The 81,560-nt window shown below is 72.7% G+C and carries 55 protein-coding genes, 1 pseudogene and 1 riboswitch; of the genes and pseudogenes, 30 read left to right on the forward strand and 26 right to left on the reverse strand.

The window, feature by feature from the left end:
• Nucleotides 1-6,620: pseudogene (locus ACWDR0_RS17120) on the reverse strand (SDR family NAD(P)-dependent oxidoreductase); the annotation flags it as partial.
• Between the two features lie 90 nt (nt 6,621-6,710).
• On the reverse strand, nt 6,711-8,285 hold the full coding sequence (locus ACWDR0_RS17125; protein ID WP_456352498.1) for an AMP-binding protein: 1,575 nt from the start codon (nt 8,283-8,285) through the stop codon (nt 6,711-6,713).
• A 142-nt stretch (nt 8,286-8,427) separates the two neighbouring features.
• On the opposite strand from ACWDR0_RS17125, the gene ACWDR0_RS17130 reads away from it, so the two are divergent.
• The 3 genes from ACWDR0_RS17130 to ACWDR0_RS17140 all read left to right on the forward strand — a co-directional run bounded on the left by ACWDR0_RS17130 (nt 8,428) and on the right by ACWDR0_RS17140 (nt 13,074).
• Complete coding sequence (locus ACWDR0_RS17130) at nt 8,428-8,679, forward strand: acyl carrier protein (protein WP_456352499.1); 252 nt, start codon at nt 8,428-8,430, stop codon at nt 8,677-8,679.
• A 623-nt stretch (nt 8,680-9,302) separates the two neighbouring features.
• Nucleotides 9,303-10,154 carry a mycofactocin-coupled SDR family oxidoreductase gene (locus ACWDR0_RS17135; protein ID WP_456352500.1) on the forward strand — a complete coding sequence of 284 codons (852 nt, stop codon included), beginning with the start codon at nt 9,303-9,305 and terminating at the stop codon, nt 10,152-10,154.
• Between the two features lie 79 nt (nt 10,155-10,233).
• On the forward strand, nt 10,234-13,074 hold the full coding sequence (locus tag ACWDR0_RS17140) for an AAA family ATPase (protein ID WP_456352501.1): 2,841 nt from the start codon (nt 10,234-10,236) through the stop codon (nt 13,072-13,074).
• Between the two features lie 216 nt (nt 13,075-13,290).
• Here ACWDR0_RS17140 and ACWDR0_RS17145 read toward each other — a convergent pair whose 3' ends face one another.
• Both ACWDR0_RS17145 and ACWDR0_RS17150 read right to left on the reverse strand, forming a co-directional pair.
• Entirely contained in the window at nt 13,291-14,229 is a 939-nt protein-coding gene (locus ACWDR0_RS17145; protein WP_456352502.1) for an ACP S-malonyltransferase, read from the reverse strand.
• Nucleotides 14,226-15,791: a phenylalanine aminomutase (D-beta-phenylalanine forming) gene (locus ACWDR0_RS17150; protein WP_456352503.1), complete on the reverse strand. Its 1,566-nt coding sequence runs from the start codon at nt 15,789-15,791 to the stop codon at nt 14,226-14,228. Before ACWDR0_RS17150 ends, ACWDR0_RS17145 begins: the two co-directional genes overlap by 4 nt.
• 377 nt (nt 15,792-16,168) lie before the next feature.
• Here ACWDR0_RS17150 and ACWDR0_RS17155 point away from each other — a divergent pair, with 377 nt between their 5' ends.
• On the forward strand, nt 16,169-17,710 hold the full coding sequence (locus tag ACWDR0_RS17155; protein WP_456352504.1) for an acyl-CoA synthetase: 1,542 nt from the start codon (nt 16,169-16,171) through the stop codon (nt 17,708-17,710).
• Between the two features lie 143 nt (nt 17,711-17,853).
• On the forward strand, nt 17,854-18,624 hold the full coding sequence (locus tag ACWDR0_RS17160; RefSeq protein WP_456352505.1) for a methyltransferase domain-containing protein: 771 nt from the start codon (nt 17,854-17,856) through the stop codon (nt 18,622-18,624).
• 75 nt (nt 18,625-18,699) lie between these two features.
• Here ACWDR0_RS17160 and ACWDR0_RS17165 read toward each other — a convergent pair whose 3' ends face one another.
• Both ACWDR0_RS17165 and ACWDR0_RS17170 read right to left on the reverse strand, forming a co-directional pair.
• Nucleotides 18,700-19,941: a PucR family transcriptional regulator gene (locus ACWDR0_RS17165; RefSeq protein WP_456352550.1), complete on the reverse strand. Its 1,242-nt coding sequence runs from the start codon at nt 19,939-19,941 to the stop codon at nt 18,700-18,702.
• 72 nt (nt 19,942-20,013) lie between these two features.
• On the reverse strand, nt 20,014-20,166 hold the full coding sequence (locus ACWDR0_RS17170; protein WP_456352506.1) for a hypothetical protein: 153 nt from the start codon (nt 20,164-20,166) through the stop codon (nt 20,014-20,016).
• A 317-nt stretch (nt 20,167-20,483) separates the two neighbouring features.
• Here ACWDR0_RS17170 and ACWDR0_RS17175 point away from each other — a divergent pair, with 317 nt between their 5' ends.
• From ACWDR0_RS17175 to ACWDR0_RS17215, 9 genes are all read left to right on the forward strand, one after another.
• Nucleotides 20,484-21,479, forward strand: a complete 996-nt coding sequence (locus tag ACWDR0_RS17175; RefSeq protein WP_456352507.1) for a DUF3068 domain-containing protein — start codon at nt 20,484-20,486, stop codon at nt 21,477-21,479.
• Between the two features lie 472 nt (nt 21,480-21,951).
• Nucleotides 21,952-23,244, forward strand: coding sequence for a glycosyltransferase family 4 protein (locus tag ACWDR0_RS17180; RefSeq protein ID WP_456352508.1), 1,293 nt, complete (start codon nt 21,952-21,954; stop codon nt 23,242-23,244).
• Between the two features lie 6 nt (nt 23,245-23,250).
• Entirely contained in the window at nt 23,251-24,051 is an 801-nt protein-coding gene (locus tag ACWDR0_RS17185; protein ID WP_456352509.1) for a class I SAM-dependent methyltransferase, read from the forward strand.
• On the forward strand, nt 24,048-28,397 hold the full coding sequence (locus tag ACWDR0_RS17190; protein WP_456352551.1) for an alpha-(1->3)-arabinofuranosyltransferase domain-containing protein: 4,350 nt from the start codon (nt 24,048-24,050) through the stop codon (nt 28,395-28,397). The genes ACWDR0_RS17185 and ACWDR0_RS17190 overlap by 4 nt, the downstream gene beginning before the upstream one ends.
• Nucleotides 28,394-29,758: a condensation protein gene (locus tag ACWDR0_RS17195; protein ID WP_456352510.1), complete on the forward strand. Its 1,365-nt coding sequence runs from the start codon at nt 28,394-28,396 to the stop codon at nt 29,756-29,758. Before ACWDR0_RS17190 ends, ACWDR0_RS17195 begins: the two co-directional genes overlap by 4 nt.
• Nucleotides 29,759-30,000: 242 nt before the next feature.
• Nucleotides 30,001-30,705 (forward strand): class I SAM-dependent methyltransferase, encoded by a 705-nt coding sequence (locus ACWDR0_RS17200; protein WP_456352552.1) that lies wholly within the window; start codon nt 30,001-30,003, stop codon nt 30,703-30,705.
• 3 nt (nt 30,706-30,708) lie between these two features.
• Nucleotides 30,709-31,632, forward strand: coding sequence for a hypothetical protein (locus ACWDR0_RS17205; RefSeq protein WP_456352511.1), 924 nt, complete (start codon nt 30,709-30,711; stop codon nt 31,630-31,632).
• Nucleotides 31,619-31,912 carry a Trm112 family protein gene (locus ACWDR0_RS17210; RefSeq protein WP_456352512.1) on the forward strand — a complete coding sequence of 98 codons (294 nt, stop codon included), beginning with the start codon at nt 31,619-31,621 and terminating at the stop codon, nt 31,910-31,912. The genes ACWDR0_RS17205 and ACWDR0_RS17210 overlap by 14 nt, the downstream gene beginning before the upstream one ends.
• A gap of 62 nt (nt 31,913-31,974) precedes the next feature.
• Nucleotides 31,975-33,057 carry a barstar family protein gene (locus ACWDR0_RS17215; protein WP_456352513.1) on the forward strand — a complete coding sequence of 361 codons (1,083 nt, stop codon included), beginning with the start codon at nt 31,975-31,977 and terminating at the stop codon, nt 33,055-33,057.
• Nucleotides 33,058-33,081: 24 nt separating this feature from the next.
• On the opposite strand, the gene ACWDR0_RS17220 is transcribed toward ACWDR0_RS17215, so the two are convergent.
• Both ACWDR0_RS17220 and ACWDR0_RS17225 read right to left on the reverse strand, forming a co-directional pair.
• Entirely contained in the window at nt 33,082-33,831 is a 750-nt protein-coding gene (locus ACWDR0_RS17220; RefSeq protein WP_456352514.1) for a hypothetical protein, read from the reverse strand.
• Between the two features lie 115 nt (nt 33,832-33,946).
• A complete protein-coding gene (locus ACWDR0_RS17225; protein WP_456352515.1) occupies nt 33,947-34,333 on the reverse strand; it encodes a DUF4267 domain-containing protein in 387 nt (128 codons plus the stop codon).
• A gap of 112 nt (nt 34,334-34,445) precedes the next feature.
• On the opposite strand from ACWDR0_RS17225, the gene ACWDR0_RS17230 reads away from it, so the two are divergent.
• Nucleotides 34,446-35,030, forward strand: coding sequence for a TetR/AcrR family transcriptional regulator (locus ACWDR0_RS17230; protein ID WP_456352516.1), 585 nt, complete (start codon nt 34,446-34,448; stop codon nt 35,028-35,030).
• Between the two features lie 103 nt (nt 35,031-35,133).
• Here ACWDR0_RS17230 and ACWDR0_RS17235 read toward each other — a convergent pair whose 3' ends face one another.
• The 4 genes from ACWDR0_RS17235 to ACWDR0_RS17250 form a co-directional block, all read right to left on the reverse strand.
• Nucleotides 35,134-36,402, reverse strand: coding sequence for a transglycosylase family protein (locus ACWDR0_RS17235; RefSeq protein ID WP_456352517.1), 1,269 nt, complete (start codon nt 36,400-36,402; stop codon nt 35,134-35,136).
• A 101-nt stretch (nt 36,403-36,503) separates the two neighbouring features.
• Nucleotides 36,504-37,955, reverse strand: a complete 1,452-nt coding sequence (locus tag ACWDR0_RS17240) for a hypothetical protein (RefSeq protein WP_456352518.1) — start codon at nt 37,953-37,955, stop codon at nt 36,504-36,506.
• Between the two features lie 547 nt (nt 37,956-38,502).
• Nucleotides 38,503-40,047: a helix-turn-helix domain-containing protein gene (locus ACWDR0_RS17245; RefSeq protein WP_456352519.1), complete on the reverse strand. Its 1,545-nt coding sequence runs from the start codon at nt 40,045-40,047 to the stop codon at nt 38,503-38,505.
• A gap of 180 nt (nt 40,048-40,227) precedes the next feature.
• Entirely contained in the window at nt 40,228-40,782 is a 555-nt protein-coding gene (locus ACWDR0_RS17250; RefSeq protein WP_456352520.1) for a GNAT family N-acetyltransferase, read from the reverse strand.
• A gap of 48 nt (nt 40,783-40,830) precedes the next feature.
• Here ACWDR0_RS17250 and ACWDR0_RS17255 point away from each other — a divergent pair, with 48 nt between their 5' ends.
• On the forward strand, nt 40,831-41,436 hold the full coding sequence (locus tag ACWDR0_RS17255) for a TetR/AcrR family transcriptional regulator (protein ID WP_456352521.1): 606 nt from the start codon (nt 40,831-40,833) through the stop codon (nt 41,434-41,436).
• A 38-nt stretch (nt 41,437-41,474) separates the two neighbouring features.
• Here the strand turns inward: ACWDR0_RS17255 and ACWDR0_RS17260 are convergent, their stop codons facing one another.
• From ACWDR0_RS17260 to yhfZ, 8 genes are all read right to left on the reverse strand, one after another.
• On the reverse strand, nt 41,475-42,788 hold the full coding sequence (locus ACWDR0_RS17260) for a phosphopentomutase (RefSeq protein WP_456352522.1): 1,314 nt from the start codon (nt 42,786-42,788) through the stop codon (nt 41,475-41,477).
• Nucleotides 42,789-42,797: 9 nt separating this feature from the next.
• Nucleotides 42,798-43,961 carry an alanine racemase gene (locus tag ACWDR0_RS17265; RefSeq protein ID WP_456352523.1) on the reverse strand — a complete coding sequence of 388 codons (1,164 nt, stop codon included), beginning with the start codon at nt 43,959-43,961 and terminating at the stop codon, nt 42,798-42,800.
• Between the two features lie 3 nt (nt 43,962-43,964).
• Nucleotides 43,965-45,080: an aminotransferase class V-fold PLP-dependent enzyme gene (locus ACWDR0_RS17270; protein ID WP_456352524.1), complete on the reverse strand. Its 1,116-nt coding sequence runs from the start codon at nt 45,078-45,080 to the stop codon at nt 43,965-43,967.
• Between the two features lies 1 nt (nt 45,081).
• A complete protein-coding gene (locus ACWDR0_RS17275; RefSeq protein WP_456352525.1) occupies nt 45,082-46,089 on the reverse strand; it encodes a phosphotriesterase family protein in 1,008 nt (335 codons plus the stop codon).
• A gap of 39 nt (nt 46,090-46,128) precedes the next feature.
• Nucleotides 46,129-47,472 (reverse strand): YhfT family protein, encoded by a 1,344-nt coding sequence (locus ACWDR0_RS17280; protein ID WP_456352526.1) that lies wholly within the window; start codon nt 47,470-47,472, stop codon nt 46,129-46,131.
• 53 nt (nt 47,473-47,525) lie between these two features.
• Nucleotides 47,526-47,885, reverse strand: coding sequence for a DUF2620 domain-containing protein (locus ACWDR0_RS17285; RefSeq protein ID WP_456352527.1), 360 nt, complete (start codon nt 47,883-47,885; stop codon nt 47,526-47,528).
• A gap of 52 nt (nt 47,886-47,937) precedes the next feature.
• Complete coding sequence (locus ACWDR0_RS17290; RefSeq protein ID WP_456352528.1) at nt 47,938-48,312, reverse strand: transcriptional antiterminator; 375 nt, start codon at nt 48,310-48,312, stop codon at nt 47,938-47,940.
• A 125-nt stretch (nt 48,313-48,437) separates the two neighbouring features.
• The gene (yhfZ, locus tag ACWDR0_RS17295; RefSeq protein WP_456352529.1) at nt 48,438-49,376 is read right to left on the reverse strand and encodes a GntR family transcriptional regulator YhfZ; all 939 of its coding nucleotides are present in this window, start codon (nt 49,374-49,376) and stop codon (nt 48,438-48,440) included.
• A 148-nt stretch (nt 49,377-49,524) separates the two neighbouring features.
• On the opposite strand from yhfZ, the gene ACWDR0_RS17300 reads away from it, so the two are divergent.
• Together ACWDR0_RS17300 and ACWDR0_RS17305 are read left to right on the forward strand one after the other, a co-directional pair.
• Nucleotides 49,525-49,617 (forward strand): putative leader peptide, encoded by a 93-nt coding sequence (locus tag ACWDR0_RS17300; protein WP_456352530.1) that lies wholly within the window; start codon nt 49,525-49,527, stop codon nt 49,615-49,617.
• 168 nt (nt 49,618-49,785) lie between these two features.
• Entirely contained in the window at nt 49,786-51,210 is a 1,425-nt protein-coding gene (locus ACWDR0_RS17305; RefSeq protein WP_456352531.1) for a sulfatase family protein, read from the forward strand.
• 69 nt (nt 51,211-51,279) lie between these two features.
• Here the strand turns inward: ACWDR0_RS17305 and ACWDR0_RS17310 are convergent, their stop codons facing one another.
• The 3 genes from ACWDR0_RS17310 to ACWDR0_RS17320 are packed head-to-tail and all read right to left on the reverse strand — an operon-like array spanning nt 51,280 to nt 54,616.
• Nucleotides 51,280-52,239 carry a carbon-nitrogen hydrolase family protein gene (locus ACWDR0_RS17310; RefSeq protein ID WP_456352532.1) on the reverse strand — a complete coding sequence of 320 codons (960 nt, stop codon included), beginning with the start codon at nt 52,237-52,239 and terminating at the stop codon, nt 51,280-51,282.
• Entirely contained in the window at nt 52,236-53,153 is a 918-nt protein-coding gene (locus tag ACWDR0_RS17315; RefSeq protein ID WP_456352533.1) for a nitrilase family protein, read from the reverse strand. The genes ACWDR0_RS17310 and ACWDR0_RS17315 overlap by 4 nt, the downstream gene beginning before the upstream one ends.
• Nucleotides 53,150-54,616: a purine-cytosine permease family protein gene (locus tag ACWDR0_RS17320; RefSeq protein WP_456352534.1), complete on the reverse strand. Its 1,467-nt coding sequence runs from the start codon at nt 54,614-54,616 to the stop codon at nt 53,150-53,152. The genes ACWDR0_RS17315 and ACWDR0_RS17320 overlap by 4 nt, the downstream gene beginning before the upstream one ends.
• A 293-nt stretch (nt 54,617-54,909) precedes the next feature.
• Between ACWDR0_RS17320 and ACWDR0_RS17325 the strand changes: the two genes are divergently transcribed.
• The 3 genes from ACWDR0_RS17325 to ACWDR0_RS17335 all read left to right on the forward strand — a co-directional run bounded on the left by ACWDR0_RS17325 (nt 54,910) and on the right by ACWDR0_RS17335 (nt 57,032).
• Entirely contained in the window at nt 54,910-55,494 is a 585-nt protein-coding gene (locus ACWDR0_RS17325) for a helix-turn-helix domain-containing protein (protein WP_456352535.1), read from the forward strand.
• 63 nt (nt 55,495-55,557) lie between these two features.
• Complete coding sequence (locus ACWDR0_RS17330; protein ID WP_456352536.1) at nt 55,558-56,217, forward strand: MSMEG_1061 family FMN-dependent PPOX-type flavoprotein; 660 nt, start codon at nt 55,558-55,560, stop codon at nt 56,215-56,217.
• A 227-nt stretch (nt 56,218-56,444) separates the two neighbouring features.
• Nucleotides 56,445-57,032 (forward strand): snapalysin family zinc-dependent metalloprotease, encoded by a 588-nt coding sequence (locus ACWDR0_RS17335; RefSeq protein WP_456352537.1) that lies wholly within the window; start codon nt 56,445-56,447, stop codon nt 57,030-57,032.
• A 111-nt stretch (nt 57,033-57,143) separates the two neighbouring features.
• Here the strand turns inward: ACWDR0_RS17335 and ACWDR0_RS17340 are convergent, their stop codons facing one another.
• A complete protein-coding gene (locus tag ACWDR0_RS17340) occupies nt 57,144-57,821 on the reverse strand; it encodes a helix-turn-helix domain-containing protein (protein WP_456352538.1) in 678 nt (225 codons plus the stop codon).
• Nucleotides 57,822-57,895: 74 nt separating this feature from the next.
• On the opposite strand from ACWDR0_RS17340, the gene ACWDR0_RS17345 reads away from it, so the two are divergent.
• A complete protein-coding gene (locus ACWDR0_RS17345; RefSeq protein WP_456352539.1) occupies nt 57,896-59,278 on the forward strand; it encodes a flavin-containing monooxygenase in 1,383 nt (460 codons plus the stop codon).
• Nucleotides 59,279-59,416: 138 nt separating this feature from the next.
• On the opposite strand, the gene ACWDR0_RS17350 is transcribed toward ACWDR0_RS17345, so the two are convergent.
• Entirely contained in the window at nt 59,417-59,908 is a 492-nt protein-coding gene (locus ACWDR0_RS17350; RefSeq protein ID WP_456352540.1) for a DUF4430 domain-containing protein, read from the reverse strand.
• 147 nt (nt 59,909-60,055) lie between these two features.
• A riboswitch (cobalamin riboswitch) is annotated at nt 60,056-60,185 on the reverse strand.
• A gap of 339 nt (nt 60,186-60,524) precedes the next feature.
• Here ACWDR0_RS17350 and ACWDR0_RS17355 point away from each other — a divergent pair.
• The 7 genes from ACWDR0_RS17355 (at nt 60,525) to ACWDR0_RS17385 (ending at nt 78,561) form a co-directional block, all read left to right on the forward strand.
• Entirely contained in the window at nt 60,525-61,253 is a 729-nt protein-coding gene (locus ACWDR0_RS17355) for a ribosome-inactivating family protein (protein ID WP_456352541.1), read from the forward strand.
• Between the two features lie 17 nt (nt 61,254-61,270).
• On the forward strand, nt 61,271-65,344 hold the full coding sequence (locus ACWDR0_RS17360; RefSeq protein WP_456352542.1) for a DUF6603 domain-containing protein: 4,074 nt from the start codon (nt 61,271-61,273) through the stop codon (nt 65,342-65,344).
• Nucleotides 65,345-65,399: 55 nt separating this feature from the next.
• Nucleotides 65,400-67,784 carry a hypothetical protein gene (locus ACWDR0_RS17365; RefSeq protein WP_456352543.1) on the forward strand — a complete coding sequence of 795 codons (2,385 nt, stop codon included), beginning with the start codon at nt 65,400-65,402 and terminating at the stop codon, nt 67,782-67,784.
• Nucleotides 67,781-71,764 (forward strand): hypothetical protein, encoded by a 3,984-nt coding sequence (locus ACWDR0_RS17370; RefSeq protein WP_456352544.1) that lies wholly within the window; start codon nt 67,781-67,783, stop codon nt 71,762-71,764. The genes ACWDR0_RS17365 and ACWDR0_RS17370 overlap by 4 nt, the downstream gene beginning before the upstream one ends.
• Nucleotides 71,765-71,798: 34 nt before the next feature.
• The gene (locus tag ACWDR0_RS17375; RefSeq protein WP_456352545.1) at nt 71,799-73,199 is read left to right on the forward strand and encodes a hypothetical protein; all 1,401 of its coding nucleotides are present in this window, start codon (nt 71,799-71,801) and stop codon (nt 73,197-73,199) included.
• 197 nt (nt 73,200-73,396) lie between these two features.
• Nucleotides 73,397-78,052 (forward strand): DUF6531 domain-containing protein, encoded by a 4,656-nt coding sequence (locus ACWDR0_RS17380; protein ID WP_456352546.1) that lies wholly within the window; start codon nt 73,397-73,399, stop codon nt 78,050-78,052.
• Nucleotides 78,049-78,561 (forward strand): hypothetical protein, encoded by a 513-nt coding sequence (locus ACWDR0_RS17385; RefSeq protein ID WP_456352547.1) that lies wholly within the window; start codon nt 78,049-78,051, stop codon nt 78,559-78,561. Before ACWDR0_RS17380 ends, ACWDR0_RS17385 begins: the two co-directional genes overlap by 4 nt.
• Before the next feature lie 156 nt (nt 78,562-78,717).
• Here the strand turns inward: ACWDR0_RS17385 and ACWDR0_RS17390 are convergent, their stop codons facing one another.
• Complete coding sequence (locus ACWDR0_RS17390) at nt 78,718-79,476, reverse strand: heparin lyase I family protein (RefSeq protein WP_456352548.1); 759 nt, start codon at nt 79,474-79,476, stop codon at nt 78,718-78,720.
• 417 nt (nt 79,477-79,893) lie between these two features.
• Between ACWDR0_RS17390 and ACWDR0_RS17395 the strand changes: the two genes are divergently transcribed.
• Nucleotides 79,894-81,435: an alpha/beta hydrolase gene (locus ACWDR0_RS17395; RefSeq protein WP_456352549.1), complete on the forward strand. Its 1,542-nt coding sequence runs from the start codon at nt 79,894-79,896 to the stop codon at nt 81,433-81,435.
• Nucleotides 81,436-81,560 lie beyond the last annotated feature (125 nt).

Here is an 81,560-nt window from a genome sequence, read left to right on the forward strand (position 1 = left end):
TGCCCCTCCACCACATCCACATCACCCGCACCCAACCCCGCCGACCCCAACGCCGCCCGAATCACCCGCTCCTGCGAAGGACCATTCGGAGCCGTCAACCCATTCGACGCACCGTCCTGATTCACCGCCGAACCCCGCACCACCCCCAGCACCGGATGCCCCAGCCGGACCGCATCCGACAACCGCTCCACCAACAGCACCCCCGCCCCCTCGCCCCAGCCGGTGCCGTCGGCCCCGGCGGCGAAGGACTTGCAGCGGCCGTCCGGTGACAGGCCGCCCTGGCGGTTCATATCGACGAACGTGTCCGCCGTGGACATCACGGTGACGCCCCCTGCCAGGGCCAGGGTGCATTCGCCGGACCTCAGGGCCTGGGCCGCGAGGTGCAGCGCCACCAGCGACGACGAACACGCCGTATCCACCGTCACCGCCGGGCCCTCCAGACCGAAGGCATACGCCACCCGCCCGGACACCACGGCGGTGTGCCCGCCGTTGCCGAGATAGCCCGCGTACTCCTCCGGTATCTCGCCGGGCCGGGTCGCCCAGTCGTGGTACATGACCCCGGTGAAGACACCCGTAGCCGAACCATGGACCGAGCGGGGGTCGATGCCCGCCCGTTCGAACGCCTCCCAGGAGGTCTCCAGCATGATCCGCTGCTGGGGGTCCATGGCCACGGCCTCGCGCGGACCGATCCCGAAAAAGTCCGGGTCGAACAGGGCCGCGTCGTAAAGGAATCCGCCCTCCTTGGTGGCCGTCTTCCCGGGCTTTCCGGGCTCCGGGTCATACAGCTCGGCGATGTCCCAGCCCCGGTCGCCGGGGAAGTCGGCGATCGCGTCCCGGCCTTCGGCGACCAGCCGCCACAGGTCCTCCGGGGTGGTCACCCCGCCCGGGTAGCGGCAGGCCATACCGATGATCGCGATCGGTTCGTCGGACGCCGCGGGTGCCGCGGGCGGGGTGACCGCCCGCTCCGGGCCGTCCCGGAAGAGGCGGTCCCCGAGGTGTGCGGCGAGCGCGCGGGGCGTCGGATGGTCGAAGACGAGGGTGGCGGAGAGCCGCAGACCGGTGGCCGTGTGCAGGGCGTTCCGCAGCTCGACCGCGGCCAGCGAGTCGAAGCCGAGGTCGCTGAAGGCGCGTGCGGCGTCGATCGCGTCCGCTCCGGAGTGACCGAGAACGGCCGCGACCTGACCGCGCACCAGGTCGAGCAGGTGTTCCCGCCGCTGTTCGCCGGTGAGCCCGGCGAGCCGGGTGAGCTGCTGTGCGGCCGGTGCGGAGGCGGCCGCCCCCGGGCTGCCCGGGCCGGCCACCCGTCGGCCGGGCACCCGGGCCAGGGTCCGCAGCAGCGGTGGTACGCCGCCGGGCCCGGTGCGCAGGGCGTGGGCGTCGAACCGGAGGGGGGCGGTGAACGCCTCCCCGGAGCGCAGCGCGGCGTCCAGCAGGGCAAGGTTCTCGGCAACGGTGAGTTCGCGCAGGCCGAGGCGGGCGACCCGGTGTACGGCGACGTCGGAGAGTCCGGCGCCCATGCCGTGTTCGCGGGGCCAGAGTCCCCAGGCGATGGAGGTGGCGGGCAGTCCCGTCAACTGCCGCTGCCGGGCCAGGGCGTCCAGGAAGGTATTGGCCGCGGCGTAGTTGGCCTGCCCCGCGGCGTCCAGGAAGCCCGCGGCCGAGGAGAAGAGGACGAAGGCCCGGACGGGGAGGTCCCGGGTGAGTTCGTGGAGGTGCCAGGCGCCGTCGGCCTTGGGGGCGAAGACGGTGCCGATGCGGTCCGGGCCGAGGTCCTCGAAGGTGCCGTCGTCGACGGTGCCCGCCGCGTGCACGATTCCGGTGAGGGGGTGTTGGCGGGGGACGGTGTCGAGTACGCGGGAGAGCGCGTCCCGGTCGGCGACGTCGCAGGCCGTGATGGTGACGGCGGCTCCGGCGGCGGTGAGTTCGGAGCGCAGCCGTTCGGCGCCGGGTGCCCCGGTACCTCGGCGGGCGGCCAGGATCAGGTGTCGTACGCCGTGTTCGGTGACCAGGTGGCGGGCGACGAGTGCGCCGAGTCCGCCGGTGCCGCCGGTGATGAGCACGGTGCCGTCGCCGAAGCCGCCGAAGCCGCCGAAGTCGCCGGACGTACCCGCAGGACCAGCAAGACCCGCAGGACCCGCAGGACCGGCAGGATCAGCCGGACCGGCCGGTTCCGGCAGGGCAGCCTTCCGCCCCGGGGCCGCGGCGCGTACCAGCCGGGGGGCGAGCAGCCGGCCGTCGCGTACGGCCACCTCGGGCTCCCCGCAGGCCGCGGCCGCCCGGAGCAGTGGTGCGAGCGCTGCCGCTCCCCCGGCCGTCTCCGTACCGATGTCGACGAGCACCACCCGGCCCGGGTGCTCGGCCTGGGCCGCGCGGACCAGCCCCCACAGCGGGGCGGTGGCCAGTGCCGTATCAACGGGGGGCGCCGTCCAGAGCGCCGGTACGGCGTCGGCGGTGACCACCACCAGCCGGGCCGCCGCCGTCTGTTCGCCCGCCAGGAATTCCTGGAGCAGGGTCAGGGTCCGGGCCGTGGTGGCGCGGGCCGCGGTGTGCGGGGCGGGTTCGCCGGTGGCCGTCGGGGTGATCAGCACCAGGTCGGCACCGGCCGCCTCGGCCGGACCGGCCGCGGGCCGTGCGCCGAGGGCGTTGCCGAGGCCGTACGGGTCGGGTCCGGCGACGGACCAGGTGCCGGCCGGGGCGGGTTCGGTGAGCCGCAGTTCCGGCCAGTCGACGCGGAGGAGGGCACCCCTGGTGGCGGTGGGGCCGATCCGGGCGGCCTCGACGGACCGGACGGCCAGGGAGTCCACGGTCGCCACGGGTGTGCCGGTGGCGTCGGTGAGACGGACTCGGACGGTGTCGGGGCCGGTTGCGGTGATACGTACCCGGACCAGGTTTGCGCCGCCCGTGTGCAGGGTCACGCCGTGCCAGGCGACGGGGAGGGTGACCCGGCCGTCGGGCTGGGGCAGGGCGTGGCCGAGCGCATGGAGGGAGGCGTCGAGGAGAGCGGGGTGGAGACCGTATGCGCCGCCGTCGTGGCCCGGGGGCAGAGCGATCTCCGCGTAGGCCTCGCCCTCGGTTCGCCACAGGGCGCGCAGTCCCCGGAAGGCGGGCCCGTATCCGTACCCCTCCCCGGCGAGTTCGCCGTAGAAGCCGGTGACGTCGACCGGTTCCACGCCGGGCGGCGGCCAGACGGCCGCTTCCGGCCCCGGGGATGTTCCGGGCGTGGTGGCGGCGGGTGCCAGGACGCCCCCGGCGTGCCGGGTCCAGTCGTCGTCGGTGCTGTCCTCGGGGCGGGCGTGGATGGCGACCGTTCGCCGGCCGTCGGCGCCGGGTTCCCCGATGACGATCTGTACCGCCGTCCCGCCGTCGTCCGGCAGGCTCAGCGGCACCTCCAGGTCCAGGACCTCCACGGTGTCGCAGCCCGCCCGGTCGGCGGCGAGCAGCGCGAGTTCCACGAACGCGGTGCCGGGCAGCAGGGTGCTGTCCGCGATGGTGTGATCGGCCAGCCAGGGCTGGGTACGGGCCGAGAGGCGGCCGCTGAGCAGCATGCCGTCCCCGCCGGCCGGGGTCAGGGCCGCCCCGATCAGGGGGTGGCCGACGGGCTGCTGTCCGACGCCGCGGGCGTCGCCCGTGGTGCGCTCCGCGGTCAGCCAGTACCGCTCCCGCTGGAAGGGGTATGTCGGCAGGGCGATCCGCCGGGCCTCGGTGAACCGGGCGGCCCAGTCGACGTGCGCTCCCCGGACGTACGCCCGTGCGACGGCGGACAGGAGCCCGGTCTCCTCGTCGTGGTCGCGGCGCATGACGGGGACGAAGGAGCAGGCGGCGGGGTCGGCGGCGCACTCCTGTCCCATCGCCGAGAGCACTCCGTCGGGGCCCAGCTCCAGGAAGGTGGTGACGCCCGCGGCCTCCAGGAAGGCGATGCCGTCGGCGAAGAGCACGGGCCGTCGGATGTGCTCCACCCAGTACTCGGGCGAGCGGAGCCGTTCGGTGGCGAGCAGGGAGCCGGTGACGTTGGAGACGACGGAGATGGCGGGCCGTTCGTAGGTCATCAGCTCGGCGATCCGGCGGAACTCGGCGAGCATCGGCTCCATCAGGGCCGAGTGGAAGGCGTGGCTGACGCGGAGGCGCCGGGTGCGGTGGCCGCGGGAGGCGAGTTCGGCGGCGGCCCGGAGGGTTCCGGTCTCGTCGCCGGATATCACCACCGCGGCGGGTCCGTTGACCGCGGCGAGGTCGACACCGGGCACGGTCCGGAGCAGCTCCAGGACCTCGTCGGCGGGCGCTCCGACGGCCACCATGGCGCCTGTTTCCGGGAGTTCGTCCATGAGGCGGCCGCGGGCGGCCACCAGCATGGCCGCGTCGGGGAGGCCGAGGACTCCCGCGACATGGGCCGCGGTGAGTTCGCCGACCGAGTGCCCGGCGACGAAGTCGGGGCGCAGCCCCCAGGACTCGACCAGTCTGTAGAGCGCGGTCTCCAGGGCGAACAGTGCGGGCTGGGCGTACGCCGTCCGGTCGAGGAGTGCCGTCTTCGCCGGGTCGTCGTCGGCGAAGAGCACATCCCACAGGGAGTGTTCGAGCTGGAGGTCGAGATGGCCGATCGCCTCGTCGAGCGCCCGGGCGAAGCGCGGGTGGGCGTCGTAGAGGCGGCGGCCCATGGCGTACCGCTGGCTGCCCTGGCCGGTGAAGAGGAAGGCGAGTCCGCCGCCGGTGGCCGCGCCGGTGACCAGCGCGGGGTGGGTTTCACCGGCGGCGGCGGCGGTCAGTGCGGCCCGGAGTTCGCCGTCGTCCCGGGCGAGGAGTACGGCCCGGTGCGGCATGGCGGCGCGGCCGGTGGCGAGGGTGTGTCCGAGGTCGTCCCGCCGGGGGCGGGGTTCGGTGCGTACGGTGTCCAGCAGGTTCCTGGCCTGGGCCCGCAGGGCCGGGGCGGAGCGGGCGGCGAAGGCGGTGGGCAGCGGCCCCTCGGGCAGTGGCTTCCGCTCGGGGAGGGGTTCGGCGGGCGGTGGCTCCTCCACGACGAGATGGGCGTTGGTGCCGCTGACGCCGAAGGCGGAGATCCCGGCGCGGCGGGGGCGGTCGCCCGGCGGCCAGGGCACGGCTTCGGTCAGCAGGCGGACGGTTCCGGCGGACCAGTCGACATGCGGGGTGGGGGTGTCGACATGGAGCGTCGGCGGCAGTACCCCGTACCGCATCGCCATGATCATTTTGATGAGTCCGGCGGCGCCCGCCGCGGACTGGCTGTGCCCGATGTTGGATTTCACCGAGCCCAGCCGGAGCGGGTGCTCGGGCGAGTGCGCGGTGCCGTAGGCGGCGATCAGTGCCCGGGCCTCGATGGGATCGCCGAGGGTGGTGGCGGTGCCGTGCGCCTCGACGGCGTCGACGTCGGCCGGGCCGAGTCCGGCGTTGGCCAGGGCCTGCCGGATGACGCGCTGCTGTGCGAGTCCGTTGGGCGCGGTGAGTCCGTTGCTGGCGCCGTCCGAGTTGATGGCGGTGCCGCGGACGACGGCGAGCACCGGATGGCCGAGGCGGCGGGCGTCGGAGAGCCGGGCGAGGACGAACACGGCGGCGCCCTCGGACCAGGCGGTGCCGTTGGCCGCGGCGGCGAAGGGGCGGCAGATCCCGTCGGGGGAGAGTCCGCGCTGGCGGCTGAAGGAGGTGAAGGCCCCGGGGTGGACCATGACGGACGCGGCGCCGGTGAGCGCCAGGTCGCATTCGCCGGCGCGCAGTGACTGGACGGCGAGGTGGAGGGCGACCAGCGCGCTGGAGCATGCCGTGTCCACGCTGAGGGTCGGGCCCTCGCTGCCCAGGACATAGGCGACCCGTCCGGAGAGGACGCTCGGGGAGTTGCCGGTCATCAGATAGCCGTCGAGGCCGTCCGGGGCCTCGTGCAGCGGCATGCCGTAGTCCTGCGGGTCGGCGCCGATGAACACGCCGGAGCCGCTGCCGCGCAGGGTGTCGGGGTTGATCCCGGCGTGTTCCAGGGCCTCCCACGCGGTCTCCAGGACGAGCCGCTGCTGGGGTTCCATGGCCAGTGCCTCGCGGGGGCTGATGCCGAAGAACCCGGCGTCGAAGTCCGCCGCGCCGCGGAGGAATCCGCCGTGGCGGACATAGGTGGAACCGGGGGTCGCGGGGTCGGGGTCGTAGAGCCGTTCGAGGTCCCAGCCGCGGTCGTCCGGGAACTCCTCCACCACCTGCCGGGCCCCGGCGACCAGGTGCCACAGCTGGTCCGGGGAGGCCACCCCGCCGGGGAAGCGGCAGCCGATACCGAGGACGGCGACCGGCTCGTCGGCGGCGGGGGGCGGCGCGGGGTCCCCGGCGGGGGGCGGCGCGGATTCGGCCGGGCCCATGAGTTCGGCGTCCAGATGGCGGGCCAGTCCGGCCGCCGTCGGGAAGTCGAAGGCGACGGTGGGCGGAAGGTCCAGTCCGGTGGCCGTGCCGAGCAGCCGCTGGAGCCTGACCAGGCCCAGGGAGTCCACGCCGAGTTCCCGGAACGGGCGGGCGGGGTCGACGGCCCCGGGCTCCTCGCCTGCCTCGCGGAGCACGGTGCGCGCCTGCTCGCGCACCAGCTCGACCAGGACTCGGATCCGCTCGGGTGCGGGCAGCGTTTTCAGCGTGTGTGCCGACGTCACGAGGTTCCTCCGCGATCTCTTCCCGCCTGCCGTTGCGGGTCACGATCGCGCAGCCGCCGCGGTACGGGCGCCCCTAACGACCCCTAAGGGTCAGGGGAGGTCCCGGGGCTCCCCGGCCACCTCCCCCGCCGCCTCCCCGGCCGCGTCCGCGGCCAGGCGGCGGCGGTCGATCTTCCGGTTGGAGTTCAGCGGGAACTCCGCCAGATGGGTGTACCGGCGGGGCAGCATGCCCGTGGGCAGGATGTCGCCGAGCCGTTTGGCGAGTTCGGCGGGCGGTACGGGGTCGCCGGTGTAGTAGACGACCAGTTCGGCGGTGCCGTTCGCGGGGCGGGTCACGGCGACCGCGTCCCGTACCCCGGGGCAGGAGGCGAGGGCGAACTCGACCTCGGCGGGCTCCACCCGCCAGCCGTTGACCTGGACCTGCGAGTCCCGGCGGCCCAGATAGACCAGTTCGCCGCCGGGCAGGGCGCGGACCAGGTCCCCGGTGCGGTACCAGGAGCGGCCGTCGTGCCGGAGGAACCGTCCGTCGTCGTCCCCGGGGTCGAGATAACCGGGGGTCGTCTGAGGTCCGGTGACACAGAGTTCGCCTTCATGGCCGGAGAACTGCCCGTCCGGGGCGAGGAGCAGATGGTCGTGGCCCTCGTGTACGGCGCCGATCGGGACGAGTCCGTTGACGCAGAGGTCCGGCGAGGTTCCGGGCGACCAGCGGTGGCCGGTGACGGTGAGGGTGAGTTCGGTGGGTCCGTAGAGGTTCTCGACGGCGGAGGAGGCTGCCGCGGCCTGCCAGTCGGCGACATCCGCCGCACGCAGTGCCTCGCCGGCGAACAGGCTCCAGCGCAGCGTCGGCATGGCGCCGGGGGTGAGGCAGCCGCCGCGGCGGGCCAGGGTGATGGCGCTCGGCGCGGAGAACCAGACGGTCAGGGCGCGTTCGGCGAAGAAGCCGGCGAGATCGCGGTAGGCCGTGGCCGGGACGGGATGGAGGCTCGCTCCGGCGCCCCAGGCGCAGAACATGTCGAACATCGCGCAGTCGAAGTTCAGGTCGAAGGTCTGGGAGAAGGCGTCGGCGGCGGTGAAGTCGTAGCGCCGGTCGGCGAGGCCGAAGTAGTGCCGCACCATGCCGTGGGTGATCGGCACGCCTTTGGGCCGGCCGGTGGAGCCCGAGGTGAAGAGGATGTACGCGGTGTCCCGGTCGCGCACCGGGACCGGGGCGGACAGGGGGCTCGCGGTCGCCGGGATCACCGGCAGGGAACCGTCGTCGCCGGCCCCCGGGGCGAGGACCGGCGGGCGGAGTCCGGTCCGGGCGAGTTCGCGCAGGGCGGCGAGGCCGGGCCCGTCGGCGATCACCGCGTCGGCCCGGGCCGCCGCCAGCATCCGGCGGGTGCGTTCGAGCGGGAAGCCCGCGTGCAGCGGGACCACGGTGGCTCCGGCGTACAGCGCGGCCAGGATGCCGGCGTAGCCGTCGATACCGCGGCCGGTCAGTACGCCGACGACGCCCGGGGGCCCGTCCGGCGCGGCGTGCAGCGCCCCGGCCCGGCGCAGGGCCAGTTCGTGCAGCTCGGAGTAGCTGACGGAGCGGGCGCCGATCCGCAGCGCGGTACCGGCGGGGGCGGCCGCCAGGCCCCGCAGGAAGCGTGCCGTCAGCGCGGATTCCACCAGGTCGGACATTCCGTCTCCAAACGAGTAAGGGGAGATAGGGGTTGCCGATGCCTCCGGTAGCGGTATTGCATCGCGAAGAACACAGTCGTGCCGGAACACAGTCATGTCGGAACACCGTCATGCCGTCTACCGTCTCTGATCCGGAGTCATCATGCTCGACACCAAGTTCGACGCCATACTGCGCCGATACCTTCCGTTTATTTCGGCTGCCGATACGCTCGACGAGGAAACTTCGCTCCGGGATTACGGTCTGGATTCCATGGCCACGGTGGAGCTGATCAGCGAACTGGAGGCGGAGTATCGGATCCGGTTCGTGGACGACCTGCTCAGCCTGGAAACATTCGCAACTCCCGGCCGGATCTGGGCCGGTATTTCGCGGATGACCACCGCACCCGCCGAATGACCCGGCGGATCGTCCGGCCGGGCCCGCCCCGGCACCCGGAGCTCCGGCGTACGCGTCTCTTCCGGGACGGGCGCCATACTGACGGGCACCGGGCCCGGCGGACACCCCTATCGACCCCAGAAGCCCCGGACCGGCACCGCAGCCCTGATGATTGACGGTTCAACGATAGCTACGCGGGAATAATTGAAGGAATGTCATCATCCGCTCGGCCGGGATCACCGGCCGCACCGCGCGACGCGCACGCAAATCAGCCCAAAATCAGTGCACTGTCAAGCAGTTTTAACAAAACCTAGGGAAACGCTTGCGCACCGCAGGTGGACGCGGCGCAATCAAGCGGAAAGTCCCCCGAGACAGTTGCGCCGCCCGAACCGTCGGACAAATAATGCGACCACCACGATGGACAGTATTGCGGCCAAGATCACCGGTCCGGCGGGTGGGCGCCCCGCATCCGGCCTCGGCCACCCGACGGTCCCCCCGCCGTTTCCGGGTGAACGCGACGGCGATTCACCGACGTCTCCCGTGCCGTGCGCAGGCGATTCACCTGCCCCACCCCCCGGTAAAACAACACTTTGCTTTTTCCGCATCGAAGGCAGAGCTCCCGTCGAGTGAGAGGGTCCACCAGGATGGGTCGGGTCGAGAACAAGGTCGCAGTGATCACCGGTGCCGCACGGGGCCAGGGCCGCAGCCATGCGGTGGAACTGGCCCGCCAGGGCGCCGATATCGTCGCCGTGGACCTCTGCAAGGAGATCGCGAACGCCGGCTATGCCATGGCCAGCAACGAGGACCTCGACGAGACCGCCAGACGGGTCCGCGAGACCGGACGCCGCGCGGTCGTGAAGTACGCCGACGTACGGGACTACGCCGCCATCCGCTCGGCCGTCGCCGAAGGCGTCGCGGAGCTCGACGGGGGTCTCGACGTACTCATCCCCAACGCGGGCATCCTCCCCATGGGCGAGGACGTCACCGTCGACGGCTTCGCCGCCAGCATCGACGTCAATCTGGTCGGGGTGCTCAACACCGTGCACGCCGCGCTGCCCTATCTGCGCGACGGCGCCTCGGTGATCCTCTCCGGCTCGATCGCCAGCCTGGTGCCGTCCGTCGGCGAGGAGGAGATCGCCGGCGCGGGCTACGTCGGCTACCGCTTCGGCAAGCAGGTCCTCGTCGAGTACATGAAGGAACTCACCCTCCAACTCGCCCCGCGCGGCATTCGGGTGAACTCCGTCCACCCGACTACCGTGGACACGGACATGGCCCGCAACGAGGCGATGTTCCGGACCTACCGCCCGGACCTGGAGAACCCGACCGTGGAGGACATCGCACCGATCCTGGCCACCATCCAGGCCATGCCCATCACCCATGTCTCCACCTCGGACGTCTCCCACGCCGTGGTCTACCTGGCCTCGGACGAATCGCGCTACGTCACCGGAACACAGCTGAGGATCGACGGAGGTGCCATCGCCAAACACCGCCTGTGAACGGGGCACGTGCCGTCGGCGTGCTGTCTCGCTCAATACGAGGAAAAGCCGAGTTCGGGGGTAGGCACACATGGCGAGAATGGGGTATGACGCAGCGTTGTCCCAACTACGGGCACTGCTTGCGGAAAGCATGACCGGCAACGGCGGACTGGCCCTGGTCGAGGGCGGTCTGGCCGGCGGCAAGACACATCTGCTGCACGAGTTCTCACGGCAGGCGGTGAAGTCGGGCGCCCTGGTGCTCGGCGCCACCGGTTCGCGGGCCGAACGCGAACTGCCGATGGGCATCATCGACCAGCTCTTCCGCAGCGCGGGCCCGGCGGTCTCCCTGCCGGAGCACGCCGCGCTGCTCACCGGCGGCCCGGAGGAACCGGCCGGGACCTGGGAATCGGGACAGCCTGCTCCGTACGGCACTCCGGACGCGAAGGCCCGCGAGCTCTGCGGGTTACTCCTGGAACTGTGCGCGGAGCAGCCGGTGGTACTCACCGTCGACGATGTGCAGTTCGCCGACGCGGCGTCGCTGCGGCTGCTGCTCTCGCTCCAGCGCAGGACGGCCGGCGCGCGGCTGCTGATCGTCCTCAGCGAATGGCACCGGGACAAGCCCACACTGCCCGGGTTCCGGGCCGAGCTGACCCGCCATCCGTACCGGCAGATCCGGCTCGCGCCGCTGTCGGCCGAGGACGTCTCCACCCTGCTGGCGAAGGAGGCGGGAATCACCGGACCGGCACCGCTGCTCGCCGGATACCACCGCCTCACCGGCGGCAATCCGATGCTGCTGCACGCGGCGATCGAGGACCGCCCGGGCACGGAACCGGACGATGACGCCCCGGACCGGGACGTACCCGCGGTCGGGGTCGCCTACGCCCAGGCGCTGCTCGCCTGTCTCTACCGGTGGGACGCCGAACTGCTCTGCACCGCCCGGGCCGCCGCGGTCCTCGGCGACCGCTCGACACCGGCCCTGATGGCCCAGCTCCTGGGCAGCAGGCCCGAGGAGACCGAGGGCCATATCCGGATCCTCGACGAAGCGGGGGTACTGCTGGGCGGCCGCGTCCGGCATCCGCGCGGCGAGACCGCGATCCTCGACGGCATGCCGCACGGCGAGCGGTCCGCGGTCCACACCCAGGCGGCACGGCTGCTGCACCAGCAGGGCACCGCCGCGATCGACGTGGCCCGGCATCTGCTCGCCGCCGACCAGGCACCGGGGCCATGGGCGGTGGCCGCGCTGCGCGACGCCTCCGAGCACGCGCTGGCCCAGGACGACACGGACACCGCGATCCGCTGTCTGGAGCTGGCGGTGGACGCGAGCAGCGACCCGCAGGAACGTCACTCCAGTATGTACGAACTGACCCGGGTCCTCTGGCGCGGGAATCCCGGGCTGGCCACCGCCTATCTGCCGTTGCTGCGCAGCGCGGCGGCGGCGGGACAGCTGCCGGCCGCCGCCGCCGTCACCGTCGTGCGGTATTCGCTGTGGCACGGGGAGGTCGAGGCGGCGGCCCGTACGGCGGCCGCGCTGGCCGGGACTCCGGAGGGGCTCGATCCGTGCGGCGCCGCCGAGCTGTCCGCCACGTTCCACTGGTACTTCGGCTCCGACCGGCGGCTGAAGGCGCCCGCCGCCGACCGGTCCCGTCCCCCGGTCCCGGCCCGGCTGGGCACCTGGGCGCACGCCGTCGACCGGATGACAACGTTCTGGGTACGCGGCGGCAGCGATACGGCCACCACGTCCGCCCGGCACATCCTCCAGAGCTGCCATGTCGGGGAGACCGCCCTGGAGGTGGTGGCGGGCGCCCTGCTCGCCCTGCGGTGCGGCAGCCAGCCGAAGCTTGCGCGCGCCTGGTGCGAGCGGCTCACCCAGGAGGCGGTCCGGTTCGGCGACACCACCTGGCAGGCGGTGCTCAGCGGTATCAGCGCGAGCATCGCGCTCCGGCTCGGCGATCTGGCCACCGCCGTCCAGCAGGCGGAGCGGGCGCTCCGGCTGCTGCCCGCCAAGGGCTGGGGCCTGCTGATCGGGCTGCCGCGCGCCACCCTGGTGGCCGCGCGCACCTGCCTGGGCGAGTACGAGGCCGCGGCCGAGGTACTGCGGCAGCCCGTACCGGACGCAATGTTCGAGACGTTCCTCGGGCTGTACTACCTGGAGGCGCGGGGCTCCTTCTTCCTCGCCACCGACCAGGCGCTCGCGGCGGGCGGCGACTTCCAGCTCTGCGGCAGGCTGATGCGCGAGATGGAGGTGGACCTGCCGACGCTCAACCGCTGGCGGAGCAATCTGGCCCAGGTCAATCTGGAGCTGGGCCATACCGCCGAGGCCAGGGAGCTGGTCCGGCAGCAGCTGGAGCGGGCACGCTCGGCGGACGTCCGGATCCGCGGGATCTCGCTGCGGGTCCTGGCCGCGGCCGGGGAATCGGCCGGGCGCCCGGCACTGCTGCGGCAGAGCGTCGAGTTCCTCACCGCGGCACAGGACTGGCTGGAGCTGGCCAAGGCGCTCAACGACCTCAGCCTGGCGCACCAGAAGCTGGGCGAGTACGACCAGGCCCGGCTGCTGGCGCGGCGCGCCACCCAGGTGACCCGGGCCTGTCTCGCGCCGGGGCTGCACACCGACGACGACGGCGACGCGGACCAGCGGACGGCCGCGCTGGCGGGCTGGCGCCAGGGCGACCACCAGACCCGGCAGGTGCTCAGCGAGGCGGAGCGGCGGGTCGCGGAGCTGGCGGCGCTCGGGCACACCAACCGGGAGATCGGCCAGATGCTCTGCATCACCGTCAGCACCGTCGAACAGCACCTCACCCGGGTCTACCGCAAGCTCGGCATCACCCGGCGCACCGATCTTCTCGCGGTGTACGAGCTGCACGGACACAGCGGCGCACAGCCGGACGGTCTCACCGGCCCGAACGGTCTGCTGCCCGCGGACCGCGAGGACATCGCGAGCTGAGACCACGGACAGCGGGTTGACGCGTTCGCGGGTTCCGGCCCGTGGGCGCGGGGGTGGCGCGCCGGGGATTCCGGCCCGCCGGCGCAGGGGTGGCGCGCCGGGCGTTCCGGCCCGTCGGCGCCGGGGGTGGCGGGCCGGGGATTCCGGCCCGCCGTTCGCCCGTCCCGGCCGGGGACCGTGCCCGTACCCGCGCCCGCGCCCGCCGGGATCCGTCAGTCAGGCCACCGCCCGCCGGGGCCGCGGGCGCAGGGCGGCCGCGGGTGTCAGGGGCACCACACCGAACCTGCTCCGGACGGCGTCCACCCGGCCCCACAGCCCGTCGGGTCCGGAGACCACCAGGCGTTCCACTCCCCGGTCGGCGAGGGCGGCCATGGCCGCCGGCCACCGTACGGTCCTGACGACACCGTCGAGCAGCAGTTGCCGTACGCCCGCCGCGGTGTCGACGAGCGTGCCGTCGTGGTCGCTGACGATCGGCAGCTCCGGATCGCGGATGTCGAGTTTGCCGACCAGTTCCCGTTCGATGGTCTCCCGCAGCGGGGCGAACACGGAGGCGTGCATCGGGGGCCGCATCGTGTACAGCGGCAGACCGCCCCCGGCGCGGAGGGCGCTCCGCAGCCGGTCGAGCGCGTGCTCGCGGACCGAGAGCATCCAGAAGTCGTCGTCGACCTGGCAGGCGATCTCGTACCATTCGTCCGCGTCGTCCAGCTCCCGCAGGATCTCCGCGAGCCGGGACTCCGGGGTGCGGGCGAAGGACTGGGTGACCACGTCGCCGTGTTCCCGGGCGAAGTACTCGTCGGCGCACTCGTTCCAGCCGGCCGTGAGCCGGACGGCCTCGGCGAAGTCGAGGGCCCCGGCGTAGACCGCGGCGGCGGTGCTGCCGAAGCTGGCCCCGGTGCAGAGTCCGGGCCGGACCTCCAGGGCGTCCTCGGCCCAGTGCGCCAGGGCCAGGCAGGTGACGAGGAAGGAGACCCGTTCACCGGCCGAGTACTCCCGCTCCGCCCGGCGGTAGCTGTCGACCAGCGAATGGCCGAGGGTGTCGTCGGCGATGGCGGTGAGCCGCCGCGCGAACGGGTTGATCAGCAGGAACCTGCCGAGGTCGGCGTACGGGCTGGCCTTGATTCCGGGGAAGGCGATCGCGGTCGCCGGGGCGCTCACGGCCCGGCCGCCTCGGGCCGTCCGCCCAGCAGTTCCCGGGCGATCGCCTCGATGTAGTCGGTCATGGTGGTGTCCCGGTCGAGATAGGGCACCAGCTCCCGGGTCCGCTCGTAGAGCCGGCGGGTACCGCTGGACAGTCCGCCGGCGCCGCCCCGGATATCGACCGCCTGGCAGGCGCAGAGCAGTTCGAAGGCGATGACGTACGTGGCGTTGTCCAGGGCCTCGCGGGCCTTGCGGGCCGCGACGAAGCCGAAGGACACGATGTCCTGGAAGTCGCCGGTGCTGGTCAGCGACTGGATGGACATCGGCATCGCCATGGCCCTGGTCTCCGCGGTCAGCGAGGCGGTCATGAACTGGCCGCCCATGAGCCCCAGCCGCAGGCCCGGGTTCTCCCGGCAGAGGAAGGCGGGCAGACCGTTGCTGTTGCTCTTGTCGAGGAAGCGGTCGATCCGGCGGTTGGCGAGATTGACCATCGTGGCCAGGGCGATGACCAGGTGGTCCATGGCCATGGCGACGTACTGGCCGTGGAAGTGGCCGTTGTGGAAGACGTCGTCCTCCTCGGGCACCACCAGCGGGTTGTCGTTGGAGGAGTTCAGCTCGCCCTCCAGGGTCTCCCCGACCCGGATCATGCTGTCGAGTACGGGACCCAGGATCTGGGGCGTGCAGCGGATCGAGTAGGCGTCCTCGATGGGCTGCGAGGCATGGGTGGCCGACTCCGCCATCTCACCGGCGAGGGCGGTCTCGGTGTCGCGTTCGTTGACCGCCATCGACGAATCCCGGAGGAGGTCCCACAGCCGCTCGGCGATCTCCCGCTGGCCCCGGTGGGGCTTGAGCCGGTGCACCCGGGGGTCGAAGGGCTTCGTCATACCCCGTAACCCCTCGACCGACAGTGCCGACACCGTCAGATAGGTGTCGAGCAGCCTGCGGGCCCGCGCGAAGACGAGGCTGCCGAGACCGACCATCCCGGAGGTGCCGTTGATCAGCGCCAGCCCCTCCTTGAAGCTGAGGGTCATCGGTTCCACCCCGGCCCTGGCCAGCGCCTCCGCCCCCGGCATGATCTCGCCGTCCAGCCGGGCCTTCCACTGGCCGACCCCGACCAGGGCGACGGCCGCCAGCGGCCCGAGGTCCCCGCTGGTGCCCAGCGAACCCTTCTCCGGCACACAGGGGGCGATGCCCGCGTTGTGCATCCGGATCAGCTTCGCCAGATTGGCCGGGGAGATGGCCGAGTTGCCCCGGGCCAGCGACACGATCCGGGAGAGCATCACGGCGCGCACCGTACGGTCGTCCAGATAGCGGCCCACGTTGGTGGCCACCGCGTTGATCAGGTTCTCCTGGAGCTCCCGGGCCATCGTCACCGGCACCAGCCAGTCGACGAAGCCGCCCATGCTGGTGTTCACCCCGTAGATGACGCGGCCGTCGCGGACGAACGTCTCCAGGGTCTCGCGGGAGGTGCGGACCCGCTGCCACACCTCCGCGTCCAGCTCGACCGGAACCGCCCCGGCCGACGCGGCGTCCAGCGTCTCCAGTGTCGTCCACTGGTCGGCCTTGATGGTGAGCGTCATAAGAGGGACCCTCCTGGATGCTGGTGCTGACGTCCCCGTGACGCCAGGGCGGGCAGTCACCAGTCAAACCAGTGGCTCCGGCCCGGTGCACTGCCATCGCCCCCTAAGGAGCGGCGGGCATCCCCTAGGTCCGGTCGGAAACACCTAGGTCCTCTCCGAAACGGCCCGGGGAAGCCCCGGTGGAGCCGCCCCGGCAGCGGACGGATGCCGCAGCGCCCGGGAGCGGGGGAACCGTCCCGGCCCGAAACCATAAAGTAAATCTTCAATAACCGAAGCTCTACTCACTCACACCCGTTGCCAAGAAGCCAAATGGCCTGAAAAAGTAAACACTTGCTAGCAGATCCAGAGTCCCGGAGCCGCTCAGAACGGGTGTCGCCATGTACTTGACCCAGTCGCTGCACCGCGCCTTCCAGCAGGCGCCGGACAGCACCATGACCGTGTGCGCCGACCGCGTCCGCACCGTACGGGAGGTCATGGACCGCGTGTCCCGCCTCGCCGGGGGCCTGCGCTCCCTCGGGGTCGGCGAAGGGGACCGGGTGGCCGTGCTCGCCATGAACTCCGACCACTACCACGAGGTCTTCTTCGCCTCCTGGTGGATCGGGGCCGCGGTGAACCCGGTCAATCTGCGCTGGAGCCCGGCGGAGATCGTCTACGCCCTCGACGACTCCGGCTCCGGGGTGCTACTGGTCGACGACGCCTTCGCGGGGCTCGTCCCCGAACTGCGGAGCCGGTGCCCGAAGCTCACCACCGTCCTGTACTGCGGCGACGGGCCCACCCCCGAAGGCACCCTGGGGTACGAGGAACTGCTCTCCGGCTCGGCCCCGGCCGAGGACCTGCGTGCCGGGGGCGACACCCTCGCCGCCCTGCTCTACACCGGCGGCACCACCGGATCGCCCAAGGGCGTCATGATCAGCCACCGGGGCCTGACGACCTCGACCCTGGGGGCACAGGCCACCACCTCGGCGGCCGTGGCCGACGGCACCCTTCTCGTGGTCACCCCGATGTTCCATATCGCGGGGCTGGTCGGCTGGCTGGGGCAGATCATCGCGGGCGGAACGATCGTCTTCCTGCCCTCCTTCACCCCCGAGAGCCTGTTCCGGGCCGTCAGCCGCCACCGGGTCACCGCCATGGGGCTCGTCCCCACGATGATCCAGATGCTGGTCGACCACCCGGCCGCCGACACCTGCGACCTGAGCAGCGTCCGCCGCATCGGCTACGGCGCGTCCGTGATCTCCGAATCCCTGCTCACCCGCGCCATGGACATGTTCCCGGGGGCCGAGTTCAGACAGCTCTACGGCATGACCGAGACCGCCGTCGTCACCACCCTCGGCCCCGGGGAGCACCGCACCGGCGGACGGCTGCTGCGCTCGGCCGGACGCGCCGCCCCCCACTGCGAGATCCGCGTGGTCGGCCCGGACGGCGCCGAACTCCCCCGCGGCCGGACCGGAGAACTGCTGTGCCGGGGCGACAATGTGATGCTCGGGTACTGGAACAGACCCGCCGAGACGGCCGCCGCGCTCCGCGGGGGCTGGATGCACACCGGTGACGGCGCCTATATCGACGAGGAGGGGTACGTCTTCATCACCGACCGCATCAAGGACATGATCATCACCGGCGGGGAGAACGTGTACCCCGCCGAGGTCGAGAACGCCCTCGCCCGGCACCCCGCCGTGGCCTCCTGCGCGGTCATCGGACTGCCCGACGAACGCTGGGGCGAGCGCGTGCACGCCGTCGTCGTCCTCAGACCCGGCGCCACCGCCACCGAGGCGGAACTGCGCGACCGTGCCCGGGAGACCATCGCGGGCTACAAGGTCCCGCGCAGCGTGGAATTCACCGGTGCCCTGCCGCTGTCCGGCGCGGGAAAGGTCCTGAAGCGCGAACTGCGCGCCGGGCGGATCGCCCGCCGGGAACCGCGTTAGGCAGATGCCCGGGGCGGTGCGGCCGGGGCGCCCGCGCGGCCCGGAGAGGACAACACCGCCGACTTCGCCGTCCCGCTGCGCGTTCGGGCCCGCGATCCTATGCTGGCCCGGAAGGCGGCGACGACCTTGGGGGGTCACGGATCATGAGCGCATCGGCCGGCAGAACGTCCTTACTGAAGTCGGGAGTCAAGCGGCTCCTGGCGCGTACCGGATTCGACATCGTACGCAGCACCAACAACCGGGGCGGCGTCGACGACTTCATCCCGTTCGAGGCGACGATGCGGGCCGCGCGGGCGGCCGGAATGTCCGTCGGCGACTATCTCGACGACGTGATGAACGGCACGCCCGGCGCCACCCGGTCCACGATCGACGAACTGCGTGCCCTCGGTGTCTTCGCGGCCGGCCCGAAGACGGTGCTGGAGATCGGCCCGGGGTCCGGACGGTATCTGGAGAAGACCCTCAAGGAGTGTTCGCCGGAGCGCTACGAGATCTATGAGACCGCCGCGCCGTGGGCCGCCTACCTGGTGGAGACGTTCGGCGTGGTCACCCGGCCGACCGAGGGATCCAGCCTGGCCGCCACCCCGGACGGCAGTATCGACCTGGTCCAGGCCCACAAGGTCTTCAACACCGTGACCTTCCTCTGTGCCGTCCGCTACTTCTTCGAGATGGCCCGGGTGGTACGGCCCGGTGGGCGGATCGTCTTCGACGTGATGACGGAGACCTGTCTGGACCCGGGGACGGTCCGCACCTGGGCGACGGAGGGCGGGGTGGGCCACGACTCGTATCCGGCCGCCATACCCCGGCAGACCTGCGTGGACCTCTTCGCCGACCTGGGCTGCACTCTGGAGGGCAGCTTCCTGGCGCCGTTGGGGGTCGCCACCACCGAGGTACTCGTCTTCGAGAAGAAGGCCTGACGCACGCGGGAGGCGGGACCGGTTGCCGGGAGGGGCGCGCCGCCGCTCCCGGTCCGCGGCGGGGTGGTGAACGGGTCAGGGAGTGAAGCGGCCCAGGTCGCCGCGGAGGCGCTGGGCCCGCAGGACCAGTTCGAGTTCGAAGCGGCGGTCGGGGTCGTCGATCTCGTCGCCCCACAGCTCCCGGATCTGGCGGAGCCGGTAGCGGACGGTCTGGGGGTGGACCCCGAGGCGCCCGGCGACCTCGGGGGCGCCGCCCCGGGTTTCCAGCCAGGCGAGCAGGGTTTCGGCGAGCCGCCGGGCATGGGTCCGGCCGCAGTGCGCGAGCGGTTCCAGGGCGCGGCGGGCCAGATCGTCGATCAGCTCCTCGGGCTGGAGCAGCACCAGGGCCTGGGTGTGGTCGGCGCAGTGCAGCACCTCCCCCGCCGGCAGCAGCCCGCGTTCCATGAGGCGTACCGCGGCCTCGGCCCAGCGCAGTGACTTCGCGGCGTCGACCAGCGGCACCGGCGGCCCGATCGCGCCCGCCCAGCCGGTCATGGCCCGCCGCAGCAGTTCGGGGCGGCCCGCCGCGTCCGGGTCGGGTACGACCATCCGGGGCTGTTCGGTCTCCATGTCCAGCAGGACGCCCTGCCCGACGGCGGGCGCGACGGCCTGGCGGGCGGGGCGCAGCAGCACCCCGGCGGAGACCTTGGCGGGCAGCGGCCAGCCGATCCGGGCGGCGCGTTCCGCGAGGGCGGCGGTGATCTCGTGCGGGCCCGCGGCGGGACGGGTGTGGTGCTCGGCGAGCAGGAGTTCCATCAGCTCGCGCTGGAGCCGGAGGCGCTCCCCGGCCTGCCGGGCGGCGGCCTCGGCATAGCCGCGGACCGACTGGTCGACGAGGCCGTCGAGATACTCGTAGCCCGCGTCGACCAGTTCGTACATGGCCGGCGGGGGGATGTCGATGCGCTGGCCGATCTCGGCGAGGCGCCGCCAGGTGAGGCGTACGCCGAGCCGGTAGATGGCCTGGAGGGAGTCCAGGCTGCGGCCGCCGATCCCCTCGCCGCGGCCGAAGTCCTGGAAGACCTCGGGGTGGACGCGGGGCCGCTCCTCGGCCGTCTCCAGATGCTGGACGAAGATCTCGATGGCGCGCCGGATGCCGATCAGGGACTTGGGTTCCCCCGAGTCGTCCAGGATGACCGGGACGTGCGGATACTCGCGGCGGATCTCCAGCAGGATCTCCTCGGCCAGCGTGGGCGCCTCGGCCATGGCGAGGGCCGCGAACTGACGCACCTTGGCGCGCGGTACGTCGTGCCAGGCCGAGCGGGCGCCGTGCGGCGGCACGGCGCGCTCCCCCGTGGCGGCGGCCGCGGAGGCGCCCGGGGGCCCGAGGGCCGGGATCGGGGACGGCACTGGTCAGCGCTCCTGCGGGGCCGTCTCGTAGGTCACGAGAGGAGTGTTGGGCTGTTCGGGGGTGGCATTGAGCAGCTCGACGATGCCGAGGGCGGCGCCCACGGCGAGGGCCGCGGCGGCCACGGCGGTGAGTGCTGCGGCGAACAGTCTGGGCATGCTGGGGTCCAGCCTCTCAGGTCGAAAGGTCGTCCCCACCCTGGGTGAACCACACGATCCGCGCCGGTGCCCACGAACTCCCCGGTCGTGAAGGCCCACGGGTCCCCGGTAGCGGGTTCCCGTGACGGCGTACGCCGGCCCCGACCGGCTGGGGTCAGTCTCAACAATGCATTGACACCTAGTCAAGGGTGCGCCTACGGTTCCCGGCCCATACCGCGCCTGCGCTTTTTCCTACCGCGCGCACACGTTCCGTCACCACGTGACAACGATTTTCCGACACCGTGTCGAGCCGTCTCGAACCCTTCTGGAGTGCCCGGATGCGACGTTCCACCTCACCGATTTCGCTCGTTCTGCTGGGCATCGGCACCTTCTTGCTGGTGCTGGCCGCGATGCTCGCCTGGTATGTCGAACCGCGGGCCCAGCGCACCCCCATCGACACCGATGTGACGACCGTCTTCACTGGTCAGGGGTCCTATTTCGATACGAAGAAGGTCCAGACCGTCACGGACGCCCAGCTCACCATCACCCGCAAGGTCCGCGGCGATGTGGCCGACAGCGCGGAGAGCGGCCGGGCCATCTGGGACGTGTCCACGAGCGTCGACACCGACGGCACCCTGCCCGCGGCCGATCCCAGCGACTCGCTCCTGTGGACGGTGGAACGCTGGGTGACCGACCGGAAGACCAACGCGCCCGTGCACTGCTGCGGGGAGACCCCCCGATTCGACGGCGAGGCGTATCTGAAGTTCCCGTTCAACGTGGAGGACCGTTCGTACCGCTGGTGGGACTCCACCCTGGGCGCCACCGTGGAGCTCAAGCGCGGGGGCGAGAAGTCGATCCAAGGCCACAAGGGATACCGGTTCACCGGCGAGGTCGACCCGGTGAAGACCGGCACGCGCCAGGTGCCCGCGGTGCTGGTCGGCTCGGACCAGGGCGGCCAGATCCTGGCCGAGGAGTGGTACGCCAACACCGGCATCGAGCTGGTCGTGGACCAGAAGACCGGGCGGATCCTGTTCGCGGCGATCGGGCCGCAGAAGACGCTGCGGGCGCCCGGCGCGGAGTCCTCCCAGAAGGACGTCGTCCTGCTGGCCAGCGACCGTATCGCGTTCACCGAGGAGACCCAGAAGAAGCAGGTCGAACTGGCGAGGGCCGACAACCGCAAGCTGCGGCTGGTGGGCGTGACGGCGCCCGCGGGAGCCGGCGGACTGGGCCTGCTGCTGGCCGTCGCGGGCACGTTCCTGGTGGCGCGGGGACGCCCCGGGGACACCACTTCGGTCACGGCCGTCGCGCCCGTACCGGAATCCTCACCCCGGTGATGAGGTACGCCGGGTAACAGGTGCGGAATTTGTCACCCCGGTGAGTAGCCGCAGCGAACCACGGGGCGAAAACTGTCCATCCCACCCACCCGAACACACGATCCGTGCGAAACCCCGTCACATCCGAGCGGCCCCGGCACCCTCCGGGGCGGCTCACCCGGACCGGAACCCCGCCGGAACCGCGCGCAGCGACCGTTGCTCCCCGGCACGGTTCCGGCCCCGGGTCCACCGGTCCCTCCCGCTTCACCCCGGTACCGCCGGGTACCTCCCCGGTACCCCCGTACCCCGCACCGTCACGTACCTTCTCGCACCGCCCCGCACCCCCGTTCACCGACCCCTCCTGCCGTCCCGCCGTCCCGGCGTCCGCCCGGCCCCGGGACCGCACCCGTCATCCGTCCGCCCCTCCGTGCCGAGAGTGATCCCGCACCACGACCGCCGCACGGTCCGCTTCCCGAGACGAGTCGGAGCACCAATGCCCCAGCACGTGCCCGCTTCGCTGCGCACGGCCGGTTCCCGGCCCGCTCAGCCCCCCGCGGCGCCGCCCGTCGAACCGCGCCGCATCGTGTTCCTCTCCCGCCGGGACCTCGGCAACTCCGCCGCCGGCGGTTCCGAACTCCTGGTCGACCGGCTGGCCGACGGCCTCACCCGCCTCGGGCACGAGGTCACCCTGGTCTGCGGCGGCCCGGCCGCCCGACGCGACTACCGGGTGGTGTCGGCGGGCGGCGACCTCGGGCACTTCCTGCGCGCCCGGGGCACCCTGGCCCGGCGGGTGGGCGAGTGCGATCTGCTGGTCGAGGTCTGCAACGGCATGCCGTATCTGGCACCGCTGTGGCATCGCGGTCCCACGCTCTGCCTGGTCAACCATGTCCACACCGATCTGTGGGACATGCGCTTCGGCGGCCGCGCCCTGGCGCCCGCCGGAATGCTCGGGCGGCGGCTGGAGCACTGGGCCCTCAAGGAGGCGCAGCGGCGGAACCTGATGGTCGCGGTCTCCCGGTCCACGGCCGGGGAGCTGCGCGGTATCGGCGTGGACCAGGACCGGATCCGCGTGGTGCACAACGGTGTCGAGGAGCCCGGGCCCGGGCATCCGCGCTCGCCGGAGCCGCTGTTCGTGGCGGTGGGCCGGCTGGTGGAGTACAAGCGGATCGACCTGCTGCTGCGGTTGTGGGAGCGGGTCAGGCCGGTGACCGGCGGACGGCTCGTCATCGTCGGCGACGGTCCGGAGCGGGACCGCCTGGAGCGGCTCGCGGGCGCCGGTGTGGAGTTCACCGGCCATGTCTCCGAGGCGGAGAAGCACCGGCTGCTCTGCTCGGCCTGGCTGCTGCTGCATCCGTCGGCGGTGGAGGGGTGGGGCCTGGTGGTCACGGAGGCCGCCGTCCGCTCGACCCCGACGGTCGGCTTCGACGTGCCCGGGCTGCGGGACTCGGTCGACGACGGGGTGACCGGGGTACTGGCCCGCGGGGAGAGCTCGTTCGCCGCCGCCTGGTGCTCGCTGGCCCTCAGCGAGGAGCGCCGGTCGGTGATGGGGCGGGCCGCCCGGGAGCTGGCCGCCGGATACACCTGGGAGAACACCGTACGGGCGTTCCGCGATGTCGCCGTGGAGGCCGTCGCCGTGGAGAACGCCGCCCGTGGCCGGGCCGGGGCGGCGGAGCGGCGGCCGGAAGCCCGGCGGAGCCCGGTACGCCGGGCGGGCGCGGTACCCCGGGAGAGCGCGATCCGCGCCCTGGCGGTCCCGCGGCCCGCCGTGCGCTCCCTGCGGAAGTGAGGATCCATGTCAGCCCCTGGTCCAAGAGTCCGCGCCGTCGCGGGCACCTCCGGCGTGCCACGGCCGACCTCTGGCCGGACGGCGCCGAAGGACCCCTCCTTCCGGCGCTCGCTGGCCCTGTTCCGGGCCTTCATGCGGGAGCGTGACGACCCCGAAACGTGCTATTCGCTGCTGGCGCGGGACACCGCCGACCAGATAGAGGCGTACGGCGGTCCGGTCGACGGGCGGATCGTCGTCGACATCGGCGGCGGGAGCGGGTACTTCACCGAGGAGTTCCGGCGGCGCGGCGCCCGCAGTTTCCTCTTCGAACCCGATCCGGGGGAGCTGGGGCCGGTCCCGCCCGAGGGCGCGGTCGCCGCGGACGGCTATCTGCTTCCGCTCGCGGACGGTTCGGCGGACGTATGCGTCTCGTCCAATGTCCTCGAACACGTCGACGATCCGCAGACCTTCCTCAGCGAGATGGTCCGCGTGACCCGCCCCGGCGGTCTGATCTACGTCTCGTTCACCAACTGGCTGTCCCCCTGGGGCGGTCATGAATGGGCGCCCTGGCACTATCTGGGCGCCGAGAAGGCACGGGCCCGCTACGAGCGGCGTACCGGCCGCCCCGCGAAACACACCCTCGGCGAGAACCTCTTCGCCGTCCATATCGGTCCCACCCTGCGCCAGGTACGGGCCAGGACCGATGTCACGGTGGTCGCCGCCCGGTCCCGCTACTGGCCGTTCCTGGCCGGTGCGGTCACCCGGGTGCCGGTCCTGCGTGAATTCGCTACCTGGAATCTCCTCCTCATTCTTCGGCGGTGTCCATGACCAGTACGGCCCCAGCGGCCCAGGCTCCCCCTCCGGCTGCCGCCCGGACGACCGGTGCGACCCAGGACCCGCCCGACGGGCCCCGGTCGCGGCGGTGGCTTCTGGGTTTCTGGGCCGTGGTGTTCGTGCTCTTCCTGGCGGTGTCGCCGGGGCGCATGACGTTCGAGACCAAACTCGGTGTCGCGGCCGACCCCTGGCGGTTCATGGCCGATCTGGGGCAGCTGTGGCAGGACCGCGGCGGCTTCGGCGGGCTCACCGACCAGTACATCGGGTACGCGTTCCCGATGCTCCCCTACTACGGCCTCACCGATCTGCTGCAGCTGCCGGTCTGGCTGGCGGAGCGGCTGTGGCTGTCGCTGGTGGTCGCCACCGCCTTCTGGGGAGCGCTGCGGCTGGCCGAGCGCCTGACCGTCGGGACCCGTTCGGCCCGACTGCTGGGCGCCGCGGTGTACGCCCTGTGGCCGACGTACACCATCGTCGTCGGGTCCACGTCGGCGGCCGCGCTGCCCGGCGCGCTGCTGCCGTGGGTGCTGCTGCCCCTCGTCGACGACCGGTACAGCGCGCGGGTCGCGGCACTGCGGTCCGCCGTACTGATCCCGTTCATGGGCGGCGTCAACGCGGCGTCGACCCTCGCGTCGCTGCTGCCGGTGGGGCTGTATCTGCTGTCCCGGCCGAACGGTCCGCGCAAGCTCCGGCTGATTCTCTGGTGGACGGCGGGGGTTCTGCTGGCGACGCTGTGGTGGGTGGTCCCGCTGCTGCTCCTCGGCGCGTACGGCGAGAACTTCCTGCCGTACATCGAGACGTCGCAGATCACCACGGACACCATGGCGGCGACCGAGACCCTGCGGGGCGCCGGCAACTGGGTGGCGTATCTGAACCTCGGCGAGGCCTGGCTGCCCGCGGGGTGGAGCGTCGCGGCCTCGGTTCCGGTCGTCCTGGCGTCCGCGCTGGCGGCCGCCCTGGGCCTCGCCGGGCTCGCCCGGCGGGATCTGCCGGAGCGCCGCTGGCTGGTGCTGACCGTGCTGACCGTCGCGCTGCTGACGCTCGCCGGGTACGCGGGGAAGTCCGGCGCGCCGTTCGCCGGGTCCGTACAGGACCTGCTGGACGGGGCGCTGGCGCCGTTCCGGAACATCTACAAGTTCCAGACGGGTCTGGCGCTCGCCCTGGTCCTCGGGCTCGTCCATCTCGTCGCCGTCGCCGAGCGGGAGCGCGGGGCCCGGCCCGGCCACGGGGTCCGGTGGGGTCGGCGTTACGCCCCGCTGATCGCGGGGGCGCTGGTGCTTCCCGGGCTGCTGCTGCCGTACGCCAACGGGTCGGTCCTGCAGCCGGGTTCGTTCCAGAAGCTGCCGACCTACTGGGAGGCCACGGCCGACTGGCTGAAGAAGAACTCCCCGGAGAGCCGGGCCCTGGTGGTCCCGGCGACCGCGCACGGCATCTACACCTGGGGCTCGCCCATCGACCAGCCCCTGGATGTGCTCGCCGACTCCCCGTGGGCCCAGCGCGACTACGTGCCCTTCGGTACGCCCGGCAACCGGCGTGCCATGGACGCCGTCGAGCAGGCCCTGCTGACCGGCGGTGAGATACCGGGGCTGCGGTCCTTCCTGGGCCGGGCGGGACTGCACTACGTGGTGGTCCGCAACGATCTGGACCCGGATCAGATCGGCTATGTGCCGACCCCGACCGTGAAGCGCGCCCTGGAGCAGTCCGGCTACGAGCGGGTCAAGGCCCTCGGCCCGGTGATGACCGGCGGCCGGATCGCCGACGACACCCCGCTCCAGGTCGAGGGGCTGTTCCCGCGGCAGCGGGCGGTGGAGATCTACGCTCCGGCGCGGACCGAGGAGCCCGGCCGGGCCGGGGTGTACGCCGCCGCCGACACGGCCGTGGTCTCCGGCGGACCGGAGTCGCTGCTGCCGATCGCCGCCGACGCGGCGGTGCGGAACCGTCCGACCGTACTGGCCGGGGACAAGCACCCCGGGGTCGACAAGCCCGCTTACCGGATCACCGCCGACGGGCTGCGGCGCGCCGACACCCGCTTCGGCCTGGTGAACACCAACACCTCGTACACGTACACCGAGGACGAGCGGAACCACTCCGACAGCGTGCAGGACCCCGGGGACGCGCCGCACCAGATCCTGCCGGTGAAGGGTGCCGGACGGCAGACGGTCGCGGAGCTGCGGGGCGCGCGTGAGGTGACGGCGTCCTCCAGCGGCAACTGGCTGTTCCATCTGCCGCAGTACGACCCGGTGAACGCCTTCGACGGGAACCCGGAGACGGCGTGGGCCACGGGTGTGCCCGGCAGCTCCGAGGGTCAGTGGCTGCGGATCGACTTCGACGGGAAGAAGGATCTGCCGTCGACGATCGACGTGACCCCGCTGCCGCGGGACGGTGTGCGGTCGGTCCCCACCCGGGTGAAGGTGGAGACCGAGCAGGACGACGTGATCAGTCCGCTGGCTGCCAACGGCAAGCCGCAGACCATCGCGGTCCCGCCCGGTGAGACGGGCTGGGTGAAGATCACCATCCTGGACGTCGAGTCCGGGCGGCCCGGTCTGGTCGGCGCGGGCTTCGCCGAGGTCGCCATTCCGGATGTCACCGTGACCCGGATGCTGAAGCTGCCGGTGGACGGCGCGGGTACGGACGCGACGGCCGACCTGGTGTCGCTGCACCGGGCGTCCGACCCGGGCGGGCTCTCCCCGTCCGGCACCGAGTCGGGGCTCCACCGCTCCTTCACCACGGAGACCCCGGGAACGTACGAGGTCGCGGCGAGCGCGGTACCGGTGCCCGGCGAGGCGCTGGACGAGCTGCTGTACAAGGTGGTGCCGAAGACCGCCGCGCAGGAGCGGATCGTCGCCACCGCCGAGTCCACCGCGAAGCTCGGTGCCGGGCTGTCGGCCCGGAATCTGACCGACGGCAATCTGGCGACCGCGTGGATCGCCGGGAACGAGCCGGTGGTCCGGCTGAAGTGGACCAAGCCCGCGAAGGTCGACTCCCTGGTGCTGGCCGGGGCCGGTGGACTGTCGTCCCGCCCGACGAAGATCGAGATCAGCTCGCCGCACGGCGCCGCGATCGCGAACGTCGACGACAACGGCTGGGCCCGGTTCGACACGATCACCACCAACGAGCTGGAGATCAGGGTCACCCGCACCGCTCCGGTGACCCTGCACAACCCGCTCGCCGACGAGGACCTCCAGCTCCCCGTGGGCCTGACCGAGGTGCATGTCCCGGCGCTCGCCGCGGCCCGCACCGCGCAGCTCCCCACCGATCAGCCGTTCGCGCTGATGTGCGGTGAGGGACCGGCCCTGCTGGTCGGCACAACCCTGCACCCGACCCGGGTGACGGGCACCGTGCGGGACCTGGTCGAGCGGCGGCCCGTCGAGGTGACGCTCTGCAAGGAGGGCACGCAGGAGACCGCCGGGCTGGACCTCGCGGCGGGCACGCACACGGTCGAGGCGGGGGACGCGGGTCCGCTCGCGATCACCGGGGTGTCGCTCACCCGGGGCGCCGCGGTGACGCCCGCCATGGCGGGCCGGGAGCTGACCGTCGGCGACTGGGAGGCCGACCGCCGCGAGGTGTCGGTCGGTCCGGGCGCGGCCTCGTATCTGACGACGTACGAGAACTTCAACGACGGCTGGAAGGCCACGCTGAACGGCAAGGAGCTCTCGCCGGTCCGGCTCGACGGCTGGCAGCAGGGCTTCGCGATCCCGGAGGGCGAGGGCGGTACGGTCGAGCTGTCGTACGAGCCGTCCCTGGTGTACGGGATCGGGCTGATCGGCGGCGGGGTGGCCCTGCTCGCGCTGATCGGTCTGGTGCTCTACCGCAGGCGTGAGGAGAACCCCGAGCGGGCGGCGGAGACCGCTCCGGCGCCCGTGCCGGACGGTCCCGGGACGGTCCTCGGGCTGGTGGCGCTGACCGTGGTGGCCGTGGTCGTCGCGGGCTGGTTCGCGCTGCTTGTCCCGGCGCTCGCGCTGATCGCCCTGCGGCGTCACGCACTGCTGGTGCCGATCGCCTTCGCGGCGATGGCGGCGGCCGGAATCGCGGCGGCCACCGGTGCCGGTGAGGCCCCGGCCGCCGGGGAGGGGGCGTTCGGGCACCCGGCCCAGGTGCTGGCGTTCATCGCGCTCTTCGCGGCGCTGGTGACGGTCGGCGGGTTCGGGCGGCGCGGGCAGGCGCCCGCGGCGGGTGCGGACTCCGGGACCTACCCGGACCTGCGGGCCGCCGGTCCCGACGGGGGTACGGAACACCCGGGGGCGCCCGCTCCCACTGCTCCGGGCACTCCCGGCGCGCCCGGTGCGCCTGCTGCTCCGGGCACCCCCGGTGCCCCCGGCGCTCCCGGAGGTGGCGTCAAGTGACACAGGAGGACGGGCCGTCGCGCTCCCTCGCGGCCGGGCGGCCCGTCCTCGTGCCGTTCCCGGTGGTCGACGAGATCACCCGGCACTGTCTCCGGGACGACGAGCCGGAGACCATCCATCTGGAGGTCCGGCTGCCGGGACGGCCCGACCGCGACCGGCTGCGGAGCGCGTTCCACGGCGCGCTCCGCAGCCATCCGCGCGCCCAGGTGCGCCAGGCGGCGGGCTCCTGGTACCGGCGCCGCTATTTCTGGGAGTTGACCGGGGAGCCGGACCGGGGTGTGGACGTGGTGACGTTCCCGGCTCCGGAACCCGACGCGCTGGAGCGGGCCAGGGCGCGCTGTCTGGCCTCGGCTCCCCCGCTGTCGGCGTCCCCGCCGCTGCGGCTCGAAGTCGTGGACGACCCCCGGCGGACCGGCGGTACGGTCCTGTTCCTCACCGTCAACCACACCGCGCTGGACGGCCCCGCGGCCCTGCGGGTCCTCGCGACCGCCGCCGCCCTGTACGGCGGCCGGCCGGACGACACCCCGGCGGCGCCCCCGGTCCGTACCGCCCCCGGGGACGGCGCCGCGGCCGCTCCGGGACCGTCTCCCTGGGCGCGGCCCGCCCGGGTGGCGCGCGGCACCCCGCCGGGTGTCCCCGGCAACGGGGTGCTGGTGGCCGGCCTGGACGTACCGCGCCGCCCGCCCGGCGCCGCGTACACCGTCAACGATCAGCTCCTGGTCGCCACCGCGCTGACCGTCGGCCGCTGGAACCGGGAGCACGGCGCCCGGCCCCGGCCGGTGCGGATCACCATGCCGGTGGACGACCGGCCGCGGGGCCCCGAAATGCCCATCGGGAACGGCACCCGGCTGGTCGAGGTCCCCTTCACCGCGGCCGAACTGGCCGCCGGCGAGGGGGGCACGGACGCCGTGGGCGCGCTGCTGCGCCGTACCGCGGGCCGTACCCGCGCCCTCAAAGCCGTACCCCGCCCGCAACTCGGCCACGGGCCCGCCCTGCTGACGGCCCCGGTGGTACCGGCGGCCTGGCGGGGCGCCGTCACACGCGGTCTGCGGCGGGCGGCGGGGCCGTGGACGTCCACGGTCCTGCTGAGCAACATCGGACGTGTCCCGTACGCCCTGGACTTCGGCGACGCGGGCCGCGCGGACGCCCTCTGGTTCTCGGCCCCCGCCCGGACACCCCGCGGCCTGAGTGTGACGGCGGCGTCCACCGGCGGGCGGCTGCACCTGGCGCTGCGCTGGTCGACGGAGCGCCTCGCCCACAAGGACGGGGCGCGGCTGCTGGAGCTGTTCGAGCGGTCGCTGGCCGCGACGGAGACGGCCACGACCGGGAACGGCGGGGCGACGGAAGGAAGCACGGGATGACGACAACGGCCCGGCCGCACACGGAAGCGGCCACGGGCACCGGCACGGACCCGGGCACGGCCCTCGCCGCGGACACCGGCACCGGCCCCGACCCGGCCGCGGCAACCGCTGCCGGCACGGGCCCGGAAACGGGCCCCGGCACCCACCCCGGCAGCACATCCGGCAAGGCCTCCGGCAACGGTCCCGGCACCAGCCCCGGCAACGCCTCCGGCGATACCGGTCCCGGCAGGGCACCCCGCGGACTGCGGGAGTTCTACGAGAACCCGGCGGTGCCCGTCGCGTCCGGCGACGCCCGCAGTCTCCGCCAGGCCCGGATGCTCGCCGCCGCACTCGGCCCCGCCACCGCCCGGGCGGCCGTCGTCCTCGACGTCGGCTGCGGCGACGGGACGGCGGCGGCCACCGCGGCACCGCTGCTCACCGGGCACCGGGTCGTCGGGGTCGACTGGTCGCAGGACGCCCTGCGCCGGGCCCGGACCCGGCTCACCGACGTGGTCCGCGGCGATCTGGGCGCGGGCCGGCTGCCGTTCAGGTCCGGGGCGGCCGACGCCGTACTGTTCAGCGAGGTGATCGAGCATCTCGTCGACCCGGACACCGCGCTGGACGAGATACGGCGCGTACTGCGCCCCGGCGGGCATCTGATGTTGTCCACCCCCAATCTGGCCGCCTGGTACAACCGGGCCCTGCTGCTCGCCGGTGTGCAGCCCGTCTTCTCCGAGGTCAGCCTGCGCGGTATCCACGGCCGTCCCGGCAGCGAGGTCGTCGGACACCTCCGGCTCTACACGGCCAGGGCGCTGCGGGAGTTCGTGGCCGCGTCCGGTTTCGAAGTGGTGCGGGTGGCGGGCGCGCCGTTCCACGGGGTACCGCGTCCGCTGCGGCCGCTGGACCGGCTGGCGTGCGCGGCGCCCTCGCTCTCGTCGATCCTGCTGCTGCACGCGCGGAGGACGTAGGCCGTGTGGTGGGGGGTGACCGCCGCGCTGCTGGCGAACGTGCTCTACAGCACGGGCTTCGTCCTGCAGAAACGGGCGCTCGGGGGCATGCCCGCCGTCTCGGTCCGGGAGCCCGCCCGGCTGCTGCGGCAGGTCCTGGGGCGGCCGCTGTGGATCGGCGGCGCACTGGCGCTGGCCGCCGGGTTCGGAGCACAGCTGATCGTCTACCGGACCCTGCCGATCGCGGCCGCGCAGGGCATCTTCGTCTCCGGGCTGGTACTGCTCCTGCTGCTGTCGGCCCGGGTGCTCGGCGAGCGGACCACGGCGCGGGAGCGGTTCGCGATCGGCGCGATCCTCGGCGCCCTGGTGATGGTGGTCCTCTCCCTCTCCCCGGACACCGACACCGTGGGCGCCGACGCTCCGGTACCGCTGATCCTGCTGGTCTGTGTGCCGTTGCTGGCCGCCGGTGTCTGGCTGTACGCCGCCACCGAGCGCCGGGCCGGGCATCCGCACCGGAAACCGACCGCGGGGGTCGAGTACGCGGTCGCCCTCGGGCTGCTCTACGGAGTCAGCTCACTGGCGGTCAAGGGGCTGTCGGGCCTGCTGCCCGCACCCCTCGCCACGGCGGCCTCCCCCTACCCCTACCTCCTGCTGTTCACCGGCGCGTTCGGCCTGGTCATGTCCCAGGCCGCCCTGCAGCGCTGCCGGGTCTCCCTGATCGTGCCCGTGTGCACGACGGTGACGAGCGTGTTCACGGCCGTCCTGGGTACGTTCGCGTTCGGCGAGGCGCTGCCCGACGATCCGGCGCGGCTGGCGCTGCGGGTCGGGGGGACCCTGCTGGCCGTGTCCGTACTCCTCGTGATGCCGAAGCACGATCCGGCCGCCCCACCGTCCCCGTCGTCCCCGACGACCCCCGCTGAGGAGCTGACCGCCCATGAACGCCGATGACCCGCTGCTGGCCATCCTCGTCTGCCCGCTGGACAAGGGACCGCTGCTCCTGGTGAACTCCACGGCGCCGTCCTCCACCACGGCCCCGTCGGACGGCGACGCCCTGTACAACCCCCGGCTGCGCCGCCTCTATCCGATCGTGAACCGCGTCCCGCAACTGCGCCCGGCGTCCGGCATGCCGGTCTCGGACGAGGACCACGCCCGCCTGACCGGCCCGGCCGGCCCGACCGGCCCGAATGACAGCGCCCCGACGAGCGGCAGCGGTTCCCGGCGCTCCTGACGGGAAATTCCGTCGGGGAAATTCCGTGGCCTGCGGGGAACCGGGCCCGGCATCCTTCCTCCATGCACAGGGACGACGACCATCACCGGCGTACGAGGTACACGCTGTCCGATGCGGAGCACGGGCGGGGCTGGGGTGTGTGCGCCGAGGTGGACGGGCTGTTCGGGGAGCCCGGCCGGGGCACCTACGAGCTGTTCGGCTGGACCCCGTCGGCGGACGTACGCGGCTGGGTCGGCAGCAGGGTGTGGCTGGTTCCGGACGACGAGGCGCTCGGCCCCTGGTGTCTGGAGGACGCGGAGAGTCCGGGGCGCCGCCCGGGGGCCGACGGCCTGGTGCTCACCGGCCTCGACGACTACGAGGGCCCGCCCGAGGGGTACCGGGGCGAGGTGCGGGTGCATGACGGCCGCCGATGGCTGGGGTCCGGCCGGGAGTTGACCCGTATCCTCCCGGCCGCGCGAACCGCTCACCTGCTGGTCCTGCGGGGGCTCGCCCCGGGGGACCACTTGCGTGCGGCGCTGGCGAAGGGCACCCGGCGGGCGCTGGACCTGGGCGAGGCCACCCTGGAAGTGACCGACGACCGGGGCGACCCGCTGACCGATGTGCTGCTGCGGGCCACCGTCAAGTCCTGGGGGCCGTCGGCCTGCGGACCGGATCTGATCGACCTGGAGCTGGACGGGGGCCTCGACGTGCCGGTGCCCGCCCATGCCCGGCCGGTCTGGGAGCAGTGGTTCGCGGGCCCACCGGATGTCTCCGGAGCCTGGTCCGGTCTCGGCACCAGGTCGCGCGGCGCCTGGCACGATCTGGTCCGCGAACGCGCCTTTCAGCGCGTCCACCACGACCGCCCCGCCGGTCACGCCTATGTGCTCGACGGCCGGCACATCACCGACGTCCCGGGCCTGTATCTGGCCCTCGGTGAGGCCGTGAACGGGCCGGGCGGCTACTTCGGCAGTTGCCTGGACGCCGTGGTCGACTGCCTGCGCGGCACGTTCGGCTACACCGCCCCGGCGACCCTGCTCTGGCGGGACGCGGCGGTCGCGCGCGAGCGTCTGTCCCCGGCCCTGACACCGGAGGGCGAGCCGTACGACCTGTTCGCGGAAGTCCTCGCGGTACTGGCCGAGGGCGGTATGCGCGTCACCACGGCATAAGCCGTCTCCCGCGCGACGCGTGCGTCAGCGTCCGTTCCGCGTCGTCCCGCCGCCGGGCCGGAACCGTACGGCGGGACCGGCCGACCGGACCTCGGCGTCCGGTGCCAGGTGCAGACCGGCCAGGGTAAGGAATTCGCCGAGCCCGATCCGGCCGCCGCCGGTTCCGTCGTCCCACCGGCTCAGCAGTCCCGACGCTTCACCGTCCCAGGTATCCGTGTCCTCGCCCGGGTGCTCCTCGACGATTCCCTCGCCGTGCCGGTACCTCAGGTACAGGTACCGGCCGTCGGCCGTCCAGGCGTCCCACTGCGCCGGAAACTCCGCGCTGGTCTCCACGACCCGGACCAGGGCCGTGTCCTCGGGGAGAACGGTCTCGACGACGATGAGTTCGTCATCGAGGGCGAGCAGCCTGATGGTCCCCTCGGGAAAGCAGAGCGCGAGACCGGCGGGGAAGCGGACCCGGCCGTCGTCGTAGCGGATCTCCCGGACCGTACCGATCGGCTCTCCGAGGTACCGGGTCAGAGGCGTCTCGGGCGTATCCGTCTCGACCAGGACACTGCCGTATTCGCCCATGGAGTACGGCTCGTGCGGCCGGTCGGTACGCAACGACAGACCGGTTCCGGGGGTGTGGCACTGCACGGGACCCAGCCCCTCCAGGTGCAGCCACAGGTGCAGCAGCGACCGGTCCTCGTCGCCGTAGCGATGCCAGGACGTGGTCACCCGCAGCAGCCGCTTCCCCACGAGGTCCTCGGCGGACACCTTCACTCGGTCGGTCATCCGCCGATGCTCGCACGGCTCCGGCCGGGGAGCATCCGAGTTGTCCTGCCCCCTGGACTCCGGCCGTCGACGGACGGGGCGGTCCCTGCGCACCCCCCGGTGTCGTCCGTCCGCCTCAGGACAGCAGCAGTACGCCGCCCGCGGCGGCCATCACCGCGGCGGTGGTGCCGTGGATACCGTAGTACGCCCTGGCGGGGCCGCCGCTGCGCCTGGTGATGAGCGCGTCGCCGGACGCCACTGCCGAGCCCGCCAGCATCATCCAGCCGTGCAGAGCAGTGCTGCCGCCGAGCAGCACGACCAGCAGGAAGAGCCCCGAGCCGATGTCCCGGACGCCCTTGACGGAGAGCCAGGCCCGGAAGACGGGGTCATCGGTGCGGGTGCCGGGGATTCCGAAGTCCGCCGCTGCCTGCGGGACCCGTAGGCAGCGGACACCGATGACGATGATGCCGACGGCGATCGACCAGGTGATGACGGTGGCGACAGTGGTAGCGGCACCGGGCACGGCGGACCCTCCTCTGCTCACGCGGCGCCGGGCGCTGCCGAGCGCCGCTCGGGTTTCCGGCGATGCTAGATATAGCGCTGGCCCGATGTCTAGCAGTGCTAGAATTTTGCTCGTGTCAATCATTCGGAACCGCCGCGAGCGGGAGCGGGCCGAGCGCCGCCGCCTGATCCTCGCCGTGGCACGTGAACTGGCCGAGGCCGAGGGCTGGGAGGCGGTCACCACCCGCCGCCTCGCCGAGGGTGTGGAGTACAGCCAGCCGGTCCTCTACAGCCACTTCAAGGGCAAGGACGCCATTGTCGCGGCCGTCGCCGAGGAGGGCTTCGCCGAGCTTGCCGAGAAGCTGCACCGGGCCCGTACCGCCGCCCGCGGAACCGATCCGCGGCGCGGTCTGCGCGCCGTATGCCGGGCCTATCTGCGCTTCGCCGTCGACCATCCGGCCCTCTACCGGGCGATGTTCGTCATGCCGACACAGCTCGTGTTCGCCGCCGACGAGACGCCCGCGGCGCTGCGCGCGGCCTTCGACGCCTTCGTGGCGGCGCTGCCCGAGGGAACGGCGGACCGCGAGGCGCGTGCCGAACTGCTGTGGGCCGCCCTCCACGGGATCTCCGCCCTGTCGGCGACCGGGCGCGTCCCGGCGCACGGCGAGAGCACCCGGCTGGACCTGCTGGTCGAAGGGATCGCCCCGGGCGGCCGGTAGCGCCTGCCGCACCGCCCGGGGCGAGATATCTCGTCCTCGGCGGGGGTCGTAGCCCCCGCCGCTCGCGGCCGGCCCCGGCTGCCGTACAGGCCGCGAGGGCCGGTCAGTTGCCGGTGGCGAGAATGTGCGCGTCACCCGTGGGCAGGCCGGTGATGCCGACCTTGCGGGCGTTCACACCGAGGGAGTTCCAGCCCTGCCAACTGCCGGATGCGTAGCGGATGTTGTGGCGGACGGTGGTGCCGCCCGCGATCGTGAGGACCTGGACATCGCCGTTGGGCATCGCGGCGAGGGCCGCCTCCGTCACCGAGCCGATTCCGGCGACGTTCCCCCAGGCCTGCCAGCTGCCGCCGACGAAGCGGGTGGTGTGGTAGAGACCGCCGTCGTCGCCGATCGCGAGGAACTGGGCGTCGCCGTTCGGCAGACCCGCGACGGCGAGGCCGGAGGCTTCGAAGTGGGGAGCGCCGCCGTAGCCCGCGACCGCGTTCCATCCTTGCCAGCTGCCGTTCGCGTAGCGCGCGTTGTGGTAGACCTTGCCGTCGAGACCGACGATGCCGAGCTGGAGATCACCGTTCGGCATGCCCGTCGCGGTGACCTTCCGCGCGCCCCACTGGGAGACGGCGGACCAGCCCTGCCAGCCGCCGTCGGCCCGGCGGATGTTGTGGTAGACGATGCCGTCGTTGCCGACGGCGACGACGTGCGCGTCGCCGTTGGGCATACCGGCGACGGCTGCCTCCGTGGCGGCGAACCGGGGAGCCCCGTTGTATCCGCCCAGGGGCTGCCAGCCCGTCCAGGTGCCGTTGGCGTAGCGGGCGTTGTGGTACAGGTTGCCGTCGGTTCCGGTGCCGAGGACCTGGACGGAGCCGTCCGGTGTCGAGGTGATGGACTGCCGGCTGCCTTCGAACCGCGCGGCGCCGTTGTAGCCGTGCAGCGGGGCGAACGACGTCCAGTGCCCGGTGGCGGCGCGAACCGCGTGGCGGAACTCTCCGGCGTCGGCCGGGGCCGGGTAGGGGTCGGCGTGATCGTTTCCGAGGCCGGCCTCGCGGCCGCATTTGGGCCAGGCGCCGGGCCCCTGGGCGGCCAGGACCTTCTCGGCGATCAGGATCTGCTGCTGCTTGGTCGCCTCGTGGGCGTAGGCCGCGTACTGTCCGCCCTCGAAGGCGTCCCAGGTGCTCTTGGCGAACTGGAGCCCGCCGTAGTACTTGGGCGTGGTGTTGCTCACGATGTGCCAGTTGCCGCTGCTCTCGCACTGGGCGACCTTGTCCCAGGTGGCCACCGAAGCGGCCGAGGCGGAGGGGGCCGTGAATCCGGCGAGGAGGAGGGCGGCGATTACGGGGACGCCGGGCAGGGCGCGGGACGGTCGGGGACGGCGCATGGGTGGATCGGCTCCTGTCGTAGGGCACGGCCGGGGGCCCGCGCCGATCGGCGGAACGGCGGAGCGGCGCGGGGCACCGGGTGGCGGGGAAGGGGGTTCGGTCAGCGGGCGGTGGCGAGTACCTGGGCGGTGCCGTCCGGCATACCGGCGATCGCGACCCGGTGCGCGGCGAACCGCGGCGCACCGTTGTAGCCGTTCAGCGGGGCCGGAACGTCCCAGTGGCCGGAGGCCGAGCGGATGCCGTGGTAGACGTTGCCGTCGTTGCCGACGGCCAGCAGTTGTGCCGCGCCGTTCGGCGTCGTGGTGATCGCGATGTCCGAGGCCGAAAGGCGGGACGCGCCTCCGGCGCCGCCGAGCGGGGCGAACTCGGTCCAGGTTCCGTCGGCCCGCCGGATGCGGTGGTAGGCGTTGTGGTCGTTGCCGATGGCCACGATATGGGCGGAACCGTCGGGGGCACCGGCGATCGAGACGACGGAGGCGGTCATCCGGCTGCCGCCCCCGTAACCGTTGAGGGGCTCGAAGCCGGTCCAGGAGCCATTGGGGTAGCGGGCGTTGTGGTAGACGTTCCTGTCGTTGCCGACCGCGAGGACCTGAGCCGAGCCGTCCGGGGTGGTGGTGACGGACACATCGGCCGCCGCGAAGCGGGCGGCCCCGGCGTAGCCGCCGAGCGGTTCGAACGCGTTCCACTGGCCACTGGCGAGCCGGATGGTGTGGTAGAGGTTGCCGTCGTTGCCGACCGCGAGGACGTGTGCCGAGCCGTCGGGCGCACCCGCGAGGGAGGTGGCGGCCGCGGCGAACCGGGAGGCGCCGTCGTATCCGGCGAGCGGGGCGAAGCCGGTCCAGGTGCCGCTGCTGTAGCGGGCGTTGTGGTACAGGTTGCCGTCCGTGCCGACACCGAGGACCTGGGACGAGCCGTCCGCTGTGCCGGTGATGGCCACGCCGTTCCCGTAGAAGGACGGGGCCCCGGCATAGCCGTTCAGCGGGGCGAAGCCGGTCCATGAACCGTCGGCCCGCCGGTACTGGTGGAAGAAGCGGCCCTGGGACTCGGAGGGCTGACCGGCGTCGTCCACGATCCGGCGGTACCGGAATGCCTTCATCCCCCTGGTTCCCAAATTCGCGAGAGTCACCTCGCGCTGGCGGGTGGGGCCCGCCGTGCTCCACTGCTCCATGATGACGGCGGTCGTGCGGTTGCTGTCCGTCCACCGGACGAAGAGCATCACATGAGTCTCAATGTTGTTGAAGACGTCGCCCGGCTGCGCGTCCTGGAGGTTCGGCAGCTCCTGGGAGACTCCAGGCAGAGTCCAGGTGACGTAGCTGTGGGGGAGCTGCCAGGCCATGGAGACGAATCCCGAACAGTCCTGCCGGTAGCGGCCTCCGGTCCGGCTGTCGTACCACCAGCCGTACGGCGCTGTGGTTCCGTTGGGGCTGTACGGGACTTGGAGGTCCACCCAGACCTTGCCACGGGCCAGTACCTGGGAGCGGGTGACCTGCCCGCCGGTGGACGCCCCGTTGCCCAGAAGGCCGGTGGAGGTGACTGGGTAGTATCTGCCCACCAGGCTCCCGTCTGCCGGTGCGGCGACGGCCCTCGATACGGCACCGGTGGCCAGGGGGACAAAACCGGCGGCCGCCAGTGCGCCGGCACCACGGAGTATCGAGCGTCTGCTGGGCATGTTTCTCCTCGGAACGTTGGTGAGGGATATGCGGTACGCGTCACGGAGCCGGATGAACCACGGCCGGACGCGGGATGGTTCCTGCCACGGCGGTGTCCGCCGCCGGTGACCGGGGCGGGGCAGGGCGGGCGGTGACCTGTGCCCCGTCCGGGCGCCGGGACGGAAGAGGGCCGCCCCGGAACCGTCCCGGTCCGGCCGTCGCCCGCAACCCGCCCGCCGCGGGGGACGGCCGGACCTCGGTACCGGTCCCGCGGCCGGCTGCGCCGCGTGCGCAGCGGGATACCCCGGGCGTTCCCCGTACTTCCCCCCTTCTTCGCCCAGGGCACCGTGCACCGGCCGGACCGGCTGACACGAAGGTAGGCGGCGGCCCGGCGGGCCGGTATCTCAGCGGTGCACGGTCGTGCGACACGGCTCCTTCACCGGTGCATGGTTACCGTCGGGCGAGGTGGGCGGAGGCGGTTCCGGTCGCCGGTGCGCACAGTTCGTCGAGGGCGGTGAAGGCGGCGACCAGCTCGTAGAGATCGCTGCCCCCGGCGATCAGCCGCTTGTCCAGCAGCAGCTCCGCACTGCGGAGATGGTCGCGGACGGTCTGGGGGTGCAGGTCGAGACGCCGGGCCGCGGGGTCGACGCCGCAGTTCTCCTCGATCCATACGCACAGCGTCCGGCGGAGGTCGCGGTCGTCGTCGGCGAGCGGAGCGAGGACATGGTCCGCCCAGTCGCGGACACGTGCTCCCGTCAGGAGGTGGCGCAGACGGGGCGCCTCGCCCGAGCCTCGTTCGGCGGTGCTCTGCAGGTCCTTGAAGTTCAGCGCGATATGCAGCGTGGCGCGCGTGCGCACGTCGTCGAGGTCGGCGCCGAGCAGGGCCGCGGCACGTGCCATCCGGGCCCGGACGGTGTTACGGCTCACCCCGAGGATCTTCGCGGAGCTGACCGCCGTGTAGCGCAACCCCAGGGACATCGTGGTCATCAGCCGGACATGCTCCTGGAGCGGCACGGTGTAGAGCGGGCTCAGTGTGCTCAGCGCCCATGAGCCCGCCCGGTCCGGTTCGAGGAGATCCGACAGGTTCGTACGAGCGCGGTGCCCGACCGACGGGCGGAGGGCGAGCTTGGCCGCGACGAGATTCCGGCAGGCGTTCTGGTACGCCGCTTCGGCACCGGCGGGCGGGTACCAGCTGCTGCTGCCCAGATGGACGGTGCTCCGGTCGGCGGCGTAGGCGGACAGCGTTCGCTTCACCTGTCCCGCCTCCGGGCCGGTGACGAACGGGGCGACGACGACCGCCCGGCCGGGATGGCTCGGGCACGGCACCACGAGGGCCTGCCCGCCCACCAGGGCGTCGCATTCCCGGACCGTCGCCTCCCGTACACCGGCGGCCGTCTCCAGCACCAGGACGGTCACCCACGGGGTGTCCAGCAGGCCCGGCCGCACCCCCGCCACGGCACGCCGGGCCGACGACACCTCGCCCATCACGAGGAACTGCCAGACCGCCGACTGCAAATGGCCGACGGCCTCGTCCGCCCTACGCCGGTCCGCGTTCGCCTCCGCCGCGCGCAGCAGCAGTTCCAGCACCGTGGCGGCATGGCCGACGAGTGCCGCCGACTCCGGGTCGAAGGGCGCGTCCCGGGCGACGACGAGAACCGGATGGGGGCCGGCGGGCCCCAGGGCGAGCAGCCGCAGCCATCGGCCGTCCTCCTCCACCGCCGCGGACCGCGGATGGCCCGTGGCCATGGAGCGCACCAGTGGTCCGCCGCCTTCGGCGTCCGCGTCCCTCAACACGGCCGAACCCCCGACCGTTCTGCCCAGCCAGTCGGTCAGCCTGCGTATCTCCCGTGCGCTTCCCTCCCGGCCGGGACGCGCGTACGTCAGCAGCTCCGCGAGGAGTGGCGAGGCTTCTCGGGCTTTCGTGACGCCGTGTTCCGTGACGGCGTGATTCGTGACGGCGTGATTCGTGACGGTCGGACCTCTGTCGCCGGTCATAAGCAGTTCCCCCGTTGCTTTCCGGAGTGCCCGGTTCCCAGGCACTCGGCCTACGGGCCCGCACCCATGCACCCCGCCGCAGCCCGGACCCGGGATGCCGTCGGTCAGGTGGCACAGGTGGCATCGGACGATCACGGCGGTACGGGGCACTCCGAGGGGCCCGGCCTGCGTGGTGAAGCGCTACGAACCCTGCCCGCGCCATTCGGAGGCGAGGATCGCCCAGATCTGCTTGTCGTGCCGGACACCGTCCACCGGCCAGGCCTGGCGCCGTACACCTTCGAGAACCATGCCGAGCCGCTCGGCCACCGCCGAGCTGCGCTTGTTGTCGGCCCGGCAGTGCCATTCGGCGCGGTGGAGGCCGCGGTCGGTGAAGGCCCAGTCGAGCAGGGCCCCGCAGGCGGGAGTCACCAGGCCGCGGCCCTCGGCCGCGGGCTCCAGCCAGCAGCCGATCCCGCAGTTGCCCGCACCGGCGTCGAAGTCCGTGAACATGACGCCGCCGACCAGGGTGCCGCCGGTCCGGATGCCGAAGAGGCGCCCGCCGTCCGCCGCCTGGCGTTCGGCGTAGCGGCGCAACAGGGATCGCGCCGCGTCGACCCCCTCGGTGGCGAAGCCCTGTCCGACCCATGGCCGTATGTGCTCGCGAGCGCGGTCCATATGGGCGGCGAACTCCGCGGCATGCCATGTCTCCAGCGGTGCCAGGCGGGCACCGCCGTCCTGCAGCGGTAGGGAGAACATGCAGCCTCCATTCACACAACAGTTGTTATGAATAGGTACGGTAGCAGCATGCCACGCAGCAAGGGAGATCACGAAGCCCGTCGCCGTGAAGTGTCGGAGGCGGTCTGGCAGGTGCTGGCCGAGCACGGTTTCGGCGGGCTGACCCTGCGGGCCGTCGCCGCCCGGCTCGGCGCCACGACCGGTCTGCTCACCCACTACTTCCCCGCCAAGAAGGATCTGGTCGGGTACGCCCTGGACCTGCTCGTGGAACGCACCGCGGCCCGCCCCCGGCCGACCGGTGGGGAGGGTCTCGACGCGCTGCGGACCGCCATGCTGGGCGTCCTTCCCCTGAACGCCGAGGCCGTCGCCACCAACCGGATCTGGGTCTCCTCCTGGGACACCGCGCTCGCGGACCCCGCCCTGAGCGACGACTTCGCCCGCAAGTACGCACAGGCGCGCGTCACACTGCGGGACCACGCGGCCGCCGCCCAGCACCGGGGCGAGCTGCCCCCCGGCGACCCCGGACACATCGCGGCCGGAGCCCAGTCCTTCCTGCTCGGCCTGGTCGTCCAGACCCTCTTCGACCCGGCGGCGTTCCCGCCCGGGCGTCAGATCGAACTCCTCGACGACTATCTGGCAGCACTGACCACCGGCCCTCGCGGCTCCGGGCACTGACCGGCCACTGACCGGCCGACGCCGGCCCGGGCGCCCCCTCAGCGACTCCCCCGGCACCCGCCCCGGCACGGCGGTCTCGACGTCCGGCTGCGGCAGTGCGGGGCGTGCCGGGGCAGCCGGGCGGCGGCCGGGGTCAGCGGGGTGCCGGTCGCCAGGGCTTCCGGGGGCAGGGACAGGGAGCGGGCCGCGGTGGCCGCCACATCGGCGAGGGTTTCCGCGTCCGCGAGGAGGTCCGTGCCGGATGCCTCCGGGCGGTGGACGAGGACCGGGACGTACTCCCGGGTGTGGTTGGCGTGGCCGATCGTGGGGTCGTTGCCGTGGTCGCCGGTGACGATCAGACGGTCGCCGGGGGCTGAGAGCAGGGACATCAGCGCCGCCAGTCCGGTGTCGGCCTGTTCCAGCAGGCGCGCGTACCGTACGGCGTCCTGCTGGTGTCCGGCCAGATCCGTTTCCTGGATATTGGCGACGACGAGCGCGTCGGGCCCGGCGGCCGCGGCCTCCAGGGTGTGGGACAGGACCTCGGCGGTCGCCACGGCGGGCCGGTGCACCGCCGGCCCGCAGACGAGGATGTCCGCGGCCTTGCCGACGAGGGTGACCGGCAGGCCGGCCCGCGCGGCCAGTTCGGGCAGCTGGCGGACCGGGTCGAGCGGCGCGCCCAGATGCTGTACCCGGAGACCGCCGTTGCGGTAGAGACCGGAGGCGGGGGTGTCGAGCCCCACCGTTCCCCCGTCGCCGGAGCGGACGAAGCGGAGCAGCGGGCCGTCGGCCCGCCCGCCGACGGCGATCACCCTGGCCACCGGCGCCGTGCTCCGGACGGTGCGGGCGACGGCCAGGATGCCGCCGGGCCCGTCGAAGGGGACATCGGCCAGGTCGCCGGAGACGTTCCAGTTGATCCCGGGGTCGGATTCCAGGTTGTCGTGCACCAGTACGGCCCCGTCGACCAGCAGCAGCGGCCCGCCGTCCGGCCGTTCCGCCCGGTGCCCGGCCGCTTCGAGCGCGGCCGTCACCTCGTCGAGATGCCCGGCGAGACGGGCGACGGCCACCCGGCTGAAGTCGGCGCCCATCATGGTCTGGTGCCCGGCGAAGGTGTCCGCGCCCGGGTAGCCGGGGGCCGCCCGCCCCGCGGCCACCGGCAGCAGGGTGGTGCGGGGCAGGTCCGGGTGTGGATGGACCAGTCCGAGGCCCAGGGCGCCCAGGGCCGGGAGCCGCAGCGGGCGGCCGAGTGTGCGGCGTGCGTGGTCGAGGACATGCCCGCAGGTGTCGGCGGCGAGGTCCGCGAAGCGCGGGGTGCCCGCGTCGGGCATGGCGCCGATACCGAAGCCGTCGATGACGACGATGACGGTCCTGCTCACTGGTTCTCCTTACAGCGCCCGGCCCCGGGCGTCGTAGAGGCCGGTCAGGCGGGGGGTGCCGGACGAGAGGCCCGAGACGACGGCGACGGTCGAGCGGGTGACGAAGATCTGGGTGCGGAAGGCGAGCAGCGCGGTGTCCCCGACCCGTACGCCCCTGCCGCCGCCGGGGGCGTCGAGCAGCCGGTAGTAGTCGATGTTCTCGGCGGGCGCGCCGATCACCCCCGGGCGGGCACCGGTGCGCGGCAGCAGTGCGGTCCGGACGCCGGAGCGGGGGTAGAAGCCGCCGCCGTGGATCGCCGGGCGCCCGTCGTCGAGGATGTGGGCGACCTCGCTGACGTACAGATAGGCGGGCTTCTCCGGCTGGTGGGGGTCGAGTGCGTGCAGCGGGGTCGTTCCGGTGAGGGCGTGGCCCGGTTCGCCGTGGGTGGCGCCGAGTTCGGCGAGCAGCGGGAGGGAGGCGGCGGAGGTGGCGCTGGGGGCGCTCAGCAGCAGGTCGTGGTGGCCGCGTTCGGCCAGTAGCCGGCGGGCCGCCAGTGCCGTACGGAAGTTGGCGGTGGCGGTCGGCACTCCGGTCACCGGGTCGCACAGGACGCAGGGGAAGGCGGTGACGCCCGCGATCCGGATGCCGTCGAGCCTTTCGGCCGCCTCGGCGAAGTCGGCCAGCCGGGCCAGCGGTACGCCGCCCTCCTGGCCGGGGTAGCAGGCGCCGTCGGTGCCTTCCAGCCTGATCAGGACGGGCTGGACGAATCCCAGCGCGCGGGCCGCCTCGGAGACCGCCCGGGCGTTGGCCGGGTCGTAGACCGTGACGTGCGACGGGCGCCCGGCGAGGATCCCCGGCAGCGAACGGGACGGGATCTGCACCAGGTGGCCGACATTGCCGAGGCGGGCCCCGGCGGTGCGGAGGGTACGGGCTTCGTCGGCGTCGATGGCGGCCGCGGCGGGGATGTGCCGGGCGACGGCGCGGATCAGCTCGGGGTTGCGGCCGAACTGCTTGACGACGAACCAGAGCGCGATACCCGTCCGTTCGGCGCCGGCGGCGAGCAGCGCCGCGTTGGCCTCGACGGCGTCGAGGTCCATGACGTACGTGTCGGGAGGGACGGCACCGCTCGTGTGCAGGGCGGACGCGGCCTCGGCCAGTTCGGGGTTGCGGGTGAGGACGGTGTCGAGGAACAAGGGTCAGTGGTCCTTCAGGGCGTCGAGGACGGCGAGCGAGCGGCGCAGGATGTCGATGACGAGATCCGCACCGGCTCGCATGGGGTTGACGCGTACGGTCCAGCGGGCCAGCTCCGGGGAGTCGGCGAGGACGGAGCCGGACAGCCGGTAGAACAGCGGGGCGATCTCGTACCGGGAGTTGGAGCCGACGGGGTAGGGGGCGGCCCCGAAGTGGGCGGCCGCCGCGGGCAGCCGTTCGGCGACCGGCCGGTCGAGGCGGATCAGGACGGAGCGGTCCTGCACATTGGCGATGCGTACCTCCGCTACGCCGCGGACCTCGCCGGCCGCGAGGCGTTCCGCGATCTCGGCGGTCACCCTGGACTGCACGGCCCACAGCACCGGGACACGGGTGAGGGCGCGCAGGGCCGCCAGGGCCTGGTGCCCCTGGACCTGGCCGCCGCCGGAGTAGTTGTCGTCGCGTACCCGGGCGATCAGGTCGCGGGCGCCGGTGACCAGTCCGACGCCCTCGGGTCCGTGGAGTTTGAAGAGGGAGAAGCAGGAGGCGTCGGCGCCCAGTTCGACCCCGGTGGCGGGGGTGCGCAGGGCGGCGTAGTTGTCGTCGACGACGGTACGGACCCCGGCCGCCCGGCAGGCGGCGACGGTCCCGGCGAGGTCGTAGGAGTCGGCGAGCCGCTGCCGGGTGTGCTGGATGTACGCCCACCGGTACCGGCCCGAGTCCAGGGCGGCGGCGAGCGCCGCCGGATCGTTGTAGTCCGCCTCGCCGGTCTCGGTGCGCAGGCTCGCGAGGGTGGTGGCGGTGGTGCGGTAGACCGGGGCCCGGTGGACGAGGAGCGGTTCACCCGGCGGTACGGCGGCGGCGAGGGCGGCCCGGATCGCTCCGGTGCCCGCGCCCTGGACGAGGGCGGCGTCCTCGGCGCCGAAGAAGTCCGCGAGCACGGCCTCGGTCCTGGCGGTGGTCCGGGGCCGGCCGAGTCCGGGGACGTTTCCGGTGTCGGCGGTGAACAACTGCTCGCCCTCGAAGTGCGCGGCGGTGGCCTCCAGCAGCCGGAACTGCCGTGCGACGGCTTCCTCCAGGCCGGTCGTCGCCAGCGGGAAGGTGGTGGGCAGTACGGGTTCCATCTCAGTCCTCCTCCGTGCTCGCGCCGGTGAGGAAGCGCAGCGGGTTGCGGCGGGTGAGCAGGTCGATCAGGTCGTCGTCGGCGCCCGCCGCCCGGAGCCGGGGCAGGAAGCCCGTGAAGAGGTGGCCGTAGCCGTGGCCGCCCGCGCCGAGCAGATAGCCGTGGCGGGAGATGTCGCAGCTGAGCAGGGCCCGGTCGGCGTGTCCGGCCGCCATCAGGGCGAGCAGCAGGCGCAGCCGGGTGCCGTCGTCCTGGTACGCCTCCTTGCCCACGGTGTCGAAGGCGACGTACGCCCCGCGCGCCGCGAGCTCCCGGTGGACGCCCGGGTCGTCCAGCAGGTCCTGGTGGCCGACGGCCACCCGGTGGGCGGGGAGTCCCTCGCCGGTGAGCAGGTCCAGTTGGGCGATCCCGCCCCGCCCGAGCTGGGCGTGGGTGGCCACGGAGAGTCCGGTGGCGAGCGCGGCCCGCGCGGCGGCCCGCAGCACCCTGGCTTCGGCGGGGGTCGGGGCGGAGCCGTGGCTGCCGATCTCCCCCAGGACTCCGGGCCGGATACCGCTGCCGCCGATGCCGTGCACGGCTTCGTGGACGAGGATCTCGGTGAGCCGGTCCACTCCGGCGGTACCGGTCTCCGGCGGGTGGAACGCCTGGTGGTACCAGCCGGTCGCGGCCACGACGGCGACGCCGGAGCCACGGGCGATCCCGGCCAGCGCGGGGGCGTTCCGGCCCATGCCCCGGCAGGTCAGCTCGACCACCAGGGCCAGGCCGTGCCCGGCCCGCAGTGCGGACAGTTCGGCGGTGACGTCCGCCGCGTGGCGGACCGGGTCGAGGAACGCGGCCGGGTCGCCGGGGCGGCTCAGGTCGAGGACGAGGTGCTCGTGGGTGAGTACGGGGCCGCGTACGGAGGCGGCGGGAAGGTCGCCGGTGACGGTCGTGAGCACGGGACGGCGTACCGCGGCGGCGGGCAGTTCCCCGGTGGCGGTGCGCGGGACGGATGGTCCGGATCGGTTCATGACGATTCCCTCCGGGCGGGGCCCGGGTACGGCGACGGGTCAGCCCTTGACGGGGGTGAACAGGTCGAGCCAGTGGAGGAGGTTGAGGAGGACGCCGCCGGCGAGCACCGCGGCGGGGGCGGCGGCCATCCTCACCACGGGCCGTCCCATCGCCTCGTTGAGCAGGTAGAGTCCGCCGACCACGAAGATGCCGAGCCCGCCGCCCATGGAGTTCGCCGCCATCAGCGATCCGAAGAGGAGCGCGAGCTGGAGAGTGTCGCCGATGGCGCTGCGCAGATGCTCCGAGCAGTCCCGGACGCTGGGCAGCCGGCCGAGGAACCTGCCGATCCAGGAGAGCGCGAGGACCTCGGCCGCGAACACGAGGGCGCCCACGGCGGCCGCGAGGAACGGGTTCGGCAGCAGATAGCCGATGGGGTAGACGAGGGTGAGGCCGGCGATTCCGTACGCCCCGGAGGCCAGGGCGGTGGTCGCGATCAGCGGGATGAAGCCGAACACCCGGTAGAAGTCGACCTGGGCGGCCTCGGCGTACCGCCCCTCGGCTATCAGGAAGCTGGTGGCCTCACCGCCGCCGAAGACATGCATCTGGGCGAGTACGCAGACCCCGGCGCCGAGGAGCATGAACAGCGGCAGATGTCTGCGCAGGCGGGCGGCGCTGGCGCCGAACAGCGAGAGCATGGGGTCGTCGTCCGCCGGGCCGGGCGGGTTTCCGGCGGTTTCGGTCGTGCGCTCGGCCCGGCGCTCCGCGAGGTCCTTGGCGACCGCGAGTCCGATGAGCATCAGGACGCCCACCGCCATGGCCAGGGCTCCGGCGAACATATTCGGCCAGAGCTTCATGGTGGCGACGACCAGGGCGAGTTCGAGGACGCCCGCCACGGCGCCCCATCTCCGGCCGAACTGCCGGGTGATGGCGAGTACGGGGAAGAGGGTGAAGAGGAAGAGGATCGGCGTGGACATCTGCTGCATCGCCGTCAGGAAGTCGACCGGCAGGTCCTGGGCGAGGTCGTCGGCCCCGTTGAGCCCGAAGACGACCACCGCTCCCCAGGCGCCGCCGAGGACCGGGGCGAGCCATTTCTTCGGGGCCAGCATGCCGAGGATGTCGGTGGGGAGGAACAGCAGCCAGGGGTTGAGCACTCCGGTGGACAGCGCCATGGGGGCGCCGAGGCCGAAGATGAACCCGGCGGAGAGGCCGAAGGAGACCGCGGTGGTGGCGCTGCGGGTGGTGCGGCCGTGGATGAAGTCCAGCAGGAAGGGGCGTACTCCGTCGTTGAACACGGCCAGTGCCAGATGTGCGACGAAGGCGGTCAGCGCGCAGAGGGCGATGACGGTCAGCTGCTGGGCGAACGAGAGGTCGAGGCCGGTTCCGGCGGGGAGAGTGGTGTTCACGGGTCACTCCTGCGTGCCAGGGACGGTGCCGGGTGCGGTGCCGGGTCGCCGGTTCAGCCGCGGGCCGCGATGGCGCGGGCCATGAGCGGTGCGATGGTGTCGATCTGGTCCATCGAGAAGCCGAAGACCTTCTTGCCGTCGTCGAGCAGTCCGGCGATCTCGCCCTCGGTGGGGACGCTGCGGCCGAAGGTGTGGCAGAGGGCGCTGCCCATGAGCCCGACGAGCACCCCGAGCGAGGCGCCGGCGCCGGTGTGGCAGGTGCCCAGGTAGTAGTCGGCCTGGGCGGCCCGGAGCTTCATCGCGGCGTCCAGGTCGCTGGAGAGGGTGACATGGAGGGAGTCGAGGCCGAGCCGGCCGATGGTCTCGGTGACTTCGACCTTGCCGACGCCGCCGGTGAGGATTCTTGTCGTCATGGCTGTTCTGCTCTCTGTCGGTTGATTCCGGGGACGGGTGGGCAGGGGCGGGTCAGGGTGCGGAGCGCCCGGCCAGGACCGCCAGGTGCAGGCCGAGGAAGTTCACCTCGGAGTCGGGGAACACCACTCCCAGTTCCTGCCGGGCGCGCAAGGCGACGGCGCGGGCCCGGGCCACGGCGTCGGAATGGTCCGCCAGTTCGGCGGCCAGGTGGTCGTCGCCGGCGGCGGGTTCGGGCGTCGTACCGGCCAGGATGCGGCTGATCGCCATCACCAGATGGCTGGTCAGCATTCCGGCGGTGGCCTCGGTGACGGTGTGCCCTTCGGCCTCCAGGGCGGCCAGCTCGGCGGTCACGAAGTCGACCGCCCCCGGTCCGACCCGGGCGTCCGCACGGAACAGGCTTATGCGCAGGGCGAGTTGATCGTCCATCCGACACCTCAATCAGCAGTAACCGGGATTCTGTAAAGTGACGGCGTGCGAGGCCGCGCGGGGTGCCGCCGCCCGCCCGCCCGCCCGGACGGGCCGGTCAGTCAGTCGGTCAGTCGGTCAGTCGGTCAGTACGAGGGAACGCGCTCCCCCCGCAGCACTTCGCCCTGGAGGCGGGTCACCGTCGACAGGTCGAGTGCCTCGCGTACGGCGGCGAGCGCGGGCGCGCCCCCGGTACGGGATATCAGCGCCGCGCTGGAGTTGCGCAGGGCCAGCTCCCGGGTGACCTCGTCGCCGAGCGGCACCACGTCGACGCCGGCCGCGAACCGGCCCGGCGCCTCGTCGAGGTTCCAGACGGTCGCGTCCACCTCGTCGCGGGCGAAGTGGTCGTGCAGCTGCATATAGGAGGTCTCCCGCCACTCGATGTCGTCCCGGCCCGCGAACACCCGCTCGACCAGCATCCGGAGATCCTCCGACGCATGGTCGACCGCCACCCGCAGTCCCGGGGCGGTGAGGTCGGCGCCGCGCCGTACGAGCATGCCGTGGGCGCCGACGTAGGTGGCGGGGCCGAGGTCGGCCACCAGCTCCACCGGGTGCTCGGCGATCAGCCGGTCGGCCGCGTACCGCGACAGGACCACCAGATCGGCCCTGCCCTCCAGCAGTGCGGCGGTCCGCGCCCCGGCGCCCCGCATAAAGGTCACCGCGAACGGCGCGCCCGCCTCTTCGAAGGCGCCCCGCAGCCCGGTCGCCAGCCCCTCGTACCGCCGGGAGTACGGGAGCGGCATCGCCGCGAGCAGGGTGCCCAGCCCGGAGAGCCGCCACAGGACGGCCCGGTCCGAGCGGTCCAGGAAGGTGCCGAGATGGCCGCGGGCGGTCGTGGCGATCGCCCCGGACTCCTCCAGCAGTTGGAGCGCGGCCTGGACCGTACCGTTGCCGCAGCCCAGCTCCCCCGCGAGGTCGCGTACCCGGGGCAGCCTGGTGTCCGGCTCGTGGTGCAGCAGCAGGGCCGCCAGCCGCCGGGCGGCGAGGCCGTTACGGGTGAGGAGGCGGGATTCGAGATCGTCCACGGCCAGAACAGTAAACAGGATTCTGGATACTGACAAGACTCCGGACGCACCGGAGAAGCGCGGCGGGGAAATGTGCCGCCGGGCCCGCCGGTCCGGCCGGTGGGCAGGGCGTTGACAGGAGAAAGGGGATCCGGAAGGGTCTGGAGGCATGCAGCCACTGGGTGACCTGCGGGTCCGTCTTGTGGAGCGCCGCCACGTCGACCTGGTCCGTGTCGCGAGCGCCATCTGTCGGCACGTCTGACGCGCCCTTCCGTGCGCCGGGGCCGCACCGGCCTCCCCGTTGATCCGGTACGCCCCGGATCGTCTCTCCTGTCACCCCGGTAACGCCGCTTCCGGCTGCCGGGGCTCCCCCTTCGCCGCGTGATGCCCGGCATCCCGCGAGCCCGCACTCCTGCTCTGGAGCACCTCTGTGACCTCCTACGACCCTTCGCTGTCCCGGCGCGCCTTCGGCGGTACCGCCGCCGGGGCGGTGGCGGCCCTCGGACTCTCCGCCGCCGACGCCTCGGCCGCGGACGGCACCGAAAACCCGCCCGCCGAACGCCCGTTCCGCGCCTCCCGTGACCGCGGCCGGGGCGCCCGCCGCCCCAATGTGCTGTTCATCCTGGGCGACGACCTGGGCTGGGCCGACCTCTCCTCCTACGGCGCCCCGGAGATCCGCACCCCCCATCTGGACCGGCTCGCCCGGCAGGGCGTGCGGTTCACCGACGCGTACAGCGGCTCCGCGACCTGCTCGCCCACCCGGTTCAGCCTCTACACCGGCCGCTACCCGGGCCGTACGAAGGGCGGGCTGGCGGAGCCGATAGCGGACCGGTCCGCGGGGCTCGAACCGACCCATCCCACGCTGGCCTCGCTGCTGCGCGACGCCGGGTACCGGACCGCGCTGATCGGCAAGTGGCACTGCGGCTATCTGCCCGACTACAGCCCCACCCGGTCGGGCTGGGACGAGTTCTTCGGCAACTTCGGCGGGGCGCTGGAGTACTACTCCAAGCTCAGCTCCAGCGGTGACTACGACCTCTACGAGGGCGACGCCGAGTACCGCGACCTGCGCTACTACACGCGGATCCTGACCGAACGGGCCGCCGACTACGTCAGCCGCGACCACGGCCGCACCCCCTGGCTCCTCAACCTCAACTTCACCACCCCGCACTGGCCTTGGATCGCCGACGGCGACGAGGAGACCAGCGCCGAGATCGTCCGCCGGATCAGGGCGGGCGACCGGCGGGCGCTGCGCCACCAGGACGGCGGCTCGCTCGCGAAGTACCGGCAGATGGTCGAGGACCTCGACCGTTCGGTCGGCCGGGTGCTCGCCGCCCTGAAGCGGTCCGGCCAGGAGAAGGACACCCTGGTCTTCTTCGCCAGCGACAACGGCGGCGAACGCTTCTCGTACAACTGGCCGCTCAGCGGCAACAAGGGATCGCTCCAGGACGGCGGTATCCGGGTGCCGTCGGTGCTGCGCTGGCCCGCCCGGATCGACGGCGGGCAGGTCAGCCGGGTTCCGGTGTACTCCCCCGACTGGACGGCGACCCTGCTGGAGATCGGCGGGGCCCGGCCCCATCCCGCATATCCCCTCGACGGTGTCAGCCTCGCCGGTTATCTGCTCCACGGCACCGAGGTGCCGGAACGCGACCTGTTCTGGCGGGTCCGGGGGGAACGGGCGCTGCGGCGGGGCGAGTGGAAGTACTACCGGGGCAAGGACGGCCGGGACCGTCTCTACCGGCTGTCGGAGGACATCCGCGAGCAGGCCGACAAGGCCTCCGTACGGCCGGAGTTGCTGGCGGAGCTGAGGACCGCGTGGGAGGGGATCGACCGGGGGCTCCTGCCGTACCCCGGGTAGGGCACCTCCGTACGGCAGGCCCCGGCCGTCCGCCCGTCCCGGCGCGGACGGGCGGACGGCGGGGGGCCGTCAGTCCGTGAAGCGGACCCCGCTGTCGCGCCGGGTCCGGTCCACCGACAGGGTGAAGACATCGGGCCGCCCGTAGTGCCCCGCGACATCCAGGTCCAGTGCCTCCTCGTAGCGCCGGACCGGGTCGAGTACGGCCGTGACGATCCGCGCCTCCCCGTACACGGGCTCCACGATCCACGCCCCGTCGGGCCCCACGACACCGGACCCGCCGGTGAACAGCAGACCGTCCTCCGGGGCGTCGGGCCCCACTCCGGCCCGGTAGGCGGCCAGCAGATCGCCGGGTACGTCGCCGGTGGAGAGCAGCAGGCCCGCCGAGACCACGAAGCAGCGTCCCTCCAGGGCGTACGACCGCGCCGCGATCGCATGGCTCTCCGGCATATCGGGCCAGGCGGCGACGTGGATCTCCTCGTGCTGCGCGTGCAGGGCGTGCCGGGCGAGGGGGTGGAAGTGCTCCCAGCAGACCAGTGAGCCCACCCGGCCGGCCGGGGTGTCGACGACCCGCAGCCCCGCTCCGTCCCCCGCGGCCCAGACGTTCCGCTCGGTGTGGGTGGGCGTCAGCTTGCGGTGCACATTGAGGGTGCCGCCGTCCGGGCCGATGGTCAGCAGCGAGTTGTAGAGGGACCCGGAGGAGGCCGCGGCCCGCTCGTTGAGGCCCAGGACGACGGTCACCCCGTGCTCCCGGGCCGCGGCCCGGACCGGGGCCAGGGCGTCGTCGCCCCCGGGGTCCAGTACGGGGCTCTGCTCCAGCAGCCGGGCGTGCCAGTGCCGGGCCTCGGCGTCCCGCCAGCCCGCGAGCCCGAACACCCAGGCCGGATAGCAGGTGAGCCAGGTCTCGGGGAAGACCACGAGGTCCGCGCCCGCCAGCGCGGCCTCGGCGATATGGGCGGTGGCCCGGCGCAGCGACTCGTCCAGGTCCAGCAGGGCGGGCGGCTGCTGGACGACGGCGACGGTGGTGGTCATGGCCGCTCTCCTCCGGGCCGCGGGCGGCCGTACAGCTCGGGGCGCCGGTCCGCGTGGACGTCGTTGTGGTCGCTGATGGCCTTGTTCCTGGCCTCGGCGAGGTCGACGGTCGCGGTGTGGACCGCCTCCTCGCCGAGGCTCGGTGCGGTCAGCGGATAGCCGTCGGCGTCGACGATCACGCTGCCGCCGAGCCAGTCCTGGCCCCGTTCGGTACCGGTCCGGTCGGCGACCGCGATGAACATGCGGTTGACGGCGGCACCGGCCTGGACCCGGACGATCTCGGCCGGCCGCTCGCCGTCGGGGCGCGGGTACAGCGGCCAGTTGACGGGCCCGCAGAGCAGTTCGGCCCCGTCCAGGGCGGCGAGCCGTACCCATTCGGGGAACTCCAGGTCGTAGCAGACCATGAAGCCGATCCGGCCGTACGGGGTGTCGACGACCGGGGGGCGCCCGTCCCCGGGGGTGAAGCCCCAGACCTTCTCGCCGTCCCACAGATGGGCCTTGCGGTAGCGGGCCCGCAGCCCGGCCGGGTCGACGAGGGCCGCCGCGTTGTACACCCGGCCGTCCTCACCCAGCTCCGCGAAGCCGCCGACGACGACCAGGCCGTGGCGGGCGGCGAGCGCCGCCCACTCCCGGATCGTCTCGCCGTCCGCCGGCTCCGCCGCGCTCCGCAGCTCCTCCGGGCCGGTGAAGACGTATCCGGAGGCGGCCAGCTCCGGCAGGACCACGACCTGCGCGCCGCGCGCGGCGGCCGTCTCGACGGCCGTGCGGATCCGTGCCCGGTTCCCTTCGGGGTCACCGACCTGCGGGGCGATCTGGCAGACGGCGACGGTGACCTCGGTGTTCCGTCCGCCTTCGGTGTTGTGTCCGGCTTCGGTGTTCCGTCCGGCGTCCGGGCGGGGTGGCTGCGCGCTCATCGTACGGATTCCTCCTCCGTGGCCGTCCCTTCCAGTTCGGCTTCGCTCGCCGCGCGGGCGGCGGCCTCCGCCTCGTGGTCCAGGTTCCGGGAGAACAGCAGGTAGAGCGGACCGGCGACGAGGAGTCCGACGGCGAACGAGAAGTCGGCGCCGCCGAGGGCCTCCGCGGCGGGGCCGGTGTAGAAGCTCGTGGAGAAGAAGGGGATCATCGCGGCGAATCCGAGGACATAGGCGGTGACGCCCCGCCAGGCCCAGCGTCCGTAGATGCCGTCCGGGTTGAGGATCTCGGCGATGGCGTACTTGCCCCGGCGGACGAAGTAGAAGTCGACCAGGTTCACCGCGGTCCACGGGACGAGGAAGTAGAGCATCATCAGCACGAAGTTGTTGAAGCTGCCGATGTAGTCGTCCGGGATCAGCAGGGCCACCACCAGGGACAGCAGACCGACCGCGATCAGGCCGACGACGCGCAGCCGCACGGTGGGGCGCACCTTCCGGAAGCCGTCGAGGGCGCTGGCGCCGGTGAGCATCGCACCGTACGCGTTGACCCCCATGATGGAGATCAGGGCGAGCACCGAGGCCATCACGACGATCAGGCCGAAGCCGGGGAAGAGCAGGTCGCCGACCTCGCGCAGGGCGGTGATCGGATCGGGGTCCGGCAGATAGCTGGCGAGGATCGCGCCCAGCGACATCAGCCAGACGGCGGAGAACGCGGCACCCGCGTACACCGCGGTGATCAGCTTCCGCGCGGGCACGTTCGCGGGGAGGTAGCGGGTGTAGTCGGAGACGTAGACCGAGTAGCTGATGTTGTATCCGGCGGCCAGGGAGAACTGGACGAGGAAGGCCGTCAGGTCCCAGCCCGCGGTGGCGGCGGGTACGTCGGCGGGGACGGGGTTGGAGCCGAAGTGCACGATGGCGACCACGGTGAGCACCGCGAAGACGACGACCAGCAGATAGGTCAGCCACCGCTGGACGAAGTGGAGCAGATCGTGGCCGACCACCGCGATGACGATGGAGAGGGCGATCAGGACCGGGTACCAGAAGAGCTCGCCGCCCGGCAGCAGCAGCCCGAGGCCCTGCTTAGCGAGGACCGTGTCGAAGACCAGGAAGCCGACGTAGACGAAGACGGTCGCGGCGAACGGCACCGCCGAGCCGCGGCTGCCGAACTGGGCCCGGGACTGGATCATCTGGGGCAGGCCCATCCGGGGGCCCTGGTTGGCGTGGAAGGCCATGAAGAAGGTGCCGGCGCCGACGCCGAGCACGATGGCCAGCACGCTGTACCAGACGCTCAGCCCCATGGAGGCACCGACGAATCCGGCGACCATCGTCGGCAGGACGAAGTTGCCGGTGAACCAGAACGGTCCCTGGTGCCAGACCTTGCCGTGCCGTTCGGATGAGGGCACATAGTCGATCGAATGCTGCTCGATCGCAGATTCGCGCTGCGTCGCGGTCTCCGAGGAGCTCATCGCATTCCCCTGTCGTTCGTGGGGTCGTTCATGGGTTCGGTCGCCGGGCCGGTCGGCGGGTCGGCCGTCCGGTGGGACGGGTGGTCCGGTGTCATCACCGAGGACACGCCGTACACGGTGCGGGCTGTGTCAGAAGGCGTTCATCGGGACCTCGGATCGTGCGCCGGACGAGAAGTTACCTATACACAACAAAGAATTCCTATTAGGCAACTTTCATTCCGGGTAATGTTTGCCCTGAGCGACCACCTTGTCAAGGGTGGTCCGGAAGCCGAACGAGTGACGCGAGGACTTCGATGAAAGCGCTTCACCCGACGCCCTCCGCCGATCCGGTCCGGGTCGGGGCACGACTGCGGGCCTGCCGCAAGGCCCAGGGGCTCACCATCGAGCAGGTCGCGGCCGCCACCGGCCTGACCAGGGGCTTCCTCAGCCGGGTCGAGCGTGACGAGACCTCGCCCAGCGTCACCTCCCTGGTCACTCTCTGCCAGGTGCTGTCACTGCCGGTGGGCTCGCTCTTCGAGGGCGCCCAGACCGAGGTGATCCGCCTGGAGACGGCTCCGCGCCTCAATATGGGCGGCCACGGCGTCGAGGACCGGCTGGTCACACCCCGTACCCAGGCGAAGGTCCAGGTGCTGCGATCGCGACTGGAGCCCGGCGCGCACGGGGGCGACGAGCTGTACACCATCAACTGCGAGGTGGAGGTGCTGCACGTGGTGAGCGGCGAGGTCGCCGTCCGCTTCACGGACCGCACCGAAACGCTCGCCGCCGGAGACACACTGAGCTTCTCCGGCCGGGAGCCCCACACCTGGCGCAACTCCGGCCCCGGCGCCGCCGAGGTCACCTGGACCTTCGTGCCCGCCCCCTGGAGCGGCTCCCACTGACGCCGCCGTATCCCCGCGTACCGCTCCCGGAATCACGCGCCGGTTCCCCTTAGAGTCGGGGCCATGACACCTTCCCGCACCGGCACGGCCTTCGACTCCCTCCTCCTCGACTCCGTGTCCGACCAGGAGGCGCTGCGGGAGGTCTACGAACTCCCCGGTGACGCGGCGGTGCGCAAGCAGATGACCGAGCTGACCGAGCAGGCCCGGCGGCTGATCGCCTGCTCCTCGCTGGTACTGGTCGCCAGCGCGGACGCCGAGGGCAACTGCGACGTCTCGCCGCGCGGCGGCCCCGCGGGGTTCGTCGCCGTGCTGGACTCCCGGACGCTGGCGATACCGGACGCGACCGGCAACAAGCGCCTGGACACCCTCCAGAACGTCATCGCCACCGGCCGGGCCGGGCTGCTCTTCGTCGTACCGGGGCGCACCACGACCCTGAGGGTCAACGGCCGGGCCTGCGTCTCCACCCGCGCGGACCTGCTGTCCCAGCTGACCGCGGTGGGCAAGCCGCCGGCCAGCGCGCTGGTGGTGGGCATCGAGGAGGTCTATCCGCACTGCCCCAAGTCGCTGCTGCGCGGCGGAGCCTGGAAACCGGAGCAGTGGCTGCCCGCGGACGCCCAGCCGACCTCCGCCGAAGTGACCCTGGCCCAGCTGCGGATGCCGGAACTCACGATCGCCGATATCGAGCAGCGGGAAGCCGACGCGCTGAAGTACCGGTACGAGTAAGGGGCGGGGCCGGGTCCGAACGGGTCCGGGCCGGGCCCGCACGGGTGCCGCCGTCCGCGAATTGTCTGACAGGTGCATGGCACGCTCCTCAGGGCGGGCCTATATTTCGGGTGGCTCAGGGAGACGCGGCAACCGGGCTTCCGGACACCGCGGTTCGCAGGCGGCGCCCTTCCCTGGGCTTTTCGGCTTTCGAGCAGCACCGAGCCTCTCCGAGTGAAGGGACGGCAATGCCGCACTCCATATGGTTCAAGGCACTCAGCACCGCCGCGGTGATCACGCTGGCCGCAACCCCCGCAGCACACGCCACATCCGGGCCGGACCGGGCACCCGAGGCGAACGCGGCGGCGCCGGTGACGCTCTACTACGACGACAGCAGGGCCTACGGATGGGAGGCGGCCGTCGCGGCCGGAGTCGCCGTGTGGAACACCAACGTCGACAACGTCAGACTGGTCGAAGCCGCACCCGGCGCCCGGGCCGAAATCCAGATCGTCGCCACCAGCGGCTGGCCGCAGGCCACCCTCGGCCCGGTCCGCCCGGGCGGCAGAAGCCGGGTCGAACTGGGCGCCCAGGCAGTCACCCTGGGCTATGACAAGATCCGTATCGTCGCGCACGAAATCGGCCACAACCTGGGGCTGCCGGACACCAAGCCCGGCCCCTGCTCCCAGCTGATGTCGGGTTCGAGCCCCGGCACCGCCTGCCGGAACGCGATCCCGAACGCCACCGAACAGGCCCGCGTCGAATCGGCCTACGCGGGCGGTGCCGCCGCCGTCCGTACCCCGGCCACCGGACGCGTCCTGGTCGACGCGCCCTACTGATCGCCCCGTTGCGGGGTCCGGGCAAGCATCGTCCTCACCGGCCCCGCCACGGCCTGACCCGGCGATGCCGTGCGCGTCCGCCCACCGGGCGATGTGCACGGCACCGCCGGGTCAGGAGTTCCCGTCCGATACCGCGGTCCCGCGGCGGCGTGCCCGGTAGGCGCGCTGCCGGCAGACAGCCGAACAGTACGTACGGGGCCGGCCGCCGGAGGCCGGCCGCACCGGCTCCCCGCAGCCGGGGCAGCACACCGGACTTTCGTCACCGGACGGGGAACCGGACGCCGCACCGGGCGGACTTTCGTCACCGGACCCGGTCTCCGTGTGCCGGATACCGACAGCCCGCGCGGCACGGGCGGCGGAGACCAGGTCGGCACCGGGGACGGCTCCGCGCGGGGTGTGCGCGGCGAGTTCGGACTCCAGGAGGGGGCAGTCCCGGACGATGTCGTCGTCCTCGCAGAGCCGGAGATGGCGAAGGTACTCCAGGGCCGCCCGCAACTGCCCGATCCGCTGCTCCAGCAGTTCCATCTGTTCGCCGACGGCGGTGCGCCAGGCGGGGATCGCCGCCTTTCCCGAGGTGACGACGGCCGCCTGGTCCAAGGGCATCCGGCCCACCACACAGCAGAGATAGGCGAGACCGAGACGGCGGAGGTCCGCCTCGCCGTAGAGCCGTTTGCCACCCGCACGGGCCGGCGGGTCGAGCACACCCCGGTCCTCCCACCACCGCACCGTGGACGGCGCAAGGCCGTACAGCGCCGCCGCTTCACCGATGGAGACACCATGTCGCGTCATGCCCCCAGTTGACATCAAGTCGACTTGACGGGACAAGATCCGAACTCCTACCCGTCCGGCAGGAGGAGTCGACCGTGTCAGAGGTCGGAAGCAGCACCGGAAACGCCGAGAACGCCCAGCACAACCAGAACTCCCAGCACACCGAGCACACCGCGAGCACCGAGTACGCCGAGACCGTCATCATCGGCGCGGGCCAGCAGGGCTGCGGCACGGCCGCCTCCCTTCAGGCCCTGGGCCGGGAGCACCTGGTGCTGGAGCGGGGGCGGATCGGCCAGTCATGGGGGCACGAGCGGTGGGACAGTCTGCTGGTGGGAAGCGGCAACCGGTCGGTGCGGTTCCCCGGCCGGGAGTACGACGGAGACGACCCCGACGGCTTTATGCCGGGCCGCGAACTGGCCCGGCGGCTGCGCCGCTATGCGGCGGACCGGAAGCTCCGGATCCGGGAGCACACGGCCGTCCGGCGGGTCGAGTGTCCGCCGGATACCTCCGGCCGCGGCGCCGTGCGGTTCAGGGCCCTGCTGCGCGACGGGGGTTCCATCGGCTGCCGCAACCTCGTGGTGGCGGTGGGCGGTTACGCCGCTCCCCGCACCCCTTCCTTCGCCGCCGATATCGACCCGTCCGTCACCCGGCTGCACTCCCACGACTACCGCAACCCCGGATCCCTGCCGGCCGGTGCCGTCCTGGTGGTGGGCGCGGGAATCAGCGGCCAGCAGATCGCCGACGAGCTGGCGGACGCCGGGCGGAGCGTCTATCTGTCGGTCGGCCGCCACGGCGCCTGGCCCCGGCACTACCGGGGCCGCAGCCTCCACGAATGGATGTTCGTGTTCGGCCTGGAGGAGGAGTACGTCCGGGCGGGCAACGTCGACGCCGGCCGCGGCGGGGTGCTGCCCGGCCTCCCGGTGGCGGCCGTGCTGGACGGCACCGGCGATCTCAATCTCGCCACGCTGGCCGGAAAGGGAGTCGTGCTCGTCGGCTCCGTGCGCGCGGCGGCCGGCGGGATCCTGCGGCTGGAGGAGAACGTCGTCGCCGTCGCCGAGGCGTCCGCCCGCAGCTTCCGGCGGGTGATCGAGACCATCGACACCGGCATCAGGGAACGGGGGTTCCCGGTCCCCGAACAGCACCCGGCCCCCCGTGTCGACATGGACCGCATCGCTCCGTTCGGAGACCGCCTCGACCTCGCCCGCCACGGCATCACCTCGATCATCTGGTGCACCGGCTTCGGACCCGACTACCGGATCCTCCCGGCGCGCGCCCTCGACGGCCACGGCGCGCCGCTCCAGCGGAAGGGCGTTCTCGGGGCGATTCCCGGCCTGTACTACGCGGGGCTCCCGGACGGGAATTCTCTCGCCCCGGTCGCCATCGGCGCCAATGTCGAGAACGGGCGGTTCATCGCCCGCCAGATCCATATCGACCATGTCCTCCGCTCGGGAACCGCGTCATCGGTGATCACACCGTAGGAACGCGGTTCGGCCGAGTGCCGCATCGCAGGAACGCGGTACGGCAGCGTGCCCCTTCCCGGGCCCCGCGGGCGGGAGGCTTCGGACCGGCTCCCGGCCCGCGGGTGCGGCTCCGGGGACTCCGCCCCGGACGCTCCGTCAGAAAGCGGTCCAGGTGAAGGAGACCAGATCGCCGGACTTTATCCGGAACTGGCAGCCGCCCACCGGGGTCGGCGTGCCGTTGACGGCGATGCTCCAGTAGGCCGATGCACCGCCGCTCACGTTCTTGATGGTGTCGACGAAGAAGTCGTCGAAGGACGGGTACCAGGGGCCGTCCCAGGTGAAACCGTGCTTGCGGGCGGCATCGTCGAGCGCGGCGGTCGGTGTGGGCACCTTGGCCGGATGGGCTCCGCCATTGGTGCCGTCGCACTTGTGGGTACCACCGGAGGCGGTGGTCACATCGTGCCCCCTGGTTCTGACCTTTCCGCTGAACAGCAGCCCGTCGGGCCCCTGGACGGTGAGGGAGACCTTCACCGGAGCGTTGGTACGGTGCGCGGGCGCGGCGGGTGCGGCGGCGGCGGGTGCCGCGGCGAAAGCCAGTGAGAGGACCGCCGCGGTGGCGGCGGCACGCTGAGCGAGCTGTGCGGGCATGGAACGCCTTTCGTCGGACCGGGCCCGCCGCGCGCCCGGCACACCGGGGCGGATCACGCCGCCCCGCCCCGCCGCGACCTGTGGCGGAAGACGGGACGGAACGCCCCTGGGCGCAAGGCTTCACGCCGCAGACCTGGCGGAGGAAGCAAAGCGAACCGTGTACTGGGCATCCCGGCTCGCGGCGCAGCGCGCCGCACACGGTTGCAGGTCAGCGCCGGACTCCCACCGGCTTCCCCCAGAGACACACGGCTATGAAGTTGTCACCCGGTCGGGGACCGGGATGACGAATCGTACGAGCACGGAGGCGAGTTGACCACAGCGCCGGGCCGGGTGACGGCGCTCCCGCACCCGGGCTGCCGGGCGGGACGCACCGCCCCCGTACCGGCGCTCCCGGGTGGTGGCCGCGCCCACCGCTCACCCCGGCTTTCCTCAAGGTGCCTGCCCCGCACATCACGCCCCACAAGACGCCTTCGGCACACATCTTGCCCTCCGTCACAGTTCCGGGGAATTCCGCCGCGGCCCGGCGCATCGCAGCCTTGCGCATCCGTCCGGACAGCAGCGAGACTGTGGCGGTCCACGGCGACGGGGAATCCGGCGGGGGGTCCGCGGAATGGTCATGGCAGACGGGGACGTCCACACCTATGCGGCCGGTTACGAATCGGATGCGCCCGCGTTCCGCGAGATGATTCGGTTTCTGCGCGGCCACTTCAACCCCGGCATCGGATCCCCGCAGAACCCCGATACCCGGTTCGTACGGGTGGATTTCGAGCTGGACTACGGGGCCAAGGCGGTCCGGCTCTACGTTCTGAAGCAGAATCTCTACGTCCAGGGCTGGTCGATCGGCCGGGCCGGCGCCACGGAGCGCTTTCTCGCCGCCCGCGGGAATCAGGCCGCACCCGAGCAGCCGGTGCCCGTGCAGACCAATCAGCGCGTCAACTCGAATTACTCCGAGGCCGCTCCGGACTTCGATATCGGAGGGTTCCAGATGATCAACGACCTGGAGACCCTTTACAACCATGTCGACAAGCTGGTGAAGACCGGATCGGGCATACCCGAAAAAGCCGAGGAAGCATTCCACCGGCTTATTATCATGACCGCGGAAATGGCCCGGTTCGGTGGGTTCTTCGAGAACTTCCTGACCGTCTGGCCGGAATCCTGGTCCCAGTACACGCGGCTGACGCGGCCGGACGGTACGGAGACGATGTACTTCAACGAGGCCGTCAAGAAGTGGGACGACCTTTCGGCGGTGGTCCGCGGGACAAAACCCGGTATCCGGTACGCCGGGCGCGAGGTGGGTCCGGCCGAGGCCGGACAGATCATGGGGAACGGCGCGCTGCACCAGTAGCCGACAGAGGGGGTCCGGTGGATCTCGATGCCCTGAAAGCGCACCTGACGAGCCCGGGGGATCCCCCCGTACTGCGCGCCACGGACACCGCGCTGCCCCCGCAACTGGCCGACCTGCTGGTGACGTTCCCGGACGGTGTCTGCCGGGGTGCCGCCGGTTCGCAGGAGCCGGGGTTCGACCCCGGACACACCGTGCTGACCCTCGTTCTCGTCTGCTCCCCCACCGGCTGGCCCGCGGGCGGCCGGGTCACGCTCACGGTGACCGGGGTGACCGTGACCGTGGCCGTGGACGGCTCCGCCGGGCTGGTTCTCAGCGGTACGTTCGACACCGTCGACGTGGTGTGCACGGTGACCGGGGGCGAGGACGGACGGCTCACCGCCGCCGTACGCCCCCGGCACCAGGGGGCGTTCGCCGGTGCACTGGACGAGCTGGGGGAACGCCTCGGCTCCGCGCCCGGGTGGCAGAGCGCCCGGCAAGGGCTGCGAACGCTCGGCCTGGCGGCCGGTGATGTCGCCGGATTCGACCTCCGGCTGACCCCGGCGGACGGAGCCGTACCGGCCGTCCACACCGTCACTGTCACCGCCATGGCCGTCGTCGCCGCGCTCGACCTCGGGGCCCTCCCGCTGGAGATCGCGGTATGGCTGCCCGACCTGCGGGTCAGCGGCCGGCTGCGCGGTGACGAGCCGGTCCGTGTCCGTGCCGTACTGGAGTCCTTCGGGCTGCCCGTGAGCGAGGTGCCCGCGGAACTCTCCGTCGCCGAACTGTCGTTCGCCGCAAGCCTCGGCAGGTCGTTCCTCGTCCGGCTGAAGGCCACGGGGGACTGGGGTATCGGGCCCTTCGCGCTCACGGCCCTGTCCGTGGCCCTCTACTACGACCCCGCCCGCGGCTTCGTGGCCGGGATCAGAGGCACGGTGACGATCGGCCGGTCCATCGAGATCGACCTGTCCGCCTCGCAGACCGGTGGCGCGCGGGGCGGCTGGACCTTCAGCGGTGGGCTGGCGGCCGGGGCGATCGCCATGGGCGACCTCGTCGACGCCCTGCGGCTGCCCGCAGTCCCCGACCCGCTCCGCTCCCTGGAACTCACCGCGCTCCGGCTCTCCCACACCACCGGTACCGAGGTCTTCGACTTCCTCTGCCGGGGACGGATCACCCTTGCGGACGGCATCACCGCGTCGCTCGCCCTGACCGTCACCCGGAACGACTCCGCCGTCCACTACGGCGGGCGGCTGACCGTCGGCGATCTCGTCTTCGACGTCGTCCTCGACTCGGAGCGGACCGGGACCGGTCTGCTGGTCGCCGGGTTCCACTCCGCCGACGACGGTGCACAGGTCACGCTCCGGGACCTGGTCGCGCACTTCTCCGCCGATCTGGCGGCCGGGATACCGGACAGCCTGCGTATCGGGCTCAAGGACGCCAAGTTCGTCCGCGTCAAACCGGCGGACGGCCCGGCCGTGTTCTGTGTCGGGGTCGACCTGTCGGCTTCGGTCGAGCTGGCCGGGCTCCCGCTCGTCGGCGCGTTCCTGGCCGAGGCGGGCAGCGACCTCGCCGTCGACAACGTCCAGATCCTCTACTCCTCCGGGGTGTTCGACACCGCCGCGGCCGGCGCCGCCAACACGCTGCTCGCCCGGGCCGGGGTGGTGGAGTTACCCGCGGGCGGGCTGAAGGCCGGACCGGCCGCCCTCGCCGATCTGCGCATCGGCGGGGAGCGGACACCCGTCGCCCTCGGTCTGCCCGCGGGACCCACTCCCCCCGGCGGTTCCGGCGGCTCCGCACCGGCCCCGTCCTCGTCCTCGTCTGCGCCCAGCGCGCCCGCACCGCCCGCGCCCGCCCCTGCCGGGCCCGCCGCCCCCGCGGCCGGCGGTGTCTGGTTCGACGTCCAGAAGCAGCTCGGGGTCGTCCGGATCAACCGGGTCGGGGTGATGTACCAGCACAACGTGCTGCTCTTCGGCCTCGACGCAGGGGTGCAGCTCGGGCCGCTGACCATGTCGCTGGACGGTCTGGCCGCCGGCTCCCCGCTGGACCGGTTCGCCCCCGTCTTCCGTCTCGACGGCCTCGGCATCGGCTACGTCGCTCCCCCGGTCGAAATCGAGGGCGCGCTGCTGCATCTCCCCGACGACCGGCTGGGCAAGGGGGTGGCCTTCCAGTTCGACGGCACCGCGACCATCGCCCTGCCGGACTTCTCCCTGGCCGCCGTCGGCTCGTACGCCCAGCTGACCTCCGGCGAGCCGTCGCTGTTCGTCTTCGCCCAGCTCGAAGCGCCCCTGGTGGCCGCGCCGCCGATCCTGGTCACCGGGCTGATGGCCGGATTCGGCTTCAACCGCGAACTCGCCCTCCCGAGCGCCCGGGAGGTGTCCGGGTTCCCCCTGCTGGTGCTGAACAAGCAGGGGCCGGACGCCGACCGGCGGCCGTCCGCGGTGCTGGACGTCCTGGAAGGGCGCAGCCCGGCCGTGCCCGGCGACCCGCCGCGGGAGTGGATCGCCCCGCGGCAGGGCGCGTACTGGCTGGCCCTGGGCATCGAGTTCAGCGTCGCCGAGGTGGTGAACGCCAAGGTGCTGCTGGCCGCCGAGTTCGGCCAGGAGACGGCGCTCGCCCTGCTGGGGATCGCCACCCTCCAGCTGCCGATGCCCGCCGAGTCCGCGACCCGGACCTACGTCTACGCCGAGCTGGGGCTCGAAGCGGTCGTCCGGCCCCTCGCCGGGAGCTTCGAGCTGGCCGCGCAGCTGGCGCCGGTGTCGTACGTCCTGACTCCCGCCTGCCGTCTCACCGGCGGTTTCGCCGCCTCGTTCTGGTTCGGCGACCACCCGAACGCGGGACAGTTCGTGGTCACCCTCGGCGGCTACCACCCGTCGTTCCGGCGCCCCGCCGGCTACCCCGACGTACCGCGGCTCGGCATCGACTGGGCCGTCAGCGACCAGCTGACGATCACCGCCCAGGCGTATCTCGCGGTGACCCCGTCGTGCGCGATGGCCGGAGGGCGGCTGAGTATCGTCTTCCACGCGGGGGACTTCCGGGCGTGGTTCACCGCCCAGGCGGACGTCCTGCTGTCCTGGCGGCCCTTCTTCTTCACCGCCCGGATCTCGGTGAGCATCGGCGCCTCCTACCAGATCAACATCGGGATACTCCACAAGACCGTCAGCGTGACCGTCGGCGCCGGTCTGGAACTGTGGGGGCCGCCGACCGGCGGCTCGGTCACCGCGCACTTCCTGACCTTCTCCAAGACCATCGCCTTCGGGCCCGGCCGCTCCGCGGCGGACACCGAGGCGCTGGGCTGGGACGAGTTCGCGGACCTGCTGCCGAAACCGGCGGACGTCGTCACCATCGCGCCGGTGAACGGCGTGGACCGGACCGCCGACGCCACCGACGCCACCGGCACCGGCAGCACCGCCGACGCCGCCCGGGACCGCGGCGACAGCGGCGACAGCGGCAAGGTCTGGTACGCCCGCGCCCGTGACCTGCGGCTCTTCACCCAGTCCGCGGTACCGGCCAGCCATCTGCGACTGGGCAACATCCCGCTGTCGCCGTCCGGCCCCGGGGACGGGCCCGCGGTCGACATCCGGCCCATGGACCGCGCCGGACTGGTCGGTGAGCACCGTCTGGAGCTGTTCTACGAGGACGCGCCGGCCTCGCTGGACGGCTGGACGGCCACCGCACGTACCCACGGTCTCCCCGCCTCGCTGTGGGGCGCCCCGCCGGTCCCCTTCAGCCACACCCCGAAGGCGCCGGGCGCCGAAGTGCTGCCCGGCCGGCCCGTCGGCTACGACCTCCGGGCGCCCCGGCCGGAACTGGCGGGCTCGCGCGGGGTCTTCCCGCTCGGCACGTACACCGCCGACGAGATCCCGCCCGGTCTCGCGCCGCTGCCCTCCTCCCCCGTTCCCGGCGGCGACCCCGTCGGCGTACCCGACGACTCCTGTGTGGAGCGGATCGCGGAGACCGACCGGGGTACGGCACGCGCCGGGCGCGACCTGCTCTGCGCGGCACTGGCCGACGCCGGTCTGTTCAGCGGTCCCGCGGACACGCTGGCCGGGCTGGCGGCGGACGCCGCCCACCTCTACAGCCGGGCCCCGCTGACCCGGTACCCGCCCCAGGACTGATCTCCGGTTCCGGACGGACGCTCCGGACCCCGTTCCAGGACCGAGGGAGCCGTATATGAGCCCGAGCCCGCAGCACCCCGCCCGCGACACCATCCCCGTCGGGGACGTCGAACTGCACGACCACTATCTGCCCGCCCTGCCCGCGGGCGACTACCGGATCGAGGTCACCCACACCCTGCGCACCGGCGCGGACGCGGGCGCGCGGACCGTCGGCGGTCCGTTCCGGGCCGTTCAGCGGTTCACGGTACGCGCCCCTCAAGTGGCCGTCGGCGCGACGGCGGTGGTCGCCCGGCAGCCTCCGGACTCCGCCGAAGGCCGGTTCGCCGAGGTCCTGCCGCATGTGGTGCTCGGCGATCCGCTGCTGCCGTGGGAACGCCCGCTGCGCGGAGCGGACCGCTCCACTCCGTGGCTGGCACTGCTGGTCCTCACCGACGACCAGATCACCGGGGCGGCGACCGCGCCCGCCCGCTCCGAACCGACCACCGTGGGCGCGTTCCTCGCCGACGACCCGGATGTCCTCAAGCCCGCGCTGTCCCCGGAGGCGGACGTCGGGCGGGACGATCCGTGCGAGGTCGTCCGGATCACGGCCGAGGTGTTCCGCCAGGTGGTCCCCCGGCTGGACGAACTGCGCCACCTGGCGCACTGCCGGGGCGCCAACACCGGCGACCGGCCCGTCCTCGGTATCGAGGAGGACGGGCTGTTCGCCGTCGTCGCCGCCAACCGGTTCCCGGCCGCGGCCCCGCCCGGATCGCCCCCGGAGGCCCGTACCAAGAACATCGTGCACCTGGTCTCCCTGGAGGGCCACGAACCGCTCCTGGGGCCCGGCCCCGACTTCCGGGGCCGTACGTCGGTCGCACTGCTGTCGCTGTGCCGCTGGACGTTCTGGGCGCACCCCGACGCCGGGGCGCACTTCCGTGGCCTCGCCGAAGGGCTCACCCTCGCCCCGGACCGCTCGCGCGCGGCGACCCGGGAGGAGATGTGGCTGCGGCTGCCCTCCCCGTACGAGGACACCGACGGCACCCCGGCGGCCCGGCGGGAGGTGGCCCGGCGGACCGGCGCGGGCTATGTGCCGCTGCCGTACCGGATCCGGTCGGGCGAGCGCACCTTCGGCTGGTACCGGGGGCCGCTGACCCCCGTACTGCCCCCGGTGACCGACCGGGTGGCCACCGCGGGAGCCGCGGACTCCCTCCTCGTCTACGACCCGGTCCGGGGCTGCTTCGACGTGTCGCTCGCCGCCGCGTTCGAGACCGGCCGGGCGCTCGCCCTCGCCGACTCCGCGTACGCCGGGGAGCTGACCGCCTTCAAGCGCGCCGTCCGGGGTCTGGCCGACAGCCTCTACCACCGCGCCACCAGCAGCCATCTGCCGCCGGACGGCGGCGCGGAGCGGCCGCGTACCGCCCGTACGGCCTTCTCCGCACTGCTCGACGGGCCCCTGCTGGACACCCTGGGCGCGGCCCCGGCCCGCCCGGCCGGCACCTGGTCGCCCCCCGCGCCCGGGCCGGCGCCGGACGATCCCGGCGCCGACCTGGAGGCCTTCCTGCGCTCCGACGCCGCCCGCGCGGCCGTGGCCGGGGCCCTGGACGAGGACGACACGCTCAAGGGGCACCTGGCGCCGGTGGTGGAGTGGCTGGGGCGGCTGCTGCTGCTCCGGGGGGTGCCGTTCAGCCGTCTCGTACCGGACCGCCGGATGCTGCCGCCGGAGTCGCTCCGCTTCTTCCACACCGACCCGAACTGGACGGCCGCGCTGGTCGGCGGGGCGCTGGGGCTCGGGGCCCGGTCGAGCCGGGACACCCTCCAGGACCAGGTGGTGGCCGCGGTCGTCCGGGCGAAGGCCGCGGAGTCGGCGGCCGCCCACCGGGACACCGTCCGCGGGGTCGCGAGCGATCCCGCCGGGGACCCGCCCGCCGCTCCCGGTCCGGTCGGCGGACTGCTGCTGCGCTCCGCCCTGGTCTCCGGCTGGCCCAACCTCGCCGTCCGTGCCGTCGGCCCCGACGGCCGCCCGCTGCCGGTCCTGCGGATGGACCGTCTCTCCCCCGACGTGCTGCTGTGCCTGTTCAACGGGGTGCCCGCGACCGTGGAGATCGCCGAACCCCAGGAAGGATTCCGCTTCGGGGTCGAGGACGACGGCCTCATCCCGCTGCGCAGCCTGACGCCGCCGGACACCGGCCCCCGGCTGCCGCTCGGCGAGCAGCTCGGGCCCGATGTCACCTTCGCGGTCCTGGACCATCTGCGCCCGTCCGCGGACCCCGCCGTCCGGGTGCTGGACCTCGGTTCGCTCGTCCCCGCGCTGTCCGCCGCGCTGGACCGCGCGCACGGCGTCCCCCTCGGCCCCCTCGGCCCCGCCGACCTCGCCCTCCAACTGGTCAAGGTCCCCGAGGCGATCCGCTTCGACGGCCCGGACGGCGACCGCTTCCCCGCACCGGAAGGAGACCGGGGATGAGCGGCCGCCCCGCCCTCGTGGTCCCGGTCGCCCTCGACGCCCTGGTGGTGTCAACGGCCCTGCTGCGCCGGGACGGCTTCCGCACCCGGCGCCGGAACTACCTCGCCCTGAACGACTACATGAGCCCCGACCCGGACGAAGGAGACCGCCAGAGCGACAGCCCCCTCTTCAGCGGTACGGGGGTGCATCTGCACTGGACGCTGCCACGGGGCCTGCGCCACGGCACCGAGGACCCCGTCACCGGCGAGGCCGACTATCCGCTCGTACCCAACCGGTGGCTCGTCACCCGGTTCAGCGGCACGACGGTCCGCCGGGTCAGGGCATGGGTGGTCGAGAGCGACTGCCCGCACACCCCGTACGCCCGGCAGCAGGGCCATCTCCTCGAACACTCCAGCCCCTGCCTGGTCAGCGACGACACCCTCGGCGCCTGGTCGGCGAGCCCCGACCCGTACCGCAGCGCCCGGACCTCCCGGGCCCATCAGGCGGCCATCGGACTGGCCTTCCCGCACACCGACGCCGCGCCCTGGACGGAACGGGCCCCGCGGGACCCGCTGTTCCTCACCGCCATGGGGGCGGGCGACCCGCATTTCACCGGCTATGTCCCGCACAACACCAACGTCTTCTCGTTCCTGGACGACCTCGCCGACGTTCCGGTGGCGGACACCCTCGGATACCAGGTCGTCGGCTGGTACTCCGACCCCGCCGCCGATGTCCTCGCCGTACCGGTGCCCGGCATCTCCTACGCCGACCGGCTCACCCGGCTCGGCTGGCGGGACCCGCGCATCACCGGCAACCCGGTCCTCGACGGCGACCTCGTCCCCACGGTCGGCAGCCTCTACCAGGGGCTGGCCCTGGCCGTCCCCTGGGACCCGGCGGCCACCGGTCCGCCCGCCCCCGACCCGCTCCACACCGTCAGGGACAGCGGAGCGCTCAACGTCGCCATCGGGACCACCACCGAAGACGCCTTCACCGCACTCGCCGGACACGCGCTGCACGCAGCCGGTGCCCCGCCGAGCGCCGCCGACCTGCAACTCCTCCGTGCCTTCCTGCACGATCTGCTCCCCGTGGCCGACGAGAAGGGCGGCGACGAGCGGGTGCGCCGGGCCGTCCACGCCGCCTCGTTCGGCGCCTCGGCGGGCGGCTACCGCTGGACGGTGACACCGCCGCCCGCGGACGCCGGCCCCGCCGGGGACGCACCGGGCGACAGCGGACCTTCCGGCACCGGGGCCGACGGCTCCGCACCGGCGGACACCGACACCTCCGACACCGGAGCCTCCGGCACCGGAACCGGCGCCTCCGCGGCCGGGGGTGCATCTCCCGAACCCTTCACCCCACCCCGCTGGCTGGCCGCTCTCAACGACGACCAGCACCGGCTGGACGGCCTGCTCGGCGAGGTGCACGCCCTTCAGTGGCGGCTCAACTCCCTCTGGCTGAAGAACGGTCTCCTCGGCATCCTGGACCCGCCGCCCGCGCACGCGCCGGACCAGGACGACATCCAGGCGGAACTCGACCCCACCCGCGAGGGCTCGCTCGCGCACACCGTACGGGCGAAGGCCGCCGAGGCCCGCACCCTCGCCGACCGGGTGCCCCAGCCGGACCGGTCCGTGCCGTACGCCGGCTCCCACGACGCGCTGCTCGCCGGGATCAGCGCCTTCGCCCGGGCCAGGGGGCTGCCGGAGGGCGCCGTGCTCAAGGCCGTGCCCCGGCCCCCGTACCGGCATGCCGCCAACCCCGTGGTGAGCCTGTCCGGGGTACTGCCCCCGGCCGACGCCACGGTCTCCGACACCCCCGTACCCGTCCGGCCGCTCACCGACTCCACACCGACCCCGCTGGTCAGCGCCGTCACGGTGCTGGGCAGAACCCTGACGGCGTCTCCCGGGCAGGGGCCGGTGCCCGCCCTCCCCGCCTCCGGCTCACTGCCGGACGAGACGGCCGGGCTGCTCTCGGAGTACTTCCTGCTCGACCCCGGCAGCGCCGGAGCCCTGGCCGCCGCCGCCGGGCTGCCGGAGGCCGATGTCGCCGCCGCCCTCGCGGCCCACCGGCCCGGCGACCGCACCGGCACCCCGCCCGCGCTGGGCACGGCCCCCTGGAGCCAGCCCTGGGAGCCGCTGTTCATGGAGTGGAAGGCCGTCTACCACCACATCCCGCACACCGCCGACGGCCGGCCCTGCTGGGCCTTCGACGGCACCGACTACCGCTATGTCCCGGGCACGGCGCCCACCCCGGCGCCCGTCGTCGTCAAGGGCATCTCCGACCTCGGCCCGCACCCCCGGACCCTGTTCGCCGCCCGGCTGGCCGAGTTCGTCTCCCGGTACGGCTCCGCCGACCAGCGCGACGAACTCCCCGCCCGGCTCGCGGCCGTCGGCGACTGGGCCTTCCTCGCCCAGGAACTCACCGGGTTCAACGAGCGGCTGTCGGCCCGCGACACCCGCGCCTTCCGCCGCCCCACCACGCGGGACCGGCACTTCTCCGAGATCGCGGGCCTGGCCGGCTTCCCCGACGCCGACACCGGGGACGCCCTGCCCGGCCGCTACCGGGGCCGGGTCACCAGCGTCCCGTACCTCCCCGGCGGCGAGAGCGGAGCGTTCCACGAGGTCCGGCAGGGCCAGATCCACCTCGAAGAACTCTTCCTCTACGACAAGTTCGGCCGGGTCCTCGATGTCGTCAGCCCCGACCCGGCCACCGGCGGACTGCACGACTACCGCAACTTCCCGCTGGTCGTCGACACCGCACTCACCACCGAGTCCTCACTCGCCCCCACCGTCGCCGCCGTCGCCCAGCTGCCCCCGCGGCCCCTCCAGCCCGCCCGGCTCGACTTCGACCTCCTCGACGCCGCCACCGGCAGCCGGGTGGTGGAGACGGCCGCCGACCCCAGCCCCGTCACCGGCTGGCTGGTCCCCGACCATCTCGACCGCAGTCTGCTGCTGTACGCACCGGAGGGCCGCTTCCTCGGCTCCTACCGGCTCCTGACCGACGGGACCGGTGCCCGCTCCGGCCGGTGGGAGCCGCCGCCCGACGGCACGGTGACCACCCTCGACCAGGTCGGGGCGCTCGCCCCGGAAGTCGCCGGTCTGCTGCGCTCCCGCGCCCTCGCCGACGAGGCGAACCTGAGCGCGTTCCTCGATGTCATCGACTCGACGCTGTGGACAACGGACCCGCTCGGCGACCGTACCGACGAGACCCTGTCCGTACTGGTCGGACATCCGCTGGCCCTGGTCCGGGCCCGGCTGCGGCTCGCCCTGGACGGCCCGCCCCGGTCCGACCCCGGCTGGGCGGCCACCCTCCGGCCACCGCCGTCCGCTTTCACCGCCGACCCGTTCGCGGTACGGCTCGGCGACCGGCCCGCCCGCGACGACGGCCTCATCGGCTACTACCGCGCCGCGCCCGGTGGCGGTTACGACTACGAACGGTTCGACAGCGTCACCGCCCCCGACGACGGCCAGGACCTCGTCGTCCGTATCGGACCGCCCGGCGCCGCCGACCCGGCGCAAACCCCTGACCCGCAAACCCCCGACCCGCGGACCCCGAACTATGTGAACCTGACCTTCGGCGACGCCGAACCCACCGGGCTACTGCTGCTCGTCGACCCGCGGGCGAGCGTCCACGCCGTCAGCGGTATCACCCCCACGGCCTCCGTCACGGTGCCCCGGCAGCATGTCGACGGGGCGCTCCGCGGCCTGGGGGCCGTCTTCCGGTTCGGACCCGTCGTGGGGGGCGGCGACGAGACGGGCGCCCTGCCTTTCCCGCCGCCCGGCACCCGGCACGGCACCTGGTCGTGGCTGCGTCCACCCGCTCCGGGGGGCGGGTCCTGGACACCGTACGACCTGGTCCCGGCGCCGCCGAACGCGGACTTCCCGGACCGTCCGCCCACGCTGGAGGACGGTCTGCTCCGTCTTCTCCCCGAAACCGCCCCCGACCCCGACCCCGACTCCGACCCCAGCCCCGGTTCCGCCCACGCCCCCGACTCCGAGCAGCAGTAGTCACCTCTTCCACCGACGCACCAGGAGGCCCGTCGTGTCCGATCAGCTCCCCCTGCTCACGTACCGTCTCTCCACCAGTCCGGCCCCGCTCCAGGCGAGCACCCCGGACACCGCGTCCCAGGGCCGGATCAACGTCGCCGTCACCGCGGAACGGGACGACGTGTACTGCGACTGGATACAGATAGCGGTTCCGGGCGACGCGCAGAGCGGTGGCGCGTACTTCACCGAGGGACCGGCGTTCTCCACGGACAACGACCAGTGGGCAATCGGCTCCATGGTCCAGGTGTCGGGAAAACATATCGGTCTCGCCAGTGACGCCCTGTTCTACCGGGCGATCTTCCGGTACGCGGGCGACGACAGCGCCCCGATCGACGGCACCGTGCACTTCGGCCTCAGCGGGCCGCTCAGTTCCACCACCGGCATGCTCGACTACCACGTCGCGGAGCACTCCGACACCTCGTCCGACCCCGAGGACTACATCGCGCGGCGGCAGGTCCTCCCCCTGCCCGTCACACCGCCCGTGTTCTATCTGCACACCTTCCTGGCACGCGGCGACGCGAACGCCGCCGCCCCGAAGACCAGGTTCGCCGCGGGCAGCAGCGTCTATCTCTCCTGGGAGAGCAACGGCTCCGACTTCCGGCTGTTCGACGGCGACGGCAACCTCGTGCACGACGGCCCCGAGACGTTCCACACCCTCGCGACCGGCTTCCTCACCGCGGACACCACCTTCACCCTGGAGGGGTCCATGGCGTCCGCCGCCGGAGCGGGCGGCAGCGGATTCGAACCGGTCTACCAGTACGCGACCCTCACCCTCACCGTGCCGGACCCGACGCTGAGCGCGCTGACCGTCCAGGGCGGCGTAGACGCCCGGTCGACCCTGGAGGTCCACGGGGACACCTCCCTGAAGTCCGCCCTCACCGTCGACGGCTCGGCCGGAGTGGGCAACGCCCTGACGGTCAGCGGCTCCGCCGACGTACGGAACAGCCTCACGGTGGGCTCCCGGCTGACCGCCCGCGGCGATATGACGGTGGGGAGCGGCCTGGACGTCTCCGGCACCCTGAACGCCAACGGGGTCCTCAACGCCCGCGACGCCCTGAACGCCTACGGCCAGGTCGAGGCGGTGAGCAGCGACCACTATGTCCGGATCCGCGAACTGCGCGGCCCGTACGGCGAGAAGGTCTCCATCAACAGCAATGTCGAGGTGCTCGCGGAGTGCGATGTAACCATCCACGAGCATCTGTACGTCACCAAGGACATCAAAATCAACAACTACGGGGTGCTCTCCGACCGCGACCAGATCGGGCTGTACAACAACCACTACGGCGGCTACCTGTACGCCAGCACCTACGAGAAGGACAGCGACCGCCGTATCCCGTACGTATGGGTGCCGGGGGACCGGGTCACGGAGTCCTACTGGCGTATCTCGCGCGACTGAGGCAGGGGCCCTCAGGCGGTCCCGGCCCCGGCGTCTCCGGGCCGCGCCGGGGCCGGGCCGAACCCGTCACGCCCGTAAAGGAGAAGCCGAACCGGCCCTGCCCATACGGCAATCGGAGGGAGCACGGCCGTGCGGCTCGTGGAATCCTGAGGAGGAGGTGCTTCGAACGAGCTTGGCTTGACGGGGGTTGATGAGTCGTGGGTTACACGATTCCCGAGGGCGTCGACACGATGCTGGACGTCGTGGGCGTGGGCTGGCCGAACGTCGACGAGGACGCGTACCGCGATATGGCGGACGCCCTGCGGGAGTTCGCCGACGACGCGGACGACGACGCCGGGACGGCGCACGGGCACATCCAGCGGCTGCTGTCGACGGGGCAGAGCGAATCGCTGGCCGCGCTGGACGCGCACTGGAAGAAGGTCCAGGGCAAGAACAAAGACCTGGCGGGCGCGGCCCGTATCATCGCGGGCGCGCTCGACCGGGTGGCGGACATCATCGTCGCCCGGAAGATCGCGGCGGTCGGCGAGCTGGCCGATCTGTGCGCCACGATCGGTATCGCGCTCGCCGCCGCCCCCTTCACCGTAGGGCTCACCGCGCTCTTCGCGGGTGCCAAGATCGCCGCGACGCGGATCGCGTTCAAAAGGATCCTCAAGGAGATGGCGGAGGCCGCGGTCGCCGAGATCACCGCCACGCTCACGCAGCCCGCCGTCACCGCGCTGGAGAGCATCCTCACGGATCTGGCGATCCGGACTGTCATGGACGTCACCGGCGCGGACGCCGGCGCCGACCCCAAAATGCAGGTCAACTCCGCAATGCAGGTCAACTCCGCGGGCGGCAGCGGGCCCGGCGGCACCCTCGGGATCGACCACGACTCCCACGGCTCGACCGGCAGCAGGCTGGCGCATGTGCAGACGTCGATGAACGGCCGCGCGAAAGGCAAGATCGACAAGGCGAAGGGGCACCACGGACGGGCCAAGGGCAGGGACTCCCTCACCGCCGTTCTCGACGGCACGATCGAAGGCGTGGTCGAGAAGCTCGTCAAGGGCCACAAGCACCTCGGCGACCATATGGGCAAGAAGCTCCCCGACGCCCTCGGCCAGAGCTCCACGACCCACAAGAACACCGACAAGGACATCGACGACCGGATCAAGAAGGTCACCGGCAGCGGCCGGGGCGACGACGGCGATCTCACCGGCAAACGCCCCGACAGCGGCACTCCCGCCCGCAAGACCCCCGACAACCCCCGTACCAAGCCCGACTCGCTCAACGGTGCCGCGCTCAACGCGCGGGCCAACAGCATCCCGCCGTCGCGGCGGACCTGCGAAACCGACCCGGTCGACGTGGCCACCGGCGAGATGCAACTGCCGCAGACGGACCTCTCCCTGCCCGGTGTGCTCCCGCTGGTGCTGCGCCGTACGCATCTGTCGGGATACCGCTACGGGCACTGGTTCGGCCGCAGCTGGGCCTCCACCCTGGACGAGCGCATCGAATTCGACGCCCGCGGCCAGGGCGCGCTGTGGGCGCGCGAGGACGGCACCGTCCTCGTGTACCCGCGGCTGCCCGCCCCGGGTGACCCGGAGGGTGTGCTCCCCAATGAGGGCGACCGGCTGCCCCTCGCCCACGGCGGGGTGGACGGCGACATCACCACCTATGTGATCACCGATCCGCAGTCGGGCCTGATCCGCAGCTTCTCCGGCAGCCCGTACCACCCCTCCGGCGCGTACTGGCTGTACGAGGTCGAGGACCGGCACGGCAACGGCATCACCATCGACCGGCGCCCCGACGGCGCCCCCGTCACGGTCGTCCACGACGGGGGCTACCGGGTCGGCACGACCGTGGTGGACGGCCGTATCGCCGAACTGTCGCTGCGCACTCCCGGCGGGCCCGTCACCGTCCTCGCCTACGGCTACGACCCGGACGGCAACCTCGACGCCGTCACCGACTTCTCCGGACGGCCGCTGCGCTACGGCTACGACTCGGACGCCCGCATCACCTCGTGGACCGACCGCAACGGTTCCGTCTACCGGTACCACTACGGCCCCGACGGCCGCGTCACCGGCACCACCGGCCCCGACGGCTGCCTCTCGTCCTCCTTCGGGTACGGGACCGTCCCCGGCTCCACCGACACGGTCACCCGGTACACGAACTCGCTGGGCGCCACCACGGTCTACCGCGTCAACGACCGCTTCCAGGTGGTCGCCGCCACCGACGCCCTCGGACACACCACGCTCATGGAACACGACGACGGGGACCGGCTCCTTTCGGCGACCGACGCCCTCGGGCACACGACCCGCTGGCAGTGGGACGAACGGGACCTCCTCCTCCGTATCTCCTTCCCCGACGGCACCACCACCAGCGCCGAATACGACGACGAACGCCGTCCCGTGGCGATCACCACCGCCCAGGGCGCGGTGTGGCGGTACGCGTTCGACGACCGCGGCAGCCCCGTCACCGTCACCACCCCCGACGGCGCGGTCACCCACTACACGTACGAGCGCTCCGGCGCCCTCGCCTCCGTCGTCTCGCCCTGCGGGGACCGGGAGACCTTCACCAACAACCCCGCGGGGCTGCCGCTCACCCGCACCGACGGCCTCGGCCACACCGCCTCTGTCACGCGTGACGCGTTCGGCCGTACCGTCGTGGCGACCGACGAGACCGGGGCCGTCACCACGACCGAGTGGTCCGCCGGGGGTCTGCCGCTTCTCCGCGTCCACCCCGACGGCGGGCGCGAGTCGTGGAGTTACGACCCCGAGGGCAACTGCCTGACCCACACCGACCCGGCCGGCGGGGTGGAGCGCTTCGCGTACACCCACTTCGACCAGCTGGTCTCCCATATCCGCCCCGACGGTTCCGGCCACACCTTCGGCTACGACACCGAGCGCCGCCTCACCCGCGTCCGGGGACCGCTGGGCCGGGAGTGGACGTACGCCTACGACACCGCCGGGCGGCTCGCGTCCGAGACCGACTTCGACGGCCGCACCCAGAGCTACGCGTACGACCCGCTCGGACGCCTGGTCCGCCGGGTCTCCCCGCTCGGCCGGACCGTCTCCTTCCGCTACAACCCGGTGGGGCGGGCCGTGGAGAAGGACGCCGACGGCGCCGTCACCCAATACGTCTACGACCGCGCCGGCCGGCTGGTCGGGGCCGACTCCCCCGACTCCTCGGCCTCCTGGCGGCGCGACGCCCTTGGGCGGGTCCTGGCCGAGACGGTCGACGGACGCACCGTCCGCTACACCTACGACGCGGCCGGGCGCCGGACCTCCCGCACCACCCCCGGCGAAACCGTCTCCCGGCTCCACTACGACGCGGCGGGCAACCGCGCCGCGCTCACGGTCGGCGACCACGCACTGCACTTCACCCACGACGCCACCGGCCGCGAACTGAGCCGCAGCCTGGGCGCCCTGTCCCTGGTCCACTCCTGGGACGCCATGGGCCGGCTCACCGGCATGCGCGTCGACACCCCGGAGGGCCCGGCCGTCTCCCGCGGCTACTCCTACCGGGCCGACCACCGCGTCACCGGCGTGGCCGACCTGCTCCGGGGAACCAGCCGCGAGATCACCCCGGACCCGCTGGGACGCCCTCTCGCCGTCTCGGCCGAGGGCTGGAGCGAGCGGTACGCCTACGACGCCGAGGGCAACCAGACCGAGGCGCAGTGGCCGGACGGCGGCCCGGGCGCCGAAGCCCGCGGCGAACGCACCTACGACGGCTCCCTCCTGACGGCCGCCGGCTCCGTCACCGTCGTCCACGACGCCGCGGGCCGGGTCGTGGAGCGCCGCAGGAAGCGCCTGTCGCGCAAACCCGACGTCTGGCGGTACACATGGGACGCCGAGGACCGGCTCACCGCCTGCACCACACCCGACGGCGTCCGGTGGAGCTACCGGTACGACCCGCTCGGCCGGCGGGTGGCCAAACGGCGCCACGACGCGTCCGGCGCGGTCGTGGCGGAGATCCGGTTCGCCTGGGACGGCACCCGGCTGGCCGAACAGACGGACCTCACCACCTCCGTAAGCCTCACCTGGGAGTACGACGGCTTCCGCCCCCTGGTGCAGGCAGAACGCCGCGCTCCCGGGCCGGACGGCGAGGCACGGGACACGGATGCCCGGTTCTTCGCGATCGTCACCGACCTCGTGGGCGCCCCCACCGAACTGGTCGCCCCGGACGGCGAGGTCGCCTGGCGCTCCCGGGCCACCGTATGGGGCGGCACTGCCTGGAACCGGTCGGCCGGGGCGTACACCCCGCTGCGCTTCCCCGGGCAGTACGCGGACCCGGAGACCGGCCTCCACTACAACCACTTCCGTCACTACGACCCCGACACCGCCCGCTATGTCACCCCCGATCCCCTCGGGCTGGCACCGGCCCCCAACCACTACGCCTATGTCCCGGACCCGCTGACCGTCCTGGACCCCAACGGGCTCAAGCCGTGCGAGGATCTCGACCCGGTCGAGATCACCGTCCGGTGGATACCGGGCATGCCGAAGCAGCAGTTCCGGATGAAGGCCGAGGCCCTGCAGCGGCTCAGCGACGCCGGTGTCCTGTTCAAGGCACCAAACCCGGTGGCCCGGGACCGGAAGATCACCGGAAAGTACAAGCAGGAGCTGATCAAGAAGGTCTTCGACCAGTTCGGCAAGAACAACCGCGAGTTCGCGGAGCAACTGCGCAGCCGGATCCTGAGCAGCATGAACCCCGACCATGTCTGGGAGCTCCAGCTCGGGGGGCCGGACGCCGCGACCAATCTGCATATCCTGGACCAGTTCACCAATCAGCAGATCGGGCTCTACCAGATCTGGCCGCAGATCAGGGACCTGCCCGATTTCACGCCGATCAGGATCAGGATCGAAGGACCGCCCTCATGACGAGCCCGGACGTACACCACCTGCTGGACAGCGCACGAGCCCTGCTGCCGCGGGAGGCGGAGTGGGACATGCTGAACTCCGTCCCCGCCGCCCACACCGGCCCGCTCGACCCCGCCGTGCCCGAGGCGTACCGCGACTACCTCACCGCGGCCGACGGCGGCATCTTCAGCAACGTGGTCCTCTTCGCGGCCGAGGACACCGCCGGGAACCAGTCCCTCGCCGACACCGTGGAAGGGGCACCCGTCACCCTCGGCCGGGCGGACTGGTTCTGCTTCGGCAAGGTCTACGAGGACCCGCTGTTCCTCAAGCGCGCGGACGGCACCGTCTGGGGCTTCCCCGACCAGGGCATCACCTGGTGGCAGAGCGCCGTGTTCGAACAGTGGGCCGAGGACCTTGACTCCTTCCTCCGCGACACGCTCTTCGGCCCCGGCTACCGCTCCCTGACCGACGCCGACGAGGACGACCCGTGGTTGCAGGTGCTGCGCGCGATGGGGCGGGTCGACGGGTAACCGCCGGCCGGGCCACGGCGGTCCGTCCGAAGGCGTCCCATACCGCGGGGCCGCGGCAGGGACGCAGCCATGCGGGCCACTCGCAGGACTGCGTCCCCGACGGCAACCGGCGCCGGCCCGGCGCCGCGGGCTCGTCAGAGAGCCATCGGGCAGTTCCTAGTCGACGTCCTCCTTGGTGTTGCCCATCTTCAGGCCGTCCACGTAGTGGACGACGTGGTGGTCCTTTGCCCCGTAGACACCCCACTTCGGCTTGTTGCCGCCACCGAGGGTGTCCCAGGTCTGAGCCTTCCAGTGCTGGGTGCTCTCCGGGGTGTCCGCTTTGAAGGTCTGCCGCACACCGTTGAACCAGAGCTGGACCCAGCCTCCGTCGAGGGTGTCGGAGAACTTCATGCCGATGACGATGCGGTTCCAGGTGTTCGCGGAGACCTTGCCCGCCGACCTCCAGATGGTCTGCTCGGCTTGGTGCGGCTGCCGCTGGAGCATGGTCAGATAGCCGCCGCCGTCTATCTTGAGGACGACGGGCCAGTTCTGCGCTCCGTCGCTGTTGGACTTCCACTGGAAGATCGCGTGGTTGTCGGCGGCGTTGGAGAGTTTGCTCTCCCAGCCGAAGAACCGGGTGGTCCCGTTCTGGAAGACGTAGTTGACGTTGTCGGTGGCGACACCCTTGCTCTCACAGCGGTTCGAACCGCTCGTCTTCTCGTATCTCCACACCATGCCGCGTGCCGCGCCGTCCTGGACGGCTGTGACACTGTTGCCGGCGTCCGAGCAGTTGCTGCCTACGTTCTCGAAGACCCTGCCCGGGTCGGAGAGGGCCTCTGCGTTCCAGATCACCGCCGCGTGGGCCTGCGTCGCGAGGAGCGTCATCGTCGTCGCTCCGGCAGCGAGGGTGCCCGCGATTCCGGTCAGTTTCCTCATGGTTCCGTTCCGTCCTTCGGTCATTGGGGCAGAGCCGGGTCCCGGGGGAACGCGGTCGCCAAGGCCGGTACGGCCGCCGGACCGCGCTTCATGGATCCTCCAGGGACCGAGGAGCCCGCTTTCCGGGCGCCACCGGCACAGAAGATGGCCGCCTCACCCGTCTCGTTCCGTCCCCGCCGACCCAGTCGGCTCGGGGTGGCTGCCAAGACGGCTGCGAAGTGCCTCCAGGGACCAAGATTCCGGATGGGCAACTCCCTTTCGGCCAGCGCCCGTTACTCTGTCCGCAGCCTTACGGCCCGTCCCTCCGGGCCTTCGCACAGCACCACCCCCACGTCTCCCGGTTCCCGTCGTCCGGCCGACCGCACACCGCGGCCACCGGCCCATCGGGTTCCGGCCATCCGCTAGCCGAAGGCACCCATGCGCCTCAGACGACTGATCACCCCTGCGATAGCCCTGGGACTCACCGCGGCCCTCTTCCCCGCCCTTCCCAGCGCCGCCGCCCCCGCGTCCCCCGCCGCCCCCACCGGCCGGACGCTCGACTGGGGCACCTGCGGCCCCGGCCTCCCGCCGACCGTGGAGTGCGCCGTACTCCCCGTCCCGGTGGACCACAGCGACCCCGGCAGCCGGACCGTCGAGATGGCCGTCTCCCGTATCAAGGCCGCCGACCCCGGCAAGCGGCGCGGCGTCCTGCTGTTCAACCCCGGCGGGCCGGGCGGCCCCAGCCTGTTCTACCCCCTGTGGATGGCCGAGACCCTGCCCCAGTCGGTGAAGGACCAGTACGACCTCATCGGGTTCGACCCGCGCGGCGTGAGTGCCAGCAGCCCCCTGTCCTGCTCCACCACCACCCGGGACGAACGGCTCACCTTCCGCCCCTACCGGGACGCCACCTTCGCCAAGGACGTCGACTGGGCCCGCGATCTCGCCGCCAAGTGCCGGGCCAACACACCCGACATCGCCCACTTCACGACGCGCAACATCGCCCGCGACATGGACCGGCTCCGGGTCGCCCTCGGTGAACGGCGGATCTCCTACTTCGGTCTCTCCTTCGGCACCTACCTGGGCGCCGTCTACACCGAGATGTTCCCCGAGCGCGTCGACCGGTTCGTCCTGGACAGCGCCGTCAACCCGAAGCAGGTGTGGCGGGGCATGGTGCAGAACTGGGCCCCGGAGGCGGAGCCGGCGTTCCGCCGGTGGACGCGGTGGACCGCCGAACGCTCGTCGACGTACGGAGTCGGCGACACCCCCGCCGAGGTCAGCCGGCTCTTCTGGGACCTGGTCGAACGCGCCGACCGGACCCCCATCGACCTCGGCGGCCACCCGTACACCGGGGCCGAGATCCGCGACTGGATGCGCTGGGACATGTACCGTCCCGCGCTCGGTGCCGCGTTCCTGGTGAAGCTGCGGGACGCCGCCGCCGGCCTGCCCGTCGAGCCCCATCCGCCGTATGTCCCCACCGATAACGAACTCGCTGCGTACATCGCCGTGACCTGCGGTGACGTCAGCTGGCCCACCAATCCGGCCCGCTATCGGGCCGACAGCCGCCGCGACAGCGCCCGCTACCCGTTCTTCGGCGACTCGGTGTCCAACATCGTGCCCTGCGCCTTCTGGGAACGGCCCGTAGAGCCCACGACCCGGATCGACAACTCGCTGCCGACGCTGATCGTCCAGAACGAGTGGGACTCGCAGACCCCGCCCTCAGCCGCCCGGGGGCTCCACCGGGCGCTGAAGGGCTCCCGGCTGGTGTACGTCGAGGAGGGCGAGGGGCACGGCGTGTACGGCCGCGGGATCAGCAGTTGCGCCGACTCGCTCGTCACCCGCTATCTGACCACCGGCAAACTCCCGGCCGGAGACGTGACCTGCACCCCCGACCCGGCTCCCCCGGCCACCGCCCGCGGCACGGCGCCGGACACCGCGCCCGCGCCGCTGCCCGGCCCGCGCGCCCCGTTCGGCGGACGCTGACCGGTACGCATACGGCTACGGGCCACCGCGACCGGCGTTTACCGGGGGCGGGGGGGCCGGGCCAAGGTCCCCGCGCGCCCCGGGCACGGTAGAGGACACCAGATTACACCCCTTCCCAGATGAAC

It is taken from the genome of Streptomyces sp. NPDC003691 (assembly GCF_053981115.1).

What these genes read in the sequence shown, in the direction of transcription:
- ACWDR0_RS17125 (WP_456352498.1), bottom strand. Translation starts at nt 8,285, where the DNA reads ATGTCCGACCTGGTGGAATCCGCGCTGACGGCACGCTTCCTGCGGGGC.
- ACWDR0_RS17130 (WP_456352499.1), top strand. Translation starts at nt 8,428, where the DNA reads ATGCTCGACACCAAGTTCGACGCCATACTGCGCCGATACCTTCCGTTT.
- ACWDR0_RS17135 (WP_456352500.1), top strand. Translation starts at nt 9,303, where the DNA reads ATGGGTCGGGTCGAGAACAAGGTCGCAGTGATCACCGGTGCCGCACGG.
- ACWDR0_RS17140 (WP_456352501.1), top strand. Translation starts at nt 10,234, where the DNA reads ATGGGGTATGACGCAGCGTTGTCCCAACTACGGGCACTGCTTGCGGAA.
- ACWDR0_RS17150 (WP_456352503.1), bottom strand. Translation starts at nt 15,791, where the DNA reads ATGACGCTCACCATCAAGGCCGACCAGTGGACGACACTGGAGACGCTG.
- ACWDR0_RS17155 (WP_456352504.1), top strand. Translation starts at nt 16,169, where the DNA reads ATGTACTTGACCCAGTCGCTGCACCGCGCCTTCCAGCAGGCGCCGGAC.
- ACWDR0_RS17160 (WP_456352505.1), top strand. Translation starts at nt 17,854, where the DNA reads ATGAGCGCATCGGCCGGCAGAACGTCCTTACTGAAGTCGGGAGTCAAG.
- ACWDR0_RS17170 (WP_456352506.1), bottom strand. Translation starts at nt 20,166, where the DNA reads ATGCCCAGACTGTTCGCCGCAGCACTCACCGCCGTGGCCGCCGCGGCC.
- ACWDR0_RS17175 (WP_456352507.1), top strand. Translation starts at nt 20,484, where the DNA reads ATGCGACGTTCCACCTCACCGATTTCGCTCGTTCTGCTGGGCATCGGC.
- ACWDR0_RS17180 (WP_456352508.1), top strand. Translation starts at nt 21,952, where the DNA reads ATGCCCCAGCACGTGCCCGCTTCGCTGCGCACGGCCGGTTCCCGGCCC.
- ACWDR0_RS17185 (WP_456352509.1), top strand. Translation starts at nt 23,251, where the DNA reads ATGTCAGCCCCTGGTCCAAGAGTCCGCGCCGTCGCGGGCACCTCCGGC.
- ACWDR0_RS17190 (WP_456352551.1), top strand. Translation starts at nt 24,048, where the DNA reads ATGACCAGTACGGCCCCAGCGGCCCAGGCTCCCCCTCCGGCTGCCGCC.
- ACWDR0_RS17210 (WP_456352512.1), top strand. Translation starts at nt 31,619, where the DNA reads ATGAACGCCGATGACCCGCTGCTGGCCATCCTCGTCTGCCCGCTGGAC.
- ACWDR0_RS17215 (WP_456352513.1), top strand. Translation starts at nt 31,975, where the DNA reads ATGCACAGGGACGACGACCATCACCGGCGTACGAGGTACACGCTGTCC.
- ACWDR0_RS17220 (WP_456352514.1), bottom strand. Translation starts at nt 33,831, where the DNA reads ATGACCGACCGAGTGAAGGTGTCCGCCGAGGACCTCGTGGGGAAGCGG.
- ACWDR0_RS17235 (WP_456352517.1), bottom strand. Translation starts at nt 36,402, where the DNA reads ATGCGCCGTCCCCGACCGTCCCGCGCCCTGCCCGGCGTCCCCGTAATC.
- ACWDR0_RS17245 (WP_456352519.1), bottom strand. Translation starts at nt 40,047, where the DNA reads ATGACCGGCGACAGAGGTCCGACCGTCACGAATCACGCCGTCACGAAT.
- ACWDR0_RS17250 (WP_456352520.1), bottom strand. Translation starts at nt 40,782, where the DNA reads ATGTTCTCCCTACCGCTGCAGGACGGCGGTGCCCGCCTGGCACCGCTG.
- ACWDR0_RS17255 (WP_456352521.1), top strand. Translation starts at nt 40,831, where the DNA reads ATGCCACGCAGCAAGGGAGATCACGAAGCCCGTCGCCGTGAAGTGTCG.
- ACWDR0_RS17270 (WP_456352524.1), bottom strand. Translation starts at nt 45,080, where the DNA reads ATGGAACCCGTACTGCCCACCACCTTCCCGCTGGCGACGACCGGCCTG.
- ACWDR0_RS17275 (WP_456352525.1), bottom strand. Translation starts at nt 46,089, where the DNA reads ATGAACCGATCCGGACCATCCGTCCCGCGCACCGCCACCGGGGAACTG.
- ACWDR0_RS17285 (WP_456352527.1), bottom strand. Translation starts at nt 47,885, where the DNA reads ATGACGACAAGAATCCTCACCGGCGGCGTCGGCAAGGTCGAAGTCACC.
- ACWDR0_RS17290 (WP_456352528.1), bottom strand. Translation starts at nt 48,312, where the DNA reads ATGGACGATCAACTCGCCCTGCGCATAAGCCTGTTCCGTGCGGACGCC.
- ACWDR0_RS17300 (WP_456352530.1), top strand. Translation starts at nt 49,525, where the DNA reads ATGCAGCCACTGGGTGACCTGCGGGTCCGTCTTGTGGAGCGCCGCCAC.
- ACWDR0_RS17310 (WP_456352532.1), bottom strand. Translation starts at nt 52,239, where the DNA reads ATGACCACCACCGTCGCCGTCGTCCAGCAGCCGCCCGCCCTGCTGGAC.
- ACWDR0_RS17315 (WP_456352533.1), bottom strand. Translation starts at nt 53,153, where the DNA reads ATGAGCGCGCAGCCACCCCGCCCGGACGCCGGACGGAACACCGAAGCC.
- ACWDR0_RS17320 (WP_456352534.1), bottom strand. Translation starts at nt 54,616, where the DNA reads ATGAGCTCCTCGGAGACCGCGACGCAGCGCGAATCTGCGATCGAGCAG.
- ACWDR0_RS17325 (WP_456352535.1), top strand. Translation starts at nt 54,910, where the DNA reads ATGAAAGCGCTTCACCCGACGCCCTCCGCCGATCCGGTCCGGGTCGGG.
- ACWDR0_RS17330 (WP_456352536.1), top strand. Translation starts at nt 55,558, where the DNA reads ATGACACCTTCCCGCACCGGCACGGCCTTCGACTCCCTCCTCCTCGAC.
- ACWDR0_RS17335 (WP_456352537.1), top strand. Translation starts at nt 56,445, where the DNA reads ATGCCGCACTCCATATGGTTCAAGGCACTCAGCACCGCCGCGGTGATC.
- ACWDR0_RS17340 (WP_456352538.1), bottom strand. Translation starts at nt 57,821, where the DNA reads ATGACGCGACATGGTGTCTCCATCGGTGAAGCGGCGGCGCTGTACGGC.
- ACWDR0_RS17350 (WP_456352540.1), bottom strand. Translation starts at nt 59,908, where the DNA reads ATGCCCGCACAGCTCGCTCAGCGTGCCGCCGCCACCGCGGCGGTCCTC.
- ACWDR0_RS17355 (WP_456352541.1), top strand. Translation starts at nt 60,525, where the DNA reads ATGGCAGACGGGGACGTCCACACCTATGCGGCCGGTTACGAATCGGAT.
- ACWDR0_RS17365 (WP_456352543.1), top strand. Translation starts at nt 65,400, where the DNA reads ATGAGCCCGAGCCCGCAGCACCCCGCCCGCGACACCATCCCCGTCGGG.
- ACWDR0_RS17370 (WP_456352544.1), top strand. Translation starts at nt 67,781, where the DNA reads ATGAGCGGCCGCCCCGCCCTCGTGGTCCCGGTCGCCCTCGACGCCCTG.
- ACWDR0_RS17385 (WP_456352547.1), top strand. Translation starts at nt 78,049, where the DNA reads ATGACGAGCCCGGACGTACACCACCTGCTGGACAGCGCACGAGCCCTG.
- ACWDR0_RS17390 (WP_456352548.1), bottom strand. Translation starts at nt 79,476, where the DNA reads ATGAGGAAACTGACCGGAATCGCGGGCACCCTCGCTGCCGGAGCGACG.
- ACWDR0_RS17395 (WP_456352549.1), top strand. Translation starts at nt 79,894, where the DNA reads ATGCGCCTCAGACGACTGATCACCCCTGCGATAGCCCTGGGACTCACC.